This is a genomic window from Pseudomonas neuropathica, assembly GCF_015461835.1.
Taxonomy (GTDB): Bacteria; Pseudomonadota; Gammaproteobacteria; order Pseudomonadales; family Pseudomonadaceae; genus Aquipseudomonas; species Aquipseudomonas neuropathica.
On the sequence record NZ_JACOPX010000002.1, the window covers coordinates 115,344 to 230,273 of the forward strand.

106 protein-coding genes and 1 pseudogene (2 of these 107 running past the window's edge) are annotated in these 114,930 nt (G+C 59.1%); 56 read left to right on the plus strand and 51 right to left on the minus strand.

Annotated features, from left to right (window positions below; genetic code table 11):
* Both H8F23_RS02585 and H8F23_RS02590 read right to left on the minus strand, forming a co-directional pair.
* Window positions 1-627, minus strand: partial view of a CynX/NimT family MFS transporter gene (locus tag H8F23_RS02585; RefSeq protein ID WP_194933316.1) — the 5' portion only. The gene continues 678 nt to the left of window position 1, outside the view; only the first 627 of its 1,305 coding nucleotides appear in the window; the start codon lies at window positions 625-627; its stop codon lies beyond the left edge, outside the window.
* Entirely contained in the window at window positions 617-1,276 is a 660-nt protein-coding gene (locus H8F23_RS02590; RefSeq protein WP_150650168.1) for a FadR/GntR family transcriptional regulator, read from the minus strand. Before H8F23_RS02590 ends, H8F23_RS02585 begins: the two co-directional genes overlap by 11 nt.
* Window positions 1,277-1,442: 166 nt before the next feature.
* Here H8F23_RS02590 and H8F23_RS02595 point away from each other — a divergent pair, with 166 nt between their 5' ends.
* Complete coding sequence (locus tag H8F23_RS02595) at window positions 1,443-1,754, plus strand: type II toxin-antitoxin system MqsR family toxin (protein ID WP_064393289.1); 312 nt, start codon at window positions 1,443-1,445, stop codon at window positions 1,752-1,754.
* Complete coding sequence (locus H8F23_RS02600; RefSeq protein ID WP_064393290.1) at window positions 1,751-2,239, plus strand: type II toxin-antitoxin system MqsA family antitoxin; 489 nt, start codon at window positions 1,751-1,753, stop codon at window positions 2,237-2,239. Before H8F23_RS02595 ends, H8F23_RS02600 begins: the two co-directional genes overlap by 4 nt.
* 51 nt (window positions 2,240-2,290) lie before the next feature.
* Here the strand turns inward: H8F23_RS02600 and H8F23_RS02605 are convergent, their stop codons facing one another.
* From H8F23_RS02605 to H8F23_RS02620, 4 genes are all read right to left on the minus strand, one after another.
* A complete protein-coding gene (locus H8F23_RS02605) occupies window positions 2,291-3,055 on the minus strand; it encodes an amino acid ABC transporter ATP-binding protein (RefSeq protein WP_008080191.1) in 765 nt (254 codons plus the stop codon).
* Window positions 3,056-3,066: 11 nt separating this feature from the next.
* Window positions 3,067-4,161, minus strand: a complete 1,095-nt coding sequence (locus H8F23_RS02610; RefSeq protein WP_093436977.1) for an amino acid ABC transporter permease — start codon at window positions 4,159-4,161, stop codon at window positions 3,067-3,069.
* 10 nt (window positions 4,162-4,171) lie between these two features.
* Window positions 4,172-5,353 carry an amino acid ABC transporter permease gene (locus H8F23_RS02615; protein ID WP_194933317.1) on the minus strand — a complete coding sequence of 394 codons (1,182 nt, stop codon included), beginning with the start codon at window positions 5,351-5,353 and terminating at the stop codon, window positions 4,172-4,174.
* A gap of 66 nt (window positions 5,354-5,419) precedes the next feature.
* Window positions 5,420-6,451 carry an amino acid ABC transporter substrate-binding protein gene (locus H8F23_RS02620; RefSeq protein WP_007914328.1) on the minus strand — a complete coding sequence of 344 codons (1,032 nt, stop codon included), beginning with the start codon at window positions 6,449-6,451 and terminating at the stop codon, window positions 5,420-5,422.
* Between the two features lie 467 nt (window positions 6,452-6,918).
* Here H8F23_RS02620 and H8F23_RS02625 point away from each other — a divergent pair, with 467 nt between their 5' ends.
* The 5 genes from H8F23_RS02625 to H8F23_RS02645 all read left to right on the plus strand — a co-directional run bounded on the left by H8F23_RS02625 (window position 6,919) and on the right by H8F23_RS02645 (window position 12,224).
* Window positions 6,919-7,575, plus strand: coding sequence for an alpha/beta hydrolase (locus tag H8F23_RS02625; protein ID WP_194933319.1), 657 nt, complete (start codon window positions 6,919-6,921; stop codon window positions 7,573-7,575).
* A gap of 97 nt (window positions 7,576-7,672) precedes the next feature.
* Complete coding sequence (gene rhlB / locus H8F23_RS02630; protein ID WP_194933320.1) at window positions 7,673-9,151, plus strand: ATP-dependent RNA helicase RhlB; 1,479 nt, start codon at window positions 7,673-7,675, stop codon at window positions 9,149-9,151.
* Between the two features lie 130 nt (window positions 9,152-9,281).
* Window positions 9,282-10,226 carry an ornithine cyclodeaminase family protein gene (locus tag H8F23_RS02635; RefSeq protein ID WP_194933321.1) on the plus strand — a complete coding sequence of 315 codons (945 nt, stop codon included), beginning with the start codon at window positions 9,282-9,284 and terminating at the stop codon, window positions 10,224-10,226.
* Window positions 10,227-10,376: 150 nt separating this feature from the next.
* On the plus strand, window positions 10,377-11,504 hold the full coding sequence (locus tag H8F23_RS02640) for an NAD(P)/FAD-dependent oxidoreductase (protein WP_194933323.1): 1,128 nt from the start codon (window positions 10,377-10,379) through the stop codon (window positions 11,502-11,504).
* Window positions 11,505-11,597: 93 nt separating this feature from the next.
* Window positions 11,598-12,224, plus strand: a complete 627-nt coding sequence (locus H8F23_RS02645) for a helix-turn-helix transcriptional regulator (protein WP_194933324.1) — start codon at window positions 11,598-11,600, stop codon at window positions 12,222-12,224.
* A gap of 84 nt (window positions 12,225-12,308) precedes the next feature.
* Here the strand turns inward: H8F23_RS02645 and H8F23_RS02650 are convergent, their stop codons facing one another.
* The 6 genes from H8F23_RS02650 to H8F23_RS02675 form a co-directional block, all read right to left on the minus strand.
* Window positions 12,309-13,085, minus strand: a complete 777-nt coding sequence (locus H8F23_RS02650) for an ABC transporter substrate-binding protein (RefSeq protein WP_194933326.1) — start codon at window positions 13,083-13,085, stop codon at window positions 12,309-12,311.
* A 231-nt stretch (window positions 13,086-13,316) separates the two neighbouring features.
* On the minus strand, window positions 13,317-13,769 hold the full coding sequence (gene moaE / locus H8F23_RS02655) for a molybdopterin synthase catalytic subunit MoaE (protein WP_038357637.1): 453 nt from the start codon (window positions 13,767-13,769) through the stop codon (window positions 13,317-13,319).
* A 3-nt stretch (window positions 13,770-13,772) separates the two neighbouring features.
* Complete coding sequence (gene moaD / locus H8F23_RS02660; RefSeq protein WP_194933327.1) at window positions 13,773-14,015, minus strand: molybdopterin converting factor subunit 1; 243 nt, start codon at window positions 14,013-14,015, stop codon at window positions 13,773-13,775.
* Window positions 14,012-14,485, minus strand: coding sequence for a cyclic pyranopterin monophosphate synthase MoaC (gene moaC, locus H8F23_RS02665; RefSeq protein ID WP_093437022.1), 474 nt, complete (start codon window positions 14,483-14,485; stop codon window positions 14,012-14,014). The genes moaD and moaC overlap by 4 nt, the downstream gene beginning before the upstream one ends.
* 228 nt (window positions 14,486-14,713) lie before the next feature.
* Window positions 14,714-16,108 (minus strand): PhoH family protein, encoded by a 1,395-nt coding sequence (locus tag H8F23_RS02670; RefSeq protein WP_007914309.1) that lies wholly within the window; start codon window positions 16,106-16,108, stop codon window positions 14,714-14,716.
* 337 nt (window positions 16,109-16,445) lie between these two features.
* Window positions 16,446-17,570: a polysaccharide deacetylase family protein gene (locus tag H8F23_RS02675; RefSeq protein ID WP_194933328.1), complete on the minus strand. Its 1,125-nt coding sequence runs from the start codon at window positions 17,568-17,570 to the stop codon at window positions 16,446-16,448.
* A 329-nt stretch (window positions 17,571-17,899) separates the two neighbouring features.
* Here H8F23_RS02675 and yaaA point away from each other — a divergent pair, with 329 nt between their 5' ends.
* The 15 genes from yaaA (at window position 17,900) to H8F23_RS02750 (ending at window position 37,892) form a co-directional block, all read left to right on the plus strand.
* Complete coding sequence (gene yaaA / locus H8F23_RS02680; protein WP_194933329.1) at window positions 17,900-18,679, plus strand: peroxide stress protein YaaA; 780 nt, start codon at window positions 17,900-17,902, stop codon at window positions 18,677-18,679.
* Window positions 18,680-19,488: 809 nt separating this feature from the next.
* Window positions 19,489-20,805 (plus strand): nucleotide sugar dehydrogenase, encoded by a 1,317-nt coding sequence (locus tag H8F23_RS02685; RefSeq protein ID WP_194933330.1) that lies wholly within the window; start codon window positions 19,489-19,491, stop codon window positions 20,803-20,805.
* 178 nt (window positions 20,806-20,983) lie between these two features.
* Window positions 20,984-22,465, plus strand: coding sequence for a mannuronan synthase (gene alg8, locus H8F23_RS02690; RefSeq protein ID WP_407692548.1), 1,482 nt, complete (start codon window positions 20,984-20,986; stop codon window positions 22,463-22,465).
* A 35-nt stretch (window positions 22,466-22,500) separates the two neighbouring features.
* Window positions 22,501-23,670, plus strand: a complete 1,170-nt coding sequence (locus H8F23_RS02695; protein ID WP_093436280.1) for an alginate biosynthesis protein Alg44 — start codon at window positions 22,501-22,503, stop codon at window positions 23,668-23,670.
* Between the two features lie 9 nt (window positions 23,671-23,679).
* Entirely contained in the window at window positions 23,680-25,185 is a 1,506-nt protein-coding gene (algK, locus tag H8F23_RS02700; protein WP_324187875.1) for an alginate biosynthesis TPR repeat lipoprotein AlgK, read from the plus strand.
* Complete coding sequence (locus H8F23_RS02705) at window positions 25,182-26,663, plus strand: alginate export family protein (protein WP_194933340.1); 1,482 nt, start codon at window positions 25,182-25,184, stop codon at window positions 26,661-26,663. The genes algK and H8F23_RS02705 overlap by 4 nt, the downstream gene beginning before the upstream one ends.
* Before the next feature lie 26 nt (window positions 26,664-26,689).
* Complete coding sequence (gene algG, locus H8F23_RS02710) at window positions 26,690-28,261, plus strand: mannuronan 5-epimerase AlgG (RefSeq protein ID WP_194933342.1); 1,572 nt, start codon at window positions 26,690-26,692, stop codon at window positions 28,259-28,261.
* A gap of 10 nt (window positions 28,262-28,271) precedes the next feature.
* On the plus strand, window positions 28,272-29,732 hold the full coding sequence (locus tag H8F23_RS02715) for an alginate O-acetyltransferase (protein ID WP_194933343.1): 1,461 nt from the start codon (window positions 28,272-28,274) through the stop codon (window positions 29,730-29,732).
* 8 nt (window positions 29,733-29,740) lie between these two features.
* Window positions 29,741-30,865 carry a mannuronate-specific alginate lyase gene (locus H8F23_RS02720; RefSeq protein ID WP_093436266.1) on the plus strand — a complete coding sequence of 375 codons (1,125 nt, stop codon included), beginning with the start codon at window positions 29,741-29,743 and terminating at the stop codon, window positions 30,863-30,865.
* Between the two features lie 383 nt (window positions 30,866-31,248).
* Entirely contained in the window at window positions 31,249-32,814 is a 1,566-nt protein-coding gene (locus tag H8F23_RS02725) for an MBOAT family O-acyltransferase (RefSeq protein WP_064118394.1), read from the plus strand.
* A 10-nt stretch (window positions 32,815-32,824) separates the two neighbouring features.
* Window positions 32,825-34,000 carry an alginate O-acetyltransferase gene (locus H8F23_RS02730; protein ID WP_194933345.1) on the plus strand — a complete coding sequence of 392 codons (1,176 nt, stop codon included), beginning with the start codon at window positions 32,825-32,827 and terminating at the stop codon, window positions 33,998-34,000.
* 14 nt (window positions 34,001-34,014) lie between these two features.
* The gene (locus H8F23_RS02735; RefSeq protein ID WP_007914291.1) at window positions 34,015-34,671 is read left to right on the plus strand and encodes an alginate O-acetyltransferase AlgF; all 657 of its coding nucleotides are present in this window, start codon (window positions 34,015-34,017) and stop codon (window positions 34,669-34,671) included.
* Between the two features lie 207 nt (window positions 34,672-34,878).
* Complete coding sequence (locus tag H8F23_RS02740) at window positions 34,879-36,330, plus strand: mannose-1-phosphate guanylyltransferase/mannose-6-phosphate isomerase (protein WP_194933346.1); 1,452 nt, start codon at window positions 34,879-34,881, stop codon at window positions 36,328-36,330.
* 237 nt (window positions 36,331-36,567) lie between these two features.
* Complete coding sequence (locus H8F23_RS02745; protein WP_194933347.1) at window positions 36,568-37,032, plus strand: multidrug transporter; 465 nt, start codon at window positions 36,568-36,570, stop codon at window positions 37,030-37,032.
* Window positions 37,033-37,067: 35 nt separating this feature from the next.
* Window positions 37,068-37,892 (plus strand): SDR family oxidoreductase, encoded by an 825-nt coding sequence (locus H8F23_RS02750; RefSeq protein ID WP_194933348.1) that lies wholly within the window; start codon window positions 37,068-37,070, stop codon window positions 37,890-37,892.
* 53 nt (window positions 37,893-37,945) lie between these two features.
* Here the strand turns inward: H8F23_RS02750 and H8F23_RS02755 are convergent, their stop codons facing one another.
* Window positions 37,946-38,827, minus strand: a complete 882-nt coding sequence (locus H8F23_RS02755) for a LysR family transcriptional regulator (RefSeq protein ID WP_194933349.1) — start codon at window positions 38,825-38,827, stop codon at window positions 37,946-37,948.
* A gap of 109 nt (window positions 38,828-38,936) precedes the next feature.
* Here H8F23_RS02755 and H8F23_RS02760 point away from each other — a divergent pair, with 109 nt between their 5' ends.
* Both H8F23_RS02760 and H8F23_RS02765 read left to right on the plus strand, forming a co-directional pair.
* Window positions 38,937-40,307 (plus strand): MFS transporter, encoded by a 1,371-nt coding sequence (locus H8F23_RS02760; protein ID WP_194933351.1) that lies wholly within the window; start codon window positions 38,937-38,939, stop codon window positions 40,305-40,307.
* Window positions 40,304-40,702: a DUF4440 domain-containing protein gene (locus tag H8F23_RS02765; RefSeq protein WP_194933352.1), complete on the plus strand. Its 399-nt coding sequence runs from the start codon at window positions 40,304-40,306 to the stop codon at window positions 40,700-40,702. The genes H8F23_RS02760 and H8F23_RS02765 overlap by 4 nt, the downstream gene beginning before the upstream one ends.
* Window positions 40,703-40,833: 131 nt before the next feature.
* Here the strand turns inward: H8F23_RS02765 and H8F23_RS02770 are convergent, their stop codons facing one another.
* The 4 genes from H8F23_RS02770 to H8F23_RS02785 form a co-directional block, all read right to left on the minus strand.
* Window positions 40,834-41,700, minus strand: coding sequence for an efflux RND transporter periplasmic adaptor subunit (locus H8F23_RS02770; protein ID WP_134174716.1), 867 nt, complete (start codon window positions 41,698-41,700; stop codon window positions 40,834-40,836).
* Between the two features lie 10 nt (window positions 41,701-41,710).
* Window positions 41,711-41,911 carry a DUF1656 domain-containing protein gene (locus H8F23_RS02775; RefSeq protein WP_007914106.1) on the minus strand — a complete coding sequence of 67 codons (201 nt, stop codon included), beginning with the start codon at window positions 41,909-41,911 and terminating at the stop codon, window positions 41,711-41,713.
* The gene (locus H8F23_RS02780; RefSeq protein ID WP_194933353.1) at window positions 41,901-44,093 is read right to left on the minus strand and encodes an FUSC family protein; all 2,193 of its coding nucleotides are present in this window, start codon (window positions 44,091-44,093) and stop codon (window positions 41,901-41,903) included. The genes H8F23_RS02775 and H8F23_RS02780 overlap by 11 nt, the downstream gene beginning before the upstream one ends.
* A 140-nt stretch (window positions 44,094-44,233) precedes the next feature.
* A complete protein-coding gene (locus H8F23_RS02785; protein WP_194933354.1) occupies window positions 44,234-45,733 on the minus strand; it encodes an efflux transporter outer membrane subunit in 1,500 nt (499 codons plus the stop codon).
* Between the two features lie 275 nt (window positions 45,734-46,008).
* Between H8F23_RS02785 and H8F23_RS02790 the strand changes: the two genes are divergently transcribed.
* The 4 genes from H8F23_RS02790 to H8F23_RS02805 all read left to right on the plus strand — a co-directional run bounded on the left by H8F23_RS02790 (window position 46,009) and on the right by H8F23_RS02805 (window position 50,122).
* Window positions 46,009-46,977 carry a LysR family transcriptional regulator gene (locus H8F23_RS02790; protein ID WP_007914118.1) on the plus strand — a complete coding sequence of 323 codons (969 nt, stop codon included), beginning with the start codon at window positions 46,009-46,011 and terminating at the stop codon, window positions 46,975-46,977.
* Window positions 46,978-47,358: 381 nt separating this feature from the next.
* Window positions 47,359-47,733: a DUF6124 family protein gene (locus H8F23_RS02795; protein ID WP_194933355.1), complete on the plus strand. Its 375-nt coding sequence runs from the start codon at window positions 47,359-47,361 to the stop codon at window positions 47,731-47,733.
* 756 nt (window positions 47,734-48,489) lie between these two features.
* A complete protein-coding gene (locus H8F23_RS02800; RefSeq protein ID WP_194933356.1) occupies window positions 48,490-49,464 on the plus strand; it encodes a 2-hydroxyacid dehydrogenase in 975 nt (324 codons plus the stop codon).
* A 148-nt stretch (window positions 49,465-49,612) separates the two neighbouring features.
* Complete coding sequence (locus tag H8F23_RS02805; RefSeq protein ID WP_093436210.1) at window positions 49,613-50,122, plus strand: DUF2165 family protein; 510 nt, start codon at window positions 49,613-49,615, stop codon at window positions 50,120-50,122.
* A 19-nt stretch (window positions 50,123-50,141) separates the two neighbouring features.
* Here the strand turns inward: H8F23_RS02805 and H8F23_RS02810 are convergent, their stop codons facing one another.
* On the minus strand, window positions 50,142-51,044 hold the full coding sequence (locus H8F23_RS02810; protein ID WP_194933358.1) for a DMT family transporter: 903 nt from the start codon (window positions 51,042-51,044) through the stop codon (window positions 50,142-50,144).
* Window positions 51,045-51,183: 139 nt separating this feature from the next.
* Between H8F23_RS02810 and H8F23_RS02815 the strand changes: the two genes are divergently transcribed.
* Complete coding sequence (locus H8F23_RS02815; RefSeq protein WP_194933360.1) at window positions 51,184-52,059, plus strand: AraC family transcriptional regulator; 876 nt, start codon at window positions 51,184-51,186, stop codon at window positions 52,057-52,059.
* Between the two features lie 329 nt (window positions 52,060-52,388).
* On the opposite strand, the gene H8F23_RS02820 is transcribed toward H8F23_RS02815, so the two are convergent.
* The 6 genes from H8F23_RS02820 to H8F23_RS02845 all read right to left on the minus strand — a co-directional run bounded on the left by H8F23_RS02820 (window position 52,389) and on the right by H8F23_RS02845 (window position 58,793).
* Window positions 52,389-54,818, minus strand: a complete 2,430-nt coding sequence (locus tag H8F23_RS02820) for a TonB-dependent siderophore receptor (RefSeq protein WP_194933361.1) — start codon at window positions 54,816-54,818, stop codon at window positions 52,389-52,391.
* Window positions 54,819-55,024: 206 nt separating this feature from the next.
* Complete coding sequence (locus H8F23_RS02825; protein ID WP_194933363.1) at window positions 55,025-56,014, minus strand: FecR family protein; 990 nt, start codon at window positions 56,012-56,014, stop codon at window positions 55,025-55,027.
* On the minus strand, window positions 56,011-56,577 hold the full coding sequence (locus H8F23_RS02830) for an RNA polymerase sigma factor (protein WP_194933364.1): 567 nt from the start codon (window positions 56,575-56,577) through the stop codon (window positions 56,011-56,013). Before H8F23_RS02830 ends, H8F23_RS02825 begins: the two co-directional genes overlap by 4 nt.
* A gap of 1 nt (window position 56,578) precedes the next feature.
* Window positions 56,579-56,905: a DUF3325 domain-containing protein gene (locus tag H8F23_RS02835; RefSeq protein WP_194933365.1), complete on the minus strand. Its 327-nt coding sequence runs from the start codon at window positions 56,903-56,905 to the stop codon at window positions 56,579-56,581.
* The gene (locus H8F23_RS02840) at window positions 56,905-58,491 is read right to left on the minus strand and encodes a PepSY-associated TM helix domain-containing protein (protein WP_194933366.1); all 1,587 of its coding nucleotides are present in this window, start codon (window positions 58,489-58,491) and stop codon (window positions 56,905-56,907) included. Before H8F23_RS02840 ends, H8F23_RS02835 begins: the two co-directional genes overlap by 1 nt.
* Window positions 58,488-58,793, minus strand: a complete 306-nt coding sequence (locus tag H8F23_RS02845; protein ID WP_016986986.1) for a DUF3649 domain-containing protein — start codon at window positions 58,791-58,793, stop codon at window positions 58,488-58,490. Before H8F23_RS02845 ends, H8F23_RS02840 begins: the two co-directional genes overlap by 4 nt.
* Window positions 58,794-58,983: 190 nt before the next feature.
* On the opposite strand from H8F23_RS02845, the gene H8F23_RS02850 reads away from it, so the two are divergent.
* From H8F23_RS02850 to H8F23_RS02865, 4 genes are all read left to right on the plus strand, one after another.
* A complete protein-coding gene (locus tag H8F23_RS02850; RefSeq protein WP_194933367.1) occupies window positions 58,984-59,472 on the plus strand; it encodes a sigma-70 family RNA polymerase sigma factor in 489 nt (162 codons plus the stop codon).
* Entirely contained in the window at window positions 59,469-60,401 is a 933-nt protein-coding gene (locus tag H8F23_RS02855) for a DUF4880 domain-containing protein (RefSeq protein ID WP_194933368.1), read from the plus strand. Before H8F23_RS02850 ends, H8F23_RS02855 begins: the two co-directional genes overlap by 4 nt.
* A gap of 90 nt (window positions 60,402-60,491) precedes the next feature.
* A complete protein-coding gene (gene fecA, locus H8F23_RS02860) occupies window positions 60,492-62,825 on the plus strand; it encodes a TonB-dependent Fe(3+) dicitrate receptor FecA (protein ID WP_194933369.1) in 2,334 nt (777 codons plus the stop codon).
* A gap of 247 nt (window positions 62,826-63,072) precedes the next feature.
* Complete coding sequence (locus H8F23_RS02865) at window positions 63,073-63,441, plus strand: endonuclease domain-containing protein (protein ID WP_194933370.1); 369 nt, start codon at window positions 63,073-63,075, stop codon at window positions 63,439-63,441.
* A 387-nt stretch (window positions 63,442-63,828) separates the two neighbouring features.
* Here H8F23_RS02865 and H8F23_RS02870 read toward each other — a convergent pair whose 3' ends face one another.
* Together H8F23_RS02870 and H8F23_RS02875 are read right to left on the minus strand one after the other, a co-directional pair.
* Window positions 63,829-64,233 (minus strand): HPF/RaiA family ribosome-associated protein, encoded by a 405-nt coding sequence (locus H8F23_RS02870; RefSeq protein ID WP_194933371.1) that lies wholly within the window; start codon window positions 64,231-64,233, stop codon window positions 63,829-63,831.
* A 200-nt stretch (window positions 64,234-64,433) separates the two neighbouring features.
* A complete protein-coding gene (locus H8F23_RS02875; protein WP_093436172.1) occupies window positions 64,434-65,381 on the minus strand; it encodes a LysR substrate-binding domain-containing protein in 948 nt (315 codons plus the stop codon).
* A gap of 135 nt (window positions 65,382-65,516) precedes the next feature.
* Between H8F23_RS02875 and H8F23_RS02880 the strand changes: the two genes are divergently transcribed.
* The 3 genes from H8F23_RS02880 to H8F23_RS02890 all read left to right on the plus strand — a co-directional run bounded on the left by H8F23_RS02880 (window position 65,517) and on the right by H8F23_RS02890 (window position 68,902).
* Window positions 65,517-66,893 carry an L-serine ammonia-lyase gene (locus H8F23_RS02880; protein ID WP_194933372.1) on the plus strand — a complete coding sequence of 459 codons (1,377 nt, stop codon included), beginning with the start codon at window positions 65,517-65,519 and terminating at the stop codon, window positions 66,891-66,893.
* Window positions 66,894-66,979: 86 nt separating this feature from the next.
* Window positions 66,980-68,281: a serine/threonine transporter gene (locus tag H8F23_RS02885; RefSeq protein WP_194933373.1), complete on the plus strand. Its 1,302-nt coding sequence runs from the start codon at window positions 66,980-66,982 to the stop codon at window positions 68,279-68,281.
* A 303-nt stretch (window positions 68,282-68,584) separates the two neighbouring features.
* Window positions 68,585-68,902 (plus strand): DUF3509 domain-containing protein, encoded by a 318-nt coding sequence (locus H8F23_RS02890; RefSeq protein WP_093436161.1) that lies wholly within the window; start codon window positions 68,585-68,587, stop codon window positions 68,900-68,902.
* Here H8F23_RS02890 and H8F23_RS02895 read toward each other — a convergent pair.
* A complete protein-coding gene (locus tag H8F23_RS02895) occupies window positions 68,899-69,399 on the minus strand; it encodes a phosphate-starvation-inducible protein PsiE (protein ID WP_026000737.1) in 501 nt (166 codons plus the stop codon). The genes H8F23_RS02890 and H8F23_RS02895 overlap by 4 nt on opposite strands.
* Window positions 69,400-69,739: 340 nt before the next feature.
* Here H8F23_RS02895 and H8F23_RS02905 point away from each other — a divergent pair.
* Window positions 69,740-69,994: pseudogene (locus H8F23_RS02905) on the plus strand (YebG family protein); the annotation flags it as partial.
* Between the two features lie 145 nt (window positions 69,995-70,139).
* Here H8F23_RS02905 and H8F23_RS02910 read toward each other — a convergent pair.
* Window positions 70,140-71,159, minus strand: coding sequence for a Glu/Leu/Phe/Val dehydrogenase family protein (locus H8F23_RS02910; protein WP_194933376.1), 1,020 nt, complete (start codon window positions 71,157-71,159; stop codon window positions 70,140-70,142).
* A 185-nt stretch (window positions 71,160-71,344) separates the two neighbouring features.
* On the opposite strand from H8F23_RS02910, the gene H8F23_RS02915 reads away from it, so the two are divergent.
* The gene (locus H8F23_RS02915) at window positions 71,345-72,148 is read left to right on the plus strand and encodes a SirB1 family protein (RefSeq protein ID WP_194933377.1); all 804 of its coding nucleotides are present in this window, start codon (window positions 71,345-71,347) and stop codon (window positions 72,146-72,148) included.
* Between the two features lie 122 nt (window positions 72,149-72,270).
* Here the strand turns inward: H8F23_RS02915 and H8F23_RS02920 are convergent, their stop codons facing one another.
* From H8F23_RS02920 to hmgA, 4 genes are all read right to left on the minus strand, one after another.
* Entirely contained in the window at window positions 72,271-73,611 is a 1,341-nt protein-coding gene (locus tag H8F23_RS02920) for an MFS transporter (protein ID WP_194933378.1), read from the minus strand.
* Between the two features lie 142 nt (window positions 73,612-73,753).
* Entirely contained in the window at window positions 73,754-74,389 is a 636-nt protein-coding gene (gene maiA / locus H8F23_RS02925; RefSeq protein WP_194933379.1) for a maleylacetoacetate isomerase, read from the minus strand.
* A 12-nt stretch (window positions 74,390-74,401) separates the two neighbouring features.
* A complete protein-coding gene (gene fahA / locus H8F23_RS02930; protein ID WP_194933380.1) occupies window positions 74,402-75,706 on the minus strand; it encodes a fumarylacetoacetase in 1,305 nt (434 codons plus the stop codon).
* Window positions 75,707-75,709: 3 nt separating this feature from the next.
* The gene (hmgA, locus tag H8F23_RS02935; RefSeq protein ID WP_095049786.1) at window positions 75,710-77,014 is read right to left on the minus strand and encodes a homogentisate 1,2-dioxygenase; all 1,305 of its coding nucleotides are present in this window, start codon (window positions 77,012-77,014) and stop codon (window positions 75,710-75,712) included.
* Between the two features lie 164 nt (window positions 77,015-77,178).
* On the opposite strand from hmgA, the gene H8F23_RS02940 reads away from it, so the two are divergent.
* On the plus strand, window positions 77,179-77,967 hold the full coding sequence (locus H8F23_RS02940) for an IclR family transcriptional regulator (RefSeq protein ID WP_194933381.1): 789 nt from the start codon (window positions 77,179-77,181) through the stop codon (window positions 77,965-77,967).
* 52 nt (window positions 77,968-78,019) lie between these two features.
* On the opposite strand, the gene H8F23_RS02945 is transcribed toward H8F23_RS02940, so the two are convergent.
* The 4 genes from H8F23_RS02945 to H8F23_RS02960 form a co-directional block, all read right to left on the minus strand.
* Complete coding sequence (locus H8F23_RS02945) at window positions 78,020-81,535, minus strand: dermonecrotic toxin domain-containing protein (protein WP_194933382.1); 3,516 nt, start codon at window positions 81,533-81,535, stop codon at window positions 78,020-78,022.
* Between the two features lie 175 nt (window positions 81,536-81,710).
* Window positions 81,711-84,263 (minus strand): LuxR C-terminal-related transcriptional regulator, encoded by a 2,553-nt coding sequence (locus H8F23_RS02950; RefSeq protein ID WP_194933383.1) that lies wholly within the window; start codon window positions 84,261-84,263, stop codon window positions 81,711-81,713.
* A 139-nt stretch (window positions 84,264-84,402) separates the two neighbouring features.
* On the minus strand, window positions 84,403-85,770 hold the full coding sequence (locus tag H8F23_RS02955; protein ID WP_095125410.1) for a DUF1329 domain-containing protein: 1,368 nt from the start codon (window positions 85,768-85,770) through the stop codon (window positions 84,403-84,405).
* A 23-nt stretch (window positions 85,771-85,793) separates the two neighbouring features.
* Complete coding sequence (locus tag H8F23_RS02960; RefSeq protein WP_095049782.1) at window positions 85,794-87,587, minus strand: DUF1302 domain-containing protein; 1,794 nt, start codon at window positions 87,585-87,587, stop codon at window positions 85,794-85,796.
* 808 nt (window positions 87,588-88,395) lie between these two features.
* Between H8F23_RS02960 and H8F23_RS28760 the strand changes: the two genes are divergently transcribed.
* A complete protein-coding gene (locus tag H8F23_RS28760) occupies window positions 88,396-89,115 on the plus strand; it encodes a hypothetical protein (RefSeq protein WP_228759082.1) in 720 nt (239 codons plus the stop codon).
* Window positions 89,116-89,272: 157 nt separating this feature from the next.
* Here the strand turns inward: H8F23_RS28760 and H8F23_RS28765 are convergent, their stop codons facing one another.
* Window positions 89,273-89,521, minus strand: a complete 249-nt coding sequence (locus H8F23_RS28765; protein WP_228759083.1) for a hypothetical protein — start codon at window positions 89,519-89,521, stop codon at window positions 89,273-89,275.
* Between the two features lie 41 nt (window positions 89,522-89,562).
* Here H8F23_RS28765 and H8F23_RS28770 point away from each other — a divergent pair, with 41 nt between their 5' ends.
* Both H8F23_RS28770 and H8F23_RS02970 read left to right on the plus strand, forming a co-directional pair.
* Window positions 89,563-90,441: an S-type pyocin domain-containing protein gene (locus tag H8F23_RS28770; protein ID WP_228759084.1), complete on the plus strand. Its 879-nt coding sequence runs from the start codon at window positions 89,563-89,565 to the stop codon at window positions 90,439-90,441.
* Complete coding sequence (locus H8F23_RS02970) at window positions 90,438-90,695, plus strand: immunity protein (RefSeq protein ID WP_194933384.1); 258 nt, start codon at window positions 90,438-90,440, stop codon at window positions 90,693-90,695. The genes H8F23_RS28770 and H8F23_RS02970 overlap by 4 nt, the downstream gene beginning before the upstream one ends.
* 44 nt (window positions 90,696-90,739) lie before the next feature.
* Here the strand turns inward: H8F23_RS02970 and H8F23_RS02975 are convergent, their stop codons facing one another.
* The 5 genes from H8F23_RS02975 to H8F23_RS02995 all read right to left on the minus strand — a co-directional run bounded on the left by H8F23_RS02975 (window position 90,740) and on the right by H8F23_RS02995 (window position 94,731).
* Window positions 90,740-91,651 carry an SDR family oxidoreductase gene (locus H8F23_RS02975; RefSeq protein WP_194933385.1) on the minus strand — a complete coding sequence of 304 codons (912 nt, stop codon included), beginning with the start codon at window positions 91,649-91,651 and terminating at the stop codon, window positions 90,740-90,742.
* A gap of 201 nt (window positions 91,652-91,852) precedes the next feature.
* Complete coding sequence (locus tag H8F23_RS02980) at window positions 91,853-92,755, minus strand: alpha/beta fold hydrolase (protein WP_095125408.1); 903 nt, start codon at window positions 92,753-92,755, stop codon at window positions 91,853-91,855.
* On the minus strand, window positions 92,755-93,537 hold the full coding sequence (locus H8F23_RS02985; protein ID WP_077571168.1) for a class II aldolase/adducin family protein: 783 nt from the start codon (window positions 93,535-93,537) through the stop codon (window positions 92,755-92,757). The genes H8F23_RS02980 and H8F23_RS02985 overlap by 1 nt, the downstream gene beginning before the upstream one ends.
* 131 nt (window positions 93,538-93,668) lie before the next feature.
* Window positions 93,669-94,355 carry an LrgB family protein gene (locus H8F23_RS02990; RefSeq protein WP_194933386.1) on the minus strand — a complete coding sequence of 229 codons (687 nt, stop codon included), beginning with the start codon at window positions 94,353-94,355 and terminating at the stop codon, window positions 93,669-93,671.
* Window positions 94,345-94,731, minus strand: coding sequence for a CidA/LrgA family protein (locus H8F23_RS02995; protein WP_095049777.1), 387 nt, complete (start codon window positions 94,729-94,731; stop codon window positions 94,345-94,347). Before H8F23_RS02995 ends, H8F23_RS02990 begins: the two co-directional genes overlap by 11 nt.
* A 95-nt stretch (window positions 94,732-94,826) precedes the next feature.
* Here H8F23_RS02995 and H8F23_RS03000 point away from each other — a divergent pair, with 95 nt between their 5' ends.
* Entirely contained in the window at window positions 94,827-95,714 is an 888-nt protein-coding gene (locus tag H8F23_RS03000) for a LysR family transcriptional regulator (RefSeq protein ID WP_194933387.1), read from the plus strand.
* On the opposite strand, the gene H8F23_RS03005 is transcribed toward H8F23_RS03000, so the two are convergent.
* On the minus strand, window positions 95,704-96,159 hold the full coding sequence (locus tag H8F23_RS03005; protein WP_093436056.1) for a flavodoxin: 456 nt from the start codon (window positions 96,157-96,159) through the stop codon (window positions 95,704-95,706). The two genes, H8F23_RS03000 and H8F23_RS03005, sit on opposite strands and share 11 nt — an antisense overlap.
* A gap of 154 nt (window positions 96,160-96,313) precedes the next feature.
* On the opposite strand from H8F23_RS03005, the gene H8F23_RS03010 reads away from it, so the two are divergent.
* Both H8F23_RS03010 and H8F23_RS03015 read left to right on the plus strand, forming a co-directional pair.
* Window positions 96,314-96,790, plus strand: a complete 477-nt coding sequence (locus H8F23_RS03010; protein WP_194933388.1) for a PAS domain-containing protein — start codon at window positions 96,314-96,316, stop codon at window positions 96,788-96,790.
* Between the two features lie 54 nt (window positions 96,791-96,844).
* The gene (locus H8F23_RS03015; RefSeq protein WP_016987019.1) at window positions 96,845-97,450 is read left to right on the plus strand and encodes a hypothetical protein; all 606 of its coding nucleotides are present in this window, start codon (window positions 96,845-96,847) and stop codon (window positions 97,448-97,450) included.
* Window positions 97,451-97,453: 3 nt separating this feature from the next.
* Here H8F23_RS03015 and H8F23_RS03020 read toward each other — a convergent pair whose 3' ends face one another.
* Window positions 97,454-98,413 carry a MerR family transcriptional regulator gene (locus H8F23_RS03020; RefSeq protein ID WP_194933389.1) on the minus strand — a complete coding sequence of 320 codons (960 nt, stop codon included), beginning with the start codon at window positions 98,411-98,413 and terminating at the stop codon, window positions 97,454-97,456.
* 214 nt (window positions 98,414-98,627) lie between these two features.
* On the opposite strand from H8F23_RS03020, the gene H8F23_RS03025 reads away from it, so the two are divergent.
* The 6 genes from H8F23_RS03025 (at window position 98,628) to H8F23_RS03050 (ending at window position 101,719) form a co-directional block, all read left to right on the plus strand.
* Window positions 98,628-99,194 (plus strand): antibiotic biosynthesis monooxygenase, encoded by a 567-nt coding sequence (locus H8F23_RS03025; RefSeq protein ID WP_194933390.1) that lies wholly within the window; start codon window positions 98,628-98,630, stop codon window positions 99,192-99,194.
* Between the two features lie 133 nt (window positions 99,195-99,327).
* Complete coding sequence (gene folM / locus H8F23_RS03030; protein ID WP_093436042.1) at window positions 99,328-100,038, plus strand: dihydromonapterin reductase; 711 nt, start codon at window positions 99,328-99,330, stop codon at window positions 100,036-100,038.
* A gap of 21 nt (window positions 100,039-100,059) precedes the next feature.
* Window positions 100,060-100,620, plus strand: a complete 561-nt coding sequence (gene folE / locus H8F23_RS03035) for a GTP cyclohydrolase I FolE (RefSeq protein WP_093436038.1) — start codon at window positions 100,060-100,062, stop codon at window positions 100,618-100,620.
* Window positions 100,621-100,992 carry a dihydroneopterin triphosphate 2'-epimerase gene (gene folX / locus H8F23_RS03040; RefSeq protein ID WP_007914273.1) on the plus strand — a complete coding sequence of 124 codons (372 nt, stop codon included), beginning with the start codon at window positions 100,621-100,623 and terminating at the stop codon, window positions 100,990-100,992.
* Between the two features lie 99 nt (window positions 100,993-101,091).
* Complete coding sequence (locus H8F23_RS03045; protein ID WP_034154503.1) at window positions 101,092-101,388, plus strand: DUF1244 domain-containing protein; 297 nt, start codon at window positions 101,092-101,094, stop codon at window positions 101,386-101,388.
* Entirely contained in the window at window positions 101,381-101,719 is a 339-nt protein-coding gene (locus H8F23_RS03050) for a HopJ type III effector protein (RefSeq protein WP_047299789.1), read from the plus strand. Before H8F23_RS03045 ends, H8F23_RS03050 begins: the two co-directional genes overlap by 8 nt.
* Before the next feature lie 186 nt (window positions 101,720-101,905).
* Here the strand turns inward: H8F23_RS03050 and trxB are convergent, their stop codons facing one another.
* The gene (gene trxB, locus H8F23_RS03055) at window positions 101,906-102,868 is read right to left on the minus strand and encodes a thioredoxin-disulfide reductase (protein ID WP_007912350.1); all 963 of its coding nucleotides are present in this window, start codon (window positions 102,866-102,868) and stop codon (window positions 101,906-101,908) included.
* 311 nt (window positions 102,869-103,179) lie between these two features.
* Between trxB and cysZ the strand changes: the two genes are divergently transcribed.
* On the plus strand, window positions 103,180-103,932 hold the full coding sequence (gene cysZ, locus H8F23_RS03060; protein ID WP_194933391.1) for a sulfate transporter CysZ: 753 nt from the start codon (window positions 103,180-103,182) through the stop codon (window positions 103,930-103,932).
* Window positions 103,933-103,986: 54 nt separating this feature from the next.
* Window positions 103,987-105,186 (plus strand): glycosyltransferase family 4 protein, encoded by a 1,200-nt coding sequence (locus tag H8F23_RS03065; RefSeq protein WP_194933392.1) that lies wholly within the window; start codon window positions 103,987-103,989, stop codon window positions 105,184-105,186.
* Window positions 105,187-105,295: 109 nt separating this feature from the next.
* On the opposite strand, the gene H8F23_RS03070 is transcribed toward H8F23_RS03065, so the two are convergent.
* The 3 genes from H8F23_RS03070 to H8F23_RS03080 all read right to left on the minus strand — a co-directional run bounded on the left by H8F23_RS03070 (window position 105,296) and on the right by H8F23_RS03080 (window position 107,657).
* Complete coding sequence (locus H8F23_RS03070) at window positions 105,296-106,399, minus strand: NADH:flavin oxidoreductase (protein ID WP_194933393.1); 1,104 nt, start codon at window positions 106,397-106,399, stop codon at window positions 105,296-105,298.
* A gap of 166 nt (window positions 106,400-106,565) precedes the next feature.
* On the minus strand, window positions 106,566-107,048 hold the full coding sequence (locus H8F23_RS03075) for a glutathione peroxidase (RefSeq protein WP_194933394.1): 483 nt from the start codon (window positions 107,046-107,048) through the stop codon (window positions 106,566-106,568).
* 123 nt (window positions 107,049-107,171) lie between these two features.
* Window positions 107,172-107,657: an FKBP-type peptidyl-prolyl cis-trans isomerase gene (locus tag H8F23_RS03080; RefSeq protein ID WP_008085027.1), complete on the minus strand. Its 486-nt coding sequence runs from the start codon at window positions 107,655-107,657 to the stop codon at window positions 107,172-107,174.
* Here H8F23_RS03080 and H8F23_RS03085 point away from each other — a divergent pair.
* The 3 genes from H8F23_RS03085 to H8F23_RS03095 are packed head-to-tail and all read left to right on the plus strand — an operon-like array spanning window position 107,626 to window position 111,015.
* On the plus strand, window positions 107,626-107,952 hold the full coding sequence (locus H8F23_RS03085) for a DUF3565 domain-containing protein (protein ID WP_194933395.1): 327 nt from the start codon (window positions 107,626-107,628) through the stop codon (window positions 107,950-107,952). The genes H8F23_RS03080 and H8F23_RS03085 overlap by 32 nt on opposite strands.
* A gap of 60 nt (window positions 107,953-108,012) precedes the next feature.
* Window positions 108,013-110,112, plus strand: coding sequence for a phosphate acetyltransferase (gene pta, locus H8F23_RS03090; protein ID WP_194933396.1), 2,100 nt, complete (start codon window positions 108,013-108,015; stop codon window positions 110,110-110,112).
* Window positions 110,113-111,015, plus strand: coding sequence for an acyltransferase (locus H8F23_RS03095; RefSeq protein WP_194933397.1), 903 nt, complete (start codon window positions 110,113-110,115; stop codon window positions 111,013-111,015).
* A gap of 179 nt (window positions 111,016-111,194) precedes the next feature.
* On the opposite strand, the gene cysN is transcribed toward H8F23_RS03095, so the two are convergent.
* The 3 genes from cysN to H8F23_RS03110 form a co-directional block, all read right to left on the minus strand.
* Window positions 111,195-113,093 carry a sulfate adenylyltransferase subunit CysN gene (gene cysN / locus H8F23_RS03100; RefSeq protein ID WP_194933398.1) on the minus strand — a complete coding sequence of 633 codons (1,899 nt, stop codon included), beginning with the start codon at window positions 113,091-113,093 and terminating at the stop codon, window positions 111,195-111,197.
* Window positions 113,094-113,102: 9 nt separating this feature from the next.
* A complete protein-coding gene (gene cysD / locus H8F23_RS03105; protein ID WP_007912374.1) occupies window positions 113,103-114,020 on the minus strand; it encodes a sulfate adenylyltransferase subunit CysD in 918 nt (305 codons plus the stop codon).
* A gap of 246 nt (window positions 114,021-114,266) precedes the next feature.
* Window positions 114,267-114,930, minus strand: partial view of a Nif3-like dinuclear metal center hexameric protein gene (locus tag H8F23_RS03110; protein WP_194933399.1) — the 3' portion only. 95 nt of this gene lie beyond the right edge of the window; only the last 664 of its 759 coding nucleotides appear in the window; the start codon falls outside the window, past its right edge; its stop codon occupies window positions 114,267-114,269.

Here is a 114,930-nt window from a genome sequence, read left to right on the forward strand (position 1 = left end):
GAAACCCAGGCCCATCGCCCAGCTACCACCGAAGTGCTCACTGAGCGGCACGCTGGAACCGGCCGCCATCGCTGCGCCCAGGCACAGCGCCATGGTGTAGACGCCGGTCATGGTGCCGGCGTGTTTGGCGAAGTCGCGCTTGACGATCCCCGGCAGCAGAACACCGATGATGCCAATGCTCGCGCCGCCCAATACGCTGCCGGCGAACAAGCCGATCTCGCCAAAGTTGCTGCGCAAAATGATCCCGCCAGCCAGTGTCAGCAAAATCCCCAGCACCACCCGCTCAGCGCCAAAACGCCGCGCCAGAATCGGCGCCAGTGGCGCAAACAAACCGAGGCAAAGCACCGGCAACGTGGTCAGCAAACCGGCCTGAGCCGCCGACAAGCCGAGGTTTTTGGAAACGTCGCTGAGCAACGGCGCCATGCTCGACAGCGCCGGGCGCAAATTCAGCGCCACCAGAATCAAACCCAGCAGCAACAGCCACGGCCGGCGCACCAGCGGATGGCTTTGTTGCACTTGTTCGTCGTCAGCCTCGGCGTCGATCAGCAGCTCTTCAAGTTCTGCCGTGCGTTTGGGGGTTGTGGATATCTCACTGCGGGACATGGATTTCTCGGTTTCAAGGTTCATTGATCAACTGCCTCGACAAAGCTTTGGCCCGTTCCGGGTCGCGTTGCTCGACCGCATCGAGTAACTCGATATGCAAGTCGAACACTTCCTGACGGCGCGGGACGATGTTCAGGGTCTGGCGCAATTGCGCGCCGACGATGCTGGAGAAATAGCGATACAGCTCGCTGAGGGTCGGGTTGTGCGCGGCGTCGACCAGACGACGGTGGAACACCAGATCGCAAGCAATGTAGGTGTCGAGGTCGCCGTGGTAGTGGCTGCCGCTGGTGCCGAGCGCTTCACGCAATGCGACGAGATCCTCGTCGGTACGGCGTAGCGCTGCCAAGCCGATGGCCTCGACTTCGAGGATGTGCCGGGTTTCCCGTGCCTGATCGAGCGAGCAGCGCGACAGCGCTTTCAACGTGTCGAGCGGATCGACCACGGCGCGCAAATAACTGCCATCGCCCTGGCGAATCTCGATCAGTCCGGAAAACGCCAGCACGCGCATGGCTTCGCGCACGGTGTTGCGGCTAATGCCCAGTTCGGCGCACAGCTCGGGTTCGGTCGGCAATCGCTCGCCGACTTGCCAGGCACCGCTGTTGATGCGCTGACGGAGTTGATCCAAGGCCTGATCGACCAGGGATCGTTTGATGAGTGGAGAAATGTCTGACATAGGATTTTCCCTTTCATCCAATCATAGGATGAATTTTCTGACATGTTAGTCAGACCCGTGTAGGACGGCAACCACCTAGGGTCAATCGGAGACACATGAAGCGGTATTTTCGATTGGTCAAAATTACCCTTTAAGGGTAATTTCAGGGACAGGGTTTTGGTTTCTTATGGAAAAGAACACACCCCATTATGAGCTGGCGGTGATCAAGGCTGAGGTGAGGCGGTTAGGTCAAAAAGCTTTCACCAAAGCTTCGGTCAAATCAGCGGAGAAGCTCGGCTTCAATCTCAGCGAAATGCTAGAGATCGTTTTCGAGCTAAAAACCAGGATGTTGTACAAATCGATGACTACTTATGACGATCATCGAATCTGGCAAGACGTGTATCACATCAATTCACGAGATCAGGAGATTTACATCAAGGTGACCTACCGCCCCGGCGGCAGCCCACCGGTAATCTCCTTCAAGGAGAAGAACCCATGAAAACCCAGCAATGTGTCAGCTGCGGTGCACGTGAGGGAATGAGGCATTTTCAGGGTCGCGGAGAAACCCTGAGTGTCAAAGGCATGGAGCGCCGTGTAGACGATCTATCTGGTTGGGAGTGCCAGAAGTGCGGTGAAGTGGAATGGGATTTCGACACCGATAGTGCTGAGCGTTATTGTGATGCCGGTGACGAGCTGGTTCTCGCTGGCAGACAAATGATCGGCGCCGAGATGAAACGTATTCGACGCAAATTGCACCTGACGCAGAAAGAGACGGTGCAACTGCTCTCTGGTGGCGGGCATAACGCATTCTCTCGCTACGAACGCGGCGAGTTACTTCCACCCAAAGCATTGGTGCTGCTGATGCGTCTATTGGATCGTCATCCCTACATGCTCGTCGATATCCAGACCTTGGCTGAAGGCGCAGACCTGCGAGGTTTCACGCACACCGTACACAAGGAACACGAAACCCTCAGCGTTTCCTGACTCCAAAAAACAAACCCGGCACAAGGCCGGGTTCGTTTTACTCACAAACCATCAATGCAAAATCTGACTCAAGAACAACTTCGTCCGCTCATTCTGCGGATTATCGAAGAAGTCATTCGGCGCCGCCTGCTCAACGATTTCACCCTTGTCCATGAAGATCACGCGGTTCGCCACGGTACGGGCAAAGCCCATCTCGTGAGTTACGCAAAGCATGGTCATGCCGTCTTCAGCCAGGCCGATCATGGTGTCCAGAACCTCTTTCACCATCTCCGGATCGAGCGCTGAAGTCGGTTCGTCGAACAGCATGATTTTCGGTTTCATGCACAGGGCGCGGGCGATCGCCACACGCTGTTGCTGACCACCGGACAGTTGCCCCGGGAATTTATGCGCCTGCTCCGGAATGCGTACGCGTTCCAGGTAGTGCATGGCGATTTCCTCGGCCTTGCGCTTGGGCATCTTGCGTACCCACATCGGCGCCAGGGTGCAGTTCTGCAGAATGGTCAGGTGCGGGAACAGGTTGAAGTGCTGGAACACCATGCCGACTTCACGGCGGATCGCTTCGATCTGCTTGAGGTCGTTGGTCAGTTCCACACCGTCGACGACGATGCGGCCCTGCTGATGTTCTTCCAGACGATTGAGGCAACGAATCGTCGTCGATTTACCGGAACCCGACGGCCCGCACAGGACGATACGCTCGCCTTGTTTGACGTTGAGGTTGATGTCTTTGAGCACGTGGAACTGGCCATACCACTTGTTGACGCCCTGCATCTGAATAATGCCTTCAGGACCTACAGGCTTTTTGATTGCTTCACTCATTTACAGAACTCCTAACGCTTGTGGCCAGTGTCGAGCTTGCGTTCCAGATGCATGGAATAGCGCGACATACCAAAACAGAAAATCCAGAACACCAGGGCGGCGAACACGTAGCCTTCGGTGGCCATGCCCAGCCATTTCGGATCGGCAGCGGCTTGTTTGACGCTGTTGAGCAGGTCAAAGAGGCCGATGATGATCACCAGGCTGGTGTCCTTGAACAGCGCAATGAAGGTGTTGACGATGCCGGGGATCACCAGCTTCAGGGCTTGCGGCAGAATCACCAGGCCCATCGAACGCCAGTAACCGAGGCCCATCGCCGCGGCCGCTTCGTACTGACCTTTAGGGATCGCTTGCAGACCGCCACGCACCACTTCGGCCACATAGGCCGACTGGAACAGGATCACGCCGATCAGTGCCCGCAGCAGTTTGTCGAAGTTCATGCCTTCAGGCAGGAACAGCGGCAGCATCACCGAGGACATGAACAGCACAGTGATCAACGGCACGCCGCGCCAGAACTCGATGAAGGTCACGCAGACCACACGAATCGCCGGCATGTTCGAACGACGGCCCAGCGCCAGCACAATCCCCAGCGGCAACGCACCGGCGATACCGACAGTGGCGATGACCAGGGTCAGCATCAGGCCGCCCCACTGGCTGGTCGCCACATTGCTCAGACCAAAACCGCCGTGCAGCAAGGTGAAGGCAATGATCGGATACAGCACCAGAAAGCTCAGCCCGTAGATCGCTTTACGCGGCACACGCGAGATGAACAATGGCGCCGCGCCGATCACCGCCAGCCACACGGTCAGGTCGACGCGCCAGCGCAGCTCCGTCGGGTAGTAGCCGTACATGAACTGGCCAAAACGCTGCTGAATGAACACCCAGCAGGCGCCCTCCTTGGTGCAGTCGGCGCGAGTGGTACCGACCCAGTTGGCATCGACAATCGCCCAACTGAGGATCGGTGGCACCACCAGGTAGATCAGGTAGAACGCAAACAGGGTCAGCAGGGTGTTGAGCCAGCTGGAGAACATGTTCGCGCGCATCCACGCCACCACGCCGATGCTGCTGTTCGGTGGGGGCATGTCGGGTTTGAAAGTATGAGTACTCATGCGCTTTTCCTTACCGCTCGATCAGCGCAATGCGCTTGTTGTACCAGTTCATCAGCAGAGAGATGCTGATACTGATCGCCAGGTACACGCTCATCGTGATGGCAATCACTTCGATGGCTTGACCGGTCTGGTTGAGCACGGTGCCGGCGAACAGCGACACCATTTCCGGGTAACCGATACCGGCCGCCAGCGAGGAGTTCTTCGCCAGATTGAGGTATTGGCTGGTCAGTGGCGGAATGATCACGCGCAGGGCTTGCGGAATGATCACCTTGCGCAGGGTCGGGCCGTTGCGCAGGCCAAGCGAGCGCGCCGCTTCGGTCTGGCCATGGCTGACCGATTTGATGCCCGAACGCACGATCTCAGCGATGAACGCCGCGGTGTACACGGTCAGGGCCAGGGTCAAGGCGAGCAGTTCCGGGATCAGCACCCAGCCGCCGACAAAGTTGAAGCCTTGCAGCTTCGGCATTTCCCAATGCAACGGGGCACCGAAGATCAATGCGCACAAGGTCGGGATCACCAGCAGAATCGCCAGACCGACCCAGAACTTGTGGAACGGCACGCCGGTTTCTTCAAAGCGCTTGTTGGCCCAGCGGCACATCAGCACGATGCCGACGATGGCCACCACGATGCTGATCGCGAACGCCCAGAAACCATCAGCCGCCAGCGCGGCAGGCATATTCAGGCCACGGCTGCTGACGAAGAAGGTGTCACCGAAGTTATGGCTGTTGCGCGGTCCCGGCATGGTCAGGAACACCGCGAAGTACCAGAACAGGATTTGCAGCAACGGCGGAATGTTGCGGAACACTTCCACATACACGGTCGCCAGTTTGCTGATGATCCAGTTCTGCGACAGCCGTGCCACACCGATGATGAAACCGAGGATCGTCGCCAGAACCACGCCGATCACGGTCACCAACAGGGTGTTGAGCAGACCGATAACAAAGACGCGGGCATAGCTGTCCGCTTCGGTGTAGTCGATCAGGTGTTGAGCGATGCCGAATCCGGCACTGCGCTCCAGAAAGCCGAAACCGGAAGTAATGCCCCGGTGCTGGAGGTTGGTTTGCGTGTTGTCGAACAAGTACCAGCCCAGCGAGACCACCGCCACAACAGTGATGATCTGGAATAGCCACGCACGCACTCGTGGATCGCTGAGGCTGAGCCTCTGCTTTGGTGCGCCGATTGAATTTTGCATGAAGTGCCCCGGAAGAAATGGAACAAGAACATCACCCGGCGGTTGGCCCGCCGGGTGATAGAACCATTAGCGCACTGGTGGTGCGTACTGAATGCCGCCGTTGTTCCACAGGGCGTTCAAGCCGCGGTCGATTTCCAGCGGAGTGCTCTTGCCGAGGTTTTTCTCGAAGATCTCGCCGTAGTTGCCGACTTGTTTAACGATCTGCACAACCCAGTCTTTCGGCAGTTTCAGGTCTTTGCCGTACTCGCCGTCAGCACCGAGCATACGGGCAACGTCCGGGTTCTTGGTCGACTTGGCTTCAGCTTCAACGTTCTTCGAAGTGATGCCGGCTTCTTCGGTGTTGAGCAGCGCGTAGCCAACCCAGCGCACAATGGCCAGCCACTCGTCGTCACCGTTACGTACGACCGGGCCCAGCGGTTCTTTGGAAATGGTTTCCGGCAGAACCACGTAGTCCTTCGGCGAGGCCAGCTTGGAGCGCTGGGCGAACAGTTGGGACTTGTCGGAGGTCAGCACGTCGCAACGACCGGATTCCAGCGACTTGGCGCTTTCATCGGAGGTGTCGAAGGTGATCGGGGTGTATTTCAGACCGTTGCCACGGAAGTAGTCGGAAACGTTCAGCTCGGTGGTGGTACCGGCCTGGATGCAGATGGTTGCACCGTCCAGCTCTTTGGCACTTTTCACGCCCAGCTTGTTGTTCACCAGGAAACCGATGCCGTCGTAGTAGGTAATGAAGCCCGGGAATTTCAGGCCCATGCCCGCGTCACGCGAACTGGTCATGGTGGTGTTGCGCGACAGGATGTCGATCTCGCCCGATTGCAGCGCGGTGAAGCGCTCTTTGGCGTTCAACTGACTGAATTTGACCTTGGTCGCGTCGCCGAATACGGCAGCGGCCACAGCGCGGCAGACGTCAGCGTCGATCCCGAGGATCTTGCCGGTTGCGTCCGGTACCGAGAAGCCCGGCAGACCGTCGCTCACGCCACACTGCACGAAACCTTTCTTCTGCACGGCATCCAGGGTTGCACCCGCCTGAGCGAACCCGCTGACGCCGAGAACTGTTGCTGCAGTCACGATCGCCAGAGTGGATTTCAACATCTTCATTCAAACCTCCAGTTTTGCTCTTGTTGTGTCGGAGCTTGAGTCCAGTCGCACCCTTTTGAGGCGTTGTTGACCCGTGTTGGCTTTTTTTGGGGTCAACCGACGTAAGACCTTCGCTATGAGTCTAGTAGGAGAAAATCCACATCATGGACAACTCACTTCTCACCAATCGGCCGAACGGGCTGTAGCCCTTTCACATTCGCTAAGCCCGTAGCGGCCATTGGCGAACATCCATCACCGGATTCTTTGCAATCCCGTCGCGGGTCGTACACTGATAGTGTTACCGCCCACGCAAGATCTATTGCACGGTTCAAGCCATAGCAAAGCCCGTACCACACCGCTCGCCGAATCGATTCGGCGACAGGTCAATAGCAAAACTTGTAACCTTGCGACATCTTCTTAACGGATCAACCGGACGCGCACTCGAACCACGCACTTAATGAGAGCGCCCGCACATTTTTGGAGCAGACATGACCGAGCCCTTGATTCTTCAGCCTGTTAAGCCCGCAGACGCCTGCGTGATCTGGCTGCACGGCCTCGGCGCCGACCGTTACGACTTCCTGCCGGTGGCCGAGGCATTGCAGGAAAGCCTGCTGAGCACGCGCTTCGTGTTGCCACAGGCGCCAACTCGTCCAGTGACGATAAATGGCGGATATGCCATGCCAAGCTGGTACGACATTAAAGCCATGAGCCCGGCGCGCGCGATCGATCGTGAAGAGCTGGAAGCGTCGGCGGATCGCATCATTGAATTGATCGAAAACGAGCGCGCCGGCGGAATAGACGCCTCGCGGATCTTTCTCGCCGGGTTTTCCCAGGGTGGCGCGGTGGTGTTGCACACCGCTTTTGTGAAATGGCAGGGACCGTTGGGTGGTGTGCTGGCGTTGTCGACATATGCGCCGACCTTCAGTGCTGAGATGGAGCTGTCAGCCAGTCAGCAGCGGATTCCCGCGATATGCCTGCACGGCCAGTTCGATGGCGTGGTGCAGAACTCGATGGGGCGCAGTGCTTATGAGCATTTGGTGAAGCATGGTGTCACCGTGACATGGCAGGAATACCCAATGGAGCACGAAGTGTTACCCGAGGAAATTCGCGACATCGGTGCCTGGTTGAGTGAACGTTTGCGCTAAGCGTCGAGATTAAAACCGCCCTTTGATCCCTCCCACTACGCCGCGCCCGTTTCTTGCATTACACTGGCCGGCGTACACTCCTTAACCAATTGATGAGATGACCGTGCTCAAAGCACTCAAGAAGATGTTCGGTAAAAGCGAGGCTGAGCAGCTCGCACCAGTTCCCAGTGCGCCGTCGCACGCCCCCGGTCATCGCACCGATGCGCCACAGGCCGAGCGCCCCGCTCCCGTAGCGGCACCGAAGGCAGAACCACAACCTGCACCGGCCGCGCCAATCGCCGCCGAACCTGCCCGCAGCGAAGCGCCGAAACCGGCCAGACCGCGCCGCGAACCGAAACCCAAGGCACCGGTTATTCCGTGGAAACTCGAGGATTTCGTCGTCGAGCCACAGGAAGGCAAAACCCGCTTCCACGATTTCAAGCTGTCTCCAGAACTGATGCACGCCATCCAGGATCTGGGTTTTCCGTACTGCACGCCGATTCAGGCGCAGGTGCTGGGTTACACCCTCGCCGGCAAAGACGCCATTGGCCGTGCGCAGACCGGCACCGGTAAAACCGCCGCGTTCCTGATCTCGATCATCACCCAACTGCTGCAGACCCCGCCGCCGAAAGAACGCTACATGGGCGAACCCCGTGCGCTGATCATCGCGCCGACCCGTGAGCTGGTGGTACAAATCGCCAAGGATGCCGCTGACCTGACCAAGTACACCGGCCTCAACGTCATGACGTTTGTTGGCGGCATGGACTTCGACAAGCAGCTCAAGCACCTCGAAGCGCGTCACTGCGACATCCTCGTCGCCACACCGGGCCGTCTGCTCGACTTCAACCAGCGCGGCGATGTGCACCTGGACATGGTCGAAGTGATGGTGCTGGACGAAGCCGACCGCATGCTCGACATGGGTTTCATCCCGCAGGTACGTCAGATCATTCGCCAGACGCCACCGAAGTCCGAACGCCAGACCTTGCTGTTCTCCGCGACCTTCACCGAAGACGTGATGAACCTCGCAAAGCAGTGGACGACCGATCCGTCCATCGTCGAAATCGAAGTCACCAACGTCGCCAGCGAAAACGTCGAGCAACACATCTATGCGGTGGCCGGTGCCGACAAGTACAAATTGCTCTACAACCTGGTCAACGATAATGGCTGGGAGCGGGTGATGGTCTTCGCCAACCGCAAGGACGAAGTGCGCCGTATCGAAGAGCGTCTGGTGCGTGACGGTGTGAATGCGGCGCAGTTGTCCGGCGACGTGCCGCAGCACAAGCGCATCAAGACCCTGGAAGGTTTCCGCGAAGGCAAGATTCGCGTACTGGTCGCCACTGATGTGGCCGGTCGCGGCATCCACATCGACGGCATCAGCCACGTGATCAACTTCACCCTGCCGGAAGTTCCGGACGACTACGTACACCGCATCGGCCGGACCGGTCGTGCTGGCGCCGATGGCGTGTCGATCAGCTTCGCCGGTGAGGACGACTCCTACCAGTTGCCGTCCATCGAAGAGAAGCTCGGTCGCAAGATCAGTTGTGAAACGCCGCCGACGCATCTGTTGCGCGCGGTTGAGCGCAAGCGTCCGCAGTAAACGACGTTTAAAAGAAAAGCGCAGCCGGCAACGGTCTGCGCTTTTTTTTTGCCCGGTGTTTCATCAGGTGCTTGCGAGAGGAAACTAAATGTCCATAATGGACAAATAAGTTTATTTTTCGGAGCCTGATATGTCCAGTACGCCCTACGTGATCGACCAGCATCAGGCCCGTGAGCTGCTGGCGCGCATTGATGTGCCGCAAATCCTGCGCAAGCTGTTCCGTGATCTTGCGGCGGGTAACGCCGTGCAACCGGCGCAGCAACTGGTGGAATTTCCGCAAGGTGCCGGCGACTTCATCAATTATCTGGGCGTGCTGGCCGACGACGGCGTGTACGGCGTGAAGACCTCGCCGTATATCGTTCGCGAACAAGGTGCACTGGTGACGGCATGGACCTTGTTGATGTCGATGAAAACCGGTCAACCGCTGCTGCTCTGCGATGCCGGTGAATTGACCACCGCGCGCACCGCCGCGACCACGGCTGTGGCGGTCGACACCCTCGCTCCGACAAACGCCACGCGACTGGCAATCATCGGGAGTGGCAAGGTTGCGCAGGCGCATCTGCACTATGTAAAAGGTCTACGCGACTGGCAGAGCATCAGCCTGTATTCGCCAAGCCTGTCCGCCGACGCTCAAACCAAGGCACTGTTGAAAGCCATCACTCCCAACCTGAGGATCGTTGACAGCCGTGACGCCGCCCTCGTCGAGGCCGACGTGATCATGCTCTGCACCTCGTCCGCCGGCCCGGTAATCGATCCGACCGCGCTGAGCAAACCAGCCCTGATCACCTCGATCAGCACCAACGCTCCGCGCGCCCATGAAGTGCCGCCGCAGAGCCTCAACGACATGCAGGTGTTCTGCGACTATCGTCTGACCACGCCGGGTTCGGCAGGTGAGATGCTGATTGCCAGTGAACAGCATGGCTGGAGCAAGGATTCGATTGTCGGCGACCTCGCCGATCTACTCAGCGAGAAAGTGCTGCGCCCGGGTTACGACCGTCACGTGTTTTTCCGCTCAATTGGCCTCGGCCTGGAAGACATCGCCCTGGCCAATGCGGTTTATCACCTAGCTAACTAACACCACAAATCCCCTGTAGGAGTGAGCCTGCTCGCGATAGCGGCCTTACATTCAGCATTATTGTTGACTGATACACCGCTATCGCGAGCAGGCTCACTCCTACAAGGGATCAGCGTACTTTTTGATATTGCGTACCCATCGGAGACCTTAATGAGCCAGGCAGATTTCATCATCATCGGCGGCGGGATTGCCGGCGCATCCACCGGTTTCTGGCTGTCGCCGCACGGCAAAGTGCTCGTGCTCGAACGTGAATCCCACCCGGCCTATCACTCCACCGGGCGCTCCGCCGCGCTGTTTACCGCCGCGTACGGCACCCCACAAGTTCGCGCGCTGACCCAGGCCAGCCGGGCATTTTTTGACCACCCGCCAGCCGGTTTCTGCGAACACCCACTGCTCACCCCACGCGGTGAAATGACCGTGGATTTCACCGGTGATGCCGCCGAACTGAACAACCAATATCTCAGCGCCAAAGCCACCGTGCCAGAGATGCAACTGCTGAGCGCCGACGAAGCCTGCGCGCGACTGCCGATCCTGCGCCGGGAAAAAGTCCATGGTGCGATCTACGACCCGAGCGCCAGCGACATCGACACTGACGCCTTGCATCAGGGCTACCTGCGCGGGATCCGTCGCAATAACGGCGAAGTGCACACCGATTGCGAAGTGCTAGGCCTCAGTCGCGATGCCGAGGGGCGCTGGAGTGTTCAGACCAACGGCCAGACGTTCAGCGCGCCAGTGATCATCAACGCCGCCGGCGCCTGGGCCGACAAGATCGGCGCACTGGCCGGCGCCCAACCGCTGGGCCTGCAACCGAAGCGCCGCGCCGCGTTCATTTTCGCCGGGCCAGAAGGCGTCGACATTCATCACTGGCCGATGCTGGTCAGCCTCGACGAATCCTTCTATATGAAGCCCGACGCCGGCATGTTTCTCGGCTCGCCAGCCAACGCCGACCCGGTCGAGCCTCACGATGTGCAACCCGAAGAGCTGGACATCGCCATGGGCATCTACCAGATCGAAGAGGCCACCACGCTGACCATCCACCGTCCGACGCGTACGTGGGCCGGCCTGCGCAGCTTCGTCGCCGACGGTGATTTGCTCAGTGGCTTCGATCAGCAGGTGCCGGGGCTGTTCTGGGTGGCGGCGCAGGGTGGTTACGGCATTCAGACTTCACCGGCGATGGGCCAGGCCAGCGCGGCGTTGGTACGCGGCGAACCGTTGCCCGAGCACTTGCAGCAGTTCGGGCTGGACAGCGCCATGCTCGCCCCTGCCCGTCTCGCCTGATTGTCCCTGCGGATGACGCGCCCAACGGATTGCGGCACACTCGCAACGCCTCCTGATCACGGAGGCGTTGACGCTGCCTGGAGCTCCACTGTCATGACTGCCCCTGAATTCGAACCGGCGCTGGATAATTTCCGCGCCGTCGCCGACGCCATCGCCACGCTGTTCTTTCCCCACGCCGAAGTGGTGCTGCACGACCTGCGCACGCAAAAGGTCGACTACATCGCCAACAACCTGTCCAAGCGCGAGATCGGCGACGACTCGTCACTGGAGGACATGCTCAGCGAGGATGTCAGCGACCGCAATATCGGCCCGTACGAAAAGCTCAATTGGGATGGCCAGAAGATTCGCAGCCTGAGCACCGTGCTGCGCGACAGCGAAGGCCGGCCACTGGCAGTGCTGTGCATCAATCTGAATATTTCGCTGTTCGAGAACGCCAAGGCCGCGCTGGACCTGTTTCTCTCGCCGAGCAAACTGATCCCGCAACCGGACTCACTGTTTCGCGATGACTGGCAGGAACGCATCAACACCTTCCTCCACGCCTGGCTGCGCGAGCGGCAACTGAGCCTGAATCTGCTGACCCGCGATCACAAGCGCGAACTGGTGCTGGCGCTGCACGCCGAGGGCGCGTTCAAGGGCAAGAGCGCCTCGAACTATGTGGCCAATGTGCTGAACATGGGGCGAGCGACGGTGTACAAGCATTTGAAAGAGCTGAAGGGCTGAAGATCAAAAGATCGCAGCCTGCGGCAGCTCCTACAGGAGCACGCATTCCCCTGTAGGAGCTGCCGAAGGCTGCGATCTTTTCTATCAGTCGCCGTAGATGTCGGACTTGAAATACTTCTCGGAAATCTTCTGGTACTCGCCACTCGCGCGAATGCCATCGATGGCGCCATTCAGCTGGCTGACCAATTCTGCATTACCCTTGCGCACTGCAATCCCTGCGCCCTCGCCCACGTACTTCGGATCCTTCAACTCAGGCCCGACAAACGCATAACCCTTGCCACGCGGCATCGACAAAAAGTCATTCAGCGGAATGGTGTCGGCAAAAATCGCATCAAGCCGCCCCGCTGCCAGGTCCATGTAGATTTCTTCGTTGTTGCTGTAGCGCTTGACGTTAATGCCCTTCGGTTCGAACACCTCGGTGGCATAACGATCGGTGGTGGTCGCACGCTGCACGCCGACATTCTTGCCCTTGAGGCTGGCGTATTGATCGTCGACCGTGGCGCCTTCCTTCATCACCAGTCGTGACGAAGTGAAGTAGTACTTGTGGGTGAAATCCACCGACTTCTTGCGGTCTTCGTTGATGGTCATCGAGGACAGCGCCATGTCGATCTTTTTCACTTTCAGCGAAGGAATCAGACCGTCGAACTCACCTTCGACCCACACACACTTGACCTTCATCTGCGCACACAGGGCATTGCCGATGTCGTAGTCGAAACCGACGATTTCGCCTTTGTCGGTTTTCGACGCAAATGGCGGGTAAGCGGCTTCGATGCCGATGCGCAGGGTTTGCTCGGCGGCGAACACGCTGACAGAGGCCAACAGGCTGAGAGCCAGACCGGTGATGAGGGGGAGTTTCTTCATGTTCGTTCTCTCGCGGGTTGTTGTTGGTTTGGCAAGATGAAGAAGAGCAGCTGCTAGCGGGGAGCTACGAGCGGCAGGATTGAAGCTTTTTTTGTACTTGGAAATCCATCTTGGACTTATATGTACAAATCGTCAATTCGGGGCAGAAGCAAAAAGATCGCAGCCTTCGGCAGCTCCTACAGGGGTATGCCGACCCAATGTAGGAGCTGCCGAAGGCTGCGATCTTTTGATTTACTTTTTCCAGCGATCCGCCGCTGCATGATCACTGTCGCGCCCCTCAACCCAACGCGGGCCGTCACTGGTGTTTTCTTTCTTCCAGAACGGCGCGCGGGTTTTCAGGTAGTCCATGACAAAGGCGCAGGCATCGAAGGCGGCCTGGCGGTGGGCGCTGGCGGCGCCGACAAACACGATGGGTTCGCCCGGCTCCAATGCGCCGATGCGGTGCAGCACTTCCAGTTTCAGCAACGGCCAGCGCTGTTCGGCTTCGATGGCGATTTTGCCGAGGGCTTTTTCGGTCATGCCCGGATAGTGTTCAAGGAACATCCCGGCCACATCCAGCCCATCATTGAAATCACGCACGTAGCCGACAAAACTCACCACCGCGCCGACGCCGACATTGGCCGCATGCATCGCGTTGACTTCAGCGCCCGGATCGAATGGCGTGGCCTGCACGCGAATCGCCATGGATCAGCCTCCGGTCACGGTAGGGAAAAACGCCACTTCGTCGCCATCGACCACCGGCTCATCGAGTTGGCAGAGGTCTTCGTTGCGTGCGCACATCAGGTTCTGCTCGCTCAGCACCTCGGCGCCGTCACGTTGCGCGAGCAGTGCGCGAACGTCCTCGACGGTGGCGAAATCACCTTCAACCTTTACCGAGTCCACGCCCAGCGCTTCACGGTAACGGGCAAAAAACTTCACGGTCAGGTTCATGGCTGCTCCGCTTGAAAGTGTCCGCTCTTACCGCCGACTTTCTCCAGCAGACGCACGCTTTCAATGGTCATGCCGCGATCGACGGCTTTGCACATGTCGTAAATGGTCAGGGCGGCAACACTGGCAGCGGTCAACGCTTCCATCTCAACGCCGGTCTGCCCGGACAGCTTGCAGCGGGCAACGATGCGCACGGTGTCGTCGCCATCAGCACTGAGTTCGACTTTGACGCCGGTGAGCATCAGCGGATGGCAGAGGGGAATCAGATCGCTGGTTTTCTTCGCCGCTTGAATGCCGGCAATGCGCGCCACGGCGAACACGTCGCCCTTGGGATGGCCACCGCTAACGATCATCTGCAGCGTTTCGGGGAGCATGCGCACCAGCGCTTGGGCCGTCGCTTCACGGAACGTCACGGCTTTTTCGGTGACGTCGACCATGTTGGCGCGACCTTGGGAATCGAGATGAGTCAGCACGGGATTACTCCTGATCAGGAGCGACGATTGTAAACCTGCGGGTCAAATTTCCGCACGCACGAATATGGTGTTCATCGTGTAGGAGCTGCCGAAGGCTGCGATCTTTTGACTTTGATTTTTAAAAACAAGATCAAAAGATCGCAGCCTTCGGCAGCTCCTACATTGGGATTTGTGCAGGGGCATAAAAAACCGGACGGCTTTTGGGGCCGCCCGGTTTTGGGTGAAGGGTTACAAATGCGATTCGGCGTATTCAGCCAGAATCGAGCGAGGCACCCCTTGCAGGGTGATATGCACACCGTTAGGGAAATCCTTGAAGCGTTCGGTCAGGTAGGTCAGCCCGGAACTGGTCGCGGACAGGTAAGGGGTGTCAATCTGTGCGAGGTTGCCCAGGCACACCACTTTCGAACCGGCGCCGGCACGGGTGATGATGGTTTTCATCTGGTGCGGCGTAAGGTTCTGGCATTCGTCGATCAGGATCAGGCTCTGCTGGAAGCTGCGACCGCGAATGTAGTTGAGCGATTTGAACTGCAACGGCACTTTGCTGAGGATGTAATCGACGCTGCCATGGGTGTTTTCGTCATCCATGTGCAAGGCTTCGAGGTTGTCGGTAATGGCGCCCAGCCACGGCTCCATTTTTTCCGCTTCGGTGCCGGGCAGGAAGCCGATTTCCTGGTCCAGGCCCTGCACGCTGCGAGTGGCGATGATGCGACGATAACGCTTGCTGACCATGGTCTGCTCAATCGCCGCGGCCAGGGCCAGAATGGTTTTACCGGAGCCTGCCGCCCCCGACAGGTTGACCAGATGAATGTCCGGATCGAGCAGCGCGTACAGCGCCAGACTCTGGTAGATGTCGCGTGGCTTCAGCCCCCAAGCTTCTTGATGCAGCAGCGGCTCCTGATGCAGGTCGAGGATCAGCAGCTTGGCCTCGTCGATCTCCTTGATCCAGCCGACAAAGCCCTGTTCATCAATGATGAATTCGTTGATGTGCACCGCCGGCAGGTTGTCGATCAGTTGCACTTGATGCCAGGTACGGCCGTGATCCTGGCGGGTGTCGACCTTGCTCACGCGGTCCCAGAAGGAGCCAGTCATGTTGTGGTAGCCGTTGGGCAGCAGGGACACGTCATCGACCAGTTGGTCGGTGCTGTAATCCTCGGCATCGATACCGCAGGCGCGCGCCTTGAGGCGCATGTTGATGTCTTTGGTGACCAGCACCACAGGCTTTTTCGGATCGCGGGTGTGCAAATCGATCAGTTGGTTGATGATTTTATTGTCGTTCAGGTGCTCGGGCAGAATCAGATTCGATTCGGCCTGCTTGCTCATCAGAATTGACAGCAAGCCCTTCGGCCCGCCTTTACCGCGCTGGATCGGCACACCCAGCTCGACGTCTTCAGGGGAAGCGTCGCCCAGGGTCTTGTCGATCAGCCGGATGGCCTGACGGCATTCGGCGGCAACGCTGTGATGCCCGCTCTTGAGCTTGTCCAGCTCTTCAAGCACGGTCATCGGGATCGCGACGTGGTGTTCTTCGAAATTCAGCAGGGCATTTGGATCGTGAATCAATACGTTGGTATCGAGTACATAAAGGATTGGCTGGTTGGAGGAAGGGCTACGTCCGTGATCATCCATACTCGGTCACCTTTGTCAGAGCCATTGGACGCAATACCTGAGCGGTGCTGCGCCTCGAAGTGACTGCCGAAATCTCACCTGCGGAGATTCAAGTGACTGCAAACAAACGGGTCTTGGAAGACGCCACCTGTGTTGCAGGTTTCGGCGGTCTGTCTTCGTAATACTCCAAAACCGATGACATAAAAAAGTACTTTGACGGTTTTTTTAAGTTTATTTTGCAGAGTGACGAAAAGCCCTTGGCGGACTGCCCAGACCCCGCTAAAGTCGGAAGTCCGCCTGCATCGAACTCTTCAAAAAAATCGCCCCAAGCCCAATGTTTCCGGGCTTTTTTTGTTTCTCAGCGAAAAGCGTCCTGACAGTCTTCCCAACCGATACCGCTCTGCGCGGTCTGCGTGATCAACCACGGTAACGAGGTCTTCACCGCGTCCTGTTTCATGTTGAAATTGATCACCCCGTGTCGCCACAGCAGCATCAGGGTCAGTACCCTCTGCGCGCTCGCTGAGCCCTTGAGTTTGCCGGCGCCGTCCTGGGCATCGATGTCCCACAGCGCCACTTGCAGGCCTTGTGTGTTGAAGAAACCTTGCGCATCGCTGCGGCGCTGCCCTTCCGGCGGACGAAACAGCGGCACATAGTTTTCCGGCAACTTGTTTTTCACCAGATCAGCACTGCGTCGCACCGAATCCTGCCAGTCCTGCCAGTGACTGTGGGAACGGAACTCCCAACCTTGAACGCCGACGCACTGTTTCGAGAACTCTGCTTGCAGGCTGCTGACCGAGCGATCAGCCAGTCGCGCCTGAATATCCTTTCCCAGCACAAAGAATGTGCCGCTCAGGTTTGCCTTGCGCAGGTATTCGGTTAGCCAACCGGAGTTGTCCGGTTGCAGATTGGCGGCGCTGTCGAAGGTCAGCAGGAACAGCCGGTCGTGCATCTCGTCGCCATTACGCTCGTAGTCACCGAAACGATCGAATTCGTTGCTGCTCTGCGGCGACAACGCGGCCTTGCGCAACAACTCGTCGAGGTACTGCACATGGAAGATCCGGCTCGGCTCGGCCCACTTGGTGTAATAACTGTCGTCACTGACGACGAACTTGGCAGCTTGCTCGCGCAGCGTTGGCAAGTCTTCTACAAGGAAGCAGAAAGAAGCGTCCTGATCGCAGCTTTGCTGGGCGAAGTTGTAGTTGGCCAGCAGGCGCTGCCAGAGGCGTTGGCGCAGGCCGTTGATCGCGTCGATATTGACCGTGCGCAGGCCCAGACGCTGCGCCAGAGCGGCCTCGTCCATCGACTCGGTGCCCAGCAGGACACGGGCGAACATCAGGATTTCCGCCCGGGACGCCACGTCAAACAGGGTCGGATTGCTCAGTTGCTCCGGCCAGGTGCTGCGATCCAGCGTCGCCACATCGCCCGGCGCCGCGACGGCACCGAAGCTCAACAGCCACGCGGTGAATAAAAGAACAATGCGCAAAAGGGATGTCTCCATAACAAAACCCGCGCGGCACTATAGCTGATGTGCGAGATTCACGGACGCTACCCTCACCCCAGCCCTCTCCCAGAGGGAGAGGGAGCCGATCTGTGTGGATTTCAAAATCAGCATTCAACTCGATAGCTCAGGTCGGCGGATATCGACAGTACACGCGGTCAGTCCCCTCTCCCTCTGGGAGAGGGTTAGGGTGAGGGAAAAAAATCCACCAACCGTCGCAAATGCCCCTGCTAACCCCGACCTATAACCCCGATAGCTGGAGTCAACACCGACAACCCCCTAGAATCGCCCCCACGATTAAAGGAGACGACTTCATGCTGATGGTGATTTCCCCCGCCAAGACCCTCGATTACGAAACACCGCCGGCGACCCAGCGCTTCACTCAGCCGCAATACCTCGACCATTCCCAGGAACTGATCCAGCAACTGCGCGACCTGACCCCGGCGCAGATCAGCGAACTGATGCACGTGTCCGACAAGATCGGTGGGCTCAACGCCGCGCGCTTCGGCAGCTGGACGCCTGCCTTCACCCCGGAAAACGCCAAACAGGCACTGCTCGCGTTCAAGGGCGATGTCTACACCGGTCTCGACGCCCAGTCCTTCAGCGAAGCCGATTTCGATTACGCGCAAAAACACCTGCGCATGCTCTCCGGTCTCTACGGGCTGCTGCGCCCGCTCGACCTGATGCAACCCTATCGCCTGGAAATGGGCACCAAACTGGCCAACGCCCGTGGCAAAGACCTGTACGCCTTCTGGGGCACGCGCATCAGCGAATGGCTCAACGAAGCGCTGGCCGATCAGGGCGACGACGTGCTGCTCAACCTCGCCTCCAATGAATACTTTTCGGCGGTGAAACGCACAGCCCTGAACGCGCGGATCATCAACACCGAGTTCAAGGACCAGAAGAACGGTCAGTACAAGATCATCAGCTTCTACGCGAAAAAAGCCCGGGGCCTGATGAGCCGTTTCGTGATCCAGGAAAAGATCAACGATCCGGCCCTGCTCAAACAGTTCGATGTGCAGGGTTATCGCTACAGCGTCGAACAGTCGAAACCCGACAATCTGGTGTTTTTGCGCGACCACGCCCCGGAATAAAGCATGCCCAATGCACGACTCTTTCTATAAAGAGTCGTGCAGCTCGCACGATGTCAAAAAACCCTCGCACTATTTCGCCATTTTAATGGCGCCAAAAAATTCTCCCTGTCTTTTCTAATATTAGTTTCACTCGACACTGATCATTTTTTTCAGTAGTGGCACCTAAATTTTTTCAGCGTAGTGGCACAAAACTATCTAACGTGATTTTTCGCCTGTTATTAAAGGTCGAAAACGAAAGTGCTATCAAATTGAGACCAGTGCCATCTCTGACAATATTTCAAGAAATTTCAGATTTCGCGATGAGCGGACAGGAACTTCGTTCGAATGCATAGCTCATACCACCGGTAACGATTCTCGCCGAGTTTGTACGAGATAACTTACGCAGAGCAGATAGCCATGTAACCAAGTTGTCACAGCAACTTGCCTAGATGACTAACTAGTCTCAAAACAGACGGTGGACAGGAGATACGCACCATTTATATCCCCTACAAAGGCCATGGCCGCGCCCTGATAAACGTGCTCGCCTGAGCACCCAACCGCTTGATTTACAGGACTTTCATCCTGACATCGAGCGCGCAAGACGATTGCACAAGAGTCTTCTCCAAAGAGGATCGGCTGCATAACAGGGCAAGTCATAACAACAAGGCCTGGTTGCGCACATCTTGAGTGCACTTATTTAGACACTCGAAACTTAGTATGCCTGCACACGGCATTGTGGCGCCTGCGTGCCGCACTTTCGAGTGCACTAATGAACGCTGAACACCATTAACTCCGGCCTCTAAGGCCTGATATATACAGAGGTAATTGCGATGCGCATCAGCATATTTGGTTTGGGTTACGTTGGCGCAGTATGTGCCGGTTGCCTGTCTGCACGGGGCCATGACGTAGTTGGCGTCGATGTTGCCAAAGACAAGATCGACATGATCAACGCCGGCAAGTCGCCGATTGTTGAACCCGGCCTGGGCGAACTTCTGCAACAGGGTATCCAGACCGGTCGTCTGCGTGGCACGACCAACTTCGCCGAGGCGATTCGCGACACCGACCTGTCGATGATCTGCGTGGGTACGCCGAGCAAAAAGAACGGCGACCTCGAACTGAACTACATCGAAGCGGTATGCCGCGAGATCGGTTTTGTCCTGCGTGAAAAAACCACCCGCCACACCATCGTCGTGCGCAGCACCGTGCTGCCGGGCACTGTCGCCAACGTGGTGATCCCGATTCTCGAAGACTGCTCGGGCAAGAAGGCCGGTGTCGACTTCGGCGTTGCGGTCAACCCGGAATTCCTGCGTGAATCCACCGCCATTGCCGACTACGACCTGCCACCGATGACCGTCATCGGCGAGTTCGACAAGGCCTCGGGCGACGTTCTGCAATCGCTGTACGAAGAACTCGACGCACCGATCATCCGCAAGGACATCGCCGTCGCCGAGATGATCAAGTACACCTGCAACGTCTGGCACGCGACCAAAGTGACCTTCGCCAACGAGATCGGCAACATCGCCAAAGCCGTCGGCGTCGATGGCCGTGAAGTGATGGAAGTGGTCTGCCAGGACAAGACCCTCAACCTGTCCCAGTACTACATGCGCCCGGGCTTCGCTTTCGGCGGTTCGTGCCTGCCGAAAGACGTGCGCGCCCTGACCTACCGCGCCGGTTCGCTGGACGTCGAAGCGCCGCTGCTCAACTCGCTGATGCGCAGCAACGAATCGCAAGTGCAGAACGCCTTCGACATCGTGGAAAGCCACGACAAACGCAAAGTCGCCCTGCTCGGTCTGAGCTTCAAGGCCGGCACCGACGACCTGCGCGAAAGCCCGCTGGTAGAACTGGCCGAGATGCTGATCGGCAAGGGTTACGACCTGAGCATCTACGACAGCAACGTCGAGTACGCCCGTGTTCACGGCGCGAACAAAGACTACATCGAGTCGAAGATCCCGCACGTGTCGTCCCTGCTCAATTCGGACTTCGATTCGGTGATCGATAACTCCGACGTGATCATCCTCGGCAACCGCGACGAGAAGTTCCGCTCGCTGGCTCAGGAAGCACCGCACGGCAAACAGGTCATCGACCTGGTGGGCTTCATGGCCAAAGCCACCGACACCGGCACTCGCACCGAAGGTATCTGCTGGTAAAGCAGCCCTGTAGGAGCTGTCGAGTGAAACGAGGCTGCGATCTTTTCGGGAACACCAAAATCCCAAGCGAAAGATCAAAAGATCGCAGCCTTCGGCAGCTCCTACATGTCCTTGCAAGTTTTTGTAAGCCTGCCTTAACCCCATCGGGCCCGGCCCGAGATACAGACGGATGCAGATTATGCACAGGCTAAAACACGGCCTACTTCAGGCCGCCGGTTGGCTGTTCTACCTAAGTTTGTTGATGGGCCTGGCCTTGATGCTGCCCACGTCCACATTCGACTCCGAGTCGAAGGACTTCATTTTCCTGATTGGCGCCGTGGGTATCTGGCGCTACTCGATGGGTGCAACGCACTTTGTGCGCGGCATGATTTTTCTCTACATCGTTTACCCGCACCTGCGCCGCAAAGTGCGCAAGCTGGGTAAAGCGGCGGACCCGTCGCATGTGTTCCTGATGGTCACCAGTTTCCGTATTGACGCGCTGACCACTGCGCAGGTCTACAGCTCGGTGATCCGCGAAGCCATCGACTGCGAACTGCCGACTACCGTGGTCTGCTCGATCGTGGAAATGTCCGATGAGCTGCTGGTCAAGGCGCTGTGGGCACGGATGAATCCGCCAGAACGCGTGAAGCTCGACTTCGTGCGCATTCCCGGCACCGGCAAACGCGATGGCCTGGCCTACGGTTTCCGCGCGATCTCCCGTCACCTGCCGGACGACCGCGCCGTGGTGGCCGTGATCGATGGCGACACCGTGCTCGGTGAAGGCACCGTGCGCAAGACCGTGCCGTGGTTCCAGCTGTTCGGCAACGTCGGCGGCCTGACCACCAACGAGTTCTGCGAAGTGCGCGGCGGCTACATCATGAGCGAATGGCACAAGCTGCGTTTCGCCCAGCGCCACATCAACATGTGCTCGATGGCCCTGTCCAAACGCGTGCTGACCATGACCGGTCGTATGTCGGTGTTCCGCGCCACCGTGGTGACCAACCCGGAATTCATTGCCGACGTGGAAAGCGACTCGCTGCAACACTGGCGTCTGGGCCGTTTCAAGTTTTTGACCGGCGACGACAAGTCGAGCTGGTTCAGCCTGATGCGCCTCGGTTACGACACTTTCTACGTGCCTGACGCAGCGATCAACACCGTTGAACACCCGCCGGAAAAGAGCTTCATCAAGGCCAGCCGCAAATTGATGTTCCGCTGGTACGGCAACAACCTGCGGCAGAACTCGCGAGCGCTGGGCCTGGGTGTGAAACGCCTTGGCGCCTTCACCTCGGTGGTGCTGTTCGACCAACGCGTATCGATGTGGACCTCGCTGCTCGGCCTGACCGTGGCGATGATCGCCAGCTTCAAGTACGGCACCGCGTTCATCCTGGTTTACCTGCTGTGGATCGGCATCACCCGCTTGATTCTGACGTTGCTGTTGTCGTGTTCCGGTCACCGCATCGGCCCGGCTTACCCGGCGATTCTCTATTACAACCAGATCGTCGGTGCGCTGGTGAAGATCTACGTGTTCTTCCGCCTCGACCAGCAATCCTGGACTCGCCAACCCACTTCCCTGACCCGTGATCTCGCCAGCTTTCAACGTTGGTTCAACACCTGGTCGTCTCGGACCATGACCTTCTCCGCCGGCAGCATTTTCGTCGCCGTGCTGCTGATGATGGTCTGACCTGCCCCTATTGAATTAACAAGGAAATCGCTCCCATGAATACCGCCGTCAACGCCAACGTAGTGCATGAATCCGAAGCCCAGCGCCAACACGCCCGCGTGAAAATCCCGGCCAAACTGCGTTTCTTCGGCCCTGACCGGACGCCGGTCGAAGCGCGGGTCATCGACCTGTCGGCCGGTGGTCTGGCCTTCAACGCCGGGCAACTGCCGCTGACCATCGGCCAGGTGTACAAGGCGCGTCTGCAATTTGTCATCGACAACCTCGGCATCGCCATGGACGTTGAATTGCAGGTGCGTTCCTTCGACCGCCAGACCGGCCGCGCCGGCTGCCAGTTCCAGAATCTGGAACCGCAGGATATTTCCACCCTGCGCCACTTGATCACCTCGCACCTGGCCGGCGACATCGTCAGCATCGGCGAAGTGCTGGCGACCCTGCAGCGCGACAACTTCACCAAGGCGCGCAAGGTCAAGGACGGCGGCTCCGGCATGACTCCGTTCGGTCGCCTGAAAGCAGTGACGTTCAGCGCCGGCATCTTCGCCGTTGGCCTGGTCGCGGCGGGTTTCATTTTCAAATCGGTGTACAGCATGTACTTCGTCAGCCACGCGCAGGCCGGTCTGGTCAGCGTGCCGGGGATGAACATCACCATGCCGCGTGACGGCACCGTGCAGAGCCTGGTCAAGTCCGACGGCGTTGCAGCGAAAGGCGCGCCACTGGCGACCTTCAGCACCAGCATGCTCGACGTGCTCAAGGGCCATCTGGAAGAAGATCAACTGTCGCCGGCCAAGGTTGAAGAACTGTTCGGCAAGCAAATGACCGGCACCCTGACCTCGCCGTGCGATTGCACCGTGGCCCAGCAACTGGTGGCTGACGGTCAGTACGCCAGCAAGGGCGATGTGATCTTCCAACTGGTGCCGCGCAACACCCAGGCCACCGTCGATGCACGCTTCTCCTATCGCCAGTTCGGCGACGTGCGTCCCGGCACCCCGGTGAGCTTCCAGATTGCCGGCGAAGACAAGACCCGCACCGGCAAGATCGTCAGCAGCACCAGCCTGAAGAGCGCCGACCTGTCCTCCGACATCCGCGTACAGATCCAGCCTGACGAGCCGCTCGACAGCAGCTTGGCCGGCCGCCCGGTGGAAGTGAACAGCGACCGTGGCCCGAACCTGAACTGGCTGATCGACAAAGCCATGGCTGCCGGTCTTTAAGTCGAGGATATGCCTGTGACTACTCCTATCTTCAACACACCGCCGACCCTGTGGGAGCGAGCTTGCTCGCGATGGGAGCGCCGCGGTTTGTCTGATGTACCGAGTTGCCTGAATCGCGAGCAGGCTCACTCCTACATGGGAACAGTGTGTGCCTTGGCATTGGCGGTGAGTCTGGCCGGTTGTGCCGGCCTGCCCGATCAGCGTCTGGCCAACGAAGCGCTCAAACGTGGCGACACCGCCACCGCTGCGCAGAATTATCAGCAACTGGCCGATCTCGGTTACAGCGAAGCGCAAGTCGGCCTCGCCGATATCCAGGTCGACAGCCGCGACCCGGCGCAAATGAAACAGGCCGAAGCGACTTACCGCGCCGCCGCCAGTGTTTCGCCGCGTGCTCAGGCCCGTCTCGGCCGCTTGCTGGTGGCCAAGCCGGGTTCCACCGAAGCCGAGCACCACGAAGCCGAAAGCCTGCTGAAAAAAGCCGCCGCCAATGGCGAAGGCAACACGTTGATCCCGCTCGCGATGCTGTACCTGCAATACCCGCACAGCTTCCCGAACATCAACGCTCAGCAGCAGATCGATCAGTGGCGCAAATCCGGTTACCCGGAAGCCGGTCTGGCGCAGGTGCTGCTGTATCGCACTCAGGGCACCTACGACCAGCACCTGGATGACGTGGAAAAGATCTGCAAAACCGCGCTCAACACCACCGACATCTGCTACGTCGAACTGGCCACGGTCTATCAGAAACGTGCCCAGCCAGAGCAACAGGCCGAGCTGATCAAGCAGATGCAGGCCGGTTACAGCCGTGGCACCGTCACCGCACAACGCGTCGATTCCGTCGCCCGTGTATTGGCCGACTCGACCCTCGGCAAGACCGACGAGAAAACCGCGCAGTCGCTGCTGGAGCCGATCGCTCCGGGTTACCCGGCGTCGTGGGTGACCCTCGCACAACTGCTCTACGACTACCCGGAACTGGGCGACGTCGACCAGATGATGAAGTACCTCGACAACGGCCGCGCCGCCGACCAGCCACGCGCCGAGCTGTTGCTGGGCAAGCTCTACTACGAAGGCAAACTGGTCCCGGCCGACGCCAAAGTCGCCGAAGAACATTTCCAGAAAGCCGTTGGCCGCGAAGTCGCCGCCGACTACTACCTCGGCCAGATCTATCGCCGTGGTTACTTGGGCAAGGTCTATCCGCAGAAGGCCCTCGACCACCTGCTGACCGCTGCGCGCAACGGCCAGAACAGCGCCGACTTCGCCATCGCCCAGCTGTTCTCCCAAGGCAAAGGCACCAAGCCCGACCCGCTCAACGCCTACGTGTTCAGCCAATTGGCCAAAGCACAAAACACCCCGCAAGCCGATGAGCTGGCGACCACCCTCGCCGCGCAACTGCCGCCCGAGCGTCTGGCCGAAGCCCAGCGTCTGCTGCAACAAGAGCAAGCCAGCCGTGGCGCTCTGAACCCGAACACGCTGCAACTGCACGCCCTGCAAGAAGAAGACGGCGAGGAAAAATTATGAAGTTGAATCCATTCGTGAAGGCCGGCATTGGCCTTTCGTTCGCGCTGATCTGGTCTTGCCCGACACTGGCCGCGATGACTGAAACCAAGAACTTCGGCCTGGAAGTGAAAGTCACCGGCCAGTCCGAAGACGACCGTGACCTCGGCACCGCCGGTGGCGGCGACGTCAATGGCGTCGGCCTCGACCTGCGTCCATGGATCTACGGCGAAAGCGGCGCGTGGAGCGCCTACGCCATGGGCCAGGCCGTGACCTCGACCGACATCATTGAAACCGACACCCTGCAACAATCCGACGGTGAACAAGCCACCGACAACAGTGATCGCAAAACCAAGAAAAACTACCTGGCGATGCGCGAGTTCTGGGTCGGCTACAGCGGCCTCACCCCGTACCCGGGCGAGATGCTCAAGTTCGGTCGCCAGCGTCTGCGCAATGACGACGGCCAATGGCGCGACACCAATATCGAAGCGCTGAACTGGACCTTCGACACCACCCTGTTGCGCGCCAACGCCGGTGTTGCCGAACGCTTCAGCGAATACCGCACCGACCTCAAAGAGCTGGCGCCGAAAGACAAGGATCGCCTGCACGCCTACGCCGATGCCGCTTACCAGTGGACGCCGGGGCAATGGGTCGGCATTCGCGGTCATCACACCCACGATGACGGCAAACTCGATTACGCCGAACCGGGCGTCCCGCGCGATTCGCTGGATAAAACCCAGAACGGCGACATCAGCTGGCTCGGCCTGACCGCCGACAGCGACGCCTACAACTGGCGCAACACCAACACCGTCAACTACTGGGGCAGCATCACCGGCATGAGCGGCGACCGTGACACGGTCAATGCGCTGAACGCCGATGGTTCGCGCCCGGCGCAAGCCAAGCGCAGCGATGACGTCAACGGCTGGGCCACCGACATCGGTGTGCGCCTGCGCCTCGATCCGCAATGGCAAGTCGGCGGTGCCTATGCCCGCGCCAGCGCCGATTACGAACAGAACGGTCTGGAGAGCAACCGCTCCAACTACACCGGTACTCGTTCGCGTGTGCACCGTTTCGGTGAAGCCTTCCGTGGCGAAATGAACAACATGCAGACCGCCACCCTGTTCGGTTCGTGGATGGTCAACGATGAGTACGACGCCAGCCTGATCTACCACAAGTTCTGGCGTGTCGACGGCAACAAGCCGGTGGGCAGCAACGGCATCAATGCCGTGGAAAACAACACCGACGACGCCACCGGCGCGATTCTCTCCAGCACCTCGCTGCCGCTTGAAGACGGCAACAAGGACCTGGGTCAGGAGATGGACCTGGTTGTCACCAAGTACTTCAAGCAAGGCCTGTTGCCGGCGGCGTTGAGCCAGTCGATCGACGAGCCTTCGGCCCTGGTGCGCTTCCGTGGCGGTGTGTTCAAACCGGGCGATGCCTACGGCAAGCAGGTTGATTCGTACATGCACCGCGCGTTCATCGACGTGATCTGGCGCTTCTGATGCAAACCGCCAAGGGAGTGCCCGACATGATCAGCACCAGGATAGGCTCACTCAGCCTGCTGGCCGGCGCGATGCTGCTGGCCAGCGCAGGCGCCTTCGCCAATGTGGAGCCGGCAAAGCCTGCGACCACGGCCAAAGAGCTGCAACAGGCCAAGACGTACACCGTCAGCAGCGCACCCACCGACGCGCTGAATCTGGCCGCGCCGAAACTGCCCGACCTGTCCGGCTTCACCGCCGAGGCCGCTGCGGCGAAAATCGTCCGCAGCAAACCGGGCAAGATCAGCGTGCGCCGGATGATGCAGGAAGACGCCCTTAAGGACTTCATCGGCGGCGATAACAAGATGGCCGAATGGGTGGTGCGTCAGCACGGCATCCCGCAGGCGATCTTCGTCGACGACGGCTACATGAACCTCAAGGATCTGGCGCAGAAACTGCCAAAGCAGTATTTCAGCGAGACCGCGCCGGGCGTTTACCTGGCGAAGTTGCCGATCGTCGTTGGCCGTAAAGGCATCCTCGAAATCGACGGCCAGACCCAGGAATTGCGCCTGTCGCAAGAAGCCGGCTCGTTCCTGGTCAACGACGGCCAGTTGTTCGTACGTGACACCAAAATCACTGGCTGGCGCGAGAAGGACAACGGCCCGGCGACCTTCCGTTCGCCGAAGGAATTCCGTCCGTTCCTGCTCGCCTGGGGCGGCACCGAGACCTACATCGTCAACAGCAAGATGGCCAGTTTCGGCTACGCCAACAGTAAGTCGTACGGGGTGAGTATTTCCCAGTACACGCCGAACATGGCCAAGGTGCTCAAGCGTCCTGAACCGACCGGCTGGATCGTCGGCTCCGAATTCTCCGACATGTGGTACGGCTTCTACTGCTACGAGACCCGCGACTTCGTGGTCAAGGGCAACACCTACAAAGACAACATCGTCTACGGCATCGACCCGCACGACCGTTCCCACGGCCTGATCATTGCCGAGAACACCGTTTACGGTACGAAGAAGAAGCACGGGATCATTATTTCCCGTGAGGTCAACGACAGCTTCATCTTCAACAACAAAAGCTACGACAACCACCTCTCAGGCCTGGTGATCGACCGTAACAGCGTCAACAACATCATTGCCTACAACGAGATCTACAAGAACCACACCGACGGCATCACCCTCTATGAGTCCGCCGACAACCTGCTGTGGGGCAACAAGGTCATCAGCAACAAGCGCCACGGCATCCGCATTCGTAACAGCGTGAACATCCGCCTCTACGAAAACGTCGCCATGGCCAACGGTTTGACCGGTGTCTACGGCCACATCAAAGACCTCACCGACACCGACCGTGACATCAAGCTCGACCCGTTCGATGCACAGGTGTCGCTGATCGTCGTCGGCGGTGAGCTGGCGGCGAATGGCAGCGGCCCGCTGTCGATCGATTCGCCGTTGAGTGTCGAGCTGTATCGCGTGTCGATGCTGGCGCCGACCAAATCCAGCGGCATCAGCTTCAATGGCATCCTCGGCGAGCGCCAGGATGAAATTCTCGACCTGCTGGTGCGCCAGCAGAAAGCCGTGCTGATCGACCCTGTCGAACGCCAGACCGAAATGCGGGACTGAGGATAATTTTATGCACCCACACTTGATCAGATTACTCAGCCTGTCGGCCCTGACCGTGGGCATTCTCGCGGCCAGCAACGGCGCCCGCGCCGATGAAGGCGCCGCGGCCACACCGCCGAAGTTCAGCGCCGAACCGTGCTGCAACCTGTGCCCGGCGGCGCATGACGCGAAGAATTACACCACGCGTTATCAGCAAAACTTCACCACCCTGGTGCAGGCGCAAGGCGACTGGTTGTTCCGCACGCAGGAAGACCTGCGCACCGAATTCAACACCACCCCGGCCGGCTACAAACGCCTGCAACAACTGCACGATGCGTTCAAGGCCAAAGGCGTCGAGCTGGTGATCGTTTACCAGCCGACCCGTGGTCTGGTGAACCGCAACAAGCTCAATCCGCAGGAAAAAGCCGCGTTCGATTACGAGAAAGCGCTGGGTAATTACAAGACCATGCTCGGCCGTTTCGCCAAGATGGGTTACGTGGTGCCAGACCTGTCGCCGCTGACCAACGAATCGCTGCCGGACACCCTGCCCGCCCACGATTTCTACTTCCGCGGCGACCAGCACTGGACCCCTTACGGCGCACAGCGCACGGCGAAAATCGTTGCCGAGAAGGTCAAGCAGATCCCGGCCTTCGCCGACATTCCCAAGCGTGAATTCGAAACCAAGCGCTCCGGGCGCATGGGCAAGACCGGCACCCTGCACAACATGGCCGGGCAACTGTGCGGCACCAGTTACGCGATCCAGTACATGGATCAGTTCACCACCGAGCCGAAAGGCGAAGCAGGCGATGGCGACCTGTTCGGCGATTCCGGCAACCCGCAAATTACCTTGGTCGGTACTTCGCACAGCGGCAAGAACTACAACTTCGCCGGCTTCCTCGAAGAAGCCATCGGCGCTGACATTCTCAACGTCGCCTTCCCCGGCGGTGGCCTGGAAGGTTCGATGTTGCAGTACCTGGGCAGCGACGAATTCCAGAAGACCCCGCCGAAAATTCTCATCTGGGAATTCTCGCCGCTGTATCGCCTCGACCAGGAGACCATCTATCGCCAGATGATGTCCCTGCTCGACAACGGCTGCGAAGGCAAAGACGCACAGATGTCCGCGAGCACCACGCTCAAGCCGGGCGGCAAACAAGAACTGCTGGTCAACAGCAAGAACCTGAACCTGCAGAACAGCAGCCATCAGGTCGACATCCGCTTCGCCGACCCTTCGGTGAAAACCCTGCAAGCCACCCTCTGGTACATGAACGGTCGCCACGAGGACATCAAGATCGAGAAACCGGAAACCTCCGACACCGACGGTCGTTTCGCCTTTGAGCTGCGCACGGACGAAGACTGGGCCTCGCAAAACCTGCTGGCGGTCGAAGTCCAGGGTCCGGAAGCGGGCACCGCGCCGCAGAAAGTCGAAGCGAAAATCTGCAAACGCAACGTATTCCCGGGCGCTGGGCAACAAACCGCTCAGGTCGGGCAATGAGGTCTGCTATGCGAAACTCGAAACTGAAAACTCTTTTAGCGCCGACGCTGCTCGGGCTGGCGATCTTCGCCGGCACCGCGCAGGCCGCCGCGCCACTGCGTCCACCCCAGGGCTATTTTGCGCCTGTGGATAAATTCAAGACCGGTGACAAAAGCGAAGGCTGCGACGCGATGCCGACGCCGTACACCGGGCCGCTGCAATTTCGCAGCAAATACGAAGGTTCGGACAAGGCTCGCGCAACGCTGAACGTGCAGTCAGAAAAAGCCTTTCGCGACACCACCAAAGACATCACCACGCTGGAACGCGGCACCGCCAAACGGGTGATGCAGTTCATGCGCGACGGTCGTCCGGAACAGCTCGACTGCACACTGAACTGGCTGACCGCGTGGGCCAAGGCCGATGCGTTGATGTCGAAAGACTTCAACCACACCGGCAAGTCGATGCGCAAATGGGCGTTGGGCAGCATGGCCTCTTCGTACATTCGCCTGAAATTCTCCGACTCGCATCCGCTGGCGCAGCATCAGCAGGAAGCGCAGTTGATCGAGGCGTGGTTCAGCAAAATGGCTGACCAGGTCGTCAGCGACTGGGACAACCTGCCGCTGGAAAAAACCAACAACCACTCGTACTGGGCCGCCTGGTCGGTGATGGCGACGTCAGTCGCGACCAACCGCCGCGACCTGTTTGACTGGGCAGTGAAGGAATACAAGGTCGGCGTCAATCAAGTCGATGCCGACGGCTTCCTGCCGAACGAACTCAAGCGCCAGCAGCGCGCCCTCGCCTATCACAACTACGCCCTGCCGCCACTGGCGATGATCGCCAGTTTCGCCCAGGTCAATGGTGTCGATCTGCGTCAGGAAAACAACGGCGCGCTGAAACGTCTCGGTGACCGGGTGTTGTCGGGGGTGAAAGACCCGGACGAATTCGAGAAGAAGAACGGCAAAGAGCAGGACATGACCGATCTGAAAGAGGACATGAAATTCGCCTGGCTCGAACCGTTCTGCACGCTCTACACCTGTGCGCCGGATGTGATCGAGAAGAAGCACGGCATGCAGCCGTTCAAGACCTTCCGGCTGGGTGGCGACCTGACCAAGGTCTATGACCCGTCGCATGAGAAGGGCAACAAAGGCTCATAAAGCAAAAGCCCCTCACCCTAACCCTCTCCCAAAGGGAGAGGGGACTGACCGAGGTGGCTGTACGAGTTACGCCGAAATGAAATACCGAGTTGATCTCAGGTGTTGAAAAAACAACCGAGATCAGGCGGCACAGAAATACCGAGTCGATCTCAGGTGTTGAAAAACAATCGAGATCAGGCTGCACAGAAATACCGGGTCGATCTCCATTTTTGAAAACCATGGAGATCAGGCTCCCTCTCCCTCCGGGAGAGGGCGGGGGGTGAGGGGCGCGGTCTGAAGGCCTCCCCGAAACCTCAAGCAGACACGCATCACCCCTCCACTACCACGGGGGGTTTGGGGGGGCTTTGGCCCTTGACTGTTGGTTCAAACATGGAGAGATCGGGATGGTATTTTCATCCAACGTGTTCCTGTTTCTGTTCTTGCCGATCTTTCTCGGCTTGTACTACTTGAGCGGGCAACGCTATCGCAACCTGCTGCTGCTGATCGCCAGCTACGTGTTCTACGCCTGGTGGCGTGTGGACTTCCTCGCGCTGTTCGCGGCCGTCACGCTGTGGAACTACTGGATCGGCCTTAAAGTCGGTGCCGCCGGTGTGCGGACCAAACCGGCGCAGCGCTGGCTGTTGCTTGGCGTCGCGGTGGACCTGTGCATCCTCGGCTACTTCAAGTACGCCAACTTCGGCGTCGACAGCATCAACGCGATGATGACGTCGGTCGGTCTTGAGCCGTTCATCCTCACCCACGTGCTGTTGCCGATCGGTATCTCGTTCTACATCTTCGAGTCGATCAGCTACATCATCGACGTGTATCGCGGCGACACCCCGGCCACGCGCAACCTGATCGACTTCGCGGCATTCGTGGCGATCTTCCCGCACCTGATTGCCGGCCCGGTGTTGCGTTTCCGCGACCTCGCCGACCAGTTCAACAACCGCACGCACACCCTCGACAAGTTCTCCGAGGGCTGCACGCGGTTCATGCAGGGTTTCATCAAAAAGGTCTTCATCGCTGACACCCTCGCGGTGGTCGCTGACCATTGCTTCGCCCTGCAAAACCCGACCACCGGCGACGCCTGGCTTGGCGCGCTGGCGTACACCGCGCAGCTGTATTTCGACTTCTCCGGTTACAGCGACATGGCCATCGGTCTGGGCTTGATGATGGGTTTCCGTTTCATGGAAAACTTCAAGCAGCCGTACATCAGCCAGTCGATCACCGAGTTCTGGCGTCGCTGGCACATCAGCCTGTCGACCTGGCTGCGTGACTATCTGTACATCACCCTCGGCGGTAACCGTAAAGGCACGCTGATGACCTATCGCAACCTGTTCCTGACCATGCTCCTCGGCGGTCTGTGGCACGGCGCGAACATCACCTACATCGTCTGGGGCGCCTGGCACGGCATGTGGCTGGCGATTGAAAAAGCGCTGGGCCTGAACACCTCTCCGCGCAGCCTCAACCCGATTCGCTGGGCGCTGACCTTCCTGCTCGTGGTCATGGGCTGGGTAATCTTCCGTGCCGAAAATCTGCACGTTGCCGGTCGTATGTACGGCGCAATGTTCAGCTTTGGCGACTGGTCGCTGTCGGAACTCAATCAGGCCAGCCTCACCGGTCTGCAAGTGGCGACTCTGGTTGTTGCGTACGTGACGCTGGCGTTCTTCGGTCTGCGTGATCTGTACACCAATCAGCCGCCAGCCAAGACCAAGCCTGAAGTCAACGTCGAGGCCAACGGCCCTGCCACCGCGACCCCGGGAATGATCAAAGCCGCACCCGGCGAAAACCCGGCGAGCATCCATGAGCCTGGCTACACCGTCGGCGTCGAAGCCCAGGTGCAACCGGCCTACTGGAGTGCGGACTGGTCGCGCTACGTGATGCGCGGCCTGATCCTGCTGCTGTTCATCGCCTCGATTCTCAAACTCTCGGCGCAAAGCTTCTCGCCGTTCCTTTACTTCCAGTTCTGAGGGATCTGACATGACCCGCTCATTACGCATCTTCTACATCGCCCTGTTCCTGGTGACCCTGTTGGTCCTCGGTGTGTGGTCGGTTCGCAGCTTCTTCGGCTTCAGCACCAATGCCGAGGCGACGGTGCTTAACGGCCGCTGGACCAAGGCTGTGGAAACGCATTACGACGATGAATTCCCGATCAAGCGTCTGGGCACCAACCTCTGGGCCGCGCTGGATTTCAAACTGTTCAACGAAGGTCGTCCGGGCGTGGTGCTCGGTCGCGATCAGTGGTTGTACAGCGATGAGGAATTCAACCCGATCGTCAACGAAGAGCTGAACCTGCAAGGCAACTACGCGCTGGTCGAAGGCGTACGCCAGACCCTGAAAGCGAAAGGCGTGAAACTGGTGATGGCGATCGTGCCGGCCAAGGTTCGTCTGTACCCGGAGCATCTGGGTGAAGTGAAACCGGCGAGCATCCACGAAAACCTCTATCAGGATTTCCACCAACGTGTGGCGGCCGACAAGATCCTCGCCCCGGACCTGCTCAAGCCATTGCAACAGGCCAAGCAGAACGGTCAGCAAGTGTTCCTGCGCACCGACACCCACTGGACGCCGGAAGGCGCCGAGATCGCCGCCAACACCCTGGCGAAAACCATCGCCGACAAGTTCCCGCTCAGCGGCGAGCCGCAGCGCTTCGTCACCACGCCAGCCGAGAAGGTCACGCACAAGGGCGACCTGCGTCTGTTCCTGCCGCTTGATCCGCTGTTCGAAAACCTGATGCCGGCGCAAGAGCCACTGCAAAAGCGCAATACCGTCGCAGCGGGCGATCAGCCTGTCGGTGACGACGCGCTGTTCGCCAGCAATGAAGTGCCGGTGGCACTGGTTGGCACCAGCTACAGCGCTAACCCGAACTGGAACTTCGTCGGTGCACTGAAACAAGCGCTGCACAGCGACGTGGTGAGCTACGCCGAAGACGGCCACGGCCCGATCCTGCCGATGCTCAGCTACCTGAAAAGCGATGACTTCAAGAACAGCCCGCCACAGGTGCTGATCTGGGAGTTCCCTGAACGATATCTGCCTGTGAACAACGAAATCGGCGACGCCGACCCGCAGTGGGTCGCAGAGCTTAAACAAGCCGGCGCGCGCCAACAAAACGTAGCAATCAACACTAAATCCGAGACGCCCGATCGGGCGCAAAACTGAAAGAGAGGTACACCATGACTTTCACGACTACTCCTCGTCGTCTCGCTAAAAGCTTCGCACTGGTTGCTGGCCTCAGCGTGCTCTCCGTCCCAGCCTTCGCCGGTGGCGATGCCGCGCTGTACGGCCCGACCGCACCGAAAGGCTCGACCTTCGTGCGTGTCTACAACGCCAGCAACGCTGAAGTCAGCGCCACCGTTGGCAGCACCAACCTGAGCGACGTTGCGCCACTGGCCAGCAGCGACTTCAGCTTCATGCCGGGCGGTGATTACAGCGCCAAGGTCGGCAGCCAGACCCTGCCGGTGAAACTCGCCGGTGACCACTACTACACCCTGGTCAACAACGCTTCCGGCGCGCCGCAACTGATCGAAGAGCCGCCGTTCAAGAACAAGCAGAAATCCCTGGTGCGCGTGCAGAACCTCAGCGACAAGCCGCTGACCCTGAAGACCGCCGACGGCAAGACCGACGTGGTGCCGAACGTGGCCGCCAAGGGCCGTGGCGAACGTGAAATCAACCCGGTGAAAGTCAGCCTGGCGCTGTACGAAGGTGACAAGAAAGTCGGCGACGTGAAACCGGTCGCCCTGGAGCGCGGTGAAGCGGCGGTGCTGTACGTCACCGGCAGCGGCAGCAGCCTGTCGCCAGTCTGGGTGAAACGCCCGGTATCGACTCGCTAATCATTTTTCCGATGAGACGCTGACCCCTGTAGGAGCTGCGGCACGCTGCGATCTTTTGACTTTGTTTTTGAAGATCAAGATCAACAGATCGCAGCCTTCGGCAGCTCCTACAGGGGAATGCGGCGGCCTCTCGGTACGAGACAAAAACAAGAGTGAAACGACACAGCGTTCGTGCCTCTAACCAATCGATTTTATGGAGTAAACAATATGATTCCGGTGATCTTGTCAGGTGGTAGCGGTTCGCGTCTCTGGCCGCTTTCGCGTAAGCAGTTCCCTAAGCAATTCCTCGCCCTGACCGGCGAACACACCCTGTTCCAGCAGACCCTCGAGCGCCTGGTGTTCGAAGGCATGGACACCCCGATCGTGGTCTGCAACAAGGATCACCGCTTCATCGTCAACGAGCAGTTGGCCAATCGCAATCTGGAATGCCAACGCATCCTCATGGAACCGTTCGGCCGCAACACTTCGCCGGCCGTAGCGTTGACTGCGATGATGCTGGTCAATGAAGGCCGTGACGAACTGATGCTGGTGCTGCCGGCCGACCACGTGCTGGAAGACCAGAAAGCGCTGCAACGCGCCCTCGCTCTGGCCACCGTCGCCGCCGAAAACGGCGAAATGGTCCTGTTCGGCGTGCCGGCAACCAAACCGGAAACCGGCTACGGCTATATCAAATCCACCGGCGACTCGCTGCTGCCCGAAGGCGTCAGCCGCGTTTCGCACTTCGTCGAGAAACCTGACGTCAAACGTGCCACTGAGTACGTCGAGTCCGGCGGTTACTACTGGAACAGCGGCATGTTCCTGTTCCGCGCCAGCCGCTTCCTCGAAGAACTGAAAAAGCACGACCCGGACATCTACGACACCTGCCTGCTGACCCTCGAGCGCAGCCAGCAGGACGCCGACACCATCACCTTCGACGAAGCCACCTTCGCTTGCTGCCCGGACAACTCCATCGACTACTCCGTCATGGAAAAAACCCAGCGCGCCTGCGTGGTGCCACTGACCGCCGGCTGGAGCGATGTCGGTTGCTGGTCGTCGCTGTGGGAAGTCAACGAGAAAGACGCCAACGGCAACGTCACCAAAGGCGATGTGGTTATTCAGGACAGCAAGAACTGCATGATCCACGGCAACGGCAAACTGGTGTCGGTGATCGGTCTGGAAAACATCGTCGTGGTCGAAACCAAAGACGCCATGATGATCGCCCACAAAGACAAGGTTCAGGGCGTCAAGCAGATGGTCAACACGCTCAACGAGCAAGGCCGCAGCGAAACCCAGAACCACTGCGAGGTCTATCGTCCGTGGGGTTCGTATGACTCGGTGGACATGGGCGGGCGTTTCCAGGTCAAGCACATCTCGGTGAAACCGGGCGCATGCCTGTCGCTGCAGATGCACCACCACCGCGCCGAGCACTGGATCGTGGTCAGCGGCACTGCTGAAGTGACCTGCGATGAAAACGTGTTCCTGCTCTGCGAGAACCAGTCGACCTACATCCCGATCGCCTCGGTGCACCGCTTGCGCAACCCGGGCAAGATCCCGCTGGAAATCATCGAAGTGCAATCGGGTTCGTACCTGGGTGAAGACGATATCGAACGTTTCGAAGATATCTACGGTCGCTCCACCCCGATCGAACGCGGCGTGTCGGTGAAGACCATCGCGCAATAACTGATCGATAAAACAAGAAGCCCCCGTCCAGCCCGCTGCGTCCCCTATCCGCAGCGGGTTGGGCGGGGGCTTTTTTTTAGAATCAGAAGATCGCAGCCTGCGGCAGCTCCTACAGGACAAACGCGTTCCAACTGTAGGAGCTGCCGCAGGCTGCGATCTTTTGACTTTGCCCTGCCCATCGCCAACCTCACCTACGCTTAGGTAGGATGACCCTCTCTCTTTTCGAGGTTGTGCGACATGTTCATCGGCATTCTGCTGGTCATCACCTGGCTGATCCTCCTGCTGCGCTATCCGGCCAAAGCCCTGCCGGTGTCGGTGGCGGCGGCGATTGGCCTGGGTTTCGTGGCCATGTGGGTGGTGTGGCTGGACAACCGCGAGATCAAGCAACTGGCGCGCCTTGAGATGCGTATCAGCTATGCACCGGACCAATGCCCGGCAGATCGTCCGCTGCAACTGAAAATGAAAAACGGCAACGACGTGCCCCTGACCGAACTGCGCTGGCGCATTGCAGCCTATGCGCCGGGCGACACGGTCAATCTGGCCGACAACCAATACACCGCCCCGCGCTATCGTGGCCCCGGCGAATTGCAGGCCGGCGGCGAATGGGAAGACTGCCTGCCGATGCCGCCCCTGCGCCCCGGTTATCGCCCGCAAACCCTGGAGTTTCGCGCCGAGCGATTGCAGGGTAGTTTCTCCGACTAATCCCCCTCCCCCATTTGTTGCACAAGGAATGCGCCATGCCCGTTGCGTTGATTACCGGTTGTTCCAGCGGCATCGGCCGCGCCCTCGCCGATGCGTTCAAAACCGCCGGATACGAAGTCTGGGCCAGTGCGCGCAGGACTGAAGACGTGGCGGTGCTGGCGTCAGCCGGGTTCACCGCCGTGCAACTCGACGTCAATGACAATGCGGCGCTGGAACAACTCGCCGAGCGGATCAACCAGCAACACGGCGGCCTCGATGTGCTGATCAACAACGCCGGCTATGGCGCTATGGGACCGCTGCTCGATGGCGGTGTGACGGCCATGCAGCGCCAGTTCGAAACCAACGTGTTTTCGATTGTCGGCGTCACCCGCGCGCTGTTCCCGGTGCTGCGCCGGGCCAAGGGGCTGGTGGTGAATATCGGCAGTGTTTCAGGGGTTCTGGTCACACCGTTCGCCGGTGCGTACTGCGCCTCGAAAGCGGCAGTGCATGCTTTGAGCGATGCCTTGCGCATGGAACTGGCACCATTCGGCATTCGCGTCATGGAGGTTCAACCGGGGGCAATCCAGTCGAGTTTTGCCAAGAACGCCGGGCATGAAGCCGAACAGTTGATCAATGAACAATCGCCGTGGTTTCCACTGCGTGAGGGCATTCGCGCGCGGGCCAAGGCGTCGCAGGACAAGCCGACCCCGGCCAGTGAGTTTGCCGCTGAACTGTTGAAGGCTGTGCAGCAGAGCAAACCGCCGCGGTTGATCCGCATTGGTAATGGCAGCCGGGCGTTGCCGTTGTTGGCGGCGTTGCTGCCTAAAGGGTTGCTGGAGTCGACATTGATGAAGCGGTTCGGGTTGCGCGCAAAGCTCTGAGACCGGGTTGACGCTTTCGCGAGCAGGCTCGCGGAGGCCAGATCAGCCAACACTCATCCCCAGCCTTTCATGAAATCAATGAACGCCCGCACTTTCAGCGGCAAATGCCGGGTGTCCGGGTACAGCGCATACACCCCCTGCTGCGCAAACCGGTAATCCACCAGCAAACGCTGCAAACGCCCGGCATCGAGATCGTCCTGAATCAACCATTGCGGCAGTATCGCCACACCCTGCCCAGTCAATGCAAAGGCCCGCAGCGTTGCCGAGTTATCCGCAACAATCGCGGTGGTCCCCGGTTTAGGCTGATAGAAATGCTCCACGCCGGCCGGATCGCTCACGGTCATTTCCGGCACCCGCCCATGCCCTAACGTCGGCATCGACTCCAGCGTGGCCAGCGTGGCCACCGGCGCAAAGCGTTCGACCAACCCCGGCGCCGCCACTGCAAATACCTCGAACGTCGATAACTGCACCGCGCGCAGATTGGAGTCGTGCATGCGCCCCAGACGAATCGCCAGGTCAAACCGCTCGGAAATCAGGTCGGCATGGGTCGATGATGTGGACAAATGAATATTCAGTTGCGGTTGCTGCTGGCGAAACACTTCCAGCGCCGGCACCACCTGGGCCAGGGCAAATTCGACAGTCGTGGTGATGCGCAATGTGCCCTTGAGTTGTGCGTGCTCCGAACGCGCCTCTTCGATCGCCAGCCGCGCCTCATCCAGCGTGCGCAAACAGCGTCGATAAAAGCGCTCACCGGCATCGGTCAGCGCCAGTTGCCGCGTATTGCGGGTGAGCAAGGTCACGCCCAGCTCCTCCTCCAGGCGCTTGAGATTGAAACTGACCACGGCACGCGTTTGCCCCAATGTGTCGGCAGCAGCCGTGAGTGATCCCGCCTCGACCACCGCTTTGAAGGTGTCAAACCGATCCAGACTGACCATATCCAAGGCACCACTTGTCAAAATAATTTTGACAAACTAGCAGCCAAACCAGCGTTTTCCTATGACCAGAAGCGCCCTACCCTGCACGTCTCATCACAGGGAAGCTGCCATGGCTTATCGCTCGAAAGTCGCGCTGGTGTATTTGTTGGGCTTCGCGCTCGACTTGCTGAACATGTTCGTCGCCAGCATCGCCTACCCCGACATCGCGCAACAACTGCACGCCTCGGTCACGCAACTGGCGTGGATCAGCAACGCCTACATGTTGGGCCTCACGCTGATCATTCCGCTGAGCGTGTGGCTGGCGACCCGGATCGGAGAGCGGCGCTTGATCCTCGCCTCGCTGCTGCTGTTCGGTGTGGGTTCGGCACTGGTGGCACAAGCGGGATCGATTGAAAGCCTGATTGCCTGGCGACTGCTGCAAGGCCTCGGTGGCGGACTGCTGCTGCCGGTGGGCCAGGCCTTGGCGTATCGACAGTTCCCGGCGACGCAACGCGCGCACTTCACCGGAGTGGTGTTGCTGGTGGCGCTGCTGGTGCCAGCACTGTCGCCGGCGGCCGGTGGCTTGATTGTTCAGACGTTGTCCTGGCGCTGGATTTTTTACCTGAATCTGCCGGTGACGCTGCTCGCACTTGGGCTTGGCCTGCTCTGGTTGAAAGCCGATCAACCGTTGACTGAACGCCCGACGCTGGACGCGCGCGGCCTGCTGCTGGCAGCCTCGGCGCTCAGTTTACTGTTGATCGCCATCAGTCTGTTGAGCGACGCCGACACCCGTAACCTCGGCATCGCTGGCCTGCTGCTGAGCCTTCTGACCCTGTGCATTTACCTGCGCGATGGCTGGCGCAAACCCGGCGCGATTCTCGACCTGCAACTGATCAAGCACCCGTCGCTGCGCCTGGCGATGCTGATCTACCTGTGCGTGCCGGGGGTGTTCACCGGCACCCACATGATTGCAGTGTTGTACCTGCACAACCTCGGTGTCGGCGCGGCACAAACCGGCGCGCTGATGTTGCCGTGGGCAGTCGGCTCGGGGGTGGCGATCATGCTTGGCAAGCGCAGCTTCAACCGCATCGGCCCCAAGCCATTGCTCAGCGCCGGCATGCTCGTGCAATGCCTGGGCATCGTTTTGCTGATGCGCAGCGAACAACCCGCCAGCACGCCGCTGATCATCGCCTATGCCCTGATGGGGCTGGGCGGTAGCCTGTGCAGCGTCACCGCGCAGACCTTGGCCTTTGTTGGCATCGCGCCAGAAAAAATGGGTCACTCCAGTGCCCTGTGGAACATCAATCGCCAACTCGGTTTCTGCCTCGCGGCGGCGCTACTCGGTTCACTGCTGGGCGCCTTGGGCGGTGTGGGTTTCCAAGCCTGTTTTATCACTGCTGCGCTGCTCACGCTGTTGCCGATGGTCGCCGTCCTGCGTTTCGACTCGACCCACGTGCTGGCGCTATTGAACCCGACTGCCCTTGAGGAAAAAATTGCATGAACGACGCCACGCCCTACCTGGACGAAGTGATCCAGGCGCACGAAGCCATCGAACGATGGTTTGCCGTAGAAGAAGATGACGCCGCGCTGCAGCGCTTGCTGGCGCGTTTTTCGCCACGCTTTTCCATGGTGACGCCGTTGGGCCGAGCCCTGGATGTCGATGCCTTGCACCTGCTGTTCCGAGGCGCAGGCGGGCAGAAGAAAGGTTTCAGAATCCAGCTCAGTGAGTTACGTGTGATTGCCTTGCATCAGCGCGGCGCGACCGTGAGTTACCGCGAACAGCAGAGCGATGCGAGCGGTGTGCACACGGATCGGCGTTCGACCGTGGTGTTTGAAAAACTCGAAACCGGGCGGGTGTTCTGGCTGCATTTGCAGGAGACGTTTTGCGCTGAGTGAGTGCTTACGGTATTGGTCTGATACACCGGGTTGTCCTTATCGCGAGCAGGCTCACTCCTACAGGGGATCTCCGGTGTGACACAGATCCAGTGTAGGAGTGAGCCTGCTCGCGATGCAGACGACACGGTCTGTCAGTTATCCACCGTGCTCTGATTCACCACTACCGTGCAAGTAATCCCCGCCGCCAAAAGAACACCTTCCGGCACTTCATCAATATGAATCCGCACCGGCACCCGTTGCGCCAACCGCACCCAGTTGAAAGTCGGATTCACATCGGCAATCAGCTCGCGGCTTTCCGGGTTGTCGCGGTCATAAATGCCGCGCGAGATGCTCTCCACGTGGCCCTTCAAGACTTCGCCGCTCATCAACTGCATGTCGGCCTTGTCACCCACTTTGACGTGGGGCAGTTTGGTCTCTTCGAAGAAGCCGTAGACCCAGAACGAGTTCATGTCGACCACGGCCATTTTCGCCTCGCCGATGCGCGCGTAGTCGCCGCGATGCACATTGAGGTTGGTCACATAACCGTCGACCGCCGCGCGTACTTCGGTGCGTTTGAGGTTGAGTTCGGCGGCTTCCAGTTGCGCCTGAGCGTGTTGGTAATCGGCCAGGGCGGCGTCGGCGATGTTGCTGGCGTCGTCGCGGTTTTCCTTGGAGATCACCAGGTTGTCGAGGTCGGCGCGGCGATGGGCGTTGACCTTGCGCATCTCCCACGTCGACTTGCGCGAGGCGACCAGCGACTGCGCCTGCTTCACCGCGATGCGGTAGTGCTCGGGGTCGATCTGCATGAGCAGATCGCCCTTCTTCACTAACTGGTTGTCGCGCACCGGCACATCAATCACTTCACCGGTAACGTCGGCGGCGACATTGATGATGTCGGCACGCACGCGACCGTCGCGGGTCCACGGCGTGTTCATGTAGTGCTCCCACAACGTGCGGCCGATCCACAGCGCCAGGGCCAGCACCAACAGGGTCGCGAGCAGGCTGAAAAACTTTTTCATCGGGACGTTCTCAACGGTAGACAGTCAGCGCCATGGCGCCGAACAGACAGGTAAACAGACTCAGACGCAGCAGCGCCGGGTGCCAGAAAAAACGGTACAGATCGAACCCCGACAAGAAGCGGTCCACCGCCCAGGCCAGTGCCGCAGCGATGAAAAACATCAAGGTCATGGTCGGCATGTACACGCCGTGGAAGGCGATTTCACGAGGCATGGGCAAGTCCTTCGGGCTTGGCGATGGCGTAGGCAGCGAGTGGAGATTGCGGGTCGAGCAGCGAAGTGCGGATGAAGTGCAGATAGCTTTTCACCCGCCGCAACGCCGAAGTATCGAAGTGCGGCGCGAACGGTTCATCGGTGGCAGCGACACGGCTGATCGCATGGTCGACCGCGACCAGTGCGCGTTCGAGATTGCTGGCGTTCGGTTGCAGGAACAGCCGCACCAGCGCGCGCCCCATCACGCGGATCGCCTGGCGCCACGGTTGCGATTCGGCATAGGCCGGGTGCACCGGCAGAATCGCCTGTTCCTTGCGCAACTCGATGATTGCGTGGCCGACTTCCAGGACCACGAACATCCAGCGCAGCAGGTTCTTCTGCACCTTCGGCTGCCCGGCCGCGAGACCGTAAGCCTGGTGCAGCAAATCACGGGTGCGACTCTCGAAACTCGACGCCAGGCCTTTGAGCTTGCCGCTGATCGCGTAAACCACTTGGCCACGCAGATCCTGCTCCAGCCGTTTCCACAACCAGCGGCTGTTCGGCGGCAGGATAATTGCGCCGGCAGCGGCGCAGACCAGCATGCCCATGACCATGGCGATGTAGTCGTTGATGAAGGTGTACGGGTTGTAAATGGTCAGGTTGTCCGGCACCGAACCGGTGCTGAAGAAGATCAGTAAACCTAGGCCGACACCGGCGTATTGCGGGCGCGACGTGAGGAACGAACCGAGCACGATCACCGGCGCGAGCATCACGCACAACAGCGGAAAACCGTCGATCCACGGGAAGATGAAAAACATCTCGATGAAGCCGATCAGCGCGCCGAGAAACGTACCGCACGCCATTTGAAAAGCCATGCGTTTCGGGTTCGGCGTGGCCGCCGAGAGGCCCACGGTGGCCGCAGCGATCAGGGTCATCGTCGCGCCACTTGGCCAAGCGGTCGCGACCCAATAACTGCCCAGCACGATGAGGATGAACGAGGCGCGAATCCCCGAAGCCGCTGCCGCCCACCAGTTGGTTTGCGGGGTGAATGGCTCGTCCCAGCGCTCGCGTTCGTGGCGGTGATCGGCCAATGACGCGTGGGTCTGTGCATAACTGTGCAGGTCGTCGACGAAGCGATAAAGCAGTTCGTACGCAGTGTGGAAATCCAGTTGTTCGGCGTCGCTTGGATCGGTTTCCTGGAAAATTGCTCGCAAGCTTCGAACCCGTGCCGGCAGCCCCTCCTTGTAGGTCGCCAGCGCTGTCGCCAAACGGGCGGCGTCGGGGCTGGTCAGAGCACGACCGCTGAAGCCGTCGAGCACTTCGGCGAGATCCTGCAAACCCGGTCTGATCGCGGCAACCACATGTTCTTCGCCATTGCCGCGCAAGCGTTCAAGCAACTGATGCAGCGCGTTGAAGCGCGTGGTGATGCCCATGAATTCGCTGTTCAAACGGCTCAGGCGACCGTTGCGCCGACGCATGTGCGGGTCTTCGAACACAGTCACGCTGCGCAGCCCTTCGAGGCCCACGGCTTCGGCGATAAAGCGCACGTTGCTCGCCTCGAAAGACTCGGCTTTGCTGCGCCCGCGCAGACCATCGGTGACGAACAGCGCGAACACACCAAAGCGCTGATACAAAGCGTTGCGCATGGCCGCGCTGGCGGTTTGCGGCAGGATCGCGGCGCTGATCAGGGTTGAGCAGAGAATCCCCAGCGAGATCTCCAGCACCCGCCAAACCGCGGCCATGAACGCGCCGTCCGGGTGCGCCAACGCGGGTAATCCGACCATCGCTGCGGTGTAGCCGGCGAGGACAAAACCGTAGGCGCGGAAGTTGCGGCAACGTGCGGCACCGGCCGAGCAGATACCGACCCAGATCGCCAGCGAGCCGAGGAACAGCTCGGTGTTTTGCGCAAACAATGCGATCAACGTGACCATCATCGCCGACCCGGCCAACGTACCGAGGAAGCGATAGAAACTTTTGGCAAACACCTGACCGCTTTGCGGCTGCATGACGATGAACACGGTGATCATCGCCGTGCGCGGTTGTGGCAATTCCAGGCGCATGGCCAGCCACAGCGTGAGGAATGCGGCGATCAACACCTTGAAGATGTAAACCCAGGTCACGCCATCGCTGCGCGCCCAGTCGAAGAAACCACGGCGCCATTCCAGGGCGTAGAGCCAGCGCAGAGGTGCGGGCAAGGAAGTCATTTTTGTACTCAAGAACATTCAGGTAAAACGCGGTCCCTGTAGGAGTGAGCCTGCTCGCGATGGCGATTTCATATTCAACATTTCTGTCGACTGATACGCCGCTATCGCGAGCAGGCTCACTCCTACAATGGGTTGTGTGTTCAACGCAGGAGAACCGGGGTTTTCGGTGCCTGGGTTTTCTCGGCGGTCGGCACATCGTTGCCTGCCCCCAGTCCACCACCCAACGCCGTCACCAGTTCGGCATGCGCACTCAACCGCGCCGCTTGCACCTGCTGCTGCACCTGCTGCTGCTTGAACAGCAACGTCTGCGCATTGAGCACGTTGAGGTAATCGGTGAGGCCGCGCTGATAAGCGATCATCGCGATGTCGTAAGTCTTCTGCGCCGTCGCTACCGACTCGGCGGCAAAGCCTTGTTGCTTGTCCATCGACTCGCGGCGAATCAACTGGTCGGAAATGTTCTTCAGTGCATTCACCAGCGTCTGGTTGTAATGCGCCACGGCGATGTCATAACCGGCGGAGGCTTCACCCAGCTCTGAGCGCAAACGGCCACCGTCGAAGATCGGCAGCGAGATCGCCGGGCCGACGTTGTAGTTGAGTTTCTTGCCGGTCAAAAACTCCAGCGCGCCCCCGCCGGTAGCCATGTAGCCGAGGCTGCCGACCAGATCGACGTTGGGGTAAAACCCGGCATGCGCCACATCGATACCGCGCGCCTGCGCCGCCACTTGCCAGCGACTGGCGACCACATCGGGCCGCTGGCCGAGCAATTCGGCGGGCAATGCCGATGGCAGTTTCAGCGCAGCACCGAGGGACAATGTCGGGCGCTGCAACTGTGCGCCCGCCCCCGGACCTTTGCCGGCGAGCGCGGCGATCTGGTTGCGACTCAGGGCGATTTCTTCATCCAGCGCATCGAGCTGACGATGGGTTTCCGGCAGTGGCGTTTCCGCCTGGCTGACTTCGAAGTGCGTGCCGATCCCGCCGTTCAAGCGCTTCTGCGCCAGATCGAGAATCTGCTGTTGCTGCTTGAGCGTTGCGGCGACGATGTCGCGCTGCGCGTAATGCAATGACAGTTCGATGTAGGCGCGAACGATGTTGTTCTGCAATTCAAGCTGCGCCAGCCGCGCCTCGGCGGCGCTCATGTGCGCCAGATCCACCGCGCGTTCACTGGCATTGCTTTCGCGACCCCAGAGGTCGAGGGCGTAGCTGAAACCCAATGCGGCGTTGTTGTCCCAGGTGGTGGTGTTGGCCAGATCGCCCGGGCCGTAGAACTGATCGGTCGGCCAGTTGTGGCGTTTGAGGGTCGACTCGCCATTGATCTGCAATGACTCGGCGGATTCGGCGACACCGGCCATGGCTTTGGCTTGACGTACTCGCGCAGCAGCCATGGCCATGGTCGGGCTGCCTTGCACGGCGAGGTCGATCCAGCGATTGAGTTGCGGGTCGCCGTAGGCTTGCCACCATTGCGCGGTGGGCCAGTTGGCGTCACGGGCGGCGTGGGCGATGGCATCGTCGGTGGCCAGTGTATTGGCCTCGATTGCCATGCCTTGTGGAGCAATTCCGTCCGTTGAGATGCAGCCGCCAAGACCCAGGGTAAAAGCCAGAACACTGAGCGGCAAAAGCGCTCTGTTGATGCGACGCGGCACAGCTGCGAATTCCTGAGAGAGGGGTAGATCGAGAACCCGTGTTGGAGCTGCCGCAGGCTGCGATCTTTTGATCTTGATTCCCTTAAAACAAAATCAAAAGATCGCAGCCTTCGGCAGCTCCTACAGAGATCGGCGCAATTCTATGGAAGGCCCCGTACGGCGATAAGCTGGGATTTCTGTGAATCTTTGTTACGGTTAACGAGATAATCCCTTGGTCGGGGGTCTCGCCCCTGAAACTTCGTGTCACAATTTGCCATCTCCCTTGAGAGCACCCCATGGACACTTTGCAAAACATGCGCGCCTTCAGTTGCGTGGCCGAAGCCGGCAGCTTCACCGCCGCCGCCGTGCAACTCGACACCACCACCGCCAACGTCTCGCGCGCGGTCTCCAACCTGGAAGCCCACCTGCAAACCCGTTTGCTCAACCGCACCACGCGACGCATTGCCCTCACCGAAGCGGGCAAGCGCTACCTGCTGCGCTGCGAACAGATCCTCGCCTACGTCGAAGAAGCCGAAGCCGAAGCCAGCGACGCCCATGCGCGCCCGGCCGGGCAGTTGAAAGTGCACACCATGACCGGCATCGGCCAGCACTTCGTCATCGACGCCATCGCCCGCTACCGCAAAACCCACCCGGACGTGACCTTCGACCTGACCCTGGCCAACCGCGTGCCGGACCTGCTCGACGAGGGCTACGACGTGTCCATCGTGCTCGCCAGCGAACTGCCGGATTCGGGTTTTGTTTCGCAACGCTTGGGCATCACCTACAGCATCGTCTGCGCCTCGCCGGCCTACGTGAAAGCCAACGGCGCCGCGCAAAAGCCCAGCGACCTGCTCAACCACGCCTGCCTGCGCCTGGTCAGCCCGGTGATCCCCCTGGAAAAATGGGCCTTCGACGGCCCGGAAGGCCAGGAAATGGTCACCATCAACAGCTCGCCGTTTCTGGTGAACTCCGCCGACGCGATGAAAACCGCGATCACCAGTGGCATGGGCGTGGGCGTGTTGCCGGTGTATGCGGCGATCGAAGGCTTGCGCAACGGCACATTGGTGCGGGTCATGCCGAACTACCGCTCGCAAGAGCTGAACCTGTATGCGATCTACCCGTCGCGGCAATATCTGGATGCGAAGATCAAAACGTGGGTTGAGTATTTGCGCGGGTCGTTGCCGGAAATTCTCGCGGCGCATCAGGCGGAATTGGCCGCCTACGAACTCAGCGGCAGCCTCGCCGGCGCGCGCGTCGCCAACTGATTTTCAACACACCACGAAACCTGTAGGAGCTGCCGCAGGCTGCGATCTTTTGATCTTGTTGTTTAAAAACCAACAGATCGCAGCCTACGCCTGAGCCTACAGAAACGGCGATTTCGCGGATGTTTCCGACAGGTTTTGCAGGTTGTCCGTCGGAAGTGCGCTGGCTAGGATTTGGGTGTCGCTGACGAATCAGCGACCGGACTTGGTCGTCCGGGTTTAGAATGGCGCACTTTTTCAGCTTGCTTAATGGCGAACTGTGCGAGGGAGGGCTTTGGCCCTGCCGGGTTTCCATTCCCTGGTCGACCAACCCACGTACAGTTCGCCACCCTACTGCTTGGTCGCAGTGCGTGACGAACTCCACATCCCGAATGGAGTTTCACCATGTTCAAACCAACGCCCAATCCACCTGAAACCGAAGACACCACCCCCTACGAATTCCCTGGTTCAAAGAAATTCCACGAAGCCGCCGAACGCGCCCTCGACCACTACCTCAAACCCAACGCCCTCACCCTGCGCTTCCACAAACCCAGCACCATGTTCCAGGTCGCCCCCGATCAGGACAGCGAAAGCCTGCTGGTCCACGCCTGCGAATCACTGGCCCAGGCCAGCCTCATGACCAGCGACATCGCCGCCTACATCGACCTGCCGCAGCGACGGACGATTCTGGCGATTCAGCAGATCATCATGCTCGCCGAACTGGCCGTGAACCGCGTGCTGGATAACCACGAAATCCCGAAATCTCCGGCACACAACTAAAAACCCCTCACCCTAACCCTCCCGAAACGTCGGACCGCCCGTAGGGAGAGGGGACTGATCGTGGTGTTTGGGAGAGTTACGCCGACTTGAAATACCGAGTCGAACTCAGGTTCTGAATCAGATCAAAAGCCCCTCACCCTAGCCCTCTCCCGGAGGGAGAGGGGACTGAACGCGGTGTTTGGAAAAGCTACGCCGACGTGCGATACCGAGTTGAACTCAGACTTTGAAAAACTCACAAATCGGCTCCCTCTCCCTCGGGAGAGGGCTGGGCGGGCGGCGTTCCGATGAGGGGCAGCAACAACGCAAATCAAAAGCCGAACACCCACGCTCTTCACCACTCAATAGGCCGAGTGCCAGCTCGCCTGCTTTTGATCTTGATCCACGGGCGACATCGGAAGGCTGAGTGGAGGGATTGATCCGGGCGTGGGAGCGCAGCGACCGTTTGGCGAAGCCAAACACAGCGAGAGGAGGTGCAGCGAAGCAAACCGTAGACGCTGCGCCCGGATCGATCCCGCAGCGAAGGAACCCCGAGCCCCAGCGAGCGGGCCGCACGTAGGAGCAAGCCTTTTGGGTTACCTTTTCGGCGTTTGGAAAAGGTGACCCGCCGTAAGGGCGGAACCCTAAGCCGCCATTACCCAAAAAACGGATATACACACAAAACCACCCAAAGCCCGGTCGGCCCAGAGGCCGCCAAGACAACCCCAAGCCAGAAATGTTAGCGTGCTTAGTATCAAGCCCGAACAAGAGCCAAAAACGATGAAAAAGACTGTCCTGGCCTTCAGCCGCATCACCCCACCCATGATCGAACGCCTGCAACAAGAATTCGACGTCATCGTCCCCAACCCAAAAAACGGCGACATCAACGCCCAATTCAATGAAGCCCTGCCCCACGCCCACGGCCTCATCGGCGTCGGCCGCAAACTCGGCCGCGCACAACTGGAAAACGCCGCCAAACTGGAGGTGGTCTCAAGCGTCTCCGTCGGCTACGACAACTACGACCTCGACTACTTCAACGAACGCGGGATCATGCTCACCAACACCCCGGACGTACTCACCGAAAGCACCGCCGACCTCGCCTTCGCCCTGATCATGAGCAGCGCCCGCCGCGTCGCCGAACTCGACGCCTGGACCAAGGCCGGCCAATGGCAAGCCAGCGTCGGCGCACCACTGTTCGGCTGTGACGTCCACGGCAAAACCCTCGGCATCGTCGGCATGGGCAACATCGGCGCCGCTGTCGCCCGCCGTGGCCGCTTCGGCTTCAACATGCCAATCATCTACAGCGGCAACAGCCGCAAGACTGAACTGGAGCAGGAACTCGGCGCGCAATTTCGCAGCCTCGATCAACTGCTCGCCGAAGCCGATTTCGTCTGCCTGGTGGTGCCTCTCAGCGACAAGACCCGCCACCTGATCAGCCATCGCGAACTGGCGCTGATGAAACCCGACGCCATTCTGGTGAACATCTCCCGTGGCCCGGTCGTCGATGAACCGGCCCTGATCGAAGCCCTGCAGAACAAGCGCATTCGTGGTGCCGGCCTCGACGTTTACGAAAAAGAACCGCTGGCCGAATCGCCGCTGTTCCAGTTGAGTAACGCCGTGACCCTGCCGCACATCGGCTCGGCGACGAATGAAACCCGCGAAGCCATGGCCAATCGTGCACTGGCCAATCTGCGCAGCGCCTTGCTCGGCGAACGTCCGCAGGATCTGGTCAACCCGCAAGTCTGGCGCGGATAAAAAAATACGGGCAAGTGCAACATCGCACTTGCCCGTTAGTTATTGCCATACACAACTTGAAATTGAACAACAAACCAATTCAAACAACAGCGTTATAAGCTCTGCCTGGCTGCCGAATAATCGACAAGCGCTATGGAGAGCCAAAACCTTGAACACCCTGACCACCGACAAACTTATCCGTTACAGCAAAGTTATATTGATGGCCTACATCAGCTTCTTTGGCCTGTTGGTGATGATCCACAACTTCACCGACTATGATTCAAACTACACTTACGTGGCCCATATCCTGAGCATGGACACCACCACTGCCAGCGAAACCATCAAGTATCGGGCCATCGAGTCGCCGATGATTCATCACCGGATTTACTGGTTCATCATTACTTTGGAAGTCACCTATACCGTGCTATGCCTGATGGGTACCTATCAGTTGTTGCGCCATATCAATGCCCCTGCCGAGGTATTCCATGAGGCAAAGAAGTTCTCGATCATGGGCATACTCGCGGCCATCTTCATATATTACGTGTGCTTGCAAACCGTGGGTGTGGAATGGTTCGACATGGACACTTCGCAATCATGGAATGCCAAGGACTGGGCGCGACATATCGTTGATTTCATCTTCCCGGTGATGATTTACATCACCTTGAAAGTCGAGCGCTGACGTTCAGCGCTCGTTTATTTCAAGCCAACTTTCCCTGTACTGGCGGCACCACTGCTTTCGGTTTACGAAACACCAGCACATTGCCCAGCATCACTAACACCAGACCGACCAGCGCCGGCGCTGTCCATTGGTAACCTTCAGCAAACGCCGAAACGTTGAGCGCCACCACCGGAAAAAGCACCGTGCAGTAAGCCGCACGCTCCGGCCCCATGCGCCCGACCAGCGTCAGATACGCGGTGAAACCAATGACGGAACCGGGGATCACCAGATACAGCAGCGCACCGACGTAACGCGGGCTCCAGTCCATGTCGAATGGAATGCCTTTGACCAGGCACCACACCGACAACATCGCCGCGCCATAGGCCATGCCCCAAGCGTTGGTAGTCAGCGGTTTGAGACCGGCCTTCTGCTGCAGACTCGAGAGCATGTTGCCCGCCGAGAAACACAAGGTGCCGCACAAGGCCAGGCCGAGTCCCAGCAAGGTTTGTGGGCTGGCGTGATGCCCGGCCAGTTCCGGCCAGAACAACATGCCCAGGCCGAACAGCCCCAGCGCACCGCCCATCAGCACATTGCGCGCGATGCGCTGGCCAAAGAACACCCGCGCATTCAGCGCGTTCCACAGCGTCGCGGTGGAAAACACCACCGCGACCAGACCGCTGGGGATCCACTGACTGGCGGTCAGGAAACACATGAAGTTGACGCAAAACAGGCACAAGCCCTGAGCCACGCAGATCAAATGCCCACGGCGGTTCATCGGTTGCAGCCGTCGGCTGAGCAGCAACAACGCAAACAGCACCAGCGCGGCGAGCCCGAAGCGATAGACGATCGACACCGGAATCGCCACCACGCCAAGCTGCCATTTCAGGGCAATCCAGGTGGTGCCCCAGATCAGCACGGTCAGCAAATACAACGACAGGTTCATGGCACACACTCCTCGATAGGCCTTGAGTGTCTGCCCGGATCTGGTTTGTGCGCTTGCAGATTCTTGCGCTTTTGTCTGGCGGCAGGCTGGCAGCGCGGTGTCTACGGAGTAGGATGCAAGGCGTTGAAGAGAACCGACCATGGCCGCCATCGATACCCTGCAAGTCTTTCAAGCGTTGAACAGCTCGCCGAACGCACGCCTGGTGCACAGCGCCGAGCTCGGTGACGGCTTGTCTGCCGCTTTGTGGACCAACCACCACGATGCGCAGGATTATGAAGCGCCGAGCCACCACACGCTGTCCTGCTACATCGCCGGTGGCACCGGCACATTCCGTCGCGATCAACCCGGTCAAAAAGGTGGCCCGGACAAGCTGTGCATTCTGCCGGCGGATCACCAATCGGGCTGGGTGATCAACGGCGATATCCGCCTGGCGCACCTGTATTTCAGCGCCGAACAATTCGCCCTCGGTTGCGTCACGCTGCTCGATCGCGAACCCCGCGAGATGCAGTTGCGCGAGCAGACCTTTCTCGAAGATCCGCAACAGGCGCAACGCTTCCGGCAGTTGCTGACGCTGAATTGGGACGAGCCTGCTGAACGCTTGCTGACCAGCAGCCTCGCCCATGAATTGATCAGCCACACCTTGCTCAGTCAGGTCGGCGCGCGTCAGGGTTTGCGATTGAAGGGCGGACTGGCACCACACCAGCGTCGGCAACTGGTGGAGTTCATCGACAACCAGTTGGCCGAGCCGATCAGCCTGGGTCAATTGGCCGGATTGTGTGCGCTGTCGGAATACCACTTTGCGCGGATGTTTCGCACCAGTTTCGGCCTGCCGCCGCATCAGTATGTGCTGGCGCGGCGCTTGAGCCGGGCACGGGAGTTGTTGCGCGGGACGGCGTTGCCGTTGGGTGAGATTGCGCTGGCGTGCGGGTTTGCCAGCGCCAGTCATTTCACTAATCGGTTCAAGCAGGTGTTGGGCGGGACGCCGGGGGAGTATCGGCAGGCGTTTTTGCGTTGAACCTTTCCCCTCACCCCAGCCCTCTCCCAGAGGGAGAGGGGGCCGACCGAGGTGTCTGGCGTTGTACATCGACCTGAATGACCGAGTCGATTATGGATTCGGTAAAGATCGATCACGTCGGCGCAGTTCTCCAATATCCCCCAATCAGTCCCCTCTCCCCCAAAGAGAGGGGGCCGACCGAGGTGTCTGGCGTTGTACATCGACCTGAATGACCGAGTCGATTATGGATTCGGTAAAGATCGATCACGTCGGCGCAGTTCTCCAATATCCCCCGGTCAGTCCCCTCTCCCCCCGGGAGAGGGTTAGGGTGAGGGGCTTTTGATCTTGCCTCAAAATTCCAACGTACTCGACAGCGAAACCTGCCGCGAATCCCCCATCGACACAAAGAACCGGCTCGCCGCCGAGGTGTAGTACGTGCGGTCAAACAGGTTCTTCACATTGAGCTGAAACTTGACCTTCTGCCCTTCGACCCGAGTGTCGTAAGTGGCAAACGCATCGGCCACGGTATAGCTCGGCAGATCAAAATCATTCACCGCGTTACCCGCTCGTTCGCCGACATAACGCGCCCCGGCGCCGACGCGCAATTGATCGCCGCCGATCACGCTGCCGAAGTCATACACCGCCGACAACGAACCGGAATTCTTCGCTACGTTCTGCAGACGCTTGCCTTTGTAATCCGGGTCTTCAGTCACCTCCGCATCGGTGTACGCGTAGCTGCCGATCATGCTCCAGTGGTCGCTCAACTGACCGGTCAGGTCCATTTCCAAACCCCGCGAACGCACCTCACCGGCCGCGCTGTAGATCGTCGTCGGGCCTTCGGAATTGGCCACCAGCACGTTGCGCTTCTTGATGTCGAACAACGCGATGTTGCCGGTGACACGCCCCGGCATGTCCAGCCGCGCACCCAGCTCCCACGACTTGGCTTCTTCCGGCGCGATGCTGCCGTCGAGCACGGTGCTGCTGCCACTCAGCGGGGCGATGGTCGAGTTGGGTTTGAACGATTCGGTGTAGCTGCCGTAGAACGACAAGGCGTCGGTGTAGCGATACACCAGACCTGCGCGCGGGACGAACTTCTGGCCGTTGCTGTCGGTGTTGGCCTTGAACGGCACGCCTTTGCCGGCGTACTGGTCGTATTCCTGGAAGCGCCCGCCGGCGACCAGAATCCACTGCTCGTTGAGGTGAATCGAGTCCTGCAGGAACACCGAATCGCTGCGCAGTTCATCGGTCTGCGCGCTGTCGGGAGCGCTGACGGTCGTGCCGGCGACTTCGCGGCCGTACACCGGATTGAGGTAGCTGAAGGTGGTCAGGCTTTTCTGGCGGATCAAGTCCTCGCGGTAGATCTTGCGGTACTCGTCATCGACGCCGAACACCAAGTCATGCTGCATGCCCAGCACATTGACCTTGCCTTCGAGGCTGGCAGTGGTGAAACGGTCGGTGCTGATCGCGTTCTGGGTGCCGTCCATGCTGCGGGTCAGCGTGCCCTTTTTGGTGTCGATGGCGGTCACGCGAACCTGGCTGGCGTCGTAGGTTTCGCGGTTCCAGCTGTAGCCGAAGTGCGCTTTCCAGTCGTCGTTGAGCTCGTGATCAGCTTCGAAGTGATACAGGTCCGAACGGCCTTCCATGTTATTGAACGGCTCGTCGAGACGCTCCTTGCGCGAGATGTCCAGCGGATGATTGGTGCGCGGATCGATCAGCGTGCCACGGTCGAACGGCGTGAGAAACTCGCGGTGCTCGTAGGCGAACAACAGCTTGGTGGTCTCGCCGAACCAGGCCAGCGACGGCGCGATCAGGGTTTCACGGTGGGTGCCGAAGTTGCGCCAGTAATCTTCGTCTTCGTGGTCGAGCACCATGCGATAGGCCAGCCCGGAATCGCCCAACGGGCCGGTGCTGTCGAAGGTGCCGCCGCTGCCGTTTTTGCCGTCGCCGTAAGTCGAACCGCGCAAGGTCAGCGCATTGTATTGAGTAAGTTCAGGCTTCTTGCTGACCAGGTTGACCACGCCACCCGGGTCTTGAATCCCGTAGAGCAACGAGGCCGGGCCTTTGAGCACTTCGACGCGATCCACCGTGGCATTCATGCCGCGCCCCTGCACGATCGGCATACCGTCGCGCATGATCGAGCCATTACGGTTGTCACCGAAACCGCGCGTCATCACCGAGTCCTGGGTGCTGCCCAAAGTGTTGCCTTGGGTGATGCCGCTGACATTGGCCAGGGCGTCATCCAGATTGCGCGGCGCCTGATCGCGGATGACTTGCGCCGGGATGACATTGACGGTCTGCGGGACTTCCTGCAACGACGCCGAGGAACGCATCACCGAACTGGTTTCCGGCGGCTGATAACTCATCGATTCGTCACGGGTCGAGGTGATGGTGGTGGCGCCGAGGTTCAACGCACCTTCGGTGGGCTTCGGCTCCAGCGCCAGCGTGTGGCTGTCGGTGCGGCGGAAGTTGAGACCGGAGCCGCTGAGCAGACGTTGCAGGGCCTGTTCGGCACTCATCTGGCCATTGACGGCCGGCGCCGTCAGACCGTACGGCGCTTCGTCGGTGTAGACCACGCTCTGCCCGGTGACGCGGCTGAAGTCGCTCAAGGCTTGCGGCAGCGGTTTGGCGACCAGGGAAAAGTTGAACTGCTTTTGCGCCTGGCTGCTGACGGTTTCAGCGGCGAGCGCGACGCTCAGCGGCAACAGCGCCAATGCCGAAAAGCTCAGTGCCGAAACGCCTAACCATTGTTTGACCGAACCCGATTTTGCCCTGGACTTCATTGCTCAATGACCTGTGTAGAACCGCAACGGATGCGAATGACTCGCAGTTTCAGTCACTACACGGATGGGGCAGATGTTTACCTCACCAACATTTGAAAATTATTTTTTGTGGTGTTCGATCGGGCGCCATCGCGAGCAGGCTCACTCCTACATTTGGAATGCGTTCCCCTGTAGGAGTGAGCCTGCTCGCGATGGCTTTAGCCGCCTCAACGCAAAATAATCAGATGCCCCAACACCTGATGCTGCTCAAATCCCATCACCCCTTTCAGCGAACTCAACACCGCCTGCGGATCCTTGCTCGGAAAACTGCCACTGACCTTGCGCGCCGCCAGCTCATCGTTGAGCAGCACAATCCGCCCGGGGTAATAACGGCGCAGATCCTCCACCACATCGGCCAGCGTCGACTTGTAATAAGTCAGCCAGCCCTGACGCCAGGCCAGTTGCGCGTCGCTGTCCACCGCATGCAGTTTTTCTGCCGTGCCCTCAGCGTAAGCAACCTGCTGCCCGGCCGTAAGAATCTGTTGTTCACCTCCACGATCCGCGGTCACGCCAACGCGCCCCGACAACACCGTGACCTGCGCACCATGCGGTTGCAGGCGCACTTCGAACTGCGTCCCGAGCACTCGCGCCTGACCTTTCTCGGCCTCGACCACAAACGGCTCGCCGGTGTGCGTAACCGTGAAAAACCCGGCACCACGGCGTAGCTGGACATGCCGCTCGCCACGGCTGAAATCCACGGCAATCGCACTGTCAGCATCCAGCGTTACTTGCGATTGATCAGCCAGGGTCACGGTGCGAATTTCCCCCGGCGCTGAAACGTAATCCGCGCCCAGATCATCGATCCAGCGCTGCGGCTGCCAGCCGGTGCCGAGGCTGACCATCAACAACAGACACGCGGCCATCGCCAGCGCGCCCGACCAGCGCAAAACGGGCGAACGACGCGGGCGGTCCATCGCATTAAGGTAATCCTGCAACGCGAAGGATTCTTCATCGGCCAATGTTCGCGCCGGGCCTTCACTCAACTCCCACACAACCTGAGCCTGTGCGTAAGCTTCGGCGTGCGCCGGATCGGCGCGCAGCCATTGGCTGAACGTCAGTTGATCGCCGGCGCTGGGCCGATCGTGCAACAGGCTCAACCAGGCAAACGCGGCCTGCTCTTGCGCGGGCGTGGGGATGACGGAATCGGAGGGCTTCACGGTGCTTTCCCTGGCAGGCGTGGCGCGGGGTCGCGCAGGCTGGCCTTGCAGGCCTCGAGGGCGCGCATCATATGTTTTTCCACGGCACTTTGGGACAAGCCCATGGCCTTGGCGATGTCCGCATACTTACGGCCGTGGATGCGATTGAGCAAAAAGATCTGTCGGGTGCGCTCGGGCAAGGCTCGCAGCGCCGCTTCGACATGCTTCAGATCATTGCCCGCTTCCAGCGCGGCTTGCGGTTCGCTGCCGTGGCTGTGCGGCGCGTCCGGTTGCCAGCCCTCGTTGACCCGCGTGCGCGTGCCTTCGCTGCGCAGATGATCGATCGCGATATTGCCGGCGCAGCGCAACAGATAAGTGCTGAGTTCTTCGACCTGCACCAGCGGCCGCCGCCAGAAACGCAGAAACAGATCCTGCACCAGGTCCGCCGCCGTCGCCCGACAACCGACGCGCCGGTTCACCAGTGCTTCCATTTGCGAACGCTGGGACAGGAACACCTGAAGAAAATGCGCACGGGCGCCACGCGGCTCGTCGTCGCGGGATTCCGGTGGCAGACCGATCAGCACTTCAGCACTGCGCCCATGCGGCGACCGGGCTGGCCAGCAGACTGACCCCGGCCAGCGCCAATACGAAACGCGGGCGATACGGCAGCAACAAGACCAACGCCAAGGCGCTGAGCATCAGCACGGCGAACCAGTCGACCAGACCGAAGCTCCAGCCATTGGCCTTAACCGCCGCCCAAAGCGACAAACACAGCAATAACCATCCGCCAACTTTCAGGCCCTGACGGCGACGCGTGGACGGTTTGTGACCGAGCAATTCATCGTGGTGACGCGGCATCGACAGGCACAACGCGGTGAGTCCGGTGTAGGTGAGCAACAAGGGCAAGAGCATCAGTTCGCCCCTTGTTCAAGGGTGATCGGGCGGGCCTGTTCGCGGCGGGGCTTTTTAATGCTGACGTTGCTGCCGGCACGCTGCATTTTCCATGCGGCCCAAGCCAGGAAGAAACCGGTTGCGAGGCACGTCAGATCAAACCCGGCTAACGCCCAATCGCCCTGCATCAGGCTGACGGCGAGATTCCACGGGGTGGTCAGCGCATTGACCAGCGGCACCGCGACAAACAGGGCGGCGCTCAGGGTGAGTTGCTCAACCCAGGCCTTTCGTCCCGGACGCAGCAGCGCGTGCAACACACTCAAAGCCCAAGCGATAAAGAACGCATTCACCTCCCAATCTGCGCGCTCGGCGAAGCTCACTGACAACAGTCGATTGGCCAGGAAAAATACAGCCACCGCCGCAACCAAGCCGGCCATGCTGGCGATGTTCAGCACTTCCACCAGCCGCAGCTCGAACGGCATCACGCCGCTCTTGGCGTGTTTGAGTTGACGCTTGCCCAACCAGATCACCAGGCCGGTGCCGATCATCGCCGTGCCGGCCAATCCGCAAATGAAATACAGCCAACGCAGGAGCGGCCCGGCGAAGTGGCCCATGTGCAAGCCATAGAACGCACCACCCACCGCCATCGCCATTGGCTGCTCCGGTGTGCTGCCGAGCATCTGCCCGGTCACCCCGTTGAACGTCACGGCGCGGCCAAAATCATGCACCACACGGTCGCCCGCACGGGACAGCACCACCGTGGCATTGGCATCCCCCGGATTGCTCACTGACAGACGCGACGTGTGGCCGCCCGACCATTGCTCGCTGGCCTTGCTCAACAGCGGCGCCATGGCCGCCAACGGTGCCGCGCTGTCGGCGCGTTCGGGCGTTTTCGAGGCGGGGAAAACTTCGTCATAAAACGTGCGCACGTCACTGCCGTACGACGCGACGATGCTCGCCGGCATGACCATCGACATGAAAATCACCAGGCTGCTGTAGGTGATCATCAAATGAAACGGCAACACCAGCACACCCACCGCGTTATGCCCGTCGAGCCAGGAGCGCTGACCCTTGCGCGGGCGGAAGGTGAAGAAGTCCTTAAAGATTTTCTTGTGGGTGATGATCCCGGTGATCAGCGTAACGAACATCACCATCGCGGCAATCGTCGCCAGCCAGCGGCCCCAGGGATAAGGCATTTGCAACTGGAAGTGAAAGCGATAGAAGAACTCGCCGCCCATGCTGTCGCGGCCCTGCACTTCGGCGCCGGTCTGCGCGTCGAGGGTTTTCGACTCGAAACGCCCTCGCTCGCCTGGTTTAGCCGGCGCTGGCTGCCAACGCACGGTCAGGCCGGGATCTCGGGCATCAGGCAAATCGATCAGCCAGCGTGAGGCGCCGGCCGCGTGTTGCTGCAGATAATCCTGGGCCAGCGTCAGGCTCGTCTCGGCACTCACCGATCGCGCGGGGATTTCCGGCTGCATCCAGTGGCTGATCTCATCCTTGAAATACGCCAGCGTCCCGGTCAGAAAAATCGCGAACAGCAACCAGCCGAACACCAGCCCGGCCCAGGTGTGCAGCCAGGCCATTGCCTGACGAAAGCCCTCTTTCATGCCAGGCCCAATCCACGTGCTGCGCCAGAGATTGTCGCCAGAATCACGCTTGGCACCAGCAAACCGACCCAGGCCGACCACGCCGTACGACAGGCGAAACACCAGAGCACCGCCACCAGATAGACCAGAAAGGAAATGGTCATGCCGGTCACCACCGCTTCGGCGCGGCTCAACGGCAGCCACAGCGTCAGGGTGACACTGGCCAGCGCCGCGACGAGATAGCCGCCAAACACCGCCGCCAACACCCGTGAGGTGACGGCCAGACGATAGGACATGGGAAGTGTGGCGAGTTTGCCTTTCATGTTTCGACCCTGAAACGAAAAACGTCCGGCCGATCAGCCGAACCTACAGGCGAGCAATATTAATGATAAATATTCTCATACGCAAAAGCATCTGATTGCCGGTTGAGCGTTTCGCCCCTTACAATGCGAACAGTTCTTGTTCTCTAACGCATACTCTCTACCGCGCCACCAAGCGCCCGGAGTAATACCGTTGTCGTCCGCCCATCCCGTCGAATCGCTCTATCAGACCCATCACGGCTGGCTCACCGGCTGGCTGCGGCGCCGACTCGGCTGCCCGGACAGCGCAGCGGATCTGGCGCAAGACACTTTTATCAAGGTGCTGACCGCCCGCGAATCGCCGGTGATCATCGAGCCACGCGCCTTTCTGACAACGTTGGCCAAGCGCGTTCTGTTCAATCATTACCGCCGTCAGGATGTCGAACGCGCTTACCTCGACACCTTGGCGCAGATGCCGGACATGGTCGCGCCGTCGGAAGAAGACAAGGCGATCATCCTGCAAACCCTGATGGAGCTGGATCAGTTGCTCGACGGTTTGCCGCGTCAGGTCAAACGCGCCTTTTTGCTGGCGCAGGTCGATGGCCTGACTTATCCACAGATCGCCGCTGAACTGGGCATATCCGTGGCTACGGTCAAACGTCATCTGAACAAAGCCGCCATGCGCTGCTACTTCGCCCGATGAACCGCGCGCCGGATTTCTCCTCGCAAGTGGCTGAGCAGGCCGTGCATTGGCTGATGGAAATGCAGCAGGGCACGCTCTCCCCGCGCCAGCAACAGGCCTGGCAACAATGGCTGGAGGCACACAGCGAACACCGGCGGGCGTGGGAGCATATTCAGCGGGTCAATCAGCGTCTGCGCGGTGTGTCGTCGCCGCTGGCACACGCGGCGTTGAACGGGCCGAAGTCCGGCAGCCGTCGTCAGGCGCTGAAACTGTTGCTGATTCTCGGCGCGGGCACGGCGGTCACTTGGGGCATGCGCGAGCACAATCCTGTGCCGTCGCTGCTCGCCGATTACCGCAGCCCGCTGGGGCAGCGACGCAAAATTTCCCTGGGTGGCGGTGATAAGTTGCAACTCAATACCGCCAGTGCCGTGGACGTCGACGGTGCGCAGCGATTGATCCGCTTGCTCGAAGGCGAAATCCTCCTGACGGCCGCGCAATCCTTCGAAGTGCACACGGCTCAGGGCCTTCTGAAAGCACAGGGCGCGCGCCTCAATGTGCGCCAGTTTGCCGATCGCACGCAGATTGCGCTGTTCGAAGGTCGCGTCGAACTGAGCGGTAATGGACGCGCGCCGATGTTGCTGCCGGTCGCGCGTCAGCTCAGTTTCACCTCGGCATCGGTCAGCGAGGCCAAACCGCTGGATGCCAACAGCGGCGCCTGGGCCGACGGCATGCTGGTAGCGGCGCACATGCGCCTGGGCGATTTCCTCGATGAGCTCGGCCGCTATCGTCGCGGCCAGCTCAATTGCGACCGGAACGTTGCCGACCTGTTGATTTCCGGAACTTACCCGCTGGACAACAGCGAGCGGATTCTTGATCTGCTGGAAATCAGTTTGCCGGTGAAGGTGAGGCGTTTTACCCGCTACTGGGTGACCGTCGAAGCGCGGGTTTGAAAAAACTCAAAAATAAATGAGCCGTTTTTCAGATCTGGCGTGACAGAGAAGGAAAGCCCCCTTGATTCAACCTTCTCAGGATCATCCACCATGCACCCCACCCGCCTCACGCCACTGGCCCGCAGCCTGCGCAATCTCGTCCTCGGCGCCAGTCTGAGTTTCAGCGCCCTGCCCGCCGCACTGGCCGCTGAAGCCAAGCCTTATCACATCGCGCCGTCGTCGCTGGAAAACGCCCTCAACCAGTTTGGCCGTGAAGCGGGCGTGCTGATTTCGTTTGGTTCGCAAGTCACCAGCGGCGTGCAAAGCCGTGGCCTGGAAGGCAGTTACACCGCAGAACAAGGTTTGAACGCATTGCTCGAAGGCACCGGTCTGCAAGCACGCGCCGAGGGCAATAACGCGTTCAGTCTGCAACCGGTGGCGGATGCCGCGCTAGAGCTGGACACCTCAACTGTCGTCGGCGACTGGCTCGGCGATGCGGCGCAGATCAATGTGTTCGAACATCCCGGTGCGCGCGATGTGATCCGCCGCGAAGAGTTCGAGCGTCAGGGCGCGACGCAGGCGCGCGATGTGCTCAACCGCATCCCCGGCGTCAACGCCCCGGAAAACAACGGCACCGGCAGCCACGACATGGCGCTGAACTTCGGCATTCGTGGCTTGAATCCGCGACTGGCCGCGCGCTCGACGGTGTTGATGGATGGCATCCCCGTGCCGTTCGCGCCTTATGGCCAACCGCAGTTGTCGTTCGCGCCGATCAGCATGGGCAATATGGACGCAGTGGACGTGGTGCGCGGCGGTGGCGCCGTGCGTTATGGTCCGCAGAACGTTGGCGGCGTGGTCAACTTCGTGACCCGGGCGATTCCTGACGAGCCAACGGTCAAGGGTGGCTTCCAGACTGAAACCAGCCCATCGTCGAGCCACGACGGCTTCAAGACCAGCGCCAACCTGCTGGCCGGTGGCACTAACGCCAATGGCCTCGGCGGTGCGTTGCTCTACTCCGGCACGCGCGGCGGCGACTGGCGCGAACACAGCGACACTGAAATCGACGACTTGATCCTCAAGGGCAAATACCAGCTCGACGAAGCCAATAGCTTCAACGCCATGGCCCAGTATTACGAAGGCAAGGCTGACATGCCCGGCGGTTTGAACGTCGCCGATTACGACGCCGACCCGTACCAATCGACACGGCCGAAAGACCAGTTCTGGGGCCGCCGCACGATGTTCAATTTTGGCTATCGCTATCAGGAAGATCGCCGCGAGTTCACTGCCAACACGTTCTTCACCAAGACCTTGCGCAGCGGTTATCTGGATCAGGGCACCTTCCTTTCGCTGTCGCCGCGCGAGTATTGGGTGCGTGGCCTGGAAACCCGATTCGCCCAAGGTTTCGACCTCGGCCCGACCAGCCACGAAGTCGGCGTCGGCTACCGCTACATCAACGAGGCTGGCCACGAACTGCGCTATCGCACGCCGATCGCCAGCAACGAATACCCGACCACCAACAGTCGCAATGACCGCGACACCCGTGGCGGCACCGAGGCCAATGCGTTCTTCGTCGACGACCGCATCGACATCGGCAAATGGACCATCACCCCGGGCGTGCGCTACGAGATGATCGAGTCGCAGCAGACCAACAACCTGACCAACGTCAAATACAAGGGCGACTACAACACCGCACTGCCAGCGTTGAACGTGCTCTATCACCTGACCGACAGCTGGAACCTGTACGCCAACACCGAAGGCTCGTTCGGCAGTGTGCAATACAGCCAGATGCCCAACCGGGTGACCAGTGGCGAAGTAAAACCGGAGAAGGCGCGTACGTGGGAACTCGGCACGCGCTATGACAACGGCGCGTTGCGCGCGGAGATCGGCGCGTTCCTGATCAACTTCGACAACCAGTACGAAAGCAACCAGACCAACGACTCGGTAATTGCCCGAGGCGAAACCCGCCATCAAGGGATCGAAACCAGCGTCAATTACGCGCTGGATGACTTGAGCCCGGTACTCGCCGGTTTCGATGTCTACGCGACTTACGCTTATGTTGACGCGACTATCCGCGAAGACGGACCGAACAAGGGCAATCGCGTACCGTTCTCGTCGAAACACAAAGGCACGATTGGCGTCGGTTACACCGAAGGGCCGTGGAAGTTGAATCTGGACAGCAGCTTCCAGAGCGACCAGTTCGCTGACAACGCCAATACCTCGAAAGAAAGTGCCGATGGCAGCACCGGCAAGATCCCGGGCTACATGCTGTTCAGCAGCCGCGCGGGGTATGACTTCGGGCCGCAGTTGTCGGACTTGAATGTGGCGGTGGGCGTGAAGAACATCTTCAACACGCAGTACTTCACGCGCTCGTTTGATGACAACAACAAGGGTAAGTATGTGGGGGAACCGCGCACGGTTTATGTGCAGACTTCTGTGGCGTTCTGAGGATTGAAAAGCCCCTCATCGGAACGCCGCCTAGCCCTCTCCCTGCGGGAGAGGGGACTGATTTGGGGATGCTTCAGAAATTCATCGACCTGCAAGTGCTTTGTCGAATCCATAATCGACTCGGTCTGTCAGGTCGATGTAGCCCGCAAAACACCTCGGTCGGCCCCCTCTCCCGGAGGGAGAGGGCTGGGGTGAGGGGAATGGGCTACAGTGAAATATCAAACCAACTTCACAAGGATCGTGAAGCATGCAAACCCGCCCCACCCTCGCCCAATTCGCCCGCCAGTTACACGTCAACCAAACCGATTGCGAACAGCTGCTCTGGCAAAAACTCCGCTCCCGCCAAATCGCCAATCTGAAATTTCGCCGGCAGTTTCCCTGTCCGCCCTATGTGCTGGACTTTTACTGTGCCGAGCTGAAGTTGGCGATTGAACTGGATGGCGGTCAGCACTTTGAAACGCAGGAACTGATTCATGACCAACGCCGGACGCACTATCTGAATCAAAAGGGCATTGAAGTCGCGCGTTTCAGTAATCTCGAGGTGATCCAGCAGATGGACGATGTGCTGGAGCAGATCATAAGAATTGCGGCGAATCGAAAAATGCCCTCACCCTAACCCTCTCCCAGAGGGAGAGGGGACTGATTGGGGGATGCTTGCGAGGTACGCCGACCTGATTCTGCTTTGCCGAATCCATAATCACTCGGTCTTTCAGGTCGATGTACAACGCCAGACACCTCGGTCGGCCCTCTCCCGGAGAGAGGGGGACTGATTGCGGGATGCTTCAGAAATACATCGACCTGAAAGTACTGTGCCGACTCCATAATCGACTCGGTCTTTCAGGTCGATGTACCTCTTCTGACACCTCGGCCGGCCCCCTCTCCCGGAGGGAGAGGGCTGGGGTGAGGGGCCGCTTTCTTATGCCCTGCGCAAAAACCGCCACAAACAAAAACGGGCCTGCATTCGCAGGCCCGTTCTCATTGGGTGGCTTATGAAATCAGCGCATCAACTGTTGATCGCTGCCTGTTCGTTCTCAAGAAATTCTTCCTCCAGCAGAGCGTCATTCGCCTTGCTAAATGGCACCACAGCGGCACGTGGCTTACCTCGCAGTTTGCCGAAAAGGTGCTCCAGTGCGTGCTCGAGTTTTTCGGCAGCGCCGTCGATAGCTAGTTCCAGCGAATCGGCCTTGTGGGTCACGGAAATCGGTTGATGGCGTTTTGGCCGCGCTTCCAGTTGGCAGCGCATGTCATGGGGACCTGGTTTGTCACCGTTCTCGTCGGCCAGATGGACTTCGACGCGGGTCAGGTCTTCTTCATAACGTTCGAGCGTGCTCTCAATGGTTGTACGTACCCACTCCTCCAGTCGTTGACTACTTTGAATATGGTTATCGCTGTTGACTTGGATTTGCATAGTTCATCCCTTATTTCAGCTAGCTCGTGAGAGGCCTTGAGTTGAATTTCCTGACCTCCTGGTTACAACAATCGGCCCGACCGGCGAACATTTCAACCCCTGAAAAAAGATAAATATTCATTCGCAAAAAAAGCCGGACAACCGGGCAAAGCACTGGTAAGGTCGGGAGTTGGGTCGCTTGGCAATGTTGCAAAATTTGCTCACAACTGCCCGTCGTTCAACGGGTGCAAACTGCGAAATATCCCCGCCTCTTCGACCAGCCAATCATGCACCGCACGCACACCCGGATGGCTTAAAGCCCCCGGTGCATAGAGCAACACATAGCGTTTGTGATTAGGCACCGACAGGCCAAACGGCACAATCAACGTCCCTCGCTCCAATTCATCGTTAAGCAAGGTGCGGCGGGCAATCGCCACGCCCATGCCGGCAATCGCCGCTTCGATGGTCAGATGATTGCGATTGAAGGTATGCCCACGCCGTACGTCGGCGCCCTCAAAACCAATCGCGTTCAAATAGAATTCCCATTCCGCGTATTCATAACTGCCACGCCACGCGGTGATGTCGTGCAGTACCGGGAAATGCACCAGATCCGCCGGCCCGTGCAACGGTGGTCGCCCGCGCAACAGGCTCGGTGCGCACACCGGGAAAATCTGCTCGTCGAGCAAGGCTGTGGATAACAATCCCGGGTAGCTGCCGTCGTTCAAATCGATCGCCAGATCAAAATCGCCTTCGTGCAAGGGCACGCTGCTGTCCTCTGCCACCAAGCGCAACTGAATGTCCGGATAGCGTTGCTGCAGGCGTGGCAAGCGCGGTGTCAGCCACTTGCTGAGAAACGACGGAATCGAGCGCACACGCAAAATCCCGCTGATCATCCCGGCGTCCAGTCGGCGTAGTTCGGCATCGATGCTGCCATACGCCTCGTTGACCGTGATAGCCAGCCGCTGCCCCTCCGCACTCAGCTCCACACCACGCGCGCGCCGATGAAACAGACGGAAACCAAGTCGTTCTTCAAGTTGACGAATTTGCTGACTGACCGCCCCCGGGGTGATGTGCAGTTCTTCGGCACAACGGGTGAACGACAGGTGCCGCGCGGCACAGGAAAACACCTGCAGCCAGACATAGGTCTGGGCATGCAATTGACGGCTCATCGTTTAGTCCTGCTAAAGGCTTACTTAGGAAGTTTCGTTAGTCACGTTGGACCGAGGTAGGCAGTATCGCCGACATTGCGCTTGTCCTACAAAAAATGGCAGCGATTCCTACTCCATTGCTTGTAAGGGTTTAGCATGGCTATCAGTGTTTTCGATCTATTCAAAGTCGGCATCGGCCCGTCCAGTTCCCACACCGTAGGCCCGATGCGCGCCGCCGCGACCTTCGCTCAGGCGCTGATTGATCAACGTTTGTTGAACGATGTGCGCCGTGTGGAAATCCGTTTGTACGGTTCGCTGTCCGCGACGGGCGTTGGTCATGCCACTGACCGCGCCACCGTGATGGGCCTGATGGGTGAATGGCCGGACAGCATCGATCCGGCGACCATCGATCCACGTATCCAGCAACTGCGCGAGACAGGCCAACTGTCCCTCGCCGGTCAGAGAGAAATTGCCTTCGACTGGCAACGTGATCTCCTGCTGCTGGATGAGAGCTTGCCCTACCACCCCAACGCCATGTCGCTGACAGCCTTTGGCGAAACGGCCGAGCTGTTCGAGCAGACCTACTACTCGGTTGGCGGCGGTTTCATCATCGAAGCGGCAGAAGCCGAGTCCGGTGTAGCCCCGGCCGGTGACGTGGCGTTGCCATACGACTTCTCCAGCGCCGCCGAACTGCTATCGCTGTGCAAACAGCACAACCTGCGCGTCTCCGAGCTGATGATGGCCAACGAACGCGCGTGGCGCACTGACGCGGAAATCCGCCAGGGCCTGCTGCACATCTGGTCGGTGATGCGTGAGTGCGTCGAACAGGGTTTGCGCCACGAAGGCATCCTGCCCGGTGGTCTGAATGTGCCGCGTCGTGCAGCGAAATTGCATCGCAGCCTGTTGGAAATCGGCAAGCCCAACGTGATCAGCTCAACGCTGTCGGCGATGGAATGGGTCAACCTGTTCGCCCTCGCCGTCAACGAAGAGAACGCCGCCGGCGGGCGCATGGTCACCGCGCCGACCAACGGTGCAGCCGGGATCATCCCGGCGGTTCTGCACTACTACATGAAATTCAATCCCGACGCGTCTGACGATGACGTGGTCGCTTTCTTTCTCGGTGCGGCCGCCGTCGGCATTCTGTGTAAGAAAAATGCTTCGATCTCCGGCGCCGAAGTCGGCTGCCAGGGCGAAGTCGGTTCGGCCTGTGCGATGGCCGCTGCTGGCCTGGCCGACGTGCTCGGTGCCACCCCGGAGCAACTGGAAAACGCCGCCGAAATTGGCCTGGAACACAACCTTGGCCTGACCTGCGACCCGGTCGGCGGCCTCGTGCAGGTGCCGTGCATCGAGCGCAACGCCATCGCCGCCGTGAAAGCGATCAACGCCACGCAAATGGCCCTGCGCGGCGACGGCAAACACTTCATCTCCCTCGACCGGGTGATCCGCACCATGCGCGATACCGGCGCCGACATGCACGACAAATACAAAGAGACTTCACGGGGCGGCCTGGCCGTGAGCTGGGTGGAATGCTGAGGCGCATTCCCTGACCGCCCCGGCAGGCCGCACGAAGCCGCCTGCCAACCGTGAGCCCGAGCAAAAATAATAACGAGGCGATACCGATGACCGATGTACGTACACCTGCTGCCGAAAATCCCGCTGTAGACCGCACACGCAATGCAGAAACGGCTCACAAGGGCTGGAACAAATTCGACACCACCTGGATGCTCGGCCTGTACGGCACTGCGATCGGTGCTGGCACCTTGTTCCTGCCGATCAATGCCGGCGTCGGCGGTTTCTGGCCTTTGCTGATTCTCGCCGTACTGGCTTTCCCAATGACGTTTTTTGCCCACCGTGGGCTGACCCGTTTCGTGTTGTCCGGGCGCTCCGGGGACATCACCGAAGTGGTCGAAGAACACTTCGGCATCGGTGCCGGGAAGCTGATCACGCTCCTGTATTTCTTTGCAATCTTCCCGATTCTGCTGGTGTACAGCGTGGCGCTGACCAACACCCTGAGCAGTTTCCTCGAGCATCAATTGCACATCGCCCCGCCACCACGGGCGATTCTCTCGCTGGTGTTGATCCTCGGTTTGATGGCGATTGTGCGCTGTGGTCAAAGCGTCATCGTCAAAGCCATGAGCGTGCTGGTTTATCCATTTGTTGCCGCATTGCTGCTACTGGCGCTCAGCCTGATTCCAAACTGGAACGGTGCGTTTTTTGCCAGTGCCCAAGAAACCATGCCAATGTCCGCTTTCTTCAAGACAATGTGGCTGGCGATTCCGGTGATGGTGTTTTCGTTCAACCATTCGCCGATCATTTCCGCGTTCGCGGTTGAGCAGAAACAACGTTACGGCGAGCAGGCCGAACGCAAAACCAGCGGCATCCTCGCCATGGCTCACGGCATGATGGTCGTCACGGTGATGTTTTTCTGCTTCAGCTGTGTGCTGGCGCTGTCGCCGGCGGATCTGGCAGCGGCCAAGGCGCAGAACATTTCGATCCTTTCCTACCTGGCCAACCACTTCCAGACCCCGGTCATCGCTTACGCCGCGCCGCTGATTGCGCTGGTGGCGATCACAAAATCCTTCCTCGGCCACTACATCGGCGCCAGTGAAGGCTTCCAGGGCATGATCGTCAAAAGCCTGCGCAGCCGTGGCCGGGTGATGTCAGCGAGCTGGCTGAACCGTGCGACCGCCGTGTTCATGATCCTCAGTTGCTGGGCCGTGGCAACGTTCAACCCAAGTATCCTCGGCATGATCGAAACCCTCGGCGGGCCGGTGATTGCCTGCCTGTTGTTCCTGATGCCGATGTACGCCATCCGCCGCGTGCCGGCCTTGCGCCAGTATTCGGGGCAGGTGTCCAACGTGTTTGTGGTGCTGATCGGCCTGATTGCACTGTCAGCGATCATCTACTCGGTTCTGCCCTGAAAACGGGCCATTAAAAAAGGCGAGCCGCTTGGCTCGCCTTTTTTATCCCCGTGTTCATTGTTCGACAATTTTCCCGGCACAGCCCTTGCTACTCCCCTGTGGGAGCTGTCGCAGGCTGCGATCTTTTGATCTTCATGATCGTAATCAAAACACCGAAGATCAAAAGATCGCAGCCTCGTTTCACTCGACAGCTCTACATGAAGCAACAAATACAGGCCACGGAATGGCCGATGATCCGGTTGGGCGAACCAACCCGATCACGGCCGGTCAACAACTGCACGTTCAATCAGGCGGTGACGCATCATGGACAATCCTTTTCAGATCATTACCGATGCCTTCGCGCCGGACTATCAGATCAACCTGAGCATTCAAGGCCTGGACGGCAGCATCATGCTGACCCTGTCCAACAGCGGCCGGATCGTGGCCAAGCGCATGATCAGCGCCGAGCAGCGCAACGACCCCGCGCGCCTCAAGCGCCTGGTGCAAAGCATCCAGTTCGGCATAGCCATCGAGCAAGGCCACAGCGCCATGGCAATCCTCGAAGCGATGACCAGCGGCGACGGGCTGACCCCGCCACCGCCACGCGTCATCGGCCAGCCCGGGCAAGCGGCCGGGCTTTAAAGCTCACCCTTCTCGACTTCCGGATGCTCGCTGGAACCGGCACCAAGTTTGCGCTGCGGTTTCTCGATCTTCACCGAGGGGAATTGTGACGAGGCGTAACGCACGACCAGAATCGAGAACGCCAGCAACAGAATGCCGCCGCACAGGTAGATGATGCCCATGTCCGGCGGATTGTGGTGCGAGACGTTGGAGATCAGCAAACGGGTCAGCGCGGTGATCGCCACGTAGATCAGGAAGCGCACCGGCATGTGGTTGGTCTTGAAGTAGATCCCGACCATTGCCCCCAATTCGAGATAGATGAACAGCAGCAGAATGTCATCGATCTTGATATGGCCTTCCTCGAGCATCCCGAGAAATTCCATCACCGCCGCCCATGCCGTCACCGCACCGATGGCGAACAACGCCAGATAGTGGAAGGTTTCGACGAACAGGTTGCCCAGGGACTCGGCCAGTTGATGCACGTTCTGCCGCAGTTTCTCGGCCCAGTTGATTTTCACGATGATGTTCCTTAGCTCGAATGCGAGCGGATGATGCGTGTTGGACGTGACGGTTTTCTGCACGTAACGGTTTTCATGCAGAAAAGAGGCCACGCCATCATGGCGAGCCGCCGCCAAACCCGCGCCGTGGCGTTTGGTCGCAGGCCCCGGTTTTTTGCACAATCCCTGTGGGAGCGAGCTTGCTCGCGAATGCAGACGATAAGGTCCATCTGACAAACCCGAAATCCGGTCTACATTGAAAAGCCACTACCCATGGCGCAGGGATTCGCTTATCCTTTTCGCTGTATATGGATACAGTAGTCGTCAAGACAACTTAATGTGAAGGCATGTGAGGTGGTGAATGGCCGTCGAAGTGGTATACCGCAGCAGCCGAGATCTGGAGCGCTTGTTCATGGATAAAGCCGAAGCTGACCGTCATGACAAAATGCTCGAACTGGCCGAATATCTGGCCGATGTCCTGCAAAAAGCCGTTCCGTCCCTGACTGAACAGCAAGTGGAAGAAGCCGGGATCTACATGGCGAAGAATCGCGATGTGTTCGCCCGGGCGTTCAAGAGCCAGCCGGATGCATTGTCTGAGCTGCTCAACGCACCCGCTGAACCGGTCGAAATAGCTGAAGTGGCAGAACCTGCTGAAGCCCCGGTGAAGCCGGTCAAAGCGGCGAAAGCTGCAAAGTAAGCGATGACCAAATTGAATAGGCCCTGAGTCGAATGGCTCAGGGCCTTTTTCATGTCTGTGAAACTCATCGATACAAAACTTTCTCCGCCAACTCATCCGCCACGCGCGCCGGCGAACGTTTTTCCGCCTGTGCATGGGCAAATACTTCGGTGAGTCGAGAGCTGATCTTCGACAGATGCGCGGTAATGGTGGTCAGTTCTTCGCCGCGATGCTTGAGCGAAACGTAGATCAGGCCTCCGGCATTGATCACATAGTCCGGCGCATACAGAATCCCGCGCCGCTCCAGTTGATCGGCCACATCCAGGTGCGTCAGTTGATTGTTCGCCGAACCCGCCACGGCCGAGCAACGCAGTTGCGTGACCGTATGGCTGTTCAAAACCCCGCCCAGACCACACGGCGCGAGGATGTCACACGGCGTACTGAGCAACGCGTCGTTAGCGATCGGGTGAGCGTTGAGTTGTTCCATCGCCAGTTGCACTTTGCCGTGGTCAATATCGCTGACCAGCAGTTCTGCCCCGGCGGCGTGAAGTTGCTCGGCCAATGCGTAACCGACATTGCCCAGGCCCTGAATCGCGATGCGCAAGCCTTCGAGGTTGTCGCTGCCCAGCCGCGCCATGGCCGTTGAGCGAATGCCGGCAAATACACCCATCGCGGCATGCGGAGCGGGGTCGCCGGCCGAGGTGGTGCTGGTGACATGCTGAGTCTGTTGGGCGATGCAATCCATATCCGCCACCGAGGTGCCGCTGTCGATGGCGGTGATGTAGCGACCGTCGAGCTGTTCGATGCAACGACCAAAAGCTTCGAACAGCGAGCCACGGTTTTCCACATGAGCCGGGCGCACGATCACTGCCACGCCACCGCCCTGCGACAGCCCCGCCAGCGCAGCCTTGTAGCTCATGCCCTGAGCGAGGCGAATGGCATCTTCGACGGCGGATTCGTCATTGGGATAGGCGAGATAACGACATCCGCCCAAGGCTGGCCCGAGGCGACTGTTATGGATGGCAATGACCGCCTTCAACCCGGTGACCGGATCAACGCTAAGGTGCAGCGATTCCAGGCGAGTGCTTTGCATGAGCGCAAACATCGTTGGGCTCCCGAATCACTTCTTGTAGAACGCCAGTATAGGCCTGCGCCTGAAAATTGCTGGAGCGCGCCGGAATAAGCGCCCGCGCCGACAACGGCTTTGCGGCATAACCCGATACCTGCGCAGCGGGGGACTGGACGAATCTTGCGGGCGGGGCTAAAACGAGGCATTCCCCGGAGATTTCGATGAGTGCGCGTCAACGTTTTTTCGAATGCCTGCACCGTTCACCGCCTGCGCTGTTCGAAGCCGCGCTGTGGATGGCGGCCGAGCACGAAAAAACGGTCGATCCCGTCGCGCTGTTACAAGAATTCAAAGACCTGCAACAACGGGTCAGTTACGGCTTGCCGATGTTGCCGGTCAGTGAACTGGCGCAGCCCCTGTTGCGCCGCATGACTGATCTGGGCTTTGCCCAGGACCACTTCCTGCCGCTGCGCCCGCAGGCGGCGCTGTTGCACAAAGTGTTGCAGACCCGTCGCGGCCAGCCGTTGGCATTGGCGCTGATTGCCCTGGAGCTGGCGCGTGGCCTGGAGATTCCGCTGGTCGGGGTCAACTTCCCCGGACACTTCCTGTTGCGGGTGCCCGGCGCTGATCACTTGCTGGATCCGTGCGGCGGCCGGCGTTTGTACCCAAACGATTGTCGCGAACTGTTGCAGCGCCAGTACGGGCCGAACATGAAGCTGACCGCCGAGCATCTGCTGACCGCCAGCCCCAAACAGATGCTCCAGCGCCTGTCGCGCAACCTGCGCCAGTTGCACCTGACTCATGATGATTTTATCGCCGCGCTGATCGACGCCGAACGGGTGCTCGAACTGGGTGACGCCGGCGCCGCCGATTACCTGGCACGGGCCAGTCTTTATCAGCGGCTCGACTGCCCGAATGCCGAGCGCTTTGATCTGGAGCATGCGCTGATGCTCAGCGACGACCCGATTCAGCGCCTGCGCCTGACTGAACGCCTCAGCCATCTACCGCCAAACTCCGTCGTCCACTGAATACGATTTTTGTAGGAGTGAGCCTGCTCGCGATAGCGGTAGGTCAGTCAGATCATTAGTGCCTGACACACCCTCATCGCGAGCAGGCTCGCTCCCACAGGGTTCAGCGCAGAGCCAACACATCAGCCTCCCACAGGGGATTGCGCTGTTTCAGTGGGCGAACGCACCTGAATAATCAGCAACGCGGCGATGACCGCCGGGATCGCACAGAAGAAGAAAATCTGCGCCACTGGAATATGCATCGCCAACAACAGGCTGCCAAACAGCGGCCCGAGAATCGAACCGAAACGCCCCACGCCCAATGCCCAACCGGTGCCGGTCGCACGCACATGCGCCGGGTAGAAATTACTGGCAAACGCATTCAGCGTCAGTTGCCCGCCAATGATGCAGAACCCGGCGGCGAACACGCAGGCGACCAGATAACGCGGATTGTCATGATTGAGTCCGAGCAAAATCGTGCACAGCGCTGCACCTGCCAACACCGCCGACAGCAAACGCACCTTGCGCTTCAAGCGATCGGCGAACCAGGCCATGCAAATCGCGCCCAATGTACCGGCGAACAGAAACATCGACGTCACCAGATTGGCCTCGTTGAGTTTCAGGCCGCTTTCCAGGAGCAGCGTCGGCAGCCAGCTGATCATGAAATACAACAGAATCAGGCTGACGAAAAACGTTGCCCAGATCAGCAACGTCGGTCGCGCGTAGCCATTGCGGAACAACTCGACCACCGTCAGCTTGCTGCCCTGCTCGCGTTCGTTCTGTTCGAGGCTGGCAACGGGCGGTTGCCAATCCGGCAACATCCGCGCGGTGACTTTGCGCAGTCGCGCATACGGTGGCGCATCACGCAGCAAACGCGGCAGCGATTCCGGCAGCATCCACCAGAGAAACGGAAACAGCAGCAACGGCGTGACGCCACCGGCGAGGAACACCGCTTGCCAACCGAATTGGTCGATGAAGCCTGCGGCGACGAAACCACCGGCTGCGCCACCGAATGAAAAGCCACAGGCCGCCAGCGTCACCATCAAGGTGCGCAAACGCGGTGGTGAGTATTCCGACATCAACGCCATAGCACTGGGCATCGCCCCGCCCATGCCGATGCCGCAGATAAAGCGCGCGATCATCAGCGTGTTCAACGAGTCGGCGAAGACCATCAGCACCGTCAACGTGGCGTAGATCAGTACGCAAGCGAGCAGAATCCGTCGTACGCCAAAGCGGTCAGCCAGCGGCGTAACCGCCAGTGAACCAAGGGTGAGGCCAAGCAGGTTGGCACTGAATACCGGGCCGAACGCCGATTTTTCCAGCCCCCAATCCTGCGCCAAAGCAGGTACCACGTAACCGAGCACTTGGGCGTCGTAGCCGTCGGTGACCAGCAACAGCGCGAGCAGGATCAACAGTAACCACTGATATCGGGACACAGGACGGGCGTCGAGTGCCGCCCGGAAGCTGGCAATCTGGTTGTGCATCGCAAGGTACCTGTTTTGTTTTTATGATTATGCAAATGGCGATATTCCCTTGTAGGAGTGAGCCTGCTCGCGATAGCGGTGGTTCAGTCAGAACATCAGTGACTGACACTCCCTCATCGCGAGCAGGCTCACTCCTACAGGGTTATGGGGTGTCTGGCTGGTTGGCAGGATGGGCCTTGATGAACGCCGGATGTTCAGCCGCCAGCGCCGCCACACGGCGAATTTTCGGATACGCGTCAAGACTGACGTTGAACCGCTCCGCTGCATACAACTGCGGAATCAGGTACACATCGGCCACGCACGGCCACTCGCCGAAACAGAAGCCCTCGTCGCCAATCAATTGCTCCACCGTCGCCAGCCCCTGGCTGATCCAGTGACTGATCCATTCCACCACCTGCGGCTCGTCGTGCCCCGACTGGCGCAAGCGATTGAGCACGCTGACGTTGTGCAGTGGATGCACATCGCAACCGATCACCGCCGCCACACCGCGCACCTGCGCGCGGGCGAACAAATCTTCCGGCAGCAACGGCACCTGTGGATAACGTTCTTCCAGGTACTCGATGATGGCCGGCGATTGAATCAGCAAACCGCCCTCATCAGTGCGCAAGGCCGGCACCCGCCCCTGTGGATTGATCGCCAGATACGCCGCTTGCCGATGCTCGCCGCCGGGTGGCGCGATCAGATTGACCGGCAGCGCCTGATAGTCGAGGCCCTTCAGCGCCAGCGCGATTCGCACGCGGTAGGACGAGGTCGAACGGTAATAGGTATAGAGATCCATAACCCGCTCCTGTCAGCGCGCCGCGAGCACTTTGCCGCGGCATTCGCCGAAGCCGATCGAGGCAAAACCGTCGCGAGCGCACCGTGCGCGCAGGATGATTTCGTCGCCATCTTCAAGGAACTTACGCACTTCTCCAGAAGCCAGCTCGATCGGTTTTTTACCGCCCTCGGTGATTTCCAGCAGGCTACCGAACTGACCGCTCTGCGGGCCGGACAACGTGCCCGAACCGAACAGGTCACCGGCCTGCAACTGGCAACCGTTGACGCTGTGGTGCGCGACCATTTGCGCGACGGTCCAGTACATGTAGCGGGTGTTGCTCAGGGTCAGACGATGAGCCGGAAGGTTCTGCTCGCGCATCGCTTCGGTGAGTAGCAAAACTTCCAGTTCGATGTCGAAGGCACCGCCGTCCTGATCGCGTTTGTCGAACAGGTACGGCAGCGGCTGCGGATCACCTTCAGGACGCTTCGGTTGCGCGGTGCGGAACGGTTCCAAGGCTTCAGCAGTTACAACCCATGGCGAGACGCTGGTGATGAAACTCTTCGACAGGAACGGCCCCAGTGGCTGGTATTCCCAGGCCTGGATATCACGCGCCGACCAGTCGTTGAGCAGGCAGAAACCGGCAATGTGATCAGCGGCGTCACCGATGGCGATCGAGTCACCCATCTCGTTGCCTTGACCGATCCAGATGCCCAGTTCCAATTCGTAGTCCAGGCGTGTGCACGGGCCGAACACAGGCTCGGTCTGACCGGCCGGTAGCGTCTGGCCTTTAGGGCGACGCACGTCGGTACCGGAAGCACGCACGGTGGAGGCGCGACCGTGATAACCGATCGGCACATGCTTGTAGTTCGGCAGCAGCGGGTTATCCGGGCGGAACAGTTTGCCGACGTTCTGCGCGTGCTCGATGCCGACGTAGAAGTCAGTGTAATCGCTGATGCGTGCCGGCAGATGCAGCTGGCAATCGGCGGCCAGGGGCAGCAATTTTGCGCCTTGGGCTTCGATGTTGCCGCGGTGCGTGCTGCCTTCGCTGAACAGTTCCAGCAGACGGGTGCGCAGTGCCACACGCACCTCGCGACCGAGTTCGAAGAATGCATTCAACTGGCCGCCGTGCATGGCTTCGACAGCGCTGCGCGCGACACCGTCGAACAGCCCGGCTTCCAGTGCTACTTGCAGATCGAAGATATGGTCGCCAATCGCCACGCCAGCGCGCGGCATCGCACCGTTGCTGCTGAACACACCCAGCGGCAGGTTCTGCAGCGGGAAATCAGCGTGGCCATTGGCCGAGGCAACCCAACTGCGGGTGATGGAATTCTGCGTCATGGGTTATCTCCGGGTCGGGTCGAACGTGGCGGGCAAAGTGGCCCAGCAGGCGTCATAAGTGGATTGCAGTTGCGGACAGTCGAGGGCGAACCGGCTTGGGCGCAGCACCTGACTGGTCTCGAACATGAAGGCCATGGTGTTGTCGATCTTGGCCGGTTTGAGTTCGGCGTTGATCGCCTTGGTGCAAGTCTCGCCATCCGGGCCGTGGGCGCTCATGCAGCTGTGCAGCGAGGCACCGCCGGGCACGAAGCCTTCGGCCTTGGCGTCGTACTCGCCCTGGATCAGGCCCATGAATTCGTTCATCAGGTTGCGGTGGAACCACGGTGGCCGGAAGGTGTTCTCGGCGACCATCCAGCGCGGCGGGAAGATCACGAAGTCGAGGTTGGCCAGACCGTGCACGCTGGTCGGCGAAGTCAGCACGGTGAAGATTGACGGGTCCGGGTGATCGAAACTGACCGTACCGATGGTGTTGAAACGGCGCAGGTCGTATTTGTACGGCACGTTATTGCCGTGCCAGGCGACCACGTTCAGCGGCGAGTGATTGAGCTCGGTGGCCCACAACTGGCCAAGGAACTTCTGCACCAGCGTGGTGGGTTGCTGAAGGTTCTCGTAAGCGGCGACCGGGGTCAGGAAGTCACGCGGATTGGCCAGACCGTTGCTGCCGATCGGGCCCAGATCCGGTAGACGCAGCGGCGCGCCGTGGTTCTCGGCGACGTAACCACGGGCTTGCGGGTCGAGCAATTCAACACGGAATTTCAGGCCGCGCGGCAGCACGGCGATTTCCAGCGGCGCGACTTCCAGCACACCCAATTCGGTGGCGATGCGCAGACGCCCGAGTTGCGGCACCAGCAGCAATTCGCCGTCGGCGTTGAAGAACACCCGCTCCATCGAGCGGTTGGCGACGTAGTTATAGATGCTGATGCCGGCCGGTTTCTCTGCACCAGCGTTAGCGGCCATGCTCACCAGACCGTCGATGAAATCGGTCGGCTCGGCCGGGATCTCCAGCGGATTCCAGCGCAGGCGATTGGGCGTCACTTCACCCAACGGGCCACCGGCCAGTTGCCGCTCCAGTTTGACGAAGGCCGGGTGATTGGCCGACGGCTGAATGCGGTACATCCAGGTGCGCCGCGCTTCACTGCGGGTCATGGTGAATGCTGTGCCGGAAAACAATTCGGTGTAGAGGCCGTAGGGGGCTTTTTGCGGGGAATTCTGGCCAACGGGCAGCGCGCCGGGCAACGCTTCAGAGCTGAATTCGTTGCCGAAACCGGACTGATACGCCAGCGCCTGGGCGGTTGAATCGAGGTTCATGGAGCCTCCTGAACAGGGAGTCGGCAGTGGCCCATCGCTCTGGCTCAGAGGTTTCGGCACGCCGGGGTTGTTATTATCGTAATTCGATTACGCATAACGTAATTTGCTCGCTATCCAGCGTCAAGCTATAAAGACGCCCATTCGTTTCGGAACCCGGCCGCACCATGGAAAAAACCAGCGACAGCAACGGCAAACAGAAAGTCCGCTCCGCCGAAGTCGGCACCGACATCCTCAAGGCTCTGGCCGAGTTGTCGCCGTCCACTTCGTTGTCGCGTCTGGCCGAACATGTGCAGATGCCGGCGAGCAAGGTTCATCGCTATCTGCAAGCGTTGATCGCTTCAGGATTCGCCGAGCAGAACACCGCGACCAACCATTACGGCCTCGGCCGCGAGGCCTTGCGCGTGGGCCTGGCCGCACTCAACAGTATGGACGTGCTGAAAGTCGCCGCCCTGCCGTTGGCCGAACTGCGCGACGAACTCAACGAAACCTGCTTTCTGGCGGTGTGGGGCAATCAGGGCGCGACCGTGGTGCATATCGAACCGGCGGTGCGCGCGGTCACGGTGGTGACGCAACTGGGTTCAGTGTTGCCACTGCTCAGTTCATCGACTGGACTGGTGTTCAGCGCCTACTTGCCCCATCGGGAAACCGATGAGTTGCGCGAGCAGGAAATTGCCGCTGTGGATCATCCATTGAAGGACGAAAAAACCTACGCAACCCTGTGCGAACAGATCCGCGAACGCGGACTGCATCATGTGCATGGCCTGCTGATGCCGGGTGTGGATGCGTTGTCCGCCCCGGTGTTCAACGCCGTCGGCCAAGTCGCCGCCGTGTTGACCATCGTTGGACCCACTTCATTGTTCCACGCCGACGAAAACGGCCCGGCGGCGCAGCGGTTGCTGTCGGCGACGCGGGCCGTGAGCTGGCGGATGGGTTATGAACCTCTGCAGGGCTGAATGGCGCCAATCGAGCGAGTAACGAGGGCCGTTACTCGCGCAGTTTCATCTGTCAGTTGAGCAGACGAGTGGTGCTGTTCACGACCGCAGGAGGTGCGGTGATTGCTGTCACGTAGTTGATGCTGACTTCAACACCGGTAACGCCTGCCATCACATCGGCGAAATCCCTGACGCTCGATAGCAGAGCAATCGGGTTCACGGGCGCGCCGATCGCCGCCACTTTGCCAACGTACAACAGAATCGCCCCTCGCCACGCCGATGCAAAGTGTGCGTTCGCAGCCTCATCGGAGCCCTGACTGGAAGCCACAATGCCCAGCACAACCGACTGAGTAATGCGCAGTACAGTCAGTGCCAGGCCAAGTGGCGCAATGAACATCGAAGCCACATCCAGGGCAAATTCGGCCAGTACCCTCACATCCTTCCACAGCGCTTCCAGATAACTGCTCGTCTGAAAATCCACATCGGCGACGAGTTGCCCGATTTTAGCCAGGTACTCCTGTTTGAAAGCCAGTACTGGATAACTGTTGATCAATTCCGGATTGCTGGTCGCTACCGGGATCGAGTCCCAGTAGGTGTCCAGGAGGTTTTTCACTGCTTGCTGATGTTCCAGACGAGCGAGGCTCAAGACCTTTTTGTTGAAGGTCACGCTTTTCAATCGACCAGCAAGTTCCTGGACAGGGAAGAAATCCTTGCCATCAGGCGTATCGGGAATATAGACAAAAAACTCATCACGCCCGCTGACTTTGCGCCCAAAAACGTAAGCCCCGACAAGGGCGCGTCCCCTGAGAGTGAATTCGTAAACGCCAATGCCCGGCTTCCCACCCGTGGAGATGATGCCCTGACGAGGCAGATCGCGATCAAATCCGTTAATGAGTCCCTGCAACCAGCTGAATTGGTCGAGGGAGAGCTCGCCTTTGATTTTCTGAATCAATGCGGTCCGGAGCATTTCATTTTGTTTTGTTTTTCGATACAGACTTGCTTTCAAGTCAATGTCGGACGCATTGAGGAATTTATCTTTCAGATATTGAAGATACTTTTCACCGGGCCTCAGATCGATCAGATCATTGATAACTCTGGCATTCAGTTGGGCAATGGGCTGTCCGGTAAACGTCCAGAAGGTGGCCTGTCTGAGTTGCTCTCGCAAATTTTCAATCCCGGCCAATTGAGGGTTCACCCAGGTGAAAAATTTCTCGAACGCGCTTACGTCACTGCGCCACTTTTGCCACTGAATAAACAGATCGGTCAGGCTGATCTTCGAGTCTGCGTGAAATTTGACCCATACCTCGTCAGGGTTAATGTCCACAGATGAACCTGTCCGGACAAAATACTGCTTCAGCTCCTTCTTCACCAAATGGCTGGCAAACTGTTTGAACGGCTCGACCGCCAGCATTTCCCGGGAATGATGGTGAATAGCCTTGAAATCAGCATTCAGACGATTGAGCAGGTGCTGATCGTTCGAGCTGGCCTTTCTGTACCATCGAGGGGTGGCAGCCTCGGTTTGATCGATACTCCACAAGATGTGATTTTGAACGGCTCCGAACAAAGGCTCCTCTTCGGGTAAATCGACCAACTTAATCTTCGACCACCACCATTCATTCAGTACCTCAGATGGTTTTAGACTCAGATAATCACTTTGCATCTGCGCACTGTCGCTGGCGTGTGCCTGACTCAGCAAGTACGCCCAGGTTTCAGCCTTGGCCGCCCATTGCGCCAACTTGTGCTGCAGGCTTTTCAGGTCGGTGAACTCAAACCACTCCTGCCCGGCTGGCGAACCCGGTATGTGCAGGACATGCGCGCTGCGATCGGCTGCCACACCTTTCCTGCGATAAACCAGCAAACCATTGAAAGGCTTGAACCAGGGTTTGAGCGCCACGCCCAGCGTTTCAATGGACGTATCGCCGAGGTTATAGCCCATCACCAATTTATGAGCTGAAGGTCCCACGTGTTTCTGCAGAATCGCCGCGAACAGGGTCAGCGCTGTTTTACGGCTAAGGACCACTCGCAGCGACCCGGTAACTTCGGCTTGCGAATACAGAAGACGTTGAGCCGTGGTATAGGCAACACGAACGTCCAACGACTTGATGGCACGCAGGATGTTCGATGGACTCAACTTTGGCAGACTGGAGGGGATCTCCGGAACGATCTGATATTGCCCTGCCAGATCATGAGCACCTTGCATAAAGGCCTGAGTCAGCGTTTTGCGCTCGGTGAGTTCCACCTTTTTTCCATCCGCCAGAGGCACGGTATGGGTGACTTTCACGAATACCGTGTCCGGGTCGATACGCTCATCTTTACCCGGCGATATGAAGTCCTCTACGGCCAACCGCGCGTAGTCTTTCAGCGAAGCAACTCCGTGAGTGACCTCATAAAGTTTTACTTCGGCTTCAAGCAGCTCTTTTTGCAGGGAAACATACACTTCCTGATTGACATCGGAAGTGCTTTTCAACCATTGCGGCCAAGCATTCCGCTCGACATGCTTAATCAGTTGTACCTGGCGTTTTCTGGCCTGAAGATTCAAATCGGGTAACGATTGTGCGGCCTCTACGGCGACAACAATTTTATCAAATTCCGAGTCTGGCTTGCCGACGGATTCAAGATACCCAGTGATGTCGCTGTACATCGTCTGAATCCGCTTATCAACGAATCTCTCAAACAAATTCGCACGAACTTTCAAAAAACGAATAGCAGGGACGTATGCGAACCCAACGCGTTCACTGAGCGATAGCGTTTGCAGAAACTCTTCCTGAGTTTCCGAGGAGCCCAGTCGGCTCAACAACGCTTGTTCAAGCTTCCAAATGGAAGAAAACAATTCGAGACCACGATTCGCGCAGTAGAGTACGACAGCGCCCTGCTCACCGGGAACCAACTGCTCATAGACAGGGGTTGTAAGGGGCAATACAAACATCGCGTTCTGCTCGACGTATTTGCCATTCTGACCTTCAATGAAAACCCCGTAACAAGTGCCGGTCAGGCTCGGTTGTACGGCCGTACTGATCAGCGCTCTTTGTTGCTGAGTGATGATGCCCTGAATCGCCAGCGCCTCCAGCTCACGAGCGAAAAGGCTAGCCTCGAGCACACCTAAAGCAGACTTTCGCGATAACTGAGGATAAGCCCCAGCTGCTTTTTGAACGGTCGGGTTTTCCCAGTACTGCCGCACAGCCGCCGTGTAATCAACCGCCAGTTTCTTCAGCAAATCTGTTACTGATTTTTCAATAGCCGAGATCGGGACTTGCGTAAGAATGTCTTCACGGCTGGTAAAATTCGGGTGATCGAAAACACCATAATCATTGACATCATAGTTTGGCGGCCGACCACTTTGCAGGCACTCAAGGGCGATATCCAGCAACCGTCCGACCGGCTGTTTATTTTTCGGTTTGGCGCCCGCCACGACATTGACGAACAGGCTGCTCAGCCGCACACCTTCGGATACCTTCCATAAAGCCTCACGCAAAGTGTCCTGCACCACCACTGGAAATGACGGAACAAGCTTCAATTCCTGCGAGATACTTTCCAGGGCTTTCCCCACTTCACGCAGACTTTGGCTTTCGGCTTCTTTATTAATTTCCATAATGGAATCTCTATCAGCTTGATAATGACAAGTGGCCAATTACAACTTGCCTCGCCAAATCAAGCTAATTCAGATCCAGAACAAAAAGATACCCACCACACTGTTTCCAACAGTGTTTAATTACAACACCAACACACTCCAAAGTTACAACTAAAAACATCTAACAATCTCATACCTACATCAAACCCAATGTTCTGGCCCTGGCCACTGCATGCGTTCTACGCATCACCCCCAATTTCATATAGATTCTTCGGACATGAGTTTTAACGGTATGCAACGAAAGGAAAAGTTTTTCTGCGATTTGTTGATTGGAATCACCTGCCGCAATCAACACCAAGACTTGTAACTCTCGCTGACTCAGTGAACTTTCAGCTTCAGATTCGGCTACAACTTGCTGCTTTTCCTCCAGCACATTTGTCCGATCAAATATGTTCGGCGAGCGCAGGGTGACCTGGCGTATCAGCAATTGCGCCTCCGAGCGCCGTACGATCTTCAACGCGCATTCCACATGCTCAACCACCCGTAACGACTCGCTGTGCAGCAATGCCACTTCGGCCAGGGCAAAATGCAACTCCGCCTCAAGTGTCTGCGCCCCGCACTTGCGGGCTTTATCCAGCAACACCTGAAGTTGCTCCGGGAGATCACTACCGCGTTGCAAAGATGCCGTGGCCAATATCAGCAAATACTGAATACGCGCAATCAGTTGAACCGTCGCCGGAGGTGCCTGCAACGCGTTCGGCGGTTGATAGTGGCGCAGCACCCGGCTCAACGCCTCATGTGCCAACTGCGCCCGGCCCTGCTGCAGCCAGATCTGGCTACTGACCTGTAACAACACACCACGGTAAACCGTGTCTGGAATCCTGCGCTGCTGCATCAACCGCTCGGCCTCGTGCAAGCGCTCGAATGCTTGCGTGTATTCACAGTGGTTGGCCGCTATCTGCGCCAGCCCCAGATAGCCGAACAACACCCGTTTATCGTGACTGCGCAGACAATCCTCCAGGCCACGTTTGAACAGAACGGCGGCTTGCTCCTCCAGCCCCATGACCAACGCCAATCGACCACGACGCAGGGCGATACGACCGAGCAGCGGCGATGGACGCTCAGCGCGCTGGCCAAGTAACTGCTCGATGCTCAGTAGCAGGTTGTCAGCGCGGGCTGGAGCACCACGCTGCTCAAGCAACTGCGCGTGATCAAGTTCCAGCAAGCCTTCAAACAGCAAGGAGCCTTGTGCTCGCGCCAGACACAACGCTTCGCGGCTGATGGCGTGCGCTTGTTCGAGTTCATCACAGAGCAAGGCTTGTTGAGTCAGCCCTGACAGGCACAGCAGCCTTGTGGCCCAGGCATCGCCATCGAGCGCTTCCAGAGCTTGCTGAAAGAGTTCGCGCGCAGGCGTCATACGCCCCTGCAAATGCATCAGCCAGCCTTGTTGCGCTTGCCAGCGTGCAATCAGTTGTCGTTCCAGTGCCGCCGAAGGTTGCGGCATGAACCTCGCCAGGTGCGCGATGCACTGCGTGGCCTGTTCAAAACGGCCGGCAAACAGAAGAGCTGCGGTAATCAGCCCAACCAACTGCGGTGATCCCAAGGTCACTCCTTCGCCCTGAGATTCATGCAGGCGCAACAACAGCACCACCGTTTGCTCTTCAAAAAGATGCTCGAAGTTGAAGTGCTGCAACAGACTCACTGCCGTTTCGAATTCCTCGGCAAGCAACGCCTGCTCGAAAGCCGAGCGCCAGTCCCCGGCAGCGGCGAACCATTGGCATGCCCGACGATGCCATGAGCGGGCCGCAGGCCAGCGCTCATCGCGCATCACTTGAGCCAAAGGCGCAAAGATCTGCAACCACTGGGACGAGTCATTCCAGGGTTCGATGAAGCAACCCAGCGTTTGCAGGGTGCGCAGGTAGTCCGCGCCTTCTCCGGCACCGAACAAGTGCTCACACAACTCCGCATTGAAGCGCGGCAGATTCGCCAGTACCCGCCAGACCTCGGCCAACTCGGGCGTCAGGCCGCTGAACAATTCGTGCTGCAGATAATCCAGCAGCGTTTCCACCCGTTGCTGCGGTTGGAGGGTCTGCGACCAGTCGCATTTTTGCAGCAGCGCCATGCGCACCCCGGCGCACCAGCCACCGGTTCGATGAACAATCCGCGCGGCCACACTGGCAGCCTGCTCCGCGGACAGGTGTTTTAACGCCAGGGTGATTTCTTCCGGGGTCAGCGCCAGCGTCGCGCTTTCGCATTCAAACAATTCGTCGTCCAGCAGCAACCGTGGCCAATTGCACTGGGGACGTCGACGCGTGCCGATCCACCAGATCAATGCCGGGCTGCTGCGCGCCAGCAAGCGGTCCAACAATGCATCGAGAGCCGGGTCGGGGAGCCGACAATAGTCGTCGATAAACAGCCAGGTGGGCGCTGACCAGCGTGCCAGTGCCGTCGCCAATTGCGCCTCATCCATTGCTGCCAGCCCCAATGCCAGACTCAGCCGCCGACAGAACTCCTCCGTACTCAACGACACGCCCATCAGTGGCAGCCAGTGCACTACACAGTGTGCCGGTGCCTGTGACAAGCATTCGGAGAGCAACGCGCTTTTGCCACTGCCGGGCGGCGCGCAGATCAGCCTGATCCGCGCCACCGATGTCAGTAGCGGCTCACTCAGCCGAGGCCGGAGTTGATGATGGGAAGAAAGTCTGGGCAAGAATCCGGGGCGATCCAGACAGGCAGTCATAGCGGTCATCGGGTGAGCCTTTTTATCGTTGTGCCCTCACCCTAGCCCTCTCCCCAGCACTTGTTGACGAGTATTCAGCGCGCTGATTGACGTCCATAAAAAAGGCGACCGAGCGGTCGCCTTTTGCCTCGCCTGTGTATCACAACCGTTACCGCACGCCCTCTGCGCGCAAGGCCGCTGGCGTGTAGTCGGCAGCCTTGGCTTCGAAGCCGAACTCGAAACTGTGCTTCTCTTCGTTCTTCATGCCCAAGGCAATGTAGCGACCGGCAATGATGTCGTAGAGCGCTTCGAGGGTGTAGGCCTGCGCCTGGTGATCGTAGTAGTACTGAGCGTGACCTTCGGCGACACGCCACAGTTGCCCGCGACCGTCGTAATGGTCCGCCAGCGCCACTTGCCAGCTGTCTTCATCGATGTACATGTGACGCTTGGCATAGATGTGCCGCTCGCTCGGTTTGACCGTGCCGATCACTTCCCAGACGCGGTGCAGTTCGTAACGGGTCAGGTCCTGATTGATATGGCCGGCCTTGACGATGTCGTCGTACTTGAGCTTCGGCGAATCGAGTTTGTAGCTGTTGTACGGGATGTACATTTCCTTCTTGCCGACCAGTTTCCAGTCGTAGCGATCCGGAGCGCCGGAGAACATGTCGAAGTTGTCCGACGTGCGCAGGCCATCAGCGGCGGTACCCGGGCCGTCATAGGCCACTTGCGGCGCCCGACGCACGCGGCGTTGGCCGGCATTGTAGATCCACGCCAGACGCGGTTCCTTCACCTGATCGAGGGTTTCGTGGACCAGCAGCACGTTACCGGCCAGACGTGCCGGCGCGGTTACCGACTGCTTGAAGAAGGTCAGCACGTTGGCGGCTTTTTCCGGGTCGAGATCCTTCATCAGTTGCGGCACGGCGATCTCTTCTTCGAAGCGGATCGGCGTGTAGCTGCCGTTGGTCTGCGGGGTCACCTGGGTGATGATGCGCCGCAGGTTACCGCCGTGATATCGGGTGATGTGGTTCCACAACACCTCCACGCCAGTCTTCGGAATCGGGAAGGCGTAGTAGCGGTTGCCAGTGAAATTGGCCAGGCCATTACCATCGTTAATGCTGGTGACATTGAGCGCGCTGCGTTTGGCCGACTCATAGATTTCCGCTGGCACGGCGACCGTGCGGTGGGTCGGATAGACCGGGATCTTGTAGGTTTCCGGGTAGCGCTTGAACATCGCCACCTGGCCGTCGGAGAGCTTGTCCTTGTACTTGTCGACGTTGGAAGCAGTGATGGTGAACAGCGGTTTTTCATTGGCAAACGGGTCGGCGAGGAAGCCTTTGCTGTCCACCGCCCCGGCGTTTTTCGGGATGCCGCCGGTCCATGCCGGTATCGAGCCGTCAGCATTGCCGGCCTTCTCGGCGCCGAGCGGCGTCAGGCTGGTGCCGAGTTTATTGGCCTCCTCCGGCGACACCGCAGCCATCACGTTGGCCGCCAGCAGACTCAGGGCCAGCACACCACATTGCAGAATCATTTTGCGCATTGCATTCATCCTTCTCGGGCAGATCAGAAGTTCACGCCGAAGCTCAGGGCGACGAAGTCACGGTCTTCGAGGACGTTGTAGTCGCCACCGAAAAAGTCGGTGTAACTGAGGCTCGCGGTGTAGGTGTTGCGGTAGTCAGCATCGACGCCGACGCTGATCGCTTTCGCACCTTCGTTGAACAGGCCGTTGGGGCCATAACCGGCGACGTCATGCGACCACGACAGGTTGGGTTTGAAGTTGACCCCGCCGATCACGTTGGCGTAATCGAGGATCGCCCGGGCACGGTAGCCCCACGAGGTCGAGGTGACGAAACCGTCGGTATCACCACCGAAACCGTATTGGCCGTATACCGAGTCGCGGCCATAACGCAGCTCGCTGCGCGACTCCAGGCCACCGACATGCACCACCGCAGCTTCGCCGACCACGGTCAGGCGTTCCGCGCCCAACACCTGATCGAAAAAGTGCGTGAGGGTGCTCTGGATTTGCGTGACTTCCTTGCGTCGATAGCCTTTGTTGTCGGCTCCCGCAGTGGTAGCGATCGGCGAAGCAGCGCCACCGGCAATCGGGTTGAGCAGCGCCAGCGTCAGGTCGTTGGTGTTGACCTGCACCGGTGCATTCGGGCGGTAGCTGATCTCGCCAGTCCATGCCGTGCCGGTAGGCAATGTGGTGGAGAAACTCGCGCCGTAGAGGCGAATGTCTTCCGGGTACTCAAGGTAGTAACCACCGCGCCCGAGCATCACGCTCTGCGCCAGCCCGGAACCGCTGCCGGGTGCCAGGCCATTGGCGATCCCGACCATGCCCGGCAATGCCGCCAACGTCGAAAGACCGGCCGTGGTCGTGCCTACCGCCGGCGTACGGCTGTGGTAGTTCATGAAGTACAGGCCATATTCGGTGTCATCACCGAGCCAGCGCAACGCCGTCCCCCATTGCCCGGAATCCCGCGCATCACGGTCGCCGCCACGGGGAATCACCACCCCCTCACGGGTGACCTGAATACCTTGGCCAAAGGCCTGGGTCAGCGGCACAAACGGCGCGATCGCCGGGTTGCCTACGGTGTAGCCGTTGTTGCAACCGTCCGCCGCCACGTCGACCCCGAAGAAGGTGCCGCAGTTGTCGAGAACGGTCTGGTCCCATTCCAGTTGATAGAAACCTTCAACGGTCAGTTGATCGGTCAGGCCTTGTGAGCCAAACAGCATGTTGACCGGAATCAGACCTTCCTTGATCTCGGCTCCGGGGCGACGAAACGCCGACACGTCGATCGGGTTGATGCTGTTGATCGAGTTGCCGATAAACGTACTTTCGCCCCAGCTCACCACCTGCTTGCCCGCACGCACGGTGCCCGGCAGGTCGGCGATGGAATAGTTGTGATAGACGAACGCATCGAGAATCTGCGCACCGGAAGACTTCGCACCTTCCTTGCGGCCGCTGTCGCTGATCGGCTTGAACTCACGGTCTTCGTCTTTCAGCTCGAAGTCGTACCAGTACTTGCCGCGCACGAAGACACCGGTGTCGCCGTACTTGAGTTCAAGGTCGTGAATACCTTTGAAGATCTTCGAGAAGGTCTCACCCTTCTTGAAATTCAGACGCCCGTCATCACCGGTCGAGGATTGCCCGGTCCCGCCATTGACCGTGCCGACCAGCGACTTGTCGGCATCGCGCATGCCCCAGCTCGCACCGATCGACAGCGACGAGTCGAAGGTGCCCTCGATCTCGCCAATGTTGAACGCAACCGCGTGCGCCTGGGCGCAGCAACCCAAAGCCACCGCGGCGGCCAGCGCCTGCGGTGTGAAGATGGCGCGCATTGTTGTTTTTGTCATGCGTCTTCCCCGGTGAGTGACAGAAGGCCCCACCCTACTGCCGGGCAACCGCGTCGATAAGCGCACCAAGGAGGTATTCGTGTTGTCGCTCGAAAGGATGAATGGCCTTGAACGACGGGGCTTTGCGCCGTTCATGGATCGGCTGGATGGAAGATCATCAGTGCCGCGCATGTTGCACATCAGCACATGGGACTGTTACGTGCCCCGCAACAGTGCATGTCCGGAATCGGTATTTTTCCTACGTGTTCAACACCTTATTCTGAACGCGCTTTCACGGGACACGCCGCAAAGCACGAAGCCAGCTACGCTGAGGGACTGAAGCGACTGGCAACAGATTTCAGATAAATCGAAGACTTCGGTTTATCGCCCCGGTGTTCACTGACGTTGATTTGTAGCTCCTTGATCCAACGTCTTACCTTGGCCGCTGCGTTTGCAGCGGCCTTTTTTATGGGCGTTGAAAAAGTATTCCCTACTGCCTGCAAACACTTTCCGAGAACGACGTAAGACCTTTCCTGCGTCGCAGAAGAATTCTCCCTGCCTTGTTATTAGCCTGCGAAAACCCTCTCGAAACAACGCCCTGTTACTTACGGGTTTCTCAGATTCTGTAACCGCAAGTCTGATGTAACTTGAAACACCTCAACCCCTCGCTGGTGACACGGACGTCACTATCGGCCGCGCTGACTTGCCAGCGAGTTATCACGCACATTCAAAAGGACATGAATATGCAAAGACCTCCATTCTTAGACTGGATGAAACACGTATCGAGGTACCCGCCCCCGATAATTACGAGCCATTCAAAGAAAGCAATGTGGGTTACACCTACAGTGGAACGTTCGGACCTGCCGGCGCCAATGCGCAAACCCGCCAATTGATGTTCGAGACGCAAACCACCGTTGAACAAGAGTTCAACGCAAAATCCGTCTTAATACCTCAGTCCATCGAAGTGGAACTGGCGGCAATCAGACTGGAAGGCCCGACAAATCCTCTTCCGCCCGCTGCTGCACTGGCCCGCGAAGTGGGCGTCAGGAATACGCTGATTCACCGCAAGAGCGCAGAGTTTCAGAGGCAGACCGCGATCGCAAACCGCTTTTTTGGCAGCGATCCGCTGGGGAAAACCTTCCAGGATTACCTGAATCAGGCCTCCGCTATCCGCCGAACCAGCGGCGCGGGGGCCAGGAGTAGAGCGTTGTGGAGCGAGTCCTTCCGAGCGGCTCACGAAGCGCGTTTGCTTGGCCAGACACTGGCGCTTCTCAACCAGCAACAGGCCGACGTACTCAATTGGCTGGCCACCGTGCAGGCTCAGGATCAAGCTCAGGCGGCAGCGGCTGAGGCCCAGCGGTTGGCTGCAGAACACGCGCGGATTGCCGCAGAACAGCAACGTCAAAGAGAGCTGAAGCTGCACGTCAAGAGCAGGAGCAAATTCGTGCCCGTGAACAGGCGCGACTTGCCACGCTGGCGAAAAAGCAGGATCTGGATGCATACCTGGCAAAATACTCCGCCCAGTTGGCACGCATTCTTGCTGAAATGAGAGCTGAAGCTCAGGAACAAGCGCGAATCGCGGCATTGAAGAGCGCTTTAGCCGAAGCACAAGCAAAAGCTGAAGCAGCCGCACAGGCGTTTGCTGCCGAGCAGGCTCGTCTTCAAGCGCAAATGGAGCAGCGTGTAGAAGCGAACCAGCAGGAAGGTCATTCAGCAGAGATCCAGCATGTATATCCGGCTTCAGGAGCCGTGGCTTCAACCAGTCCGGTTTTGTCTTTTGCCTCCAAAACGATTCGTCTTCCTCCGGCATCGTCATCCGGGATTCTCAGCGCAATGCGCACAGGATTACTGGCCGTGAAGGCGGCAGGCGCTGCGCTGATCAGCGGTCCGGTGCTGGTAGGTTTCGCGGCACTGTTAATGCCATCACGCTTGGGCAACGGCGAACGCTTTTCCATGAGTTCCACTTGCGGAGTTGTCGCCGGAGTGTCCTCAGACATTGCGCGAAATAGCGGATCGGCAAGGCACATTAGAGCTGCCCGTGGGATTGGGCGTAAGGCGGGTCGGGGCTGGCGCGGAAATCTTCGTCGCCACAAGCGATGACTTCCATATCCGCTCGAGTGTGCTGGTTCTGAATGCGGCCTATGACTTGCTGAATGATGTTTATGAAGTAGCGCTACCAGATTCGCCGACGGACTTTCTGACCTGGACACCCGCTATCTCGCCGGGTGACAGCTCGACTGAATCGCCCGCGGTTGATGCGGATTATCCAGCGTATTCAGGCGTTCCAATTGTTCCGATTGAAGGACGACTGGATCTACATCCCGTGCTGATTGAGGGCTGGGAACGATTTATCATCGTGTTTCCCGATGACTCAGGGATTGCTCCGCTTTATGTGGTGTTCAGCAGTCCTTATGCGGGGGCAACCACCAAGGGTGAATACAGTGGCCGCGATTTCAATCCAGAGCAGGCTGGTGGGCCAATACTTGACCTGGATTGGCGAACGGCTGTAATCACTCAAGCCGGAATTGATGCTGTGAAACTGCATATCGCAAGGCTTGACCAATCAGATGCCAACGAAATCATGATTCAACGCTTGGAAAAAATTCTAAGAGGGCACTGGGAGTTCACCGATACGGATTTACGCTATTACACTCATGAAGTACGCGAACTCGAGAGGTTTCGCGCGCTGGGACTGGGTGACGATTTCAAGCCAGACAGAGAGTCGCCTCTTTGGAACAATGCGCATACGGCCACGCTAGAAGATTTCAAGCTTCGCGACGATGAGTCTTTGCTCTATTCCCAAGACGCCATTGCCGCTGCAGACAAACAAGATGAACTGTTTTTCAAGAATCTGTTGAAAGGAGGTAAGCAATGAGCATCGTCGAGCAAATAATAAAAAATGAATCTGTAGAAGATGTACTAACCGTGTTCGCACTCGGCTCCGCCATACCTTCCCTAGACAGAATGTTTGGGCGCTACAGGTACGAAGTTATTGCAAGCGGCGAACTTCTTGAAACCTATGCACGACTCTTCGAGCAAGGCGTTTTGGCCAATGGCAGCGGACCAGTTGCCGTCAAAGGGCCTAACTGGCGAGCGCCTAGGTTTATGACTGACAACACGTATTCTTAAGTAGCAATGCAGGCCACCAAGCCCAAGCTTGGTGGCCTCGTCACTTAAAGCGAATACTTCTGCAAATTCGCCATCATTTCCTTCAGCGCCTCAATATTGTCCTTCGGATGCGCCGCGCCTTCGAAATCGCAAATCTGCTGCCAGTGCGCCGCGACATCCTCCGGCGAGAATCCTGCGCGTGGATCAAAGCCGGCGCCGAGGCTGCGTTCCCAACGCACCTTGCCCATCCAGCCGCCACCGACTTCGAACAGTCCGGAGGTTTCCTGGCACTGCTCGCTGGCCAGATACACCACCAACGGGCTGACCAGTTCCGGTTTCAGTTGCTCGAACACTTGCGGCGGGATCAGGCCTTCGGTCATGCGCGTGCCGCCGGTTGGCGCGATGGCGTTGACGAGGATGTTGTTCTTGCGGCCTTCAATAGCGAGGGTGCGGGTCAGGCCGTAGAGGCCGAGTTTGGCCATGCCGTAGTTGGATTGGCCGAAGTTGCCGTAGATACCTGAAGTCGAGGCGGTGAAGATCACCCGGCCGTAGTTTTGCTCACGCAAATGCGGCCAAGCGGCGCGGGTGACTTTGTAGGCGCCTTCGACGTGGACGCGGTAAACCAGATCCCAGTCGGCGTCGTCCATTTTGTGGAAGGTCTTGTCACGCAGGATCCCGGCGTTGTTGACCACGACGTCGACGCGACCGAAGACATCAAGGGCGTTTTGCACCAGTTTGTCGCCGTCGGTGACCGAGTCGTGGTTGGCTTCGGCAATGCCGCCGGCCTCGCGGATTTCGGCGACGACGCGGTCGGCAGCGGAAGCATTGGCGCCCTCGCCCTGGGTCGATCCACCGAGATCGTTGACCAGCACTTTCGCGCCCTGTTTGGCAAACAACAATGCGTGGGCGCGTCCGAGGCCACCACCGGCTCCGGTGACGATGACAACTTTATCTTCGAAACGCACAGACTCATTCATCGCAGCAACTCCAGCAGGCCAGTATTGAGTCCGAGTGTCAGGCACAGGGCTTTTGGTCACAACGAATACGGCTGAGGCTGAATGGTGCGCGATAAGGTTGGGGGATGATGAAGGCGTCAAAAGATCAAAAGATCGCAGCCTGCGGCAGCGCCTACATTGAATTTGTGTAGGCGCTGCCGCAGGCTGCGATCTTTTGATCTTTCAGGAGCAGGCGACTTTGCGCGGTGGCAGCACAAAACGATCGCGAAACTCCAGATAATGCTTGAGCACCTGCACCGGCGCCTCGGTCTGTGGATAGTGGCCGATGCCCGGCAGCAACACCGTGTCGGCGTCAGGGATCAATTCACGGTAACGCTCGACCATGTGCGCCCCGGAAATCGGATCGACTTCGCCATCGATCACCCGTAACGGGATTTCACCGCGCTGCATCGCTGTCACCCAGCGATCACGCTGCACACGGCGTTCGGGAATGTAGCTGATCAACTTGTGCATGATCCGTGGCCCGCGATTGCTGTCGACCAGACTCCAGAAATCGTCCAGCTCGCTTTCGCTCGGTCGGGTTTGCGGGCCGAAGATCTGCCGGAAGCTTTTCACCAGCGCATCGCGAGTGAACGCACGACCGATCATCCAGCCCAACGGGCTGAGCAGCAGTTTCTGCATCAGCACCGGGCGATGGGTTTCCGGAAACAACCCGCCGTTGAGGAACACACAACTGGCGATCTCGATCTTGTCTTCGTAGTGCCTGGCGAGCAGTTCCTGGGCAACGCTGTCGCCGTAGTCGTGAGCAAGCAAGTGAACCGGTTGCCCGACCTGCAGATGCGCGAGCAATGCCTGCTGCAGGTCAGCCTGCTCCAAAAGGCTGTAGGTGTGATTGAGCGGTTTGGCCGAATCGCCAAAGCCGAGCATGTCGCAGGCAATCACCCGATATCGCTGGGCCAGGGGCTGCCACAGATAATGCCAATCCCAACTGGCGGTCGGAAAACCGTGGATCAGCAGCAGCGGCTCACCCTGCCCGGCCGTCCAGTAGCGAATCGGCTGGCCACGAAAGACAAACGTCTGGCTGCGTTTACGCCAGACACACAGAGGAATCTCGGCAAGAGGCATTAGAGTTTATATCCGGGGTCTTGTTTATCGAGTTTGCGCAGCAACGCTGGCCAGGCCAGCGCGCCACCCATGCCTTGAGCACTTTTGGTGACACCAGCGATCATCGCTTTGGCGCCTGCCAGGATTTGCGGTTCGATGGCGATGAGTTCAGCGCCACCGGTTTGCGCCATGACCTGAATGTCGCAGGCGCGCTGGAAGGTGAACATCATCAGAAAAGTGTCGGCGATGGTGCCGCCACAGGTCAGCAGACCGTGGTTGTGCAGCATCAGGAAATTGTTTTCGCCAAGATCGGCTTGCAGGCGCGCTTTCTCTTCATGGTTCAGCGCCACGCCTTCGTAAGCGTGATAAGCCAGGCTCGAAAGCACGAACAGCGACTGCTGGCTGATCGGCAACACACCCTGCTTTTGCGCCGACACCGCGACACCGGAAGCGGTGTGGGTATGCAGCACGCAAACCACATCGTGCCGCACTTCGTGCACGGCGCTGTGGATGGTGTAGCCGGCGGGGTTGATTTCGTAAGGGCTGTCCATGAGTTTGTTGCCGGCCTGATCGACTTTCACCAGGCTCGACGCAGTGATCTCATGAAACATCAGACCAAACGGGTTGATCAGAAAATCTTCGGTACCCGGCACCTTGGCGGAAATATGCGTGAAGATCAGATCGTCCCAGCCATGCAGCGCGACCAGACGATAACAAGCGGCGAGATCGACACGGGTCTGCCACTCTGCGGCACTGACCTGGTCTTTGACATTAAGGGACGATTGGACGGGGGCTACGCTCACTGTATGCACCTCTGCGTTCTTATTGTTCTGCACGTACGAGCAGTCTAGTCAGGCGCAGAGCATTGCGTAGTTGCATTGCCAGCCAGCTTGATGACTGAGCGGGTCAGCCAGGCAAACTCCTTGGATCCATGTCAAAGCCACGACGCCAACAAAGGCGCGGCAAACAGATTGAGCAACCCGGTCAAGACCATCACCAGCCCGGCGACAGAGCCTTCTTCGCCGCCCACTTCATGGGCCCGACTGACACCGGCACCATGCGCGCCAACCCCGAAAAGCGCACCGCGCGCCAAAGCACTGTGCAACGGCAACCACTTCAACAACACGCCACCGAGCATTGCCCCGAACACTCCGGTGAACATCACGAATACCGCCGTCAACTCCGGCACGCCGCCGAGGTCCTGCGCCAGCGGCATGGCGAACGGTGTGGTGATCGAACGCGGCACCAGTGACAGCGTCACCGAGCTGTCGAGCGCCAGCGCCCTGGCCAGCCCGAATGAAGTGCCGATCGACGCCGCACTGCCGGCAACCATGCCCAACAACAGCGCCGACCAATGCCGCATCAGCAAGTGCCGCTGTTGCCAGATCGGCACAGCAAACGCGACAGTGACCGGCCCCAGTACCCGCATCAGCCAGTGGGTATTGCTGGAATACTCGGCATAAGCGGTGTGCAACGGCACAGCCAGCGCCAATAGCAGGGCCGGCACCAGGATCAGCGGCGACAACACGTAGCGCCCGGTGCGCCGATAAATCCAGCGGCTGAACAGATACGCCAACAGGGTGAAGGCCAGCCAGAACATCGGCATCCATTCAAGCTTCATGGGAACGCCTCATGCGCACGGCAAGTTCTACGGTGAAAGCCGTCACCAGCATGACCATCAATGTACTGGCGGCGATCACCAACAGGATTCGCCAGCCGTCATTGCGCAACAGTGCGCCATAGTCGAGCAGGCTCATCAGCGCCGGAATGAAGAACAACAACATCTCGGCCATCAGCAACCCTGCGCCCAATTGCAGGGCGGCGGGTTTTATCCAGCCAAAGGCGAAGGCCAGCAGCAACAGCGCCATACCGATCACACCGCCAGGAATCGGCCACGCCAGCCAGACCGCGAGTTGGCAGCCGAGCAAATAGAGGCCGAGCAATACAGCGAGTTCAGCGAGAAGACGAGACAGATGTTTGAGCGGGACGGCGTTCATGATTTTGCTCCAGACAGGCGCTTATTCTACGAAGCGCCCTGCCATCCCCGAAGCGAATTGTTAGACTCAATACCATTCCAAAATGGAATCGGACAATGGAATTCAAACAACTGCGCAGCTTTGTCGAAGTCATGCATCAAGGCGGTTTTACCCAAGCCGCAAAAACCCTGCACATCAGTCAGTCAGCGGTGAGCAAACAGATCGCGCAACTGGAACAAAGTCTCGGCACGCCTTTGCTGGAGCGGCAGGGTTCGCAATTGCGTCTGACGGCCGCTGGCAGCGTGGTGCTGCAACGGGCCGAAGGCATGCTGCGCTTGCGCAACGAACTGCTCGCGGAACTGGACGACCTCAGTCATTTGGCACGCGGAGAGTTGCGTCTCGGTCTGCCGCTGCTGGGCAGTGACGCGCTGTTCGCCGGGCTGTTTGCCGAATACCGGCGACGCTACCCGAATATCAGCATTCAGTTGCTCGAGGGCGGTAGCCGCAATATCGAGCAGGCTGTGCTGAGCGGTGAACTCGAGTTGGGCGGCAGTCTGTTGCCAAAGGATCCGCAATTCGACTGTCAGCCGTTTTGCGATGAGCAACTCGATGCGCTGCTGCCAGTGGATCATCCGCTGGCAGCCCGAGGCGAGATTGGTCTGGAAGAATTGGCCGAGACGCCCTTTCTGCTCTATCAGCGCAGCTTCGTGCTCAACGACCGCTTGCTGCAGGCGTGCCAGCAACTGGGCTTTACGCCGAAGGAAGGCGGGCGCAGCGGTCAGGCGGATTTCCTTGCGGCGCTGGTGGCCGCCGGGCAAGGCGTGGTGCTGTTGCCCAGCGTGGTCGCACGCGGACTGGTGCGGCCAGGCGTGGTGCGCCTGGCCTTGCGCGCGCCGGATTATCTGCGTTGGGATATCGCCTTCATCTGGCGTCGCGGCGCGTATCTGTCAAAAGCGGCGCAGGCATGGCTGGCGCTGTTGCGCGAGCGTGGAATCAGCCCTTGAGCGTGTCGATCAACTGCGCCAGCCAAGGCTCGGCGTCGGTTTCCGGGGTGACGCTTTCGCTGGCGTCGATACGCAGCATCTCTTGCACTTCGCGCACACCCAGCTCGCCGAACAGTTCACGCATTTGCTCGCCACCGCCGCAGAAAGTGTCGCCGTAACTGGCGTCGCCCAAGGCAATCACTGCACCCGGCAAACCGAGCAGTGCGGCGGGCAACTGGTCGCGAATCGCTGAGTACAGCGGTTGCAGGTTGTCGGGCAATTCGCCCATGCCGGTGGTCGAGGTCACCGCAAGCAATGCTTCAGGGCCAAACGCCTGGATGTCGGCGAGGCTGGCGCGCGAGTTGTGGAAGGTTTCAAAGCCAGCGGCTTTCAACAGGTTCTGGGCGTGACGGGCGACTTCTTCGGCGGTGCCGTAGACCGAACCGGAGAGGATGGCGACTTTCATCAATCTGATCCTGAAACTGGAAAAAAAGAGCCGCGATAGTAACAGCCTCAAGCGCAAAGCCGCGACTGGATCTCAATTGGCGGTAATGGCCAGTAGACAGGGCCTGCGGTTCTTCTAGAATGCCTGCCACTGATAACTCTGAAAGGATTCAAAGATGATCAACGCCAGCCTGCTGCAAATGGTAATCAACGCGTCGAACGACGGGATCGTGGTCGCCGAAAAGGAAGGTGAACAGGACAATATCCTGATTTATGTGAACCCGGCGTTTGAGCGACTGACCGGTTACACCAGTGAGGAAATCCTCTATCAGGACTGCCGCTTTCTTCAGGCCGGTGATCGTGACCAGGAGAATCTGAAGCTGATTCGCGATGTCTTGCGCAACAAGGGAGCGTGCCGGGAAATCCTGCGCAACTACCGCAAGGACGGCACGCCGTTCTGGAATGAGCTGTCGCTTTCCACGGTAAAAAACGCCGATGACGGGCAGACTTATTTCGTTGGTGTGCAAAAGGACGTCACCGTTCAGGTCAAGGCACAACAGCGCGTTGTTCAACTGGAAGCCGAGGTCGCTGCCCTCAAAGCAGAACTCGCTGCACTTAAAGCGACAAACGGTCAAAACAAAATCGCGAACTAAGTGTCATTAACTACAATCACCAATGACTTTGTAACTATATCTTTCGAGTTAGCCATGCAGCGCGACGCCCTCCTCACTCAGGATGAGCTGGATTTCATCCAGACCATGCAGCACAACCCGCAATTGAACGTGCGGGATGCGACGTCGAGTCTGCTGGTTAACGGCGGTTCGCAAATCCGTGATTTGCTCACGCGCCTGGCCGCTCACGAGCAAGTGACCATTCAGGCCAACTTCGAAAATCAGCAGATGACCTTCCCGTTGCATCTGGTCGAAGACGAGTTTCACGCGTTGCACCTGCGTCTCGGCGTACCGAGTATTTACGAAGACGGCCCGATGGTGCGGCCATGGCGTTTGACTCTCGAAGAGCCGGTAGCTCTGGAAAACGCCAAAGGTCAGCCGGGCACGTTGTGGGTCCACGAGGTTTCGCACAAAGGTGTGCTGCTGGAAGTGCGCAACAAGACCAAACCGCCCAAGCATTTCGCGCTGTGGTTCAGCCCTTCGGGTTACGAGCGGATTTCATTGCGCGGCAATTTCGAACGGGAAACCGAGAGCGGTTTCTACGCCTACGAACTGAGCCAGACCGACACCGATGAAACCGAGCGTCTGCGCCAATTCATCCTGCAGCAACATCGTTTGACACATCCTGCCCTTCACACCTGAGTTTCAGGTATCCAGATTGCCGGCCAGAAACTGCAGCATGCGCTGACGCATGTTCGCGCCTTCATTGCCCAGGCAAGCAACAGAGGATCCGGCCAGACTGTCCTGTGCCAGATCTGAAGCGTCGCCCGCCAGCATCAACTGACAATCGAGACTCAATGCCAACCGGTTCAAACGCCGAGGCAATTCGGCGCTGGGCGCGTGATTGGAAAACAGCACGAGTGCATCAGGTTTGATCTTTTCGCAGACCAACGTCAGCTCATCGAACGGCTGACCTGTGGTCAGCACCCGAACACCGGAATTGTTGTCGCTGAGAAACAGCGCCGCCACCAACAACTCCAGCTCTCGACATTGCCCGGCCAGCGCGCTGACGATCACTCGGCGCGGTTGCGTACCACGCAGCATGACGATCCGCTGCAATACCCGCGCCCGCAGGAATCCATCGAAGAACAGCCACTCGCTGGTTTGCCCGAAAGCCTCCTGGCGCTGCAACAATTGCAGCCACAAAGGCATGAGGATGTCCTGAAACACCACCGGCAATGAGTATGAAGAGAAAATCTGCCCATAGACGCGGTCCAGTTGCTGGTCGTCGAACGCACTGACCGCCTGCTGGATCTGCTCCTGCCATTGCAGGTAATCCGCCTGCACCAGATCATCGGGGATGATGTGCGCCAATACTTTCATCGGTTCGGTCTTGGCGAGGATCTTGCCGACCTTGCTCACGGCGACACCGCGATCAATCCAGTCGACGATGCTGCGCACGCGCTCGATATCGGTCATCGAATAGAGCCGATGCCCACTTCCGGTGCGCGTGGGCTGAATCAGACCGTAGCGCCGCTCCCACGCGCGCAAGGTCACCGGGTTTACACCTGTCAGGCGTGCGACCTCACGGATAGGGTACAGATCCTCGCGCTCGAGCGCAGAAGATGTCTGCGAAGCAGGCTTTGCGTCCGTGATGACAGGCATAGAGTGTTCAACTTCCATGTCGGAGAGATTTGGATCCCATTCTAACGCTTATGCCCCGATTGCGATCAAGTGCAGAAATGCGACGAAAGTCGCTGGTTTAATCGGGAAAAACCGGAATAATCCTTGCTTGTTGAAAAACGCAGGCCTCTACCCTGGCCCTGCGTCAGGCGAAACTCCTACCCGGAGCGACGCAAATGAAATACGGAGATACATAATGTCTACTTCCCCTGTCACGCTGATGGTTGCCCGTCGCGTCGCTGATGGCCGTTATCAGGACTTGATCGCCTGGCTGCGCGAAGGCGAACAACTGGCCACTGATTTCCCCGGTTACCTGGGCTCAGGCGTGCTCGCTCCGCCGCCCGGCGATAATGAATTCCAGATCATCTTCCGCTTTGTCGATGAGCAGACGTTGCATGCGTGGGAACATTCGGTCTCACGTACCGCGTGGCTGAGCCGTGGCAGCGACCTGTTTGCCCACCCGAAAGAACATCGAGTCAGTGGCATCGAAGGCTGGTTCGGCGCTGCCGGGCAACGTCCTCCACGGTGGAAACAGGCCGTCGCGATCTGGCTGGCGTTCTTTCCGGTGTCACTGCTGTTCAACTTTGTCTTCGGCCCGTTGCTCGCAGAACTGAGCCTGTTGCCGCGTATGTTGATCAGCACGGCGTGCCTGACGCCGTTGATGGTTTACTTCTTTATTCCATTGTCGACCCGATTGCTGGCGAACTGGCTGAACAGTACGCCGGTACGACTGCCTGTTTCGGCGACACCTCAGAAACATTAAAGATCGCAGCCTCGTTGCACTCGACAGCTCCTGCAGGACTGAACACAGACCAGGGTAGGTGCTGTCGCAGGCTGCGATCTTTTCAGGCTCGTCGCTGTTATAGTTTTTGCTCCACCCGCGATGCGAGCCGTTCATGCCTGATTCCTCAGCCCCGATCCTCATCACCGGTGCCGGCCAGCGTGTCGGCCTGCATTGTGCGCAGCGGCTGCTCGAGGATGGCTATCGCGTCATCTTCACTTACCGCAGCGAACGCCCCGGCGTGCAAACGCTGCGCGATCTGGGCGCCCTCGGCCTGTTCGCCGACTTTTCCAGCGAAGCCGCGATTCTCGCTTTCATCGCCGAACTGAAAACCCACACCGACAGCTTGCGCGCCATCGTGCACAACGCCTCCGAGTGGCTGGCCGAAACCCCGGGCAGCGAAGCCGAAGCCTTCACGCGCATGTTCAATCTGCACATGCTCGCACCGTACCTGATCAACCTGCACTGCGGTGAACTGCTAAAGCACTCGACGCCCGCCGACATCATTCATATCAGCGACGATGTCACCCGCAAGGGCAGCAGCAAGCACATTGGCTATTGCGCCAGCAAAGCCGGGCTCGACAGCCTGACCCTGTCCTTCGCCGCTCGCTATGCGCCGACCATCAAGGTCAACGGCATCGCCCCGGCCCTGCTATTGTTCAATCCCGACGACGACGCGGCGTACCGCGCCAAGGCACTGGCCAAGTCCGCGCTGGGCATCGAACCCGGCAGCGAAGTGATCTACCAGAGCCTGCGCTATCTGCTCGACAACCCTTATGTCACCGGTACGACCCTGACCGTCAACGGCGGAAGGCACGTCAAATAACACCTGCCTGCGAGGCTGCCCATGACCCGCTCACTGCCCGAGAATTACCGCGAAATCCTCATTGGCCTCGGTGAAGATCCCGACCGCGAAGGACTGCAAGACACCCCGGTGCGCGCGGCCAAGGCCATGCAATACCTGTGTCACGGTTACGAACAGAGCGTCGATGAGATCGTCAACGGCGCGCTGTTTGCCTCGGACAGTGACGAGATGATCATCGTCGCCGACATCGAGTTGTACTCTTTGTGCGAACATCACCTGCTGCCCTTCATCGGCAAGGCCCATGTGGCTTATATTCCGACGGGCAAGGTGCTGGGTCTGTCGAAAATCGCGCGACTGGTGGACATGTTCGCCCGACGCCTGCAGATTCAGGAAAACCTCACCCGGCAAATTGCCGATGCGGTGCAACAGGTCACCGATGCCGCCGGCGTCGCGGTCGTCATTGAGGCCAGACACATGTGCATGATGATGCGCGGTGTCGAGAAACAGAATTCGACCATGAACACCTCGGTCATGCTCGGCGCGTTCCGCGAGTCGAGCAACACCCGCCAGGAGTTCCTGCAATTGATTGGACGGAGCAAGTAAATGCCACAACTTCAGCCGGGAATGGCGCGCATCCGGGTCAAGGATCTGCGCTTGCGCACCTTTATCGGGATCAACGAGGACGAAATCCTCAACAAGCAGGATGTGCTGATCAACCTGACCATTCTGTACGCCGCGCAGGAAGCGGTGCGTGACAATGACATCGACCACGCGCTGAATTACCGCACGATCACCAAAGCGATCATCGCCCACGTCGAGGGCAACCGCTTTGCGCTGCTCGAACGCCTGACTCAGGAATTGCTCGATCTGGTGATGAGCAACGGTTCAGTGCTGTATGCCGAAGTCGAAGTCGACAAGCCGCACGCGCTGCGTTTTGCCGAGTCGGTATCGATCACCCTCGCGGCTAGCCGCTGAGCTTCAAGCTTCGAGCTGCAAGCGGTAAGCTAACGGCCGACCCCGATCCAACCTTGCAGCTTGAAGCTTGCCGCTTGAAGCTGTCTCGCAGAGACTCCCATGAACGAGCAACAACGCCTCGAACTCGAAGCCGCCGCCTTCCGCCGGCTCGTCGCCCACCTGGACAGCCGCAAGGACGTGCAGAACATCGACCTGATGAACCTTGCCGGGTTCTGCCGCAACTGCCTGTCGAAGTGGTACAAGGCCGAAGCCGACGAGCGCCAGATCGAGGTCAGCCTCGACGACGCCCGCGAAGTGGTTTACGGCATGCCGTACGCCGAGTGGAAAGCCCAATTTCAGCAAGAAGCCAACGCCGAGCAACAAGCCGCGTTCGCCAAAGGAAAAACCCATGAGTGATCTGAACACCCTGCGCGCCAGCCTCAAGAGCGGCGAACACGCTTTCGCCGACACGCTGGCTTTCATCGCCGCCGGTTACGACTATCAGCCGCAGGCGTTCAACAACGGTGGCGTGGAAAACGCCGCCGGGCAGAACGAAGGTTCTTGCAAGACCCTGGGTCTGGCACTGCTGGAAGGCCTGAGCGATGAAGAAGCGCTGCTGGCGTTCGGCGAGCATTACCGCTCGGTAGTGGCGACACCTGAGGGCAGTGATCACGGCAATATCCGTGCGTTGATCCAGCACGGTCTGGCCGGCGTGAAATTCACCGCCCAGCCCCTGACCCGACGCTGATCCCTCTCTCCACACAAAATCCCTGTGGGAGCGAGCTTGCTCGCGAATACGGACTTACATTCAACGTTGATGTCGACTGACAAGCCGCTTTCGCGAGCAAGCTCGCTCCCACAGGGTTATGCGGCGTAGCTGAAACTCCGGGCAAAAAAAACCGGCCAATCTGGCCGGTTTTTTTATGTCTGCGATTTAGAACGAAGCGTTCTGCAGACCGTCCAGGTAACGCTCGGTGTCCAGTGCGGCCATGCAGCCAGCGCCGGCCGAGGTGATCGCCTGACGGTAAACGTGGTCAGCCACGTCACCGGCAGCGAAGATGCCTTCGACGCTGGTCGCCGTAGCATTGCCTTCACGGCCGCCGTGCACCACCAGATAACCGTCTTTCAGGGTCAACTGGCCTTCGAACAGCGAGGTGTTCGGGGTGTGACCGATGGCGATGAACACGCCGTCGACGGTGATTTCGTCGAAGCTGCCATCGTTGTTCTTCAGACGCGCACCGGTCACGCCCATGTTGTCGCCCAGCACTTCGTCGAGGTTGGCGTTCAACTTGAGGATGATCTTGCCTTCGGCGACGCGAGCGTTGAGCTTGTCGATCAGGATCTTCTCGGCGCGGAAGGTTTCGCGACGGTGGATCAGGGTCACGGTGCTGGCGATGTTGGCCAGGTACAGAGCTTCTTCAACAGCGGTGTTGCCGCCGCCGACCACTGCAACAGGCTTGTTGCGATAGAAGAATCCGTCGCAGGTTGCGCAGGCGGAAACGCCTTTGCCCATGAACGCTTCTTCCGATGGCAGGCCCAGGTAACGCGCGCTGGCACCGGTGGCGATGATCAGGGCGTCGCAGGTGTAGGTCGCGCTGTCGCCGGTCAGGGTGTAAGGCTTGGCAGCAAAGTCCACGGCGTTGATGTGATCGAAAACGATCTCGGTTTCAAAACGCTCGGCGTGCTCGCGCATCCGCTCCATCAGGGCTGGACCGGTCAGGCCGTGAACGTCGCCCGGCCAGTTGTCGACTTCGGTGGTGGTGGTCAGTTGACCGCCAGCCTGCATGCCGGTGATCAGCAGTGGCTTGAGGTTGGCGCGAGCCGCGTATACCGCAGCGCTGTAACCGGCAGGGCCGGAACCGAGAATAATCACTCGCGAATGACGGACTTCAGACATGACCTGCTCCTGTTGACCGGGCCGAAAAACTGGCACGGATCGCCGGACTGCCGGCGGGAATAAAAAAGGACCGTGGAAAACCTTGGGGAAGGCTTGAGCTCGACAGTCCTGTAAAAAGTTGGGTGCAGCGTATCGAGGGGGGCAAGATTAAGGAAATACGGTTTAACAATCCAGCTCATAGGTGGTCTCTATGCCGACACACTGACAAGATGGACGTCTTTGTTACAGTGAATGTCGATCGCTCTACCGCGCTTTCGCCGTCGTTGCAAAGCCGGTAAGGTCGGCGCGTTTTCCCTTGCTCGGAGCACCTTATGCCCGCCCCTGTTCTGTCCGGCCCGCAATACCTGCGCGAAGGCCTCAAACTGGTCCTCAGCCCCGGCCTGCGCCTATTCGTATTGTTGCCGCTGGCGATCAACCTGGTGCTGTTCGTCGGATTGATTTATCTGGCCGGCCACCAGTTCAGTCTATGGGTCGATACGCTGATGCCATCGCTGCCCGAATGGCTGAGTTTCCTCAGTTACATCCTCTGGCCACTGTTTGTAGTGCTAGTGGCACTTATGGTGTTTTTTACCTTCACCATGCTGGCCAACGTGATCGCCGCACCGTTCAACGGCTTCCTTGCCGAGAAAGTCGAAGTAGTGGTACGCGGCACTGATGACTTCCCGGCGTTCAGCTGGGGCGAACTGATTGCGATGGTGCCGCGCACCCTCGCCCGGGAAATGCGCAAACTCGGCTACTTCCTGCCACGGGCGATCGGACTGTTCATTCTCTCGTTCATCCCGGTGGTGAATATCGTTGCTGCACCGCTGTGGTTGTTGTTCGGCGTGTGGATGATGGCGATCCAGTACATCGACTACCCGGCGGACAACCACAAACTGGGCTGGAACGAAATGCTCGCCTGGCTGCGCCAGAAGCGCTGGCAGAGCATGAGCTTTGGCGGGATCGTCTATCTGGTGCTACTGATTCCGGTGGTCAACATTCTGATGATGCCGGCGGCTGTGGCCGGGGCGACGTTGTTCTGGGTGCGTGAGCGCGGTGCCGAGAATCTTGTGACTCAACGCTAGGCCGGCAACAAACAGCCCGTCACAAATCCATCATCCGAACGTCACAAGCACGACATGGCCTCAGTCGACACTGGGGTCATGACGACAGCTCTACACATCACCCTGATCAGCGAAACCTTCCCACCGGAAATCAACGGGGTGGCCAATACCCTTGGCCGCTTGTGCGATGGACTGCGCGCGCGTGGGCATCAGGTTGAACTGGTGCGGCCGCGTCAGGCCGGTGATCCGCAGCGCAGTGAGGATGACGCGCTGCTACTGTGTCGGGGTTGGCCGTTGCCGGGATATCCGGGGCTGCAATGGGGTCAGTCGTCGATGCACAAACTCCTGCGGCGCTGGAAGCGCCAGCGTCCCGACGTGTTGTACATCGCCACGGAAGGCCCGCTCGGGTTGTCGGCGCTGCGTGCGGCGCGCCGTTTGGGGATATCGGTGGTCAGCGGTTTTCACACCAATTTTCAGCAATACACCAGCCAATACGGACTCGGTCTGCTGACGCGGATGCTCACGCATTATCTGCGCTGGTTTCACAATCGCTCGGCCATGACGCTGGTGCCGAGCGTCAGCCAGCGCCTGGAACTGGAGCGGCGGCATTTCGAGCGGTTGGCGCTGTTGTCGCGCGGTGTCGACAGCCAGTTGTTTCATCCGAGCAAACGGCTGAATGCCTTGCGTGAGCAATGGGGCCTGTCCGAGCAAGACATTGCGGTGATACACGTAGGACGACTCGCACCGGAGAAGAACCTTGGCCTGCTCAAACGTTGCTTCGAAAAACTGCGCGACACTTATCCACAGCGCAATCTGAAACTGATCGTCGTCGGCGACGGGCCGCAGCGGCTAGCGCTGGAAAAGGATGTGCCCGAGGCGATTTTCTGCGGCGCGCAGCGTGGTGAAGCGTTGGCGGCGCACTATGCGTCCGGCGATATATTTCTGTTTCCAAGCCTGACCGAAACCTTCGGCAATGTGGTGCTGGAGGCGCTGGCATCCGGGCTGGGTGTGGTGGCCTACGATCAGGCTGCGGCGGCGCAGCATATTCGCCACGGTTACAACGGCGTGTTGGCGATGCCTGGTGATGAGCAAGCCTTTTGCGAGGCGGCGGCGTGGTTGCTGGAAGAGGATGAAACGTTGCGCTGCGTGCGCCTGAATGCGCGGCAGCATGCAAGTCGCCAGGGCTGGCCGGCGGTTATCGAGCAGTTTGAAAAGCATTTGCGCGGGGCTTGTGTAGGGGAGCAAGTGGTGCCGAATGCGCAGACATTGCCTTGAATCCAGGCGACTTGGAGACCGCTATCACGAGCAGGCTCACTCCTACAGGTGGAATGCATTCCAATTGTAGGAGTGAGCCTGCTCGCGATGGCGTCAGTACAGCCGCCACTTAAACCAGCGTCATCAACGCCTCACGGCTGAACGGCAAAATATCCTGTTCACGCCCTTCGCGGACTTTCTGCGCCCAATCCGGATCGACCAGCAACGCACGCCCCACCGCCACCAGATCGAACTCCTCTTTATTCAGACGCTCCAGCAGATTCTCCAGACTGGCCGGTTGTGCGACCTTGTCGGTGTTGACCATGAACTGCAGGAACTCGCCATCCAGGCCAACACTGCCAACGGTGATGGTCGGCTTGCCAGTCAGTTTGCGCGTCCAGCCGGCCAGGTTCAGCTCGGAACCGTCGAATTCCGGCTCCCAGAAGCGACGCGTCGAGCAGTGGAAAATATTCACGCCAGCGTCGGACAGTGGTTTGAGGAATTCACCCAGCGCTTCCGGGGTTTGCACCAGACGCGCTGTGTAGTCCTGCTGTTTCCACTGCGAGAAGCGGAAGATGATCGGGAAGCCTTCACCGACCGCCGCACGCACGGCTTGAATCAGTTCGATGGCGAAACGCGAACGGTTGGCCAGGCTGCCACCGTATTCGTCGGTGCGCTGGTTGCTGCCCTCCCAGAAAAACTGGTCGATGAGGTAACCGTGGGCGCCGTGGATTTCAACGCCGTCCATGCCGATGCTTTGTGCATCTTTGGCAGCCTGGGCGAACGCGGCGATCACATCCTGAATGTCTTGTTTAGTCATGCCGTGCACCACGACCTGACCGTCCTTGAGTTTTTCCGATGGGCCGTAACCCGGCACGCTGGCGTCCGGCTCGGTGCCGATGCGACGCACGCTGCCCACGTGCCACAGTTGCGGAACGATCTTGCCACCTTCAGCGTGAACGGCGTCGACGACTTTTTTCCAGCCGGCCAATGGCGCTTCGCCGAAGAACTGCGGCACGTTCGGGTAACCGTTCGAGGCAACGTGGCCAACGGTGGTGCCTTCGGTGATGATCAAGCCAACACCGGCAGCCGCACGACGGCGGTAGTACTCGATGACTTTCGAATTGGGCACGCCACCCGGGGAGAAAGAACGGGTCATCGGCGCCATGACCACGCGGGTCGGCAGGTCGAGGGCACCGAGGTGGAACGGTTTGAACAAGGCTTGAACGGGCATCGAGAGGCTCCACAGAGATGACTTTATGACGGCGATAATATGGAGGGCCGAAGCCTTTGAACAGCATTATTGATTTCGGTGATTAAGGATCAGAAACGAAAAGATCGCAGCCTCGACAATCCCGTGTAGGAGCTGCCGAAGGCTGCGATCTTTTGATCTTGCTTTATCAGCTCAGCGCTTTTTCAATCGCATGCACAATGGTCGGATCATCCGGCGCCGTGCGCGGCGAGAACCGGGCCAGCACCCGGCCGTCCTTGCCGAGCAGAAACTTCTCGAAATTCCAGGTGATGTCACCGGGAAACTCCGCGCCCTCGCCCGCCAGCAGACGGTAGAGCTGATGCCGTTCGTGACCGTTGACTTCGAGTTTGCTCGACAACGGAAACGTCACGCCATAGTTGAGGCTGCAGAACTCCTGAATGTCCTTTTCAGAACCGGGTTCCTGGCCGGCAAACTGGTTGCACGGCAGGCCCAGCACGCTGAAACCTTTGCCTTTGTATTGCTGATAGAGGTTTTCCAGCGCCGCGTACTGTGGGGTCAAGCCGCATTTGGAGGCGACGTTGACCACCAGCACGACTTGGCCCTTGAACGGCGCCAGCGGTAGCTCCTGACCATCCAGGGCTGTCAACTTAAGGTCGTGAAAAGCACTCATGACGAACTCCAAGATTCCCGTGTTCTACTCGAAACAGCCACTTGGCAAGGTCACCAAGGACAGCCGCGGACTAAAAAGGCGCCCGCAGGCGCCTCTCCAGTACTCGAAGCTTAGCGCAGAAAATCAGTGGTGATGGCCACCTTCGCCATGGACGTGGCCATGAGCGATTTCTTCCTGGCTGGCATCACGGATGTCAACGATCTTCACTTTGAAGTTCAGGCGCTGACCGGCCAGTGGGTGGTTACCATCAACCGTCACGTCGTCGCCGTCGAGGTCGCGGATGGTGACGATTTGCATCTGGCCGTCCGGCGCCGAAGCGTGGAACTGCATGCCGACTTCCAGCTCGTCAACGCCTTCGAACATGCTGCGGCTCAGGGTGCTGACCAGCTCAGCGGCGTATTCGCCGTAAGCGTCTTCCGGCTCAACGGAAACTTCCAGCTCGTCACCAACAGCTTTGCCATCCAGAGCTTTTTCCAGGCCCGGGATGATGTTGCCTGCGCCTTGCAGGTAGACCAGCGGAGCGCCGCCGGCGGAGCTGTCGATGACCTCACCAGCGTCGTTGGTCAGGGTATAGTCGATGGAGACAGCCTTATTGGCGGCGATCAGCATGGGGCGAGACCTTTTGCATAAGAATATAGAAAGGCCAAGTTTAGCGAAGCAATCGCGCGAAAGCGAACACAACCCGGACAAACGGGTTTCGACGATCGCAGGCTTTCATCAGGACGAGGACGGTCACTGGGTCGTCGAGCTTTCCTGTGGCCACACCCAGCACCTGCGCCATCAGCCGCCCTGGCAATCGCGTGCCTGGGTGCTGGACCCGACGCAACGTATTGAAAAAATAGGCCAACCCTTTGCCTGCGGTTGGTGCGCACAAGGCTCGGTTAGCGATAACCTTGGCGACTGAATTTCGGTAGTCAGCCAGACATAAGCTGACACCATTGCCATGCAACTTTAGAGAATTCGCATGCAAACTTTTTTTATCGCGCCCACCGATTTTGGTGTGGGTCTGACCTCCATCAGCCTCGGGCTGGTGCGCACGCTTGAGCGCGCCGGGCTGAAAGTCGGCTTCTTCAAACCGATTGCCCAGCCGCATCCGGGCGACACTGGCCCTGAGCGCTCGACTGAACTGGTAGCACGTACTCACGGCCTGAAACCACCGCAACCACTGGGCCTGGCCCACGTTGAGCGGATGCTCGGCGATGGTCAGCTCGATGAGCTGCTCGAAGAAATCATCACCCTCTATCAGCAAGCCGCCATCGGCAAAGACGTGCTGGTTGTGGAGGGCATGGTGCCGACCCGCAGCGCCAGTTACGCCGCGCGGGTCAACCTGCATTTGGCCAAGAGCCTCGATGCCGAGGTGATTCTGGTCTCGGCCCCGGAAAACGAAGTGCTCGCCGAACTCTCCGGGCGCGTCGAATTGCAGGCGCAATTGTTCGGTGGCCCAAAAGATCCGAAAGTCCTCGGGGTGATCCTCAACAAGGTCAAGACCGACGAGAGCATGGACGCCTTCGCTGCGCGCCTGAAGGAGCATTCGCCGTTGCTGCGCAGCGGTGATTTCCGCCTGCTCGGCTGCATTCCCTATCAGCCGGAACTCAACGCACCACGTACCCGTGACGTTGCCGACCTGATGGGTGCACAAGTGCTTAATGCCGGTGATTACGAAACCCGCCGGATGACCAAAATCATCATCTGCGCGCGAACCATGCGCAACACCGTCGAGCTGCTCAAGCCCGGCGTGCTGGTGGTGACGCCGGGCGATCGCGACGACATCATCCTCGCCGTCAGTCTGGCCGCGATCAACGGCGTGCCGCTGGCCGGCCTGCTGCTGACCAGCGACACCCTGCCCGATCCGCGCATCATGGATCTGTGCCGTGGTGCGTTGCAGGCCGGTTTGCCGGTGCTGTCGGTGAGCACAGGCTCCTACGACACCGCCAACCTGCTCAACGGTCTGAACAAGGAAATCCCGATTGACGACCGCGAGCGTGCGGAGATCATCACCGATTTCGTCGCCAGCCATCTCGACGCCAAATGGCTGCACCAGCGCTGTGGCACGCCGCGGGAAATGCGCCTGTCGCCAGCGGTGTTCCGCTATCAGTTGATTCAGCGCGCGCAAGCGGCGAACAAACGCATCGTCCTGCCTGAAGGCAGCGAGCCGTTCACCGTGCAAGCGGCGGCGATCTGTCAGGAGCGCGGTATAGCCCGTTGCGTGTTGCTGGCCAAACCGGAAGACGTCGAAGCGGTCGCTCGCGCCCAAGGCATCATCTTGCCGCCGGGCCTGGAGATTCTCGATCCGGACCTGATCCGCGAGCGCTACGTCGAGCCGATGGTTGCCCTGCGCAAAACCAAAAGCCTCAACGCACCGATGGCCGAACAGCAACTGGAAGACACCGTTGTGATCGGCACCATGATGCTGGCGCTGGACGAGGTCGACGGTCTGGTCTCGGGCGTGATCAACACCACTGCCAACACCATTCGCCCGGCCCTTCAGTTGATCAAGACTGCGCCGGGCTGCACGCTGGTGTCGTCGGTGTTCTTCATGCTCTTCCCAGAGGAAGTGCTGGTTTACGGCGACTGCGTGATGAACCCGCACCCGAGCGCCAGCGAACTGGCCGAGATCGCGTTGCAAAGCGCCGACTCGGCCGCTGCATTCGGCATCACCCCGCGCGTGGCGATGATCAGTTACTCCAGCGGCGAATCGGCCACCGGCGAAGAAGTCGAGAAAGTCCGCGAGGCCACCCTGCTCGCCCATGAACAACAACACTCCCTGCTGATCGACGGCCCGCTGCAATACGACGCCGCCGCCAACGCAGAAGTCGCCCGGCAACTGGCGCCAAACAGTCAGGTCGCCGGTCGCGCCACAGTGTTTGTGTTCCCCGATCTGAACACCGGCAACACCACGCACAAAGCCGTACAACGCAGCGCCGATTGCGTCAGCCTCGGGCCGATGCTGCAAGGCTTGCGCAAACCGGTGAATGACTTGCCACGCGGCGCGCAAGTCGACGACATCGTCTACACCATCGCCCTCACCGCGATTCAAGCCGCCAACCGACCTATGGATGTGTAAATGCTGGATTTTCTACCTGCACCCGTGCGCGGCGTGATCGCTTCGCTGCTGTTGGCACTCAATACGATTCTGCTGTGCTCGTTTCTGTTCTGCGTAGCGCTGATCAAAGTGCTGCCGTTCGACCTCGCCCGACGCGCCTCGCTGTGGTTGATGAGCCACACCCACGAAGCGTGGATCAGCAACAACAAGGGCTGGATGAACCTGGTACGGCGCACCCGCTGGCACATCAGCGGCCTGCAAGGTCTCGACTACCAGCACTCGTACCTGATCACCAGCAATCACCAGAGCTGGGTGGATATTCTGGTGCTGCAATACGTGCTCAACCGAAAGATCCAACCGCTGAAGTTCTTCCTCAAACAGGAGCTGATCTGGGTGCCGGTGATCGGTCTGGCGTGGTGGGCGTTGGGCTTTCCGTTCATGAAGCGCTACTCCAAGGCGTATCTGGCCAAGCATCCGGAGAAGAAAGGCAAAGACCTCGAAACCACCCGCAAAACCTGCGCGAAGTTTCGCGATAACCCAGTCGGGATATTCAACTTCGTCGAAGGCACGCGCTTCACCGAAGGCAAGCATGCGCAGCAGCAGTCGCCGTTCAAATACCTGCTCAAGCCCAAGGCTGGCGGGATCGCCTTTGTGCTGGATGCAATGGGTGAACAGCTGGAGTCGATCGTCAACGTGACCATCCACTACCCGGCCGGGCGTCCGGGGTTCTGGGATTTGCTCTGCGGTAATGTGCGCGAAGTGGTGGTGCACTTTGAAGAGCTGAAGATTCCGCAGCAGTTCATTGGCAAGAATTACGATCAGGACGGCGAGTATCGCCTGCAGTTCCAAGGCTGGATCAATCAACTGTGGCTGGACAAGGATGCGCTGCTCGAACAGATGCACCGCGAATATCCAGCGAATTAAAGATCAAAAGATCGCAGCCTTCGGCAGCTCCTACAGGGTGTACGCCGATCCAATGTAGGAGCTGCCGAAGGCTGCGATCTTTTGACACTCTCAAAGCGACAAAAAAGCCCGCCGATGATCACTCATCGGCGGGCTTTTTCTTGCAGCTTGAAGCTAGAAGCCAGTCGCTGCTTCAGTGCTTAGATCGCGCCACGCTGACGCAGCAGATCCAGCACTTGCTTGACGCTGTCTTCCAGACTCAGTGTCTGCGTGTCGATCACCAGATCGGCATTCAGCGGCACGTCGTACGGGAAGGATTCACCCGGGATGTTATCGCCAGCGGCGGCATACAGACCTTGCGGATCACGCTCAGCGCACACGGCCGGCGAGGCCTGCACGTAGACCGTCAGCAGACGATCCTTGCCGATCAGATCCTTGGCCTGCTCGCGACCTTCAGCGCTTGGCGCGACGAACGCCGCCAACGTCAGCAAACCGGCTTCGTTGAACTGACGCGCGACGTGCGCGGCACGACGCCAGTTTTCCGTACGGCCGGCGCGATCCTGTGGCAGACCTTTGTTCAAGTCATGACGCAGGTTCTGGCCATCCAGCACAAACACCGCACGGCCCAGGTCGAACAGCTTGCGCTCGACCGCGTAAGCCAACGTGCTCTTGCCCGCGCCCGACAGGCCGCTGAACAGCACGGTTGCCGGTTGCTGGCCGAAGCGCTGGGCACGTTCTTCAGTGGCCACGTGCGCCAGTTTGCCGTGGTGCGTGGCAGTGCCATGGGTCACTGGCTGCGCGACGATCATGCCGGCACCGACGGTGCCGTTGGTCAAGCGATCAATGACGATGAACGCGCCGGTGGTGCGGTTGCTTTCGTAACCGTCGAGGGCGATCGGCGCGTCGAGCGCGATCTTTACCTTGCCGATTTCGTTGAGCTGCAACGCGCTCGCCGGGCCTTCTTCCAAGGTGTTCACGTCGACCTTGTTGACGATGCTGGCGATCGAGCCCGGCACGTAACTGGTGGCGCGTTTGATGTCGTATTTCTTGCCCGGCAGCATCGGCTCTTCAGCCATCCACACCAGCATCGCTTCGAAGCTGTCGGTGACCGGCGGCACGTTGTCGGCATGCACCAACAGGTCGCCACGGGAGATGTCGATTTCGTCTTCCATGGTCAGCGTTACAGCCTGACCTGGACCGGCGTGCTCCAGCTCACCTTCGAAGGTGACGATGGATTTCACCCGGCTGCTCTTGCCCGACGGCAGCACCACGACTTCGTCACCCTTGTGCACGATGCCGCTGGCCAGGGTGCCGGCGAAACCACGGAAGTTCAGGTTCGGACGGTTGACGTACTGCACCGGGAAACGCAGATCGGTGAAGTTGCGATCGCCCGCAACTTCCACGGTCTCGAGGATTTCCATCAGCGACTGGCCGGTGTACCACGGCGAGCGCTCGGACTTGTTCACCACGTTGTCACCCTTGAGGGCAGACATCGGCACGAAGTGCATGCTGGTCGGCTTCATCTTCAAGCCTTCGGCGAACTTCAGGTAGTCAGCCTTGATCGACTCGAACACGCCTTCATCGAAGTCTTTCAGGTCCATCTTGTTGATGGCGACGACGATGTGTTTGATCCCCAACAAGGACGCGATGAAGCTGTGGCGACGGGTCTGGGTCTGCACGCCGTAACGCGCGTCGACCAGAATGATCGCCAGGTCACAGGTGGACGCACCGGTGGCCATGTTGCGGGTGTACTGCTCATGGCCGGGGGTGTCGGCGATGATGAATTTGCGTTTGGCGGTGGAGAAATAGCGGTAGGCGACATCGATGGTGATGCCCTGCTCGCGCTCGGCCTGCAGACCGTCAACCAGCAATGCCAGATCGATGTCGTCACCGGTGGTGCCGACTTTCTTCGAGTCGCGGGTGATCGCTTCGAGGTGATCTTCGTAGATCATCTTCGAGTCGTGCAGCAGGCGCCCGATCAGGGTGCTCTTGCCGTCATCGACGTTACCGCAGGTCAAAAAGCGCAGCAGTTCTTTACGTTCGTGCTGGCCCAGGTAGGCGAGGATGTCCTCGCTGATCAAATCAGAAACATGCGACATGACAGCCCCTTAGAAATAGCCTTGACGTTTTTTATCTTCCATCGAGCCTGCGCCATCGTGGTCGATGACTCGGCCCTGGCGCTCGGAAGTTCGCGTCAGGAGCATTTCCTGAATGATGTCCGTGAGGCTTTCGGCCTCGGACTCCACCGCGCCCGTCAACGGGTAGCAGCCAAGGGTACGGAAACGCACTTTCTTTTTGACGATGCGCGCTTTGTCTTCATCGGACAGGTGCTCGAGGATGCGCTCGTCGTCGATCATGATCAGCGTGCCGTTCTTCTCGATCACTTCGCGTTCGGCGGCGAAGTACAGCGGCACAATCGGGATGCCTTCGAGGTAGATGTACTGCCAGATGTCCAGTTCGGTCCAGTTCGACAGAGGGAATACGCGAATGGATTCACCCTTGTTGACCTTGCCGTTGTAGACGTTCCACAGCTCCGGGCGCTGGTTTTTCGGGTCCCAGCGGTGCTTGCTGTCGCGGAACGAATACACGCGCTCTTTGGCGCGGGATTTCTCTTCATCGCGACGGGCGCCGCCGAACGCTGCGTCGAAACCATGTTTGTCGAGCGCCTGTTTCAGGCCTTCGGTTTTCATGATGTCGGTATGCTTGGCGCTGCCGTGGGTGAACGGATTGATGTTCTGCGCCACGCCATCGGGGTTGATGTGAGTGATCAGGTCCAGGCCCAGTTCTTCGACCATCTTGTCGCGGAACTTGTACATTTCCTGGAATTTCCAGCGGGTGTCGACGTGCATCACCGGAAACGGCAGTTTGCCCGGGAAGAACGCCTTGCGTGCCAGGTGCAGCATCACGGCGGAGTCTTTACCGATGGAGTACAGCATCACCGGGTTATCGAACTCGGCGGCTACCTCGCGGATGATGTGGATGCTTTCCGCCTCCAGCTGTTTCAGATGCGTCAGTTTGTCGACCATGGCTACTCACGAAAGCTTTCTTATGAACGGCCAGCGGGCCGTGTTCGAGCGGGGAATCCTAGCACAGCGACCTTCTTCTAATCAGGACGCTGGCTAGAACGAAAGGGCATATGAATATGCCCACTCGTTTGGGCGCCGCCTCCTGTAGGAGCTGCCGAAGGCTGCGATCTTTTTGATCTGGTCTGTTAAAAACAAGATCAAAAGATCGCAGCCTTCGGCAGCTCCTACACAGGGAACGGCGTGGAGTCAGATCGGGTTGGGGCAGTCGATGAAGATGTGTTCGACGGCGAAGCGTTTTGCCAGGTAGTCGCCCAAGGCCTGTACGCCGTAGCGTTCGGTGGCGTGGTGGCCGGCGGCGATGAAGCTGATGTCGTTTTCGCGGGCGCTGTGGAAGGTCTGCTCGGACGCCTCACCGCTCAGGTACAGGTCGACGCCGGCAGCGATGGCCTGATCGATATAGCCCTGACCGCCGCCGGTGCACCAGCCAACCCGGCGAATCATCGGGCTACCTTCGATCAGCAGCGGTTCGCGGCCCATGGTTTCCTGCACCTTGCGGGCGAAATCGCGCGCGGTCATCGGATCCTTCAAGGAGCCGACCAGACCGACAATTTTCAGATTGTCCGGATCCAGCGGACCTTCAACGGTGATGTCCAGTTGGCGAGCAAGCTGCACGTTATTGCCAACATCCGGATGCAGATCCAGCGGCAAATGGTAAGCGAGCAGACTGATGTCGTGCTTGAGCAACGTCTTCAGTCGACGCTGCTTCATGCCAGTGATGCACGGGTTCTCGCCCTTCCAGAAGTAACCGTGGTGCACCAGCACCAGATCCGCCTCGGCTTCGACGGCGGCATCCAGCAACGCCTGACTGGCAGTGACGCCGCTGACGATGCGCATCACTTGCGGCCGGCCT

Coding starts and splice junctions, on each gene's coding strand:
- H8F23_RS02590 (WP_150650168.1), bottom strand. CDS start 1,276: ATGTCAGACATTTCTCCACTCATCAAACGATCCCTGGTCGATCAGGCC.
- H8F23_RS02595 (WP_064393289.1), top strand. CDS start 1,443: ATGGAAAAGAACACACCCCATTATGAGCTGGCGGTGATCAAGGCTGAG.
- H8F23_RS02600 (WP_064393290.1), top strand. CDS start 1,751: ATGAAAACCCAGCAATGTGTCAGCTGCGGTGCACGTGAGGGAATGAGG.
- H8F23_RS02605 (WP_008080191.1), bottom strand. CDS start 3,055: ATGAGTGAAGCAATCAAAAAGCCTGTAGGTCCTGAAGGCATTATTCAG.
- H8F23_RS02610 (WP_093436977.1), bottom strand. CDS start 4,161: ATGAGTACTCATACTTTCAAACCCGACATGCCCCCACCGAACAGCAGC.
- H8F23_RS02615 (WP_194933317.1), bottom strand. CDS start 5,353: ATGCAAAATTCAATCGGCGCACCAAAGCAGAGGCTCAGCCTCAGCGAT.
- H8F23_RS02620 (WP_007914328.1), bottom strand. CDS start 6,451: ATGAAGATGTTGAAATCCACTCTGGCGATCGTGACTGCAGCAACAGTT.
- H8F23_RS02625 (WP_194933319.1), top strand. CDS start 6,919: ATGACCGAGCCCTTGATTCTTCAGCCTGTTAAGCCCGCAGACGCCTGC.
- rhlB (WP_194933320.1), top strand. CDS start 7,673: ATGACCGTGCTCAAAGCACTCAAGAAGATGTTCGGTAAAAGCGAGGCT.
- H8F23_RS02635 (WP_194933321.1), top strand. CDS start 9,282: ATGTCCAGTACGCCCTACGTGATCGACCAGCATCAGGCCCGTGAGCTG.
- H8F23_RS02640 (WP_194933323.1), top strand. CDS start 10,377: ATGAGCCAGGCAGATTTCATCATCATCGGCGGCGGGATTGCCGGCGCA.
- H8F23_RS02645 (WP_194933324.1), top strand. CDS start 11,598: ATGACTGCCCCTGAATTCGAACCGGCGCTGGATAATTTCCGCGCCGTC.
- H8F23_RS02650 (WP_194933326.1), bottom strand. CDS start 13,085: ATGAAGAAACTCCCCCTCATCACCGGTCTGGCTCTCAGCCTGTTGGCC.
- moaE (WP_038357637.1), bottom strand. CDS start 13,769: ATGGCGATTCGCGTGCAGGCCACGCCATTCGATCCGGGCGCTGAAGTC.
- moaD (WP_194933327.1), bottom strand. CDS start 14,015: ATGAACCTGACCGTGAAGTTTTTTGCCCGTTACCGTGAAGCGCTGGGC.
- H8F23_RS02670 (WP_007914309.1), bottom strand. CDS start 16,108: ATGGATGATCACGGACGTAGCCCTTCCTCCAACCAGCCAATCCTTTAT.
- yaaA (WP_194933329.1), top strand. CDS start 17,900: ATGCTGATGGTGATTTCCCCCGCCAAGACCCTCGATTACGAAACACCG.
- H8F23_RS02685 (WP_194933330.1), top strand. CDS start 19,489: ATGCGCATCAGCATATTTGGTTTGGGTTACGTTGGCGCAGTATGTGCC.
- alg8 (WP_407692548.1), top strand. CDS start 20,984: ATGCACAGGCTAAAACACGGCCTACTTCAGGCCGCCGGTTGGCTGTTC.
- H8F23_RS02695 (WP_093436280.1), top strand. CDS start 22,501: ATGAATACCGCCGTCAACGCCAACGTAGTGCATGAATCCGAAGCCCAG.
- algK (WP_324187875.1), top strand. CDS start 23,680: ATGCCTGTGACTACTCCTATCTTCAACACACCGCCGACCCTGTGGGAG.
- H8F23_RS02705 (WP_194933340.1), top strand. CDS start 25,182: ATGAAGTTGAATCCATTCGTGAAGGCCGGCATTGGCCTTTCGTTCGCG.
- algG (WP_194933342.1), top strand. CDS start 26,690: ATGATCAGCACCAGGATAGGCTCACTCAGCCTGCTGGCCGGCGCGATG.
- H8F23_RS02715 (WP_194933343.1), top strand. CDS start 28,272: ATGCACCCACACTTGATCAGATTACTCAGCCTGTCGGCCCTGACCGTG.
- H8F23_RS02720 (WP_093436266.1), top strand. CDS start 29,741: ATGCGAAACTCGAAACTGAAAACTCTTTTAGCGCCGACGCTGCTCGGG.
- H8F23_RS02725 (WP_064118394.1), top strand. CDS start 31,249: ATGGTATTTTCATCCAACGTGTTCCTGTTTCTGTTCTTGCCGATCTTT.
- H8F23_RS02730 (WP_194933345.1), top strand. CDS start 32,825: ATGACCCGCTCATTACGCATCTTCTACATCGCCCTGTTCCTGGTGACC.
- H8F23_RS02735 (WP_007914291.1), top strand. CDS start 34,015: ATGACTTTCACGACTACTCCTCGTCGTCTCGCTAAAAGCTTCGCACTG.
- H8F23_RS02740 (WP_194933346.1), top strand. CDS start 34,879: ATGATTCCGGTGATCTTGTCAGGTGGTAGCGGTTCGCGTCTCTGGCCG.
- H8F23_RS02745 (WP_194933347.1), top strand. CDS start 36,568: ATGTTCATCGGCATTCTGCTGGTCATCACCTGGCTGATCCTCCTGCTG.
- H8F23_RS02750 (WP_194933348.1), top strand. CDS start 37,068: ATGCCCGTTGCGTTGATTACCGGTTGTTCCAGCGGCATCGGCCGCGCC.
- H8F23_RS02755 (WP_194933349.1), bottom strand. CDS start 38,827: ATGGTCAGTCTGGATCGGTTTGACACCTTCAAAGCGGTGGTCGAGGCG.
- H8F23_RS02760 (WP_194933351.1), top strand. CDS start 38,937: ATGGCTTATCGCTCGAAAGTCGCGCTGGTGTATTTGTTGGGCTTCGCG.
- H8F23_RS02765 (WP_194933352.1), top strand. CDS start 40,304: ATGAACGACGCCACGCCCTACCTGGACGAAGTGATCCAGGCGCACGAA.
- H8F23_RS02770 (WP_134174716.1), bottom strand. CDS start 41,700: ATGAAAAAGTTTTTCAGCCTGCTCGCGACCCTGTTGGTGCTGGCCCTG.
- H8F23_RS02775 (WP_007914106.1), bottom strand. CDS start 41,911: ATGCCTCGTGAAATCGCCTTCCACGGCGTGTACATGCCGACCATGACC.
- H8F23_RS02780 (WP_194933353.1), bottom strand. CDS start 44,093: ATGACTTCCTTGCCCGCACCTCTGCGCTGGCTCTACGCCCTGGAATGG.
- H8F23_RS02790 (WP_007914118.1), top strand. CDS start 46,009: ATGGACACTTTGCAAAACATGCGCGCCTTCAGTTGCGTGGCCGAAGCC.
- H8F23_RS02795 (WP_194933355.1), top strand. CDS start 47,359: ATGTTCAAACCAACGCCCAATCCACCTGAAACCGAAGACACCACCCCC.
- H8F23_RS02800 (WP_194933356.1), top strand. CDS start 48,490: ATGAAAAAGACTGTCCTGGCCTTCAGCCGCATCACCCCACCCATGATC.
- H8F23_RS02810 (WP_194933358.1), bottom strand. CDS start 51,044: ATGAACCTGTCGTTGTATTTGCTGACCGTGCTGATCTGGGGCACCACC.
- H8F23_RS02815 (WP_194933360.1), top strand. CDS start 51,184: ATGGCCGCCATCGATACCCTGCAAGTCTTTCAAGCGTTGAACAGCTCG.
- H8F23_RS02820 (WP_194933361.1), bottom strand. CDS start 54,818: ATGAAGTCCAGGGCAAAATCGGGTTCGGTCAAACAATGGTTAGGCGTT.
- H8F23_RS02835 (WP_194933365.1), bottom strand. CDS start 56,905: ATGCTCTTGCCCTTGTTGCTCACCTACACCGGACTCACCGCGTTGTGC.
- H8F23_RS02840 (WP_194933366.1), bottom strand. CDS start 58,491: ATGAAAGAGGGCTTTCGTCAGGCAATGGCCTGGCTGCACACCTGGGCC.
- H8F23_RS02845 (WP_016986986.1), bottom strand. CDS start 58,793: ATGAAAGGCAAACTCGCCACACTTCCCATGTCCTATCGTCTGGCCGTC.
- H8F23_RS02855 (WP_194933368.1), top strand. CDS start 59,469: ATGAACCGCGCGCCGGATTTCTCCTCGCAAGTGGCTGAGCAGGCCGTG.
- fecA (WP_194933369.1), top strand. CDS start 60,492: ATGCACCCCACCCGCCTCACGCCACTGGCCCGCAGCCTGCGCAATCTC.
- H8F23_RS02865 (WP_194933370.1), top strand. CDS start 63,073: ATGCAAACCCGCCCCACCCTCGCCCAATTCGCCCGCCAGTTACACGTC.
- H8F23_RS02870 (WP_194933371.1), bottom strand. CDS start 64,233: ATGCAAATCCAAGTCAACAGCGATAACCATATTCAAAGTAGTCAACGA.
- H8F23_RS02875 (WP_093436172.1), bottom strand. CDS start 65,381: ATGAGCCGTCAATTGCATGCCCAGACCTATGTCTGGCTGCAGGTGTTT.
- H8F23_RS02880 (WP_194933372.1), top strand. CDS start 65,517: ATGGCTATCAGTGTTTTCGATCTATTCAAAGTCGGCATCGGCCCGTCC.
- H8F23_RS02885 (WP_194933373.1), top strand. CDS start 66,980: ATGACCGATGTACGTACACCTGCTGCCGAAAATCCCGCTGTAGACCGC.
- H8F23_RS02890 (WP_093436161.1), top strand. CDS start 68,585: ATGGACAATCCTTTTCAGATCATTACCGATGCCTTCGCGCCGGACTAT.
- H8F23_RS02910 (WP_194933376.1), bottom strand. CDS start 71,159: ATGTTTGCGCTCATGCAAAGCACTCGCCTGGAATCGCTGCACCTTAGC.
- H8F23_RS02915 (WP_194933377.1), top strand. CDS start 71,345: ATGAGTGCGCGTCAACGTTTTTTCGAATGCCTGCACCGTTCACCGCCT.
- H8F23_RS02920 (WP_194933378.1), bottom strand. CDS start 73,611: ATGCACAACCAGATTGCCAGCTTCCGGGCGGCACTCGACGCCCGTCCT.
- maiA (WP_194933379.1), bottom strand. CDS start 74,389: ATGGATCTCTATACCTATTACCGTTCGACCTCGTCCTACCGCGTGCGA.
- fahA (WP_194933380.1), bottom strand. CDS start 75,706: ATGACGCAGAATTCCATCACCCGCAGTTGGGTTGCCTCGGCCAATGGC.
- hmgA (WP_095049786.1), bottom strand. CDS start 77,014: ATGAACCTCGATTCAACCGCCCAGGCGCTGGCGTATCAGTCCGGTTTC.
- H8F23_RS02940 (WP_194933381.1), top strand. CDS start 77,179: ATGGAAAAAACCAGCGACAGCAACGGCAAACAGAAAGTCCGCTCCGCC.
- H8F23_RS02945 (WP_194933382.1), bottom strand. CDS start 81,535: ATGGAAATTAATAAAGAAGCCGAAAGCCAAAGTCTGCGTGAAGTGGGG.
- H8F23_RS02950 (WP_194933383.1), bottom strand. CDS start 84,263: ATGACCGCTATGACTGCCTGTCTGGATCGCCCCGGATTCTTGCCCAGA.
- H8F23_RS02955 (WP_095125410.1), bottom strand. CDS start 85,770: ATGCGCAAAATGATTCTGCAATGTGGTGTGCTGGCCCTGAGTCTGCTG.
- H8F23_RS02960 (WP_095049782.1), bottom strand. CDS start 87,587: ATGACAAAAACAACAATGCGCGCCATCTTCACACCGCAGGCGCTGGCC.
- H8F23_RS28765 (WP_228759083.1), bottom strand. CDS start 89,521: ATGGAAAAGCGTTCGCCGTTGCCCAAGCGTGATGGCATTAACAGTGCC.
- H8F23_RS02970 (WP_194933384.1), top strand. CDS start 90,438: ATGAGCATCGTCGAGCAAATAATAAAAAATGAATCTGTAGAAGATGTA.
- H8F23_RS02975 (WP_194933385.1), bottom strand. CDS start 91,651: ATGAATGAGTCTGTGCGTTTCGAAGATAAAGTTGTCATCGTCACCGGA.
- H8F23_RS02980 (WP_095125408.1), bottom strand. CDS start 92,755: ATGCCTCTTGCCGAGATTCCTCTGTGTGTCTGGCGTAAACGCAGCCAG.
- H8F23_RS02990 (WP_194933386.1), bottom strand. CDS start 94,355: ATGAAGCTTGAATGGATGCCGATGTTCTGGCTGGCCTTCACCCTGTTG.
- H8F23_RS02995 (WP_095049777.1), bottom strand. CDS start 94,731: ATGAACGCCGTCCCGCTCAAACATCTGTCTCGTCTTCTCGCTGAACTC.
- H8F23_RS03000 (WP_194933387.1), top strand. CDS start 94,827: ATGGAATTCAAACAACTGCGCAGCTTTGTCGAAGTCATGCATCAAGGC.
- H8F23_RS03005 (WP_093436056.1), bottom strand. CDS start 96,159: ATGAAAGTCGCCATCCTCTCCGGTTCGGTCTACGGCACCGCCGAAGAA.
- H8F23_RS03010 (WP_194933388.1), top strand. CDS start 96,314: ATGATCAACGCCAGCCTGCTGCAAATGGTAATCAACGCGTCGAACGAC.
- H8F23_RS03015 (WP_016987019.1), top strand. CDS start 96,845: ATGCAGCGCGACGCCCTCCTCACTCAGGATGAGCTGGATTTCATCCAG.
- H8F23_RS03020 (WP_194933389.1), bottom strand. CDS start 98,413: ATGCCTGTCATCACGGACGCAAAGCCTGCTTCGCAGACATCTTCTGCG.
- H8F23_RS03025 (WP_194933390.1), top strand. CDS start 98,628: ATGTCTACTTCCCCTGTCACGCTGATGGTTGCCCGTCGCGTCGCTGAT.
- folM (WP_093436042.1), top strand. CDS start 99,328: ATGCCTGATTCCTCAGCCCCGATCCTCATCACCGGTGCCGGCCAGCGT.
- folE (WP_093436038.1), top strand. CDS start 100,060: ATGACCCGCTCACTGCCCGAGAATTACCGCGAAATCCTCATTGGCCTC.
- folX (WP_007914273.1), top strand. CDS start 100,621: ATGCCACAACTTCAGCCGGGAATGGCGCGCATCCGGGTCAAGGATCTG.
- H8F23_RS03045 (WP_034154503.1), top strand. CDS start 101,092: ATGAACGAGCAACAACGCCTCGAACTCGAAGCCGCCGCCTTCCGCCGG.
- H8F23_RS03050 (WP_047299789.1), top strand. CDS start 101,381: ATGAGTGATCTGAACACCCTGCGCGCCAGCCTCAAGAGCGGCGAACAC.
- trxB (WP_007912350.1), bottom strand. CDS start 102,868: ATGTCTGAAGTCCGTCATTCGCGAGTGATTATTCTCGGTTCCGGCCCT.
- cysZ (WP_194933391.1), top strand. CDS start 103,180: ATGCCCGCCCCTGTTCTGTCCGGCCCGCAATACCTGCGCGAAGGCCTC.
- H8F23_RS03065 (WP_194933392.1), top strand. CDS start 103,987: ATGGCCTCAGTCGACACTGGGGTCATGACGACAGCTCTACACATCACC.
- H8F23_RS03070 (WP_194933393.1), bottom strand. CDS start 106,399: ATGCCCGTTCAAGCCTTGTTCAAACCGTTCCACCTCGGTGCCCTCGAC.
- H8F23_RS03075 (WP_194933394.1), bottom strand. CDS start 107,048: ATGAGTGCTTTTCACGACCTTAAGTTGACAGCCCTGGATGGTCAGGAG.
- H8F23_RS03085 (WP_194933395.1), top strand. CDS start 107,626: ATGGAGACAGCCTTATTGGCGGCGATCAGCATGGGGCGAGACCTTTTG.
- H8F23_RS03080 (WP_008085027.1), bottom strand. CDS start 107,657: ATGCTGATCGCCGCCAATAAGGCTGTCTCCATCGACTATACCCTGACC.
- pta (WP_194933396.1), top strand. CDS start 108,013: ATGCAAACTTTTTTTATCGCGCCCACCGATTTTGGTGTGGGTCTGACC.
- H8F23_RS03095 (WP_194933397.1), top strand. CDS start 110,113: ATGCTGGATTTTCTACCTGCACCCGTGCGCGGCGTGATCGCTTCGCTG.
- cysN (WP_194933398.1), bottom strand. CDS start 113,093: ATGTCGCATGTTTCTGATTTGATCAGCGAGGACATCCTCGCCTACCTG.
- cysD (WP_007912374.1), bottom strand. CDS start 114,020: ATGGTCGACAAACTGACGCATCTGAAACAGCTGGAGGCGGAAAGCATC.